The sequence below is a fragment of the Streptomyces sp. LaBMicrA B280 genome (assembly GCF_049222185.1).
GTDB lineage: Bacteria > Actinomycetota > Actinomycetes > Streptomycetales > Streptomycetaceae > Streptomyces > Streptomyces murinus.
In genome coordinates this window covers 1-84,822 of record NZ_JBMJCT010000026.1, presented here as the reverse complement: position 1 = coordinate 84,822, position 84,822 = coordinate 1, and the positions used below count along the sequence as shown (strand labels likewise).

Sequence of the window (84,822 nt, the reverse complement as noted above, 5' to 3'; positions counted from 1 at the left end):
TGTTTTTCTGTTCCCCGTGTCCTTTCCTCCGCGGGTTTTTTCACTTAAAATCCACGGCCGGATCGTCAGGCGGTTCCGGTACGGTCCCCGGCCGCGGGCCGCGCGCCCGCCTTGTCGACCACGGCGTGGGCCAGTTCGGCCGTGCTGGACAGCAGGGTGCCTGCCTTGCCGTACGGCGCGTCCTTCGTCAGGTAGCTGCGGGAGCCGAGGAACGTGTAGTCCTTGGTGTCGAAGACCCACTCGGTGCGCACGCCGTAGCGCTTGTCGTCGCGGACGATGCCGAGGCCCTGCCGGCCGATCGCGTCCCGTGCCGTCGACGACCGGTCGACGCCGGGGATCTTCGCGGCGGCCTGGTACAGGGCGGCGGCGGTGCGGGGCGGCGTCAGTCCGCCGAGCAGGCCGCCGATCTGCTCGAACACGGCCTGGTCGCGTTCCCGTCCTTCGGCCGCGGGCGTCTTGGCGTACAGGTAGGCAAGCAGCTTGTCCGGGTCGGTGGGCAGGGCGGCGAGCCAGTTGTACGTGGGCCGGCTCAGACCGGCCGGGGTGCCCTGGGTGTCCCCGAGTTCGGCGTTGATGGGCAGGGTCTCGCCGTCGGCGCGGATCAGGCCGAGGGTGTGCAGCGGGCCGGGCTTCTGGGACACCCACGACTCGTAGTCCTTGAGCCTGCTGACGACGGCCTTGCCGCTGGTTATATCGGCCTCGCGGACCTTCTCCCGGGTGTAGAGGAACTGGTCGTCGCGCACGGTGAGCGTGCCGTGGTTCGCGGCGGCGTTCGAGATGCGGTGCAGCAGGGCGGCGGCGGGCCGCGTGTCCGCGGCGGCGTGCCGGGCCGCGTCGTCGCTCCGGCCGCCGCTGCCGCTCAGGACGGCGCCGGTGGTCCCCGCGGGCCGCAGCAGCGGCCGGGCGCGCCGGACCGGCGCGGCGGCGGGTTCGGGGGTGGCGGCGGGTTCGGGGGTGGCGGCGGGTTCGGGGGTGGCGGATGCGGCCTGGTCGCGGTCGATGCGGCGCATGAGGAGATCCTTGTGACGAAGGTGCTGCTCGCGCGGGAGGTCCCAGTTCGCCGGGGCCGGCAGCAGACGGGCGATCTCGTCGCGGTCGTCGCGCCGCTCAGGGGAAGGGTGACGGTCGTTCATGTGAGTTCCTCCCGCACGGGCAGGGCCGCGATCGCGGCCACACCGGTTACCTCTCCGCGGCGGACCCGCGGTTCCCGATTCGGTCCTGCGCTCTCGTCCGCGAGGCGGGCGAGCTTCTTGCGGGCGCGCGAGAGCCGGGAGCGTACGGTGCCGACCGCGATGCCCAGCGCCTCGGCCGTCTGCCGGTAGTCCAGCCCGGACCAGACGCACAGGGCGAGGACCTCGCGCTCCTGCCGCCGCAGCCGGCCCAGGGACGCGTGCACGGCCCGGAGCCGGCGCGCGTCGTCGATGCGCCCCGCCGCACGGGCGGCGAAGTCCTCGACGTCCGGCGGTGGCGGCTGGCGGGCCAGGAACAGCTGCCGCCGCCAGGTGCTCCGGCGCGCGTTGTCCGCCTTGTGGGTGGCGATGCCCAGCAGCCAGGGCAGCAGCGAGCCGCCGTCCTCCTGGACCCGCGCACGCGAGCGCCACGCGGTCAGAAACGTCTCTGACATGACCTCTTCGGCCGTCGACCAGTCGCCGGTCAGCCGCAGCCCGTGGTTGTACACGGGCCGGGCGAACTCCTCGTACAGCTGGGCGAACGCCTCGCGATCCCCCTCGCGTACGCGGCGGCGGATGTCGTTCTCTGACTTGTTCACACTCACTTCTCTCCGCACGACGCGGAGCGTTCCTGTGTCGTGCGTCACGGCGGTGTGCCGCTCCGGGCGACCTGCCGAGCGTACGGCCCCGGGCGCGGGCGTCTTCGCCGGGAGCGGATCTGGGTGCGGGTGCCGCCCCTTACCATCCTCGGATGGAAGAGATAAGACTCGGATTCGGCCCGCGCGAGCAGCGCGACATCCGGCTGCGCGCGCTCGGCCTCACGGGGCTGTTCGGGGCGGTCGCGCTGTTCGTCGTGAGCAGGTCGGACGGACCCGGCCGGCCCGCGCTGGTCCTCCTCGCGGCCGCCCTCGCCCTCGGTGTGCTGACCCTGCTGAGGTACGGCTCCGGTGCGACGCTGCTGACCCCTTCGGGCGTGGTCCTGGCCACCTGGTTCGGCCGCAGGACCGTCCCCTGGGAGCGGATCACGCGTATCGAGGTCCGCCGTCGGGTGGGCCGTTACGGGTCGACCTGGATGATCGCCCGGATCCAGCTGGCGGACGCGCGCCCGATGCCGCTGCCCGGACTCGTCGAGGCCAAGTCGGGTCTGCCGAAGGCCGAGTTCCAGAGTCAGGTCCGCACCTTGCTGGGCTACTGGCAGCAGGCGACCGGCCGTACCGAGATGGTGCTCTTCACTCCCTGAACCGGCGGACGGCGAGCGGGGCCGGGCGGCCGGGCGGCGGCCCGGGGTCAGCCCCGTACCGCTCCCGTGCTGCTCCGCACCACCAGTTGTGTCGCCAGTTCGATGTGCGGGCTCTCCAGGGTCTCGCCCTGGATCAGGCGGAGCAGGGTGCGGACGGCGACCTGGCCCATCTCGTCCAGGGGCTGGCGGACCGTGGTCAGGGGCGGCGGAGACCACTGGACCTGGGGCAGGTCGTCGAAGCCGACGACGCTGAGGTCGTCCGGGATGCGCAGGTCGTGCCGGCGGGCCGCCTCGTAGACGCCGAGGGCCATCTGGTCACTGGAGGCGAAGATCGCGGTCGGCGGGTCGGGGAGGGCGATCAGTTCCGTGCCCGCGGCGAAGCCGGACTCGTGGGAGAAGTCGCCCCGGCGGATGAGCCGGTCGTCGATCTCCACCCCGGCGGACTCCAGCGCGGCCCGGTACCCGTCGAGCCGGGCCCGGCTGCACAGCAGCGTGGACGGCCCGGTGATGACGCCGATGCGGCGGTGCCCGAGGGAGAGCAGATGCTCGACGGCGTTGCGGCCGCCCGCCCAGTTCATGGCGCCGATCGTCGGTATGCCGAAGGTGGGCACCCCGGCCGGGTCGATGATGACGGTGGGCACGCCCAGGCGCCGTAGCTCGGCGTGCAGTTCGGGGGCGAGGTCCGAGGTGACCAGGATGACGCCGTCGGAGGCCCGCGCCCGCAGATTGACCAGCCACTGCTGGGCCGAGGTGCTGCGATGGTGCACCGCGGAGACGACGGTGCCAAGGCCCGCGGCGTGTGCCACGTCCTCCACGCCGCGCAGGATCTCCACGGCCCAGGGGCTGTCGAGGTCGTTGAAGACCAGGTCGATCAGTTCCGCCCGGCCGGCGGGCTGGGCGGCGCGCCGCCGGTAGCCGTGGTGGGCCAGCAGGTCCTCGACCCGGCGGCGGGTCGAGGGGGACACGTCGGCGCGTCCGTTGAGCACCCGGGAGACCGTCGGCAGGGACACGCCCGCCTCCCGGGCGATGTCCGCGATGGTGACGCGGCCCGCGTCCTGTGCTGCCATCCGTGCCTCCTTGCCTGCGGTCCCTCAGCATAGGCAATCGCCCGCCCGGGGGGCCGCGCGCCGCCGCCCGGGACACCGTGCGGCCAAGGCCCGCACGGCGTGGGCCAGTTGACGCCGCGGGGGTTGACGGGCCGTCGGTGCGACCCTAACGTTTCGCGACAACTTCCGGAAACTTTCCGGAAACAGTATCGGCCTCTTTCGATGCCCCACCCCATCCCAAGGACCGTCCCCCGCGGCCTTCCGCCCCCCGTGACCGGTCGGCGACGGCCGCCCTCCCGGGCCGTCGATCCGCGCGACGCACGGCGCTCGGCGGCCGGTTCGGCAGCGGCAGTACGCCCACCTCGACGACGAAGGGGCTCCCCCGTCCCATGGAGAGCGGCATGGACTCTGCGCGGCGCAGGCCCGCCAGCACACGACCCGACACCCCCGCGGCCGACGACGGCCTCCCGGACGGTATGAGCCGACGGACCGCGCTGGCCCTCGGGGCCGGGCTCACCGCCCTCGCGACGCCCGCGGCCTCCGTGCTGGGCGCGGCGGGCCCCGCCCGGGCCGCCGGGACCATGGGGGCGGCGCGGCCGACCGACCCGGGGTCGTACATCACCACCACGCGCGGGCCCGGCACCTTCCCGCTGGTGGAGAACGGCAGGGCCACCGCCCTGGTGGTCGATGCCGACGACCATGCGGGGGTGGTCCGCGCGGCCGGCGATCTGCGGGACGACCTGGAGCGGGTCACCGGGGTCGGACCCGCGCTGTCCCACGGCACGGGCGGCCTTCGCGAGATCGTCCTCATCGGCACCCTCGGGAAGAGCCCGCTGATCGACCGTCTGGTGGCCGCCGGGAAGCTGGACGTCAGCGGGATCGCCGGGAAGTGGGAGACCTCCCTGGAGCAGGTGGTGGAGCAGCCGCTGCCCGGGGTCGACCGCGCCTTCGTGATCGCGGGCAGCGACCAGCGCGGCACCATCTACGGCGTCTACGACGTCAGCCGGGGCATCGGCGTCTCGCCCTGGTACTGGTGGGCGGATGCCGCGCCGGGCCACCAGGATCTGCTGCACGTCCGGCCCGGACGGCACACCCAGGGCACGCCCGCCGTGAAGTACCGCGGCTTCTTCATCAACGACGAGAACCCGTCGCTGGGCACCTGGGCGCCGGCCCACTTCGGACCCGGTCTCGCCCCCGGCCACCCCGACGGCTTCAACCACGCCTTCTACGCCAAGGTGTTCGAGCTGATGCTGCGGCTGAAGGCCAACTACCTCTGGCCCGCGGTGTGGGGGCGCGCCTTCGCCGAGGACGATCCGGAGAACCACGCGACCGCGACGGCGTACGGCGTGGTGATGGGCACCTCCCACGAGGCGCCCATGATGCGCGGCATCGAGGAGTGGAACCGGCACGCCGTGCCCGCGGTGCGCGACGGGCAGGGCAATGTGGTCACGCCGGGCAGCGACCCCTACGGCGGTACCGGCGAGTGGAGTTTTCGGCACAACTCCGAAGCGCTGAAGGCGTATTGGGCGGAGGGCATCCGCCGCAAGGTGAGCGAGGGCTTCGAGGGGGTGGTGACCCTCGGCATGCGCGGCAACGGCGACACCGCGCTGCCCGACGGCGACGGCATCGATCTGATGCGGAGCATCGTGGCCACCCAGCGCCGGATCATCGCGGACGTCACCGGCAGGCCGGAGGCCGAGACCCCGCAGGTGTGGACGTTCTACAAGGAGGTGCAGCGCTACTGGGAGCAGGGCCTGCGGGCGCCCGACGACGTGACGGTGGTCTTCACCGACGACAACTGGGGCAATCTGCGCCTGGTCCCGAGCCCCTCCCTGCCCGCGCACAGCGGCGGTTACGGCCTCTACTACCACTTCGACTACGTCGGCGCGGGCCGCAACTACAAGTGGGTCGACACCGCCAACCTGGCCAATGTCCTCGACCAGCTCGGCCAGGCGTACACCTATGGCATCCGGCGGCTGTGGATCGTCAACTCCGGTGATGTGAAGGGCAATGAGCTGTCCACGCAGTTCTTCCTCGACTACGCCTGGAACCCCGCGCGCTGGACCGCCGAGGACGTCCCCGGGTGGCTGGAGCAGTACGCGCGGCAGAACTTCGGGCCCGCGCACGCGGCCGGGATCGCCGAGGTGCTGGACACGTACGGGCGCCTACAGGCCCGGCGCAAGCCCGAGTTGCTCAACCGGAAGATCACCGTGGACCCGGACAAGGACCTGGCCACCGACTCCTCCGCCGTCGTCTACGACGACCGTGCGACGCCGTTCAGCATCACCGACTACCGGGAGATGGAACGCGTCACACGGGAGTGGACGGAGCTGTCCGCAGCGGCCGAGCGCGCGAACCACGCCCTCCCGGCGGCGAAACGGGACGGCTTCTACGAGCTGGTCCTGTATCCGGTCAAGGCGACGGCGAACCTCTACGCCCTGCGCCAGGCCCAGTTCACCAATCTGCTGTACGCCGGTCAGGGCCGGGCCGTCGCCAACGCGCTGGCCTCGGACACGGAGTCGTACTTCGCCGAGGACAAGGCGCTCGCCGATCACTTCAACAACGGTGTGGCACAAGGGAAATGGCAGGGCTTCCAGACCCAGCCGCACATCGACTACGGCGACGTCGCCCGGTACGGCCCGGACGCGCCCTGGCAGCAGCCGCAGATCGACAACGCGGCCATCCCCGATGTCGTCTTCCCGGCCGTCCAGCGGATCACCCCGCGGGCGACGGCCCGGATGGGGGTCGCCGTGGACGGCAGCGACCAGGTGTGGCCCGGCTCCGCCGCCGACTGCGTGCTGCCCGCACTGAGCCCGTACGCGAGCGGACCTGCGCCGTACATCGAGATCTTCAACCGCGGTACGGCGCCCTTCGACTACCAGATCCGTACCGGGGTGCCGTGGCTGTCCGTCGACGCGACGAGGGGGCGCGTCGACGGGCAGCGGCGCGTCACCGTGCGCGCGGACTGGTCCCGCGCGCCCCAGGGCAGGACCACGGTGGCCGTCACCGTCAGCGGTCCGGACGGCCAACGGGTCACGGTCCAGGCCCCGGTGGACAATCCGCGGCCCGCGCACAAGGTCAGTGGATTCGTCGAGGCGCGCGGCTACATCTCCATCGAGGCCGACCACTGCACCGACGCCCATGGCGGGGGCGGCGTCTCCTGGCGCCGCCTCCCGGGTATCGGCAGGACCGGTGCGGGCATGGAGCCCTTCCCGGTCACCGCGCCCCGGCGGACCCCGGGCGGCGACGGCCCCCGCCTGGAGTACACCGTCACGCTCTTCACGACCGGCCCGGTCAGGGTGTCGGCGTACCTGTCGCCGCGCAACGACGTGCTGGCGAACGGCGGTCTCGCCTACGCCGTCTCCTTCGACGGCGACCGGCCGCAGTCGGTGAACATCACCGAGGTCACCGGCTCCGACGACGGCACGATGAACACCCAGTGGCAGCGCAACACCTCCGACAACGTCAACGTCACCACGACCACCCACCGCATCACCGAGGCGGGGGTGCATGTGCTGAAGTTCTGGATGGTCGACCCCACGGTGGTGCTCCAGAACCTCGTCGTGGACACCGGTGGTCTCAAGCCCAGTTACCTCGGTCCGCCCGAGAGCCTCCGGCTGCGCTGAAGAAGGGACGACACGTCATGGGCCGAACCTCCGCACTCGTGGTGAGCCTGGCCGCCGCGGCCGCCCTCACGGCCACCGGCTTCGCCACCTCCCCCGCGGCCGGCGGGGACCCCGCGACGGCCACCGCCCGGGTGGCCGCCGGGCACTGGGTGAACACCTGGACCTCGATGCCGCAGCTGACCGAGCCGGGCAACATGCCTCCGGCGCCGTTCACCGAACCGGACAAGGTCTTCGCCGACAGCACGGTGCGCCAGACCGTGCACGTCTCGGTCGGGGGGACGCGTCTGCGGCTGCGCTTCTCCAACGCGTTCGGCGGGGCGGTGCTGCCCGTCACGGCCGTCTCGGTGGCGCTCCCGGCCGACGGCCGCGCCGGGTCCGGCGCCGTCCGGGCGGGCAGCGCCCGGAGGGTGACCTTCGACGGCCGTGCCTCCACCGTGGTCCCGGTCGGCGCACAGGCCGTCTCCGACCCGCTGGACTTCCGGCTGCGGCCGGGATCCAACCTCACCGTGACGCTCTATCTGGCCGACGGCCAGGCGTCGGACGACATCACCTCGCATCCGGGCTCGCGCACCACGTCGTACATGGTGCGCGGGAACCACCTGGACGACGCGGACCTCAGCGGGGCGGCCACCGCCCAACACTGGTATTTCCTCAGCGGAGTCGAGGTCTTCTCGAAGAGCGGCACCGCGGCGGCCGTCGTGGTGGGCGACTCGCTGACGGACGGCCGGGGCTCCACGACCGACGGGAACGACCGGTGGCCGGACCAGCTGCTCACCCGGCTGCGGTCGCACCCCGGCACGTCCGGTGTCGCGGTCCTCAACCAGGCGGCCGGGGGCAACCGGGTACTGAACGACGGCCTCGGGCCCAATGTGCTGGCCCGCCTCGACCGCGATGTCCTGGCGCAGAGCGGCGTCAAGTGGCTGATCCTCTTCGAGGGGATCAACGACATCGGCACCGCCGACCCCACCGAGGCCGCGCAGCGAAAGACCGCGGCGGATCTGATCGCGGCCTACGACCAGATCATCGTGCGGGCGCACGCGCAGGGGATCCCGGTGTACGGGGCGACGCTGACGCCCATCGGCGGCAACACCGACTACGACGACCCGAACGGCTGCCGCGAGGCGGCCCGGCAGACGGTCAACCGGTGGATCCGCACCGGCGGCCGCTTCGACGCCGTCCTCGACTTCGACCGCGCCGTCCGCGATCCGCGCCAACCCCGCAAGCTTCAGGGGAAGTTGGACGTCGGCGACCATCTGCATCTGAACCCGGCCGGCTACCGGGTGCTGGCCGACGCGGTACCGGCCCGGCTGTTCCAAAAGCAGCCCGCGCCGGACTTCGGTCCGCGCTGACCGAGACCGCCGGACCGAACCGTGCCCCCCGGGGTGGCAGCACGCGGCCCCGGGTTCTCCACGAGCCTTCCCGAGGAGGAAGCATGCACATGGAGGACAAGCCCCCCGCCCACCCGATGAGCCGCAGAAATCTCCTCGCCGGTGCCGGGGCCGGTGCCCTGGCGCTGGCCGCCTCCGGGCTGCTGCTGCCGGGCACCGCCCAGGCCGCCACCACCATCACCACCAACCAGACGGGCAGCAACAACGGTTACTGGTACTCGTTCTGGACCAACGGCGGCGGTTCGGTCACCATGACCCTGGGCTCCGGCGGCAACTACAGCACCTCGTGGACCAACTGCGGCAACTTCACCTGCGGCAAGGGCTGGAGCACCGGAAGCCGCCGCAACGTGAACTACTCCGGCGGCTTCAGCCCGTCGGGCAACGGCTACCTGTCGCTCTACGGCTGGACCACCGATCCGCTCGTCGAGTACTACATCCTGGAGAGCTGGGGCACCTACCGGCCCACGGGCACGTACAAGGGCAGCGTCACCAGCGACGGCGGCACGTACGACATCTACGAGACGCGGCAGGTCAACCAGCCGTCCATCAGGGGAGGGCCGGGGCGCCCCGGCCCTCCTTCGCGTCAGCCGGTCCCGGCGGCGAGGATCCGGCGCACGGCGAGCGTGGCCGAGTGGACGGCGGCCTCGCTGCTGGGGCGCAGGGCCAGCCAGTCCCCGGCGAACTCGACGCGGCGCAGGGGGCGTTGGAGGAAGGCCCGGCGCAGGCGCAGCGCGGCCGGTGCCGTCTCCGGCAGGCCGTGCGGCCAGCGCGCCACGAAGGCCGTACGGGTCACCTCGGTCAGGCCCGGCAGATACCGCTCGGCGTGCGCGCCGACCTCGGACACGATCTCGTCGTCGGTGCCCGCCAGCAGCCGCGTCGACGCGTACGGGGAGGCGAACAGGCTGATCAGACCGCGTCCGGGCGGTACCCGGCCGGGTGCCTTGATGTGGTCGAGGATGGCTCCGGCGAACACCCGGTCCTCCACCGCGGGCACTTGGAGGCCGTAGCAGGGCCGCCGCCTGGTGGGGCTCGGCAGGGGGCGGTCGAGGAGGCAGGACACCTTGAGCATCGGGCGGTAGGTGCTCGCCGTCAGATAGGGGCGCTCGTCGTCCGGGACATCGGCGTGCAGCGCGAGGGCGAGGGGCGCGGGTACGGCGAGGACGACTTGTCCGGCGGTCACCGTGGTGCCGTCGGCGAGGTCGAGGCGGGCCGAGCGCGGGCCCGGTTTGACGGCGACGGCGGCGCTGCCGGTGACGACGTCCAGCCGGTCCGCGAGCGCCCTGGCCAGGGTGTCCATGCCGTCCCGGTACGCCACCCAGCGCTCTCCGGCGCCGCCGACGGCGAGCAGCAGCACGGCCATCGGCCCGATCGCCGAGCGCTCGGGCCGCCAGCCGAAGAAGGTGCCGGACATCGGCTGCAACAGCCGCTCGTACAGGTCGCGATGGTGGCGGCGGGCGTACTCCTCGACGGTCAGCTCGCCGAACGGTGTCGACTCCGGGTGCTCGGGGTCGAAGCGCGAGCGGTGACGCAGGAGTGTCGCGGTGAAGCGCAGCCAGGACAATCGGCCGCGCCAGGTCATGCCCGCGCCGGTCAGCAGCCCCGCCGGATGGCCGAAGTCGGGGCGGGCCCGGCCGTCGCGCCAGATCGCCATGCGGCCGCCCACCGGCACGACGGCGTCGGCGGGCAGGCCGACCGCGCGGATCAGCCGCCAGGTGGCGTCGTAGCCTCGGGTGGCGATCTGCTCGGCGCCCTCGTCCAGGACGTACCCCTGGTGGCGGCGCGCGGCCATCCGGCCGCCGACCCGGGGGCCCGCCTCGAACACGCGCACCGATCTGCCGGTGCGGGTCAGATGGAAGGCGGTGGCCAGGCCCGAGATCCCGGCTCCGACCACGGCGACATCGACGTCTGTGTCGGCCATCAGGGGTTCTTCCTCGTGTAGGGGTACGACGACGCGGTGCGGCGGCGCGGTGCGGCGGCGCGGTGCGGCGGCGCGGGTCAGGTCCAGCGTCCGGTGCCGGGTGCCGGTGCCCCGTCGAGCAGCCGGTCCCGCAGTTCCTGCCGCCGTACCTTTCCCGTCGCGGTGAGCGGGAGCCGGTCGAGGGGCAGCAGCGCGGGCTCGCCGAGCGGGGGCAGGTCGGCGACGGCCCGGCGCCACGTGTCGCGGTGGAGGGTTCCGTCGCGGGTCGCCAGGACGGGCAGCGGGAGCCCGTCCGGCCGGGCGAGCACCACCGCCTCGACGACGTCCGGGAGCCGGTCGTGCAGCACGTCCTCGATCTCGACGCAGGCGCCGCCCGGGACCGCGTCCACCTCCCGGTCGAGCAGCCGCAGCCGCCCCGACCGGGTGACGGCGCCGAGGTCCCCGGTGGCGAACCAGCCGCCCGCGGACTTGGCCGACAGCCGCTCCCGCTCCCCGGCGTATCCCGCGCACAGCGCCTTGGTACGGACCGTCACCAGGCCGGTCCTGCCGGGTGCCACCGGCCGCAGGGTGGCCGGATCCACCACCCGCAGCCGTGTTGTGCCGGGCACGGGACGGCCCAGGTCGCGGGTGGCCGGGTGCCGCTCCCCCACCGTGCGCACCGAACGGCGGGTGAGGCAGCGGAAGGTGAGCGGCCCGGTCTCGGACTGCCCCCAGACCTGCACCCACAGCGGCAGCCGACGGCGCGTGGCGGCGAGGTAGGCGCGCACCGTGGGCGGGTGGATCGCGTCGAACGTGTTGAGGAACAGGCGTACCCGGCGAAACGGGTTGTCCGGCGCCGCCGCGAGCGGCTGCCAGCGCACATAGGCGGCGGGGGTGGCCTCCAGGACGGTGGGGCGGTGGGCGCGCAGGACGGGTTCGGCGTGCCCCGTCTCGAAGCTGTCGAGGAGCACCACCTCGCGCGGGGCGAGGGCGAACACGCTGAGCGTCCAGGTGAGTCCGCGCCCATGGGCGTACGACGTCGCCTGGGCCACGGTGTCGTCGGGGCGGCTGCTCACCAGCGGCCAGCGGCGGGCCTCGGCGGCGGCGATGCGGTGGACCAGCGAGGCGGTGGTGTGGACGACCAGCTTGGGGACGCCGGTGGTGCCCGAGGTGTGCATGATGGCCAACGACGCGTGGGCGGGCGGGCGTTGGTAGGGGGGCGGCCGGTGGCCGCGCACGTCCGCGAGGGGTACGGCGCCGGGTGCCGGGGCGTCGAGGGTGAGGGTGCGGCGGACGCGGGCGGTCAGGTCGGTGCCCGAAGCACGCGCGGTCGCGAGGGTGTCCGAGGTGGTGACCAGGGCCCTGGCGTCGAGGCGTTCGAGCAAGAGGCTCAGGGTCTCGGGCGGGAGGCTCGCGGAGAGCAGCGCGGGCACGGCGCCGATGCGGGCGGCGGCGCAGGCGAGCAGGACGTAGTCCCAGTGGTTGGGCTTGATCACGGCGACCCGGTCGCCCCGCGTGACGCCGAGCGCGGCGAGCCCGCCCGCGGCCCGGGTCACCAGCTGGGCGAGGCCCTCGACGCCGTATGCCGTGCGGCCCTCGTCCGGGATGTCCGGCGGGCGGCTCAGATGGACCCGGGTGCGGGTGCCGCGGTCGGCCAACGCGTCGAAGAACAGGCCGGGTTCGAGGGTCCTCATCTCAAGTGCTCGTCTCTCCTGTGCGCGCGAGGGCGGATCGGGCGGGTCAAGCCGTCGCGGCGCACAGCGCGTTGGCCGCGACCAGGGCGACGACCAGGACCCGGTGCGCCCGGATGCCGATCAGCCGGCCGCGCAGGATGTCGCCGCGCACCATGCCGACCGTGAACTGCGCGACGCGGGCGGCCGTCACAGGGAGCAGGGCCGCCGGGAACCACCGGGGCGCGAGGCCGAGGACGGCCGCCGCGACGATCACCGCGGTCTCCAGGGCGGACAGCGCGCCGATGAAGACGGCGTTGCCGCGGCGGGACAGGAGGCAGGCGGCGGTGGGGCGGCCCACGGCACGGTCCCCGGCGATGTCGTTCGTGTTCGAGTACACGCCGAAGAGGAGGGGCCCGAGGCCGAACAGGAAGGCCTCCACGGCCGCGAGGGCGGTGGCCCGGCCGGTGAGCAGGCCGTACAGCGGCAGCACGAAGGCCCAGCCGACGGCGGCGAGGAACACTTCCTGGAGCCCGTGGTAGCCGAGCCGCAGGCCCCAGGAGTACTGGGGGACGAGAAGGCCCGCGGCCGCGACGCCGAGCACGGCCCACCACGGCCGGTGGGGTGCGAGCGCCAGGGCCGCCGTCCAGCACAGGAGTCCGGCGGCGAGCGCGGCGCGGGCGAAGCGCAGGGCCTCCGCCTCGGTCAGGGCACCGGCGAGCAGAGGTTTGCGGGCGAGCCTGCGTACGGCCGCGTCCGTGCCGTAGTTCGCGGCGTCGCTGCCGTCCCGGTACCCGGTGATGTCGTCGTACGCGACGGCCGCGCCCACCAGGCACAACTCGCCGAGCAGGAAGGCCGCGAGGGTCGCCGCCGACGAGGCGCCGAGGACGCCGGCGCCGCTCACCGGCGGCAGCGACACGACGACGATCAGGCTCAGGTAGTAGTCGACCATCCCGAGCTTGGCCAGCCGGAGATAGGCGGTCGGGCGGGGGCGCGCGGGCCGGGCGGGGTGGAGCGCGAGGGTGGGCGGCGGGCCCGTGGGGGCGTGTCCCACGCCGGGCTCGGCGACCGCGACGGCCGACGTGGGGGCGGAGGGCTTCACCGCGGCTCCTGACATCACTTGGTGGGTGAGGGAGGAGCCGCAGGACCACTCCGGCGGCTCCTCACACATCGGCTGCGAACGTCAGGAGAACTTGACGTCGACCTTGTAGACACCGGGGCGCTCGGCGGTGACGGTGGCCTCGCCCTGGGCGCCGTTGTACTCCCCGGTGCCGCCCTCGACCACGGCCTTGAACCGGTAGGGGTAGTCCATCGGGTTGCCGTCGATCACGGCCTGGGTGCTCAGGTTGAGCTCGTCACCGTCGTTGAAGATGATGTACGCGCCGCAGTCGGCGTCCATCTTCGTCGGGCCCTCGACACCGTCGATGGCGCAGGTGTCGTAGGTCCTGCCGATCACCCGGCCGTAGGCGTCGAGCACCGGGCCGTTGCCCGCGAAGCCGGCGCCCAGGGTCGGCGACTGCGGGATGGAGGTGTTCCTCGTGTAGTCGATGGTGAAGCTCAGCGGCGCGGGCGCCGCCGCCAGGGCCGGTGCCGCACCGGCGACGCCGAGCGCGCCGACGAGGGACGCGGTGGCGACGACGGAGGCGACACGCCTGCCCATAGCAACTCTGTGCATGAACTCTCCTCGGACATCTCGGGCCCGTTGCCCGACGACCAGGGCACAGTTGATCACAATTCGGAGTTCCTTGATCACCAACCGTGACGGAGTGTCGGAGGTGAGGTGTGCGGTGCCTTCACCACGGGGGCGTACGCGCGGGGCGTGCGATTCGCCGGCCTGCCCCCGTCAGCTCGGCGTCGTGGTGTCGTAGGCCACGAAGCGGAGTTCGGAGGTGTAACGGCGGTCCTGGTCGTCGGTGAGCCAGCTCTGTTCGGGGGTCGGGAGCATCTCGGTGAGGGTGACGGTGGCGGAGGGGTCCTTGCGGGCGAGGCGGCGGAGGGCCTTGGCGAGGATGGTGAGGTAGACGGGGCTGTCGAAGTCGACGTAGAAGGGCCGGGATTCGGTCGGGGAGACGACGAAGACGTAGCGGGGCAGGCCGAGTCGGGCGCGCCAGCGGCGGGCGGCCACGAAGCGGCGGGCCTCGTCCTTCTCGTCGGCGAACGAGGCGTCCGCGGCCGGCAGGCGCCAGGTCTCGCGGGCCACCACCAGCCGGTCCAGGGTGACGCGAGGGGTGTGGTCGGCCTCGGGCAGGAGCTGGAAGAGGTCCATCGACAGGGTGGTCAGGACGTGGGAGAAGACGTCCAGCGCGGGGAAGACGGCGCCGTCCGGGAGGCGGACGAGGAGATCCCCGTCCCGGTTCTCCACGGTCGCGTCACCGCTGCGGATCGTCCGGGCGGGGTCCGCGGTGAAGTCGGCGAGGGCCACTTGACGGTCCTGGGGCCGTACGAGGGTGTGGCGGACCCGGGCCGACAGGCGGGCGCGGTGCTCCTTGGGGATCAGGGGCATCAGGCGGGGGGTGGGGTGGTCGCGGTCGGTCAGGGCGAGGAGTTCGGCGATGTCCGGGTGCTGATGGGTGAACAGGGAGGCGCCCAAGGTGTTGGAGGCCATGTGGAGTTCGCCCAGGACCAGGGTGAAGTCGCCGCGCTCGATCGCCTCCGTGCCCTCGGCCGCGATCAGGACGTCCGGGCTCAGATAGCGGGCCGTCGTCCAGCCGTCGCCGCCGGACGCGAACCGCTCCCGTACCGCCGTCTCGATGCCGGCCGTCGACACCGTCATCTGCCGGGCGCCTTCCGGCACCGCCAGGATCCGCCCCCAGCGGGCGGCGAACTCCCGTTGCAGCTCGGCCGACTTGGCGCGGGCGGCGCCGTGCAGCACCGGGAGGCACGCGAACCAGAAGGAGGCGAGGTCGACCGGGCCCTCGGCGGCCAGGCGGTCGTGGACGACGCGGATCTCCTGCCGGACGGCGGCGGCGAGTTCGGAGGTGAGCCAGGCCGCGCTGTCCATCAACAGCCGCAGCGGGCGCAGCGCTTGGAGCATCCCGGGGCCGAGGCGAGCGGTCGCGGAGCGGCGGGTGTCGGAGTAGACCAGCGAGCGGCAGGGCGCGGTCGACGCGGACTTCTCCCGCACCGCGGCCGTGTCGGTGAGTTCGGTGAAGTCCGCTTCGAGGGCGGTCAGGGCCTGGACGAGCGTGTCCACGTCGGTGGCCGCCGCCACGGCGGCGCGGCCGCGTTCGAGGCGGTCCAGTGCCGCGAGGCCGCGCCGTCGGGGTTCGGGCGCGCCGACGGTCTCCAGCCAGCCGCGCAGGGCGCGGTCGGGGTGGGTGTCGGCGGGGATCTCCAGGCGCCGGACCACCCAGCGGCGGGCGACCAGGTCGGCCAGCACGGCGGGGACGTCGGTGTCCGGGAGTTCGGCGGCGATGGTCCGGGCCGGGCGGACGCCGTCGCAGCGGGCGAGCACGGCCGCCGTCTCTGCGGGCACGGTCGTCGGGCGCCGGCCGGGGACGCGGACCCGGTCGCCGTCCAGCACGAGGAAGGGCACGCGGCGGGGGGCGATCCACTCGTGCAGGGCGGGGTCGGCTTCCAGCATCCTGGCGAGCGCGTCGATCCCCCAACTCGCCCAGTAGACCGAGGATGTGGCGATGAGTCCGGTGCCGGGGTCCACGCCGACCGTCGGGGTGCCGGAGTCCCAGCGGCCCCAGCCCACGGGTCCGAAGAAGCCGATGGTGTCGTTCTTCACGCAGAACCGCTGCCAGTAGTGCGCGACCAGCTCCTCGCGCTGCCGCGGCATGCTGCTGCGGCTGTCCGCCGTCGGGGTCCAGCGCAGGAAGGGGGCGATCCCGGAGGCGAGCACCGGCCGGTTCTGCCAGGCCACCGCCTCCCGGAAGGCCGGTGAGCGGGCGATGTCCTGCAAGGTGTGCGCGGTCTCCACGGCGGCGTCCGTGAAGAGGCGGGCGAAGCCCGTCCACTCGGGGCCGTCGAGTGGTTCGCCCGCGCCGAACTTGTCGGCCGCCTCGGCCAGTCCGGGCGGGGCGAGGCGCAGCACGCCGTCGGCGGGGAAGCCCGCCCCGCGCAGGGCGAACTGCTCCCACAGCCGCCAACGGCCGAGGGACGGCACGAGATCTTCGGTCATGGCACGGCTCTCCTTGGCGAGCGTGGACGGACGGGAGCGACGACGGGGACGGGACGCGGCGGGGGATGCGGGGACGGGGAGCGGGGGACGGGGAGGCGGCGCGGAGGGCGGGTCAGGCGGTGCCGTAGTCGGCCTCGACGACCTCGGCCAGCTCCAGCGGTGTCGGGTAGGCGAAGACCAGGGAGACCGGGACGTCGGCGCCGAGGATCTCCTGGAGGCGGCCGGTGATCTGGAAGGCGGTGAGCGAGTCGCCGCCGGCCTCGTAGAAGTCGGTCTCGGCGGTGAGGTCGGGCAGGCGCAGCACGTCCCGGAAGATGTCGACCAGCAGGTCGACGGTGACGGCGGGGGCGGCGGTGGCGGCGTTCGGGGTCATGGCGTGGGCTCCTTCGTTTCCGGGCGGATCAGATGCGGATCAGATGCGGATCAGATGCGGACGTCGGTACTGGTACCGGTGGGGCTGTGGTGCGGGGTGTGCAGCCGGGCGGGGGTGTTGCCGCCCGAGACGATGGCCGCGGCGCGTTCGCGGCGCCCGGCGCGCAGGGCACCCGCCAGGGCGACGGCTCCGCTGGGTTCGGCGTCGACGCCGAGGCGGTGCAGCAGGGCGGTGGCGGCGAGGATCTCCGCATCGCCGACGGCGATCAGTTCGTCGACGCGGTCCCGGATGATCGGGTAGGGCACGGCGCCGGGGCTCTGGCCGCGCAGTCCGTCCGCGACGGTGGCGCAGGGCGGGAGGCGGACCGGGTGTCCCGCGGCCAGGGAGCGGGCGTAGCGGGGGGTGAGGGCGGGTTCGACGCCGACCACGCGGACCGGGTGATCGGCGGCGGCCAGGCACAGGCCCGCGAGGAGTCCGCCGCCGCCGGTGGGGACGTAGACCGTCTCCGTGTCGGGTGCCGCGGCCAGGAGTTCGAGGCCGACGGTGCCCTGTCCGGCGACGACCAGGGGGTGGTCGGAGGACGGTACGAGGGCGGCGCCCTGCTCGGCCGCGAGGGCGCGGGCCCGTTCCTCCCGCTCCGCCACTCCCCCGCCCACCTGCACGGTCTCGGCGCCGAGCGCGCGGATGGCGGCGGCCTTCGACGGCATGGCGCCCGCCGCGAGGACGACGGTCAGCCGGATGCCGAGCGTCCGGGCGATCCGGGCGAGGGCGATGCCGTGGTTGCCGGAGGAGCCGGTGACGACCCGGTCGGCGCCCAGCGCGAGAACGGCGTTGGCGGCCCCGCGCATCTTGAACGAGCCGCCGAGCTGGAGGTGTTCGGCCTTCAGCAGCAGCCCCGTGCCGTGCGCCGCGGTCACCGGGCCGCGCAGCAGGGGGGTGCGGACGACGTACGGCGCGATCCGGGAGGCGGCGGCCAGGAGATCGGCCCCGCCCAGCGCCCCGGGGATCCTCGTACCGGCCCCGCGTCCCGCCGTACCCGTCGTCCCGGCCGTACTCATACCGGCCTCCCGCCCGCCAGCACCCGGCGGTCGGCCTTGCCCGCGCGTGTCGTCGGCAGCGTCTCCAGGCGGACGAAGCGGCGCGGCATCAGGTGCGGGGGCAGGGTGCGGGCGAGGTGGCGGCGCAGGGTGGCGTCCGTCGTGTCCGAGAGGGCGCCGGTGACATGGGCGAGCAGGTGGACGCGGCCCAGGTCGTCGGTGTGCGGGGTGACCACGGCGCCGGTGACGCCCGGGTGGGCGAGCAGGGCGCCCTCGATCTCGGCGGGGTCGACGCGGTAGCCGCGGATCTTGAGCTGGCGGTCGGTGCGGCCGGTGTAGTGCAGTCCGCCGGGGCCCCAGCACCCGAGGTCGCCGGTGCGGTAGAGGCGGGAGCCGGGCGGGCCGAGGGGGTCGGGGACGAACGCGGCGGCGGTGCGGCCGGGTTGGCCGCCGTAGCCGCGGGTCACTCCGGCACCGCCGATGTAGACCTCGCCCACCGTGCCGTCGGGGACCGGGGCGAGGGCCGCGTCCAGGATGCGCACGACGGTGCCCGTGCGCGGGGCGCCGACGAGGTCGGTGGTGTGGTCGGGGGCGGCGGGCACGCTGTGCCGGGTGGTGGTCATGGTGCACTCGGTGGGGCCGTACTGGTTGACGAGCCGCCCGGGTACGAGACCGCGGCCGCCCGCGGCGAGGAAGGGCCGCAGGGACTCGCCGCTGGAGGCGACGAGTGCGACGCCCGCGAGGGGTTCGGTGAGGTCGGTCTGTCCGCCGAGGTGGGTGAGGAAGGACGGGGTGACGCTGAGCAGCGCGGTCACCCCGTGCTCGCGGACGGTGGCGACGAACTCCGCGGGGCGCAGCAGCCGGGCGCGGTCCACGATCACCAGCCGGGCGCCGGCGAGCAGCGGTACGAAGGTGTCCCGGATGGAGGCGTCGTAGCCGAGCGGTGCCGTCTGGAGGGCCACGGTGTCCGGGCCGAGGCCGAACGCCCGTGCGGTGTCCCGGAGATAGGCGTCGAGCGCGGCGTGTTCGACGAGTACGGCGCTGGGTTCGCCGGTGCTGCCGGAGGTGTGGCTGACGTAGGCGAGGGCCTGGGGATCGGCGCCCGCGTCCGGGAGCGGGCCGTCCGGGCCTTCCTCCTGGTCCAACAAGACGGTGGGTACGTCGAGTTCGAGGGCCGGGGCCAGGCCGGTGCGGGTGAGCAGCAGCCGGGCACCGGCGCTGCGGACGAAGGCCGCCAGCCGGTCGCGGGGCTGGCTCACGTCCAGGGTGAGGAAGGCGGCGCCGCAGCGCAGCACGGCGGCCATGGCGGCGACCGCGTCGGTGCCGTGCTCGACGGCCACCGCGCAGACGGTCTCGGGCCGGGCGCCATGGGCGCGCAGCAGCCGGGCGATCTCCTCGATCCGGGTGGCCAGCCGGGCGTACGACACCTCGCCCGCCGGGGTGCTCAGGGCGGTGCGGCCGGGGTGGCGCAGGGCGTGCGCGGCGATGTCGTCGGCGACCGTGCGCATCACCGCTCCCCGGCGTCGGTGACGGTCATGTCGACGGCCACGAACCGGAGTTCGGAGGTGTAGCGGCTGCCCTCGTCGTCGGTGAGCCAGGCCTGCTCGGGGGTGGGCAGCATCTCGCTGACCTTGAGCCGGGCGCCGGGGTCCTTGCGGGCGAGCCTGCGGGCCGCCTTGGCGAGGATGGTGAGGTAGACGGGGCTGTCGAAGTCGACGTAGAACGGCCGGGGTTCGGTCGGCGAGACCACGAACACGAACCGGGGCAGCTCGTGCCGGCGCTGCCAGTGCCGGGCCTTCACGAAGCGGACGGCCTCCGCCTTCTCGTCGGCGAAGTCCACTTCGGAGACGGGTAGTTGCCAGGCCTCGCGGGCCACGGTCATCCGGCCGAGGGTGATGCGCGGGGTGTGCTCGCCCTCGGGGCGCAGGGTGAAGCGGTCCATGACGCGCTGGGTGAGGGTGTTGGCGTAGGCGTCGAGCACGTCGTACGCGGTGCCGTCGGGCAGGACCGCGCTGAGCCTGCCGTCCCGGTCCTCGACCCGGACGTCGGCGCTGAGCACGGTGCGCGGGCGGTGCGGGTCGCCGGTCTGGTCGACCAGGGCGACGTAGTGGTCCTCGGGCCGGTCCAGGGAGGGCCGGCTGCGGGTGGACCACTTCAGGGGCAGCTCCTTGGGCAGCATGGGCAGCAGGCGCGGGCCGGGGAAGTCGCGGGTGGTCTCGGCGAGCAGCTCGTCGCGGTCGGGGTGCTGGTGGACGAACAGGGAGGCGCCCATGGTGTTCAGCGCGCAGTGCATCTCGCCGAGGACGAGGTCCACGTCACCGCGGGCGAGGGCGGTCTCGTCGGCGGCGGTGACCAGCACGTCGGGGCTGATGTACCGGGCCAGCGACCAGCCGTCGCCGGGCTCGTCGAACTCGCGGCGGACCCGGTCGGCCAGCTCGGCGGTGGTCACCTGGACCCGGCGCACGCCCTCGGGCAGTTCGAGGACGCGGGCCCACTTTTCGCGGAGTTCGGCCTGGATCGCGTCGATGAGGTCGCCCGCGTCGGGGTGCGGGGAGGGCAGGGTGTGCAGCCACAGGGTGCCCAGGTCGACCGGGGCGCCCCCGGCGCTCAGCCGCTCGTGCACGGTGCGCAGCCGGGCGCGGACGGCCTCGGCGAAGCGGTTCGTCATCCAGCGGGCGGCGGTCAGGCACAGCTGGAGCGGTTCGAGGTGGTCCAGCAGCGCGGCGCCGGTGGTGGCGGTGGCGGCGCGCCGGGTGTCGGAGTACACCAACCCCCGGCAGGGCGCGGTGCGTTCGCCCTTGGCGCGCTGGGCCTCGCTGTCGGTGAGCGTGGCGAAGTCGGCCTCCAGCGCGGTGATCGCGGCGGTCAGCGCGGTGGCGTCGGTACCGGCGGCACGGACGGCGTCCCGGCCGCGCTCCAGTACCGCGAGGCGCTCCAACGCCGCGTCCCGTGCGGCCTGTTCGGGGACGCGCTCCAGGATGTCGCGCAGCGCGCGGTCGGGGTGGGTGGCGGCGGGCACCTCCAGTTTCCACTGCACCCAGCGGCGCGAGATCAGGTCCCGTACGACCTCGGTGACCTCGTCCTCGGGCAGGCCGAGTCCGGCGGCGAGGGCGGGTATGTGCCGGGTGCCGTCGCAGCGTTCCAGTACGGCGCGTTCGCGGTCGTCGAGCTGCCGGGCGGGGCGGCCGGGCACCTGGACGGTGCCGTCGGCGCAGCGCACGAACGACACCCGGCGCGGCGGGATCCAGCGCATCAGGGCGCTGTCCGCGGCCAGGACCTTCGCCAGGGCGTCGATCGCCCAGCCGGAGAAGTACACCTCACGGGCGGCGAGGAATCCGTCGCCAGGGGTCACGGCGACGCCGCCCCGGGCGATCAGGTCCCAGTAACCCCAGCCGACGGGCCCGAAGAAGCCGATGGTGTCGTTCTTCACGCAGAACCGCTGCCAGTAGTGCGCGACCAGCTCCTCGCGCTGCCGCGGCATGCTGCTGCGGCTTTCGGCGGTCGGGGTCCAGCGCAGGAACGGGGCGATGCCGGTGCGCAGGACGGCGGGGTTCTGCCAGGCGAGCGCGGCCTGGAAGCGGGGCCGGGCGGCGATCTCCTGGAGGTAGCGTGCGGTGTCCACGGCGGCCGCCGCGAGGTCCTCAGCGAAGGCCCCCCACTCCGGTCCGGACAGCTCGCTGCCGGGTCCGAACTTGTCGGCGGCCTCGGCGAGTCCGGGCGGGGCGAGGCGCAGCACGCCGTCGGCGGGGAAGCCGGGGCCGCGGAGCGCGAACTGCTCCCACAGCCGCCAGCCTCCGCCCGGCAGCAGGACAGGTGCGTGCTCGTCCGACATCGCGTGCTCCTTCCGAATGGGGTGCGCGGGAAATCGCGTGGCCCGGGGTTTCCGGGGTGCCGGGCGGCCCGCGACCGAACAGCACGGTCCCGCGTCGGGGCGGTGGGTCACCAGGGAAGTTCCGGCAGCAACGGGTGCCACCACTGCGGCGTGTTCGTCCCTGACCGGGCAGGGCGGGGGCCGGGCACTCTTGCGTCGCCGGACCCTGATCCGCGGCCGGCCCATCACCTGCGGGAGGTTCACCGTGACGCAACCCAACTCCGCGAACGGCACCGGCGGCGACGAGGCGCGCCCCGGCGTCGAGGACCGGTATCTCGTGGTGCGCAACGACGAGGAGCAGTACTCGATCTGGCGGGCGGACCGGGAGCTGCCGGCCGGTTGGCACCGGGAGGGCCACGAGGGCGACCGGCAGGAGTGCCTGGACCACATCGACGCCGTCTGGACGGACATGCGCCCGCTGAGCCTGCGCCGCCGGCTCGCCGGGGCCGATGTCTGAGGTCCGGCCGGCCCTGGTGCCGGCCAGGCCGGCCAACGCACCGCCCACGACGGCGGGGGCGGGCGCCGTACTCACGACCCCCCGGACACCGGCAGAACCAGGCGACACGCCCCTGTCGGTCCCGTCCCCCGGCGCCCTGTGTCCCGCGCTCCTGGACCTGCCCGGTCCGCAGTATCCGCCGTACCCCGTCGGCCCCCGGCCGCTGCGCGGTCCGCTGGAGCTGTATCTGACCGAGGTCGGCAGCCAGGACGACCGATCGCTGCTGCGCGCCCAGGAGTTGCTGGACGCGCAGGAGCGGGCGCGGGCCCGCGCGTTCCGGCGGCCCCGGGACCGGGACGCGTATGTGATCGCGCATGCGACGCTGCGTGCCCTGCTCAGCCCCCTGCTGGGCGTCCCGGCGGACGAGCTGCCGCTGACCCGGGAGCCGTGCGCGGGCTGCGGGGGCCCGCACGGGCGGCCCGTGCTGCGCACCTCGGGGGTGCACTTCTCCCTGTCGCACAGCGGGGACCTGGTGCTGGTGGCGCTCGCGGGCGCACCGGTCGGGGTCGATGTGGAGGGCGTGGCCACCGTGGAGGCGGTGCGCAGCGCACAGTGCGCGCTGCATGCGCGGGAGGTGGCGGAGCTGGCCCGGCTCCCGGCACCCGAGCGGCAGGCGGCCTTCACCCGGACATGGGTGCGCAAGGAGGCGTATCTCAAGGGGCTGGGGACGGGGCTGGTGCGTGATCCGGCCCTGGACCGGGTCGGCACCGGACCGCGGCCGGTGTCGCCGTCGCCGGACTGGAGCCTGCGGGACGTCCTCGTCCCGGCGGGGTACGCGGCGGCCGTGGCGCTGCGGCGCGAGTGAGAGCACGGCGGAGGCGGCGCACACGAAGACGGCGGGGACCGGTCGGACGACCGGTCCCCGCCGCGTTGTCCCCCGCCCGTCTTCGCGTGCGCGCCTTCACGACTCCCCCACGTCCGGAGCACGTTCCGCGCGCTACGATCACCGCGTGACCGCCCCGGAACCCACCATCGTCGCCACCTCCGGAGGACATCGCGCCGCCGCACGCACCCGGGTGCTCTTCGACGCCCTGGTCCAGCACGCGGTCGACCTCTCCGGTGTGCACGGCAGGCGACCGCGCATCCTGTACGTCGGCACCGCGATCGGGGACGCCGAGCATGTCGCGGCGCGGATGTCGGAGGCGGCCCGGGTGGCGGGCTTCGAGCTGACACCGCTGCAGCTGTTCCCCATGCCGAACGTCGAGGACGTCGAGGGCACGGTCCTGGACCACGACGTGGTCTGGGTGATGGGCGGTTCGGTGGCGAACCTGCTCGCCGTGTGGCGGGTGCACGGCCTGGACGCGGTCCTGCGGCGGGCCTGGCGGGCGGGGGTGGTCCTCGCCGGGGTGAGCGCGGGTTCCATCTGCTGGTTCGAGGGCGGTGCGACGGACTCCTTCGGGCCCGGACTGCGCCCGGTGACGGACGCGTTGGGCCTGCTGCCGTACGGCAACGGGGTGCACTACGACTCCGACCCGGGCCGCCGCCCGCTGATCCACCGGCTGGTCGCCGACGGCACCCTGCCCACGGCGCACTGCACCGACGACGGGGTGGGCCTGGTCTACCGGGGCACCGAACTGGTCGAGGCCGTCGCGGAGTTGCCGGACAAGGGCGCGTACGTGGTGCGCCGCGAGGACGGCCGGGCGGTGGAGGAGCGCATCACCCCGCGGCTGCTGCCGACTCCCGGGGCCTGACCCCCGGGTCGCTGGCCGCCGCATCTCAGATCAGTCCGTGGCGCACCGCGCGCGCCACCGCGTGGGCCCGGTTGCGGGCGCCGAGCCGGGCCATGATCTCGTAGACGACGTTCTTCACGGTGTGCTCGGAGCAGTCCAGCAACTGGGCGATGCCCGCGTTGCCGTGGCCCTCCGCCATGAGCCGCAGCACGGACATCTGACGGCCCGTCAAAGACGGTGGCCGGTCCTCGGGCGCGGCGGGGGCGCCGGGGCCGGATCCGGTGGTCAGCAGGTGGGACAGCTCCGGGTAGGGGATGCTCAGGTGCGGTGCCCCGGCGCGGCGGACGGCCGCCGTGAGGCTCTCCTCGGTGAGGTCCGCCCTGCGCAGCACGACGGCCCCGGCGCGCAGCGCCTCCAGCAGTCCGGCGCGGCCCGCCGTGTCGCACACCAGCAGCAGCGGGCCGGGCAACCGGGTGGCGCGCAGGGCCCGTTCGGCGTCGTCGGTGACGACGACGGTGACGGTCCCGGGCTGCCCGTGGCCGATCGCGCAGTCGAGGCCCGCGCGGCGGGCGAGTTCCCGCACCCGGTCGGCGTGCCGGGCCGGCAGGACGCGCAGGGGCAGGGTCGTGGTCGCTCCGCCGGGTGCGGCGGTCAGGGTGGCGGTCACAGCAGGCCCGCTCTCAGTGCGTAGGCGACCGCGTGGGCGCGGTTGCGCAGTCGGAACCGCTGGGTGATGTCGTGCACGACCGTGGTCACGGTGCGCGGCGAGTAGGCGAGTTGCTGGGCGATCTCCGCCGTCTCGTGCCCGTCGGCGACCATGCGCAGCACCGAGCGTTCGCGGTCGGAGAGCGATCCGCCCGCCCAGCCGCGTTCGGCGCCCTCGGGCCGGTCCAGGACCTGTTCGAGGAGGTCGGTGGGGACGGTGCAGTCGTCCTGTGCGGCGGCCAGCACCGCGTGGGCCAGCCGGGACGCGTCCGCCTCGCGGCGCAGCAGCAGGCCCCGGGCACCGGCGGCGAGGGCGTGCAGGGCGTCTCCGGAGGCGAGCGCGCCGGCCACCAGGACGACGGCGGGACGCGACGGGTGGGCACGGGTGGTGCGCACCATGTCGAGTTCGGCCGGGCCGAGCCGGTCCACGGTGAGCACCGCGACCCGGGCGGTCCCGGGCTCGCACACGGTGAGTTCCGGGCAGGCGAGCAGGGTACTGCGGGTGCCGGCCTCCAGGACCGGGTCGAGGGCGACCACACCGACGGGTACGGGAACTCCCATCTTCTGCTCCTTGCAAGGTCGTTCGCCCGGTGGTGAGCACCGCGGCGGCCTGTGGGGTACGACGCTCACCCTGCCGTCGTCTCCCGGGGGCGGGCATCGGTAGTCGGTCCCCACCTTTCCGGTGCGGGGCCGCAGCCGGATGGTGGGGCACGGCCCCCTGAGGAGGTGCGCGGGGCCCCTGAGGGTGTGCGCGGCCCCCGTAAGGGCATGTCCCCGCACATGGCCGGGGGATCGTCGGCCCTGTGGGGGTGCCCGTCGCGACGTATGGGGGGCGCCTGTGGGTAGTCGGGCGTGCGGGTGGCGGCCGTGGGGGCGTGGGGGCTGTTCTGGGGGCCTATGGGGGACGGGCGTAGGGGATATGGGTAGTACGGCCCCGACCTGCGGTTTCCCCCACCTCCCGGGGTCCTCGCCCCCACCGCTGGGGAGGGGCCGGGGAGAATATGGGGGTCACTTCCCCATGTGGGGGTCGGCCCCCGTCTGGGACCTTCGTTGACGTGACTGAGACCGCCAGCCTCCCGACTCCCCGGAGCGCCGGCCTGCCGCTCGCCTGGTGGGCCCCGGCGCTTTCCCTCGCGGAGCGCCTCGCCGCCCCCGGCCGACCGGCCGCGCCCGCCGACCCCGACGCCCCCGTCCGCGCCCCCTGGGGCGGCCCTCGCGGCGGAGCCCGCCGAGCGACTCGCCGCCCGCGCCGCCGAGCCCCGCTGGGCCCGCTATGTGGAGGCGGCCCTGGACGCCGCGCCCGAGCATCAGGAGGAGCCGGCCACGGACGGCACCGGCGCCGAGGTCTTCGCCCACGTCGTACGACCGCTCGTCGTCCCGGCCGCCGGACGCCTCGCCGAGCTGCTGCCGCTCGCGCCGACCGCCGAACGGAGCGTGTGGCAGGGCGAGTTCGACGCCTGGCTGACATCGCAGCTGGTGCGGCTGGCCGCTCGTACCCTCGTACGGGAACTCGCCGGGGCCCGCCGCGCCGGGCGACTTGCGGGGGCGACCTCGCGGGAGCGGTTCGCGTCCTTCGTCGCCGCCGCGGGCACCCGGCGGGGCCTCGGCGAACTGTTCGCCGCCTACCCGGTGCTGGCCCGGATGCTCGGACAGACCGCCCTGGACGCCCTGGACGCGGCGGCCGAACTGGCCGCCCGCTTCCGGGCCGACCGGGACGAGCTGGTCGCCGCTCTCCTCGACGGCCGCGACCCGGGGGCGCTCGTCCGCGTCGAACTCGGACTCGGCGACGCCCACCAGGGCAACCGGTCGGTGGCCGTGCTGCGCTTCGCCGACGGCGCCCGCGTGGTGTACAAGCCCCGGCCGCTCGGCCAGCACGCCCTGCTGGACGAGCTGGCGGCCTGGATGGACACCAAGGTCCCCGATCTCGCGCTGCGCACCGCCCGCACCGTGCGCCGGGAGGGCTACGGCTGGCTGGAGTTCGTCTCCCACCGCTGGTGCCGCTCGGTGACCGAGACCGACGCCTTCTACCGCCGCCAGGGCGTGCTGCTCGCGCTGCTCTACGCGGTGGACGGCGCCGACATGCACTACGAGAACGTCATCGCCTGCGGCGACCAGCCGGTCCTGGTGGACGCCGAGACGCTGCTGCACACCGGGCTCGGGCAGGCCATGACGGCCGGCGCCGACCCGGCCGCGGACGCCCTGCACACCTCCGTGCACCGCACCTGCCTGCTGCCCCATCTGCTGATCGGCGAGCACGGCGCGCTGGACATCTCCGCGCTGGGCCGCTCCACCGACGGTACCTTCCCCAGCGAGGGGCTGCACTGGGCGGACAGCGGGCGCGACACCATGCGCGCCGTACGGGGGCCGCTGCTCAGCCCGGCCGCGCAGAACCAGCCGCTGCCCGACGGCCGCCCGCTGGACGGCGCCGACCACCGGGCCGCCCTGCTCGACGGCTTCCGCACGGCGTACGCGGCCCTCGCGGCGCACGGCGCCGAACTGACCGCCGAGGACGGCCCGTTGACGGCGGCCGCAGACAGCCCGGCCCGGCTGATCGCCCGCGCCACCCGGCTGTACGCGACCCTGCTGGAGGAGTCCACGCATCCGGCGCTGCTCGGTGACGCGCTCGCCCGGGACGGGGTGTTCGCCGTGCTGTGGACCGAGTCCGAGCAGGACCGGGCGCGTTCGCGGCTGATCGAGCACGAGACGGCGGACCTGTGGCGCGGCGACGTCCCCCTGTTCGCCCATCGGCCGTCCGGGACAGGGGTCCGGGCGGCCGACGGGACCTGGCTCGCGGACGTACTGCCGGAGGCGAGCCTGGCCGCGGTGCGCAAGAAGATCGCGCGGATGGACGAGATCGACTGCCGCGACCAGGAGTGGATCGTCTCGGCGACGCTGGCCGCCCGGGGCGCCTGCGACCCTGCGGACCGGCCGAGGTCGGCGCTCGCCGTGGCCCCCGTACCGGCCGTGGTGCCCGACGCCTCGCGGCTGCTGGCCGCGGTGTGCGGGATCGCCGACGACATCGCCGCCCGTGCGGTACGCGACGGCGGCCGCGCCAACTGGCTCGGTCTGGAACGGGTTTCGGGCCCGCACTGGGCGGTGCTGCCGATGGGCGCCGGGCTCGCGCAGGGCTACTGCGGGGTCGCGCTCTTCCTCGCCCACACCGGCGCGCTGACCGGCGCCGACCGGTACACCGCGCTGGCCCGGGAGGCGGTACGGCCGCTGCCCGCGCTGCTGAAGGCCCTGGCCGCCGATCCCGAGCTGGGCGCGGCGGCGGGCCCCGGCGCCTACGACGGTCTCGGCGGCATCTGCTACGCCCTGGTCCGGCTGTCGGCGCTGCTGGGCGAGGAGTTGGCGCAGGTACTGCCGGACGCGCTGACCGCGCTCGGCCACGCGGCGGCCGGGTGTACGGACCCCGGGCTGGCCGGTGGTACGGCCGGGGCGCTGGCCGCCGCCGTCGCCGTGCACGAGGCGACCGGGACCCCGGGCGCGCTGGAGCTTGCGGACGCCCTGGCGGACCTGCTGTGCCAGGCGGGGCCCGTCGAGGCCGCCGGTTTCGCGGACGGCGCCGCCGGGATCGGCTGGGCGCTGCTGCGGTACGCCGCCGCGCGGCCGGAGCGGTCCGCGGCGCACGCGAGCACCGGCCGGGCCCTGCTCGACGGCGCGGCCCTGCGGGCACGGGCGGCGGAGACGGATCCGTCCTGGACGCACGGGCTCGCCGGAGTGGCCGCCGCCTCCTCGGCACTGACCGGACTCCCGTCCGCCGCGGCCGAGTTCTCGGCCCGGCTGCGGGCCGCCGAGGTCGGGCCCGACCTCAGCCTCGGCCGGGGCGCCCTCGGCGCGCTGGAAGCCCTCACCGTCCTGGCCGAGCGGGGCGACGGCCCGGCCGCCGAAGCCCTGACCCTGCGCACCGGCCAGGCGCTCGCGTTCGTCGAGGCACAGGGCCACCGCTGCGCCACCCCCGACCACGTTCCCTCCCCCGGGCTGCTGACCGGACTCTCCGGCATCGGCTACGGACTGCTCCGCCTGGCCCACCCGGGCACCGTGCCCTCCGTCCTGCTCCTGGGACACCCCGGCCGGTACGGCAACTGACCACCCCGCACCACTCCGCCTCCGCCCCCGCGCCCACCCGCGCGGGACCATCTGAAGGGGATCACCTCATGGACAAGAACTTCGCCGCCGCCACCGCCGACGCCGCCGACGCCGCGGAGATCGCCGCCGGGATCGCCGCCGACGAGCAGGACGCGGCCGGTGGCATCACCCTCAAGGGCCGCAACCGCGCCTGCGCCCGCGCCCGGGTGCTGGCCGGAATGGTCCTCACCAGCGGCCTTGTCATCACGCTGAGCACCATCGACACGTCGGTCTCCGCCCCCCGGTAGGCGACCGCCGACCGCCACAGGCGTGATGGCGCGGACCCGTCTTGCGGGTCCGCGCCGCCGTGTGCCCAAACGGAGCGGTACGGTCCGGGCGGGGCGACCTGCCACAGGTCGCGATATTCCGATTATCATCTGCGTTCATGCGTTCCCATGCGCCTTCCCTGGTCGGGCGGGGTCCCCAACTCCACCTCCTCGAACGTGCGCTGAGCGGCGCTCAACAGGGACGCGGTGGTGTGGTCTTCCTGGTCGGCGAGGCCGGCGTCGGAAAGTCGCGGCTCGCGGCCGAGGTGGTGGGCGGCGCGCTCGACGCCGGTATGCGGGTGCTGCGCGGCCGCAGCAGCACCACGGGCCCGGCGGTGCCGTTCCGGCCATTGACCGAGGCGCTGATGTCCCTGTTCCGGGGCGGCGAGTCCATGGACGACCTGGCCCTTGGCCCGTACCGGCCGGTGCTCGGACGGCTGATTCCCGACTGGGACACCGGGGAGCGCGAGAGCAGTTCCATGGTGATCCTGGGCGAGGCGGTGCTGCGGCTGCTGATCGCGGCCGGGCGCGGCCAGGGCCAGCTGCTGCTCCTGGAGGATCTGCACGACGCCGACCCCGAGACGCTCGGCGTCCTCGAATACCTCGTGGACAACCTGGAGTACACGCCCGTCCTGCTGCTCGCCACCGTGCGCACGGACTTCAGCGACGCGCTGGACCTGGCCCAGTCCGCGCGTCGGCGCGGTGCCGCCACCCTGCTGGAGATCCCGCCGCTGACCCGGGGGCAGGCGGACGAGATGGTCGCGGCCCAACTGGGCGTGGCGCAGCCGCAGGAGGTGCCCAAGGCAGTGCTCCAGCGGCTGTGGGAGGACAGTTCCGGCAGCCCGTACCTGGTCGAGGAGCTGCTCCAGACCATGATCGGGGCGGGCACCCTGGTGCAGGGCCAGGACGGCTGGCGGGCGATCGGGGATCTGCGCAGCGATGTCTCCTCGACGCTGGCCCGGGACATCCTGCGCCGCATCGACCGGCTGGGCGCGCAGGGCCTGACCCTGCTGTCGGCCGCCGCCGTACTGGGCCGCCGCTTCCCGCTGACCGTGCTCCAGCGGATGAGCGGCGTGGACGACCGCGCGCTGCTCAGCCATCTGCACGCGGGGGTCGCGGCCCGTCTGGTGATCCCCGACGAACCGGCCCCCGACTGGTACTCCTTCCGCCACTCGCTGACCGTGGAAGCCCTGTTCACCCAGATGACGCCCGGCCAGCGGGCCGATCTCGCGCGCCGGGGCGCGGAGGCGGTCGAGGAGCTGCACCCCGAACTCGGCGGCGACTGGTGCGCGTTGGCGGCGGGGCTGCGCAGCGAGGCCGGGGACCGGGGCGCGGCCGGGCTGCTGTTCGCGGACGCGGGCGGCCGGGCCCTTGCGGCCGGTGCGCTTGGCTCCGCCGTGACCCTGCTCAGCCGTGCCGAGCGCCTGCTCGCCGACGCCGGTGACGCGCAGGGGCGGGCCGCGGTCCTGGAGAACCTGCTGCCCGCGCTCGCCGAGGCCGGCGACTTCGCGCGCGCCTTCGAACTGGCCGAGGATCTGCATCTGCTGGGCGGCTTCGGGCTCAGTCCCGTCCGGCTCGCCACGCTGCACGCCCGGCTGGCCAAGGTCGCGCACACGGCGGGGCGGTGGAGCGACGGCAACCGGCAGGTGGCCCGCGCCCGTGAGGTGCTGGCGACCGCGCCGGACGAGATGACCGCCGCCACCGTCGATGTGACGGCCGCCTATCTGGCCCTCGACACCCCGGGCCCCGACCGCACCCAGCACGCGGAGAAGCTGGCCCGCTCGGCCGCCGACACCGCCGAACGGCACGGGCTGCCCGTGGTCGCCTGCCAGGCACAGGAGTTGCTCGCCACCGTGGCCCGCGAACGGGACCCGGAGGAGTCCGAGGCGATGCTCGGCCAGGCCCTCGCCACCGCCGAACGCCACCGGCTGCCCCTGCAGCGGATGTACGCGGCCACCCGGCTCGGCGGCAACGCCTGGCTCGCCGAGGGCGACACCGCGGGGCTGCTGGCGGCGCGCGAGGAGGCGCTGCGGCTCGGCTCGGTCAACATCGTGCACACCGTCGACGGCATCCTCGTACTCGACGCCGTCCTGCGCGGTGACCACGACACCGCCCGCGCGACCGCCGCCGAGTGCCTGCCCGTCGTACGACGGCTGCGGCTCGCGCCCGCCGTGCGGTACGTCCTGATGGCGCAGTCCGTCCTCGCGGCGCACCATGCCGACCGGGCCGGGATGGAGGCGGCGCTGGCCGCGTTCGCGCAGTGGGACGGGGCCGGTTCCCAGGAGGAGCCGCTGAGCCACGGGCTGGCCCGGGCGTTCTGCGCGCTGCTTGAGGAGGACCGGGAGCAGGCCCGCGAGGATCTGGGCACGGTGCTGGCGCTGGAGGCGGACAACCCCTCGACCTATCATCTCAGCGGCACCCACGGCATGGTGCTGCTGCTGGATGTGCTGGCCGGGCGCGCGGACCGCACCCGGCACGCGGAGATCACCGCCACCGCGATGGCCCGGATGCGCTGGAACCGGCACTTCGTGCTGCTCACGGAGGCCGTGCTGCTGGGCCGGGAGGGCGCGGGGGCCGGGGCGGCGCGCGCGGTCGAGGCGGCGCAGGCGGTGGCGGAGCCGTATCCGCTGGCCCGGCATCTCGGGCTGCGGCTGATCGCGGACGCGGCGCACCAGGACGGCTGGGGCGATCCGGTCAGCTGGCTGCGGCAGGCCGAGCACTACTTCCACGAGCGGGACATCCCGGCCGTCGCGGGCGCCTGCCGGGCGGGGCTGCGCCGGCTCGGCGCCCCGGTGCGCCAGCACCGCACCGGGAGCAGCGGCATCCCGGACCAGTTGCGCGCCCAGGGCATAACGGTCCGGGAGTTCGAGGTGTTCCGGCTGCTCGCGGAGCGGCTGTCCAACAAGGACATCGCCGACCGGCTGTTCATCTCCCCCCGTACGGCGGAGAAGCACATCGCCAGCCTCATCACGAAGACGGGGGCGGCCAACCGCGCGGATCTGTGCGCGCGTTCGGCCGCCCTGCGCGATTCCTAGGGCCTTCTCCGAGAGGGCCCTACCGCATCTCGCGCACCGCCCGGGAGCCGAGCACCGCGACCCCGGTGAGGGCGAGCACCCCGGCGACCACCCCGAACAGGGCGAGCGTGCTGGTGCGGGCCAGCGCGCCGCACACGATGAGGGAGAGCGGGGCGGCGGCGTAGCCGAGGACCATGTCCACGGAGATGACCCGGCTGAGCACCTCCTGGGGGATGTTGCGCTGGATCCAGCTCAGTCCGAACACCCCCTGGAAGCCGATGGCGAAGCCCATGGCCAGCACGGTCCCGACGACCGCCGGGGTGCTGTGCACCAGGCCGAGGACCGCCATCCCGGCGCCCAGCCACCCGGCCAGCGCGGCCACCAGCAGACCGACCCGGGGCCGGCCGCCCAGCGCGCCGCCCGCCAGCGTGCCGAGCATCGCGCCACCGGCGAGGGACCCGTTGAGCACGCCCAGGGTGGCCGAGCCGCCGCGCAGCACCTGTTCGGCGAGGGTGGCGAAACCGACCGTGAAGGGCCCGGCGTAACAGAAGTTGACGGCGGTGTCGAGGACGACGACCGTGCGCAGCCTCGGGTCGCGAAGGGTGAAGACGACGCCCTCGCGGATCCGGGCGCCGAGGGACGGAGGACGCTCGACCCCCTTGTCCTGCCCGGCCTTCGCGTCCTCCTTCGGCGCGGCGGCCGGGCGCGGCCGGGTGGCGATCAGGGACACGCACCAGCCGCACAGCGCGAAGCAGACGGCGTCGACCACGAAGGCGACCGGTGCCCGGGTCAGCGCGATGACCACACCGCCGACCGCGGGGCCGAGGACGGCCGCGGTGCGCGAACCGGCGCCGAGCAGCGCGTTGGCCGGGGTGAGCAGGTCCTTGTCCACCACCGAGGGCAGGATCGAGACCCGGGCCGGCTGGAAGAAGGCGTCCACCGCGCCGAACGCGGTGGCCGCGGCGCACAGCATCCAGACCGTCAGATGTCCGGTGAGCCCGGCCACTCCGACCCCGGCCATCAGGGCGGCGCGGGTCCAGCTGGAGGCGATCATCAGGGTGCGGGTGGACCAGGAGTCGCTGAGGGTGCCGCCGACCAGGGTGAGCAGGGCGCGGGGGACGGCCTGGAAGGCGAGGACGTAGCCGAGGGTGAGGGTGGAGCCGGTCAGGCCGAGGGTGATCCAGGAGAACGCGACGACGCTGAAGCCGTCGCCGAGCAGGGACAACGACTGCCCCAGCCACAGGAGTCGGAAGGGCCGCTGGCGGGCGGGTGCCCACAGCCGGGGACCGGCGCCGGCGAGGGTGGTGGCCATGATGTGCCTTTCGGGGGTGCGGACGCTCGCGGCGGTCCGGTCAGTAGCGGACGGGCAGCGCGGTGAGGCTGCGGTTGAGCAGGGACGGCTGCCAGGTGATCCCGCCGGGGTCGGTCAGGGTCAGGCCCGGGTGGTCGCGGACCAGCGTCTGCACGGCGGCGACGGCGACCAGCCGGGCCAGCGCGGCGCCGATGCAGAAGTGGGCGCCGAAGCCGAAGCCGAGGTGGGTGGCGCCGGTGCGCCGGACGTCGAACCTGCCGGGGTCGGGGAAGCGGGCCGGGTCCCGGTTGGCCGCGGCGGTCACCAGGAAGATCCGGTCGCCCGCCCGCAGGGTGCAGCCGTCCAGCTCCAGGTCGGAGACGGCGGCGCGGATCGACATCTTGGACGGGCCGTCCAGGCGCAGCGCCTCCTCCACGGCGCCCTGCGCCAGCGCGGGATCCTCGCGTACGGCGGCGAGTTGGCCGGGCCGGGTGTGCAGGGCGAGGACGGTGTTCGCGATGAGGTTGCTGGTGGTCTCCCCACCGGCGAACGCCATCTGGGTGAGCATCCCGACGAACTCCTCCTCGGTGACCGACTCCCCGACCCGGCCCTCCTTCAGGACCTGGCTGATCAGGTCGTCGGCGGGTTCGGCGCGGCGCCGGGCGACCAGGTCCGCGAGATAGTCCTCCAGGCTCACCAGCGCCTGGAGGGAGGCCCGGTACTCGCTCTCCTCCTGGGCGGTGCCGAGCACCAGGTCGGCGACGCGGGCGTTCCAGTACCAGAAGGCGGCGGCGTCGGTGCGGGGGATGCCGAGCCAGCGGGCGAACACCAGCGCGGGCAGCGGCTTGGCCACGTCGGCCATCAGATCGCCGGAGCGGCCGGGGACCGCCTTGCGGGCGAGGACGGCGCGGGTGGCCTTCTCGGTGAAGGCGCGGTAGCGGGCCACCGCCCGTGCGGCGAACGCCTCCTGGAAGACCTGGCGCAGCCTGCGGTGCTGCGGCGGGTCGTTGAACACCATCCAGCGGGACAGGATCCCGAACGCCCGCTCCGCGTCCTCGCGGGCGCCCTGCGGTACGGCGTCCATCAGGGGCCGTACCCGGTCGGCCGTGACGGCCGGGTCGCGCAGGCAGCGCATCACCTGGTCGTAGCCGGTGACCAGCCAGGCGTGATGCATCGGGCTGTAGTGCACGGGGGCGTGCGCGCGCAGGGCGTCGAGGTGCCCGTAGGGGTCGGCGATCATGTCAGGGGACAGGAGGTAGCGCTCGGTGAACGCCGTCCCGGGGGCGGTCGCCGTACTCGTCGGGGTCGCCGTCGTCATCGGTTCTCCCCCTCCTTGATCGCGACGAGGATCTCGGCGATGCCGGACACCCTCGGCTCGGCCATCATCGACATGTGGTCGCCCTCGCTGATGTGCACGGTCAGTCCGCCGCCCGCCAGCTCGCGCCAGCGGGCGAGATAGGTGTCGTAGTCGACGTCCAGGCCCGGCATGGTGCGGCCGCGCGGCAGTCCCGCGGCCTCGCTGCCGACCACCAGGTGGATGTGGCCGGGGTAGGGGCGGACCTCGTACCCGGCGAGGGCGGCGAGCAGGGAGTGCCACACCTCGATGGGCGCGTTCTCGACCAGGGCCGCCTCGGCGGGGCTCATACCGGCGCCCAGCAGGATGGCGGTGAGTTCGGCGGTGGCCCGGTCGCGCTCCGGGGAGGGCGGCAGCTGCCGGATCAGGTCGCGCTGGCGCCAGGCGGTGCGCAGATCGTCGGTGACGCCGTTCAGCCGGGCGCGGGCGGCGGGGTTGGGCAGGTACGGCTCGATCAGGACGAGGGGGGCCACCGGGTGCCCGGCGCGGTCGAGCTGGGTGGCCATCTCCAGGGCGATGTTGGCGCCCATGGACCAGCCGAGGAGGGCGTGCGGGGCCCGCCCGCCGCCGGTGTCCGCGCTCCGCTCGGTGATCTCGGCGACGTAGTTGGCGGCGATCCCGGTGACAGTGCTCGGGTCCACCCCGCCGAGCAGTCCGCGCGCCTGGAAGGCGTGCACGGGACGGCCGGGCGGCAGGGCGCGGGCGAGCGGTACGAACCAGGCGGCGCTGCCGCCGGTGGGGTGCACGCACCACAGCGGCTCGCCGGTGCCCGCGCGCAGCCGTACCTCCGAGGTGACGGCGGTGGGCAGGCCCGCCCCGGCCGCGCGGGTGGCGTGCTCGGCGAGCTGGGCGATGGTGGGGTGCTCGATCAGATCGCCGACGGAGACGGTCAGGCCGCGCCCGGCGGACATCAGGGAGACCCGGACGGTGGACAGGGAGCTGCCGCCGATGCGGAAGAAGTCGTCGTGGACGCCGATCCGGGCGAGGCCGAGGACCTCCCGCCAGATCTCGGCGAGCACCTTCTCGGCCGGGGTGGCCGGCGCGACGAACTCGGTGTCTCCGCAGTCGAGTTCGGCGGGCGGCAGCGGCAGCGCCCGCTTGTCGATCTTCCCGCTGCGGTTGACGGGCAGCTCGTCGAGGAGCACGAACCGGGCGGGGATCATGTACGCGGACAGCGAGGCGCGCAGCGCTCGGCGCAGTTCCTCGGGCGCGGGCGCGGCGGGGCCCTGCGGGACGAGGTAGGCGACGAGGGCGGGTTCGCCGCCGGGCAGGTCGGTGCGGTGCAGTACGACGGCCTGGCGGACCTCGGGCAGGGCCCGCAGCGCGTGCTCGATCTCGCCGAGTTCGATGCGGAAGCCGCGCAGCTTGACCTGGGAGTCGCGGCGGCCGAGCCATTCCACGGAGCCGTCGGGCCGGTGGGTGCCGAGGTCGCCGGTGCGGCACAGCCGCTCTCCGGGGAGCCCGTAGGGGTCGGGGACGTAGGTGGCGGCGGTGAGTCCGGGGCGGCCGAGGTAGCCGCGGCCCACGGCCTGTCCGCCGAGGTAGATCTCGCCGGGTACCCCGGCCGGGACGGGCTGGAGGTCGTCGTCCAGGACGTGCACGCGGGTGTTGCGGATCGGGGTGCCGATGGGCGGCTGTCCCTGGCCGGGGCTCAGTTCGGCGGCGACGGACCATACGGAGGTCTCGGTGAGGCCGTAGACGTTGTGGAAGCGGCGGCCGCTGGACCAGGCGTCGGCGAGTTCGGCCGGGCAGGACTCGCCGGCGACCTGGAGGACCCGCAGTTCGGGGAAGTCGTCCTCGCCGAGCACCGCGAGGGCGCTGGGCGGCAGCATGGCGCAGGTGACGCGGGCCGCGCGCAGGGTGCGGGCGAGGTCGGGGCCGGGACGCAGGTCCTCCTTGGGCGCGGTGACCAGGCGGCCGCCGTTGGCGAGGGACCAGGTGAGTTCCAGGATCGAGGCGTCGAAACCGAAGGACGCGAACTGGAGCACCCGGTCCCCGGGGGTGGGGCGTACCAGGTCGCGCTGGCCCTCCAGCATGTTGGACAGTCCGCGGTGCGGCAGGGCGACGCCCTTGGGGGTGCCGGTGGAGCCTGAGGTGTAGATGATGTAGGCGAGGGTGTCGGCGTCGGGCTCCCGGCCGGGGACGGGCTCGACGTGCTCGGCGGGGGCGTCCAGATGGAGCACGGGACCGGCGAAAGGCACCGTGCCGTCGAGGGCGCGCTGGGTCAGCAGGACCCGCATGCCGCTGTCGTCGGCCATGAACTTCAGGCGCTCGGTGGGGTGCTGGGGGTCGAGCGGCAGGAAGGCACCGCCGGAGCGCAGCACCCCGACGGCGGCGCGCACCAGGTCGGGGCCGCGCTCGACGCAGATCCCGACGACCGTCTCCGGGCCGACGCCCAGGTTCCGCAGCCGCCGGGCCAACTGCTCGCCCTGCTCGTGGAGTTCGCCGTACGTCAGCGGCTGGCCGCGGTGCTCGACGGCGACCGCGTCCGGGGTGCGGGCCGCGTGCCCCGCGATGTGCTCGTGGAGCATCAGCGGCGAGGACGGGATCTCGGGTCCGCGTGCCCAGACGTCGAGGGCGGTGGCGCGGGCCGCGCCGGTGAGGGCGGGCCGGGTGACCCGGGCGTCGGGCCCGGCGACCATGGCCTCCAGCTGGGCGCAGTACACGTCGGCCAGCTGCTCGGCCGTGCCGGGGGCGACGAACTCCGGGTCCACGTCCAGGGTGAAGGCGTTGACGCTGGCGTTGACCAGCAGCGGGAACATGGTCCGGGCGATCTCCAGGGAGTCGTCCCAGGAGTCGTGCGACAGCCGGTGGAAGTTGACGTAGTTGAAGACGGTGTCCGTGAGGCTGGGCTCGGTGGGCCGCAGTCGGGCGATGCGGACCAGGGGCACCCTGCGGTGCGGCAGCATCTCCTGCTCGGCCGCGAACACGTCCCGCAGATACGCGCGCCAGCTGCCGCGCGGGCGGGTGACGCCGAACGGCACGGTGTTCAGGAACAGTCCGCGCATCCGGTCGGCGCCGGGCACCTCGGGCCGTCCGTTGGTGACCAGGCCGATGCTGTGTCCGAGGGCGCTCTCGTCGCGGTCGGCGAACAGGCTCATGGTGTGGTGGAAGGCGGTGAGCAGCACGGTACGGCGCGGCACCCCGGCGTCCCTCGCCAACCTGCCGATGCGCTCGGCGAGATGGGCGTAGGAGCGGCGGACCTCGTGCACCGGCGGCCGGTCGGCGCCGGTACCGGCCTGCGCACGGCGGCGGAAGGTCACCGGGCGCAGGTCGGTGAGGCTGTCGCGCCAGTACGTCAGCGACTCCTCGCTGTCGAGGGCGGCCCGCTCCAGCGCCACGTACTCGGCGAACGCGGGGGCCTCCGGGAGCCGGGGCGCGGTGCCGTGGGCGACGGCCTCGCGGTGCAGGGCAAGCAGGTCGGCGACGAGCGAGGTGAGGCTCCAGCCGTCCAGCACGACGTGGCAGTCGGTGAGCACGAGCCGCAGATCGTGGTCGGTGATCTGGTGCAGATGGATGCGGACCAGGGGAGCTGCGGCCAGGTCGAAGCGCTTCTCGAACTCCTCCTCCACGAACTCCCGCAGCCGGGCGCGCTGTTCGTCGCGGGGCAGGCCGCGCAGATCGGTGTAGCCGACCCGCAGCCGGGCGGCGCGGTGCACCAGCTGGAGGGGTTCGCGGTAGGTGACGAGGTCGACGGAGCTGCGCAGGATGGGGTGTCCGGCGACCACCGCGTCCACGGCCGCCTGGAACGCATGCCGGTCGAAGCCCTCGGGGGTGCTGATCTTCAGATCGGTGACATTGTGGTAGGCGCCGCGCCGGGGGTCGGCGAGCATCTCGTGCAGCATCCCGGCCTGGAGCATGGTCAGCGGGTAGGCGTCCTCCAGGCCGTCGGGGAGGCGGCCCGCGTCGGCGGGGTCGAGCTGGGAGAAGGGGGCGACGGGCGCGGGGGCGTCGGCGGCGTCGGTGACGAGGGCGGCGAGGTCGGCGAGGGTGCGGGTGCGGAAGACGTCGGCGACGGAGAAGCCGAGCCCGGCGAGCCGGCCGAGACCGACCAGGCGCAGCGCCAGGATCGAGTCGCCGCCCAGGTCGAAGAAGTTGTCGCCGCGGCCGACGTGTTCGGCGCCGAGCACCTGGCTCCACACCCCGGCCAGGGCCTGCTCCACCGGGCCCTCGGGCGGCACATGGGTGCCGGGTCCGGCGGCGGCGGGGGCGACGGCGGTGAGCGCGGCGCGGTCCACCTTGCCGTTGGCGGTCAGCGGCAGCCGCTCGTGCCGGACGAACAGCGCGGGGACCATGTAGTCGGGCAGGGTCAGCCGCAGTCCCTCGCGCAGCGCGGGCGGATCCAGCGGGCGGGCCTCCGGGGTGACGATGTGGGCGACCAGGCGGGCCGTGTCGCCGTCCCGGCGGGCGACCACCGTGACATCGGCGACGCCGGGCAGGGCGCGCAGCGCGGTCTCGATCTCGCCGGGTTCGATGCGGTAGCCGCGGATCTTCACCTGGTGGTCGGCGCGGCCGAGGTACGCCAACTCGCCGTCGGGCAGCACCCGTACGAGGTCGCCGGTGCGGTACATCCGGGCGCCGGGCGCCCCGAAGGGATCGTCCAGGAAGCGTTCGGCGGTCAGTTCGGGCCGGTTGCGGTAGCCGCGGGCCACGCCGCCGCCGGAGACGTACAGTTCGCCGACGCTGCCGGGCGGCACGAGCCGGCCCCGCGCGTCCAGGACGTATCCGTGCTGGCCGGTGAGCGGACGGCCGATGGGGGAACGGACGGCGCCGCGCACGTCGTCCTCGGTGATGGTGCGGAAGGTGACGTGCACCGTGGTCTCGGTGATGCCGTACATGTTCACCAGGGCGGGCTGCTCGCCCGGGGCGGTGAACCAGTCGCCGTAATCGCGGACGTCGAAGGCGTCGCCGCCGAACACCACGGTGCGCAGCGGGAGTTCGGCGAAGCCGCTCCCGACGCTCTTCAGGTGGGCGCGCAGGCCCTTGAAGGCGGCCGGGGTCTGGTTGAGGACGGTGACGCCCTCCTCGCGCAGCACCCGGTGCACGGCGGCCGGGTCGCGGACCTCGTCGGCGCCGAGCACGACCACGCGTCCGCCACTGGTCAGCGGCGCCCACAGCTCCCAGACCGAGAAGTCGAACGCGGGCGAGTGCATCAGGGTCCACACGTCGTCCGGGCCGAAGTCGAAGTGCCGGTCGGCGGCGGCCAGCAGCCAGGCCAGATTGCCGTGGGTGACCTCGACGCCCTTGGGGCGGCCGGTGGAGCCGGAGGTGTAGATGACGTACGCGAGGTCGCCGGGCGCGGGGAGGATGTCGGCGGTCTCCGTCTCGGCGGCACCGTCCTCGTCCTCGTCCACCAGCATGAGCCGTACCGGCAGTTGCTCCACGGCGTCGCGGGTCGCGCTGTCGGTGACGATCCACTCGATGCCGGAGTCGGCGACGGTGAACTCGCGGCGGGCCTTCGGGTGGGAGGGGTCGAGCGGGAGGTAGGCGGCCCCGGCGCGCCAGACGGCGAGCAGGGCGACGGCGAGGTCGGGGGTGCGGTCGAGGCAGACGCCGACCAGGGCGCCGGGGGTGACCCCGGCCGCGCGCAGCCGCCGGGCCAACTGTGAGGCAGAGGCATCGAGTTGGGCGTAGGTCAGGGTGTGGGTGGTCGGGTCACCGGTGGCCGGATTGTGGGTGGCCGGATTGTGGGTGCCGCGTACCGCGATCGTCTGCGGCGCCCGGCCGATGTGCTCGGCGAGCCGGTCGGGGGCGGTGCGCGGGGCGGCCTGAGGCTCGTTCCCGGCGTTCGCGGGTCCGTCCGGGCCGAGCAGGTGGGCGCGTTCGGCGGGGGTCAGCGGGTCGATGCCGCTGAGCGGGGTGTCCGGGGTGGCGCAGAACGCCTCCAGCAGGTTCACGGTGTGCCGGGCGAGGGCCGCGACGGAGACGGCGTCGTACAGATCGGGCCGGTGGACGAACGCCAGCTCGGTGCGGCCGTCGCCGTCGCGCAGATCGAGGGTGAGGTCGAACTTGGCGGTGGTGAGGTCGATCCGGAACGGCGTCCCGGTGGCCGCGCCGAGATCGAACGCGGAGCCGCTGGTGTCGGTCTGCGTGTACAGGACCTGCACGAGCGGGTTGCGGGCGAGATCGCGCTCGGGGCTCAGCGCCTCCACGACCCGCTCGAAGGGCAGCGACTGGTACGAGAACGCCTCCAGGACCCGCTCCCGGGTGCGGGCGAGCAGCGCGGTGGGCGTCGGGTCGTCGGCGAAGTCACCACGCAGCACCAGGGTGTTGACGAAGAACCCGACGAGCTGCTCGGTCTCGGCCCGCTCCCGGTTGGCCACGACGGTGCCGACGGCGATGTCCTGCTGCCCGCTGTGGAAGGCCAGCGCGGCCTGGAAGGCGGCGAGCACCGTCATGTACGACGTCGTGCCCGCGCGTCGGCCCAGCTCGGCGAGGGATTTGGTCAGCGCGGGCGACAGGGTGAGGATGTGCGCGGCGCCGCGGCCGCCGGGGGTGTCGGGGCGGGGGTGGTCGGTGGGCAGCTCCAGCGGGGTGAGCCCGGCCAGCCGGGTGCGCCAGTGGTCGAGGGCGGCGGACTGGTCGCCGCCCCGCTGCCAGATCGCGTAGTCCGTGTAGTCCAGGGGCAGTTCGGGCAGCTCGGCGCGGCACCCCAGGGTCCTGGCCCGGTACAGCTCGGTCAGGTCGCGGACGATCAGACCGAGGGACCAGCCGTCGGAGACGATGTGGTGCATGCCGAGGACCAGGACGTGGTCGTCGTCACCGGCGCGGACCAGGGTGGCGCGGAAGGCGGGCTCCCGGCCGAGGTCGAAGGGGCGCAGCGCGGCGGCGTGCACGGTGGCGGCCAGCCGTCGCTCCTGGTCCGCGTCGGCCGGTCCGGTGGCGTCCACCAGGTCGAGGCAGGCGGGGTCGGGCGGCAGGATCCGCTGGTACGGCAGGCCCTCGTGCTCGGGGAAGACCGCCCGCAGCTGCTCGTGCCGGGCCGTGAGGTCGGTGACGGCGGCGCGCAGCGCGGGCAGGTCCAGCGGGCCGGTGAACCGCCAGGCGGCGGGCAGCAGATAGGTGGCGGCGCCGGGGTCGAGGCGGTCCAGGAAGTACAGGCGCTGCTGGGCGGGCGACAGCGGGATGCGGTCGGGGCGCGGGCTGATCCGGACCGGGCCGTCGTCGCGGGCGCCGGTCAGTCCGCGCAGCCGCTGCTCCAGCAGGCGCCGGGCGGCCGGGGACAGGGTGGCGGACGGGGCGGCGGGGCCTGGGCGCACGTCGGATGTGGTCATGAGGGCACTCCGATCTGAACTCATGGGAAGGAAGCGGGTGTCGGGGCGGGAGGCCCTCAGAAGTCGGCGGTGAGGGAGAGGTCGATCTCGTCGTCGCTCATCTGCGAGATCAACTCCAGCAGTCGGCCCTCCACCTCGGCGGCGAGCCGCCCCACCGTGGGATGCTCGAACAGGTCCCTGACCTGGAGCGGGCAGTCGAACGCGGTGCGCAGCCTGGAGGCGACGGCGACGGCGCGCAGGGAGTGGCCGCCCAGGGCGAAGAAGTCGTCGTGGACGCCGACCCGGGGCAGGTCGAGCACCTCGCACCAGATCTGCGCGACGACCGTCTCGGCCGGGCTGCGGGGCGCCACGAAGGTCTCCGGCTCGGGTGCCGCGGGCTCGGGGAGAGCCGCGATGTCCAGCTTGCCCTGGACCGTCAGCGGCAGCGCGTCGAGCAGGACGAACGCCGACGGCACCAGGTAGTGCGGCAGTTGGGCCCGGCAGTGCGCCTGGAGGATCTCCTCCGACAGCCCGTCGCCGACGACGTAGCCCACCAGGGCGGCCTCGCCGCGCAGGGTGCGTACGACGACCGCCGCGGCCCGTACCCCGGGGTGCCGGCGCAGCGCCGCCTCGGCCTCCTTGGGCTCGACGCGGAACCCGCGGATCTTCACCTGGTCGTCGTTGCGGCCGAGGAACTCCATTTCGCCGGAGGGCAGTCGGCGTACGACGTCCCCGGTGCGGTAGAGCCGCCCGCCGAGCCCGCCGAACGGGTCGGGCTCGAACCGCTCGGCGGTCAGCGCCGGTCGTCCCAGATATCCGCGGGCCAACTCGTCTCCGCCGACGAGCAGTTCACCGGGCACGCCCTCGGGGACGAGTTCGCCCAGCACGTCGACCACGTAGGTACGGCGCCCGCCCAGGGGCCGGCCGATGGGTACCCGTCCGGTGCGGACGCCGTCCGCGGTGTGCGCGGTGGCCGAGATCACCGTCTCGGTCGGCCCGTAGGTGTTGAGCACGGGCACCCCCGGCAGGTGTCCGAACCACCGCTCCAGCGGATCGGCGGGCAGCGTCTCTCCCCCGGTCACCAGCAGCCGCAGCGAGGCGAGCAGCGGTGCCAGCCGGTCCAGGTGGGAGACCAGCTCCGCCCAGTAGGACGGGGTGAGTTCCATGACGGTGACCCGCTCGGCCGCGACGCGGGCGGCCAGTTCCTCCGGCGCCCAGATCTCGTCCGGGCGCACGATCACCGTGGCTCCGGCGCTCAGCGCGGGCAGGATCTGCTCCAGCGAGGCGTCGAACGACGTGGAGGCGAAGGTGAGCACCCGGTCCTCGGCGTTGAGCGCGAACCGCTCGCGGGCGGTCGTCACATGGGCGTCCAGGGCGTGGTGCTCGACTCCGACAGCCTTGGGGCGACCCGTGGAGCCCGAGGTGAAGATGACATAGGCGAGGTCGCCCGGGTCGGGGGTGTGCCGCGGTCCGTCGGGCAGCGGTCGTACGTCCTCGACGGCCACGGCGCTCACTCCGAGCGCGGTGACCTTCTCGCCGGTGTGCGCGTCGGCCACGACGTGCCGTACCCCGGCCTCGTGGAGCATGTACCGCAGCCGGTCCTCAGGCAGCAGGACATCGAGCGGGACGTAGACACCGCCCGCCCGCCAGACGGCCAGCATCGCGGCCACCGACCAGACGCCCCGCCGGACGCACACCCCGACGGGGTCGCCGGGCGCGACTCCCCCGGCGGCGAGGGCGGCGGCCAACCCACCGGTCAGGGCGTCCAGTCGGCCATGGTCGAGGCTCGCGCCCTCGCACACCACGGCCGGGTCCCCGGGGCGGCCGGCCACCCGGAACGCCGGTGCGGGCGGCACCTCGCGCCCCGCCGTCGCCACCAGCAGTTCGCGCTCCCCCGCGGACAGCAGCGGTGCCGCGTCCACGCGCCCGCCGGGATCGGCGAGGAAGGCTTCCAGCAGGCGTCCGACGTGGCGGGCGAACCGGGTGGCGGTGGCCGGTTCGAACAGGTCGGCGGCGTACTCGATGTTGAGGGCGAACCCGTCGGGCCGCACCACGAAGGTGGCCGTGAGGTCGAACTTGGCGGATCCCCAGGGCAGTCGGAAGTCACGGGTGTCGAGCCCCGGCAGCCCGGCGCCGCCGGTGGAGGCGTCCTGGACGTCCACCATCACCTGGAACAGGGGGTTGCGGGACAGATCGCGTGCGGGACGCAGCCGCTCCACGACCCGCTCGAACGGCACCTCCTGGTGATCGAAGGCGCCCAGCACCACCTCACGCACCCGGTCCACGAGAGCGCTGAAGGTGGGCCGCCCGGACAGATCCGTGCGCAGGACGACGGTGTTGACGAAGAAGCCGACCAGCGGCTCCAGTTCGAGACGGCCGCGCCCGGCGACGGGCGTGCCCACGGGGACGTCGGTCTGTCCCGACCAGCGGGCCAGCACGGCCTGGGCGGCGGCCAGCAGCACCATGAACCGGGAAGCGCCGCGCTCCCGGGCGAAGGCGTCCACCCGGTGCACCAGCTCGGCGGGCAGGTCGATCTCGACGGCACCGCCGCGCCCGGTGAACGCGGCCGGCCGGGGCCGGTCGGTGGGCAGCTCCAGGGCGGGCGTCCGGGCCAGCACCCGCTCCCAGTAGGCGAGTTGCGGTTCCAGCGCCCCGCTCTCGGCGCGTTCCCGCTGCCACACGGCGAAGTCGCCGTACTGGACGGGCAGCGGCGGCAGGTGGGCCTCCCGTCCCGCCCGGCGGGCCGCGTAGTGGTGGGCCAGCTCGTCCAGCAGGACGCCCTTGGACCAGCCGTCGGTGACGGCGTGGTGCAGGGCGAGCAGGACCACATGGTCGTCGTCGGCCAGCTCCCACACCCCGGCCCGCAGCAGGGGCGGCCGGTCGAGGTCGAAGCGGCGGGTGGCGAGGGCCACGGCCCGCTGTCGTACGGCGTCCAGCCGGGACTCCTCGTCCGGCCCCTGTGGCGCCGCCTCCCAGTGCAGGGGCACGCCCGACGGGTCGCACACCTGCTGCACCGGGCGGCCGTCGGACTCGGTCAGCGCCGTGCGCAGCACCTCGTGGCGGGCCACCAGATCGTCCAACGCCCGCTGCCAGGCGTCGCGTTCGAGTCCGCCGCGGACCCGCCAGCAGTACCACAGCAGATACGAGTCACCCCGGTCGGAGGTGCGGTCGAGGAACCACAGGCGCTCCTGCGCGAAGGACAGCGGCAGCGGGCGGGCGCGGTCGACGGGCACCACCTCGGTCGTGCCCGAGGTGCGGGCGCCGGCCACGCGCGGGGCGAAGCCGCGCACGGTCGGGTGCTCGAAGACGGTGCGCAACTCGATGTCCCGGCCGAGCCGTCCGGCGATCCTGGAGACCGCCATGGTGGCGAGCAGGGAGTGCCCGCCCAGGTCGAAGAAGCTGTCGTCGATGCCGATCCGCTCCAGGCCCAGCACCTCGGCCCACACCTCGGCGACGATCCGTTCGGTCTCGTCGCGGGGCGCGGCGAAGGCGGCGCCGTCGGCCGGGTGGCCGCGGTCGGGGTCGGGCAGGGCGCCCCGGTCGAGCTTGCCGGAGACGCCGACCGGGAGGGCGTCCAGGGTGACGTAGTCGGAGGGGACGGCGTAGTGCGGCAGATAGCGGGCGCACCAGGCCCGCAGCTCCGCCCGGTCGGGCGCGGCGGGCGCGTCCGGGGCGGGTACGACATAGCCGGTGAGGGCCTGTCCGGTGGCGCGGTCGGGCCGGACGGCGGCCGCGGCGATGAGCGGGCAGGCCCGCAACACCGCTTCCACCTCGCCGAGTTCGACGCGGAATCCCCGGATCTTGACCTGGTCGTCGCGGCGGCCGACGAACTCCAGCTCTCCCCCGGGCGTCCAGCGCACGAGGTCGCCGGTGCGGTAGAGGCGGCCGCCGGGCGGGCCGTACGGGTCGGGGACGAAGCGGTCGGCGGTCAGCGCGGGCCGATTGAGGTAGCCGCGCGCCAACTCGGTGCCGCCGATGAGGAGTTCACCCGAGACGCCGATGGGCACCTGCTCGTCGTCCGCGTCCACCACGTACACCCGCCGGTCGCCGAGCGGGCGGCCGATGGGCACGGTGTCGGCGGGCGGCTCCTCGGCGTCGTAGGTGGTGGCGGTGACGGTGGTCTCGGTGGGCCCGTAGGCGTTGCAGACCCGCACCCAGGGCACGGCGGCCCGCCAGACGGCCAGGGTGTCGGCCGGTACCGCCTCGCCGCCGAGGACCAGCAGCCGCAGCGGCGCGAGGGCGGCGGCCAGCCGCCGGTCCAGGGAGAGGGCCAGCTCGGACCAGTAGGTGGGCGGCACATTGACCACGGTCAGCTCGTGCCGCTGGACGATCTCCGGTACCTGGGTGGGCAGCCAGGGCTCCTCGGGGCGCATGACGACGGTGGCGCCGGAGGTGAGGGCGGGCAGCACCTGGTCGAGGGAGGCGTCGAAGGAGAAGGAGGCGAAGGCCAGCACCCGGTCGGCGGCGGTGATGCCGAGGCGCTGCCGTGCGGCGGCCACGTGCGAGGCGAGCGCGGCGTGTTCGACACCGACCGCCTTGGGGCGTCCCGTGGACCCGGACGTGAAGATGACATGGGCGAGCTGGCGGGGGTCGGGCCGGTGGCGGGGCCCGTCCGGGTCCGGGGTGACGGCGGTGACGTCGACGGCGACGGGCGCGAGCGGGGCGGCGACGGTGGCCGTCGCCGGTGCGGTGACGACACAGGCGAGCCCCGCCTCCTCCGCCATGAACGCGAGCCGCTGCGCGGGCAGTTCGGGGTCGAGCGGCACGTACACCCCACCGGCCCGCCAGATCCCCTCGATGGCGGCGACCGACCACAGTCCGCGGCGCAGCACGACACCCACCGGGCTGCCCGCAGTGACCCCGGCGGCGCGCAGTGCGGCGGCGAGTCCGCCGGACAGGGCGTCGAGTTCCGCGTACGTGGCGCTGTCGTCGCCGCAGCGCAGCGCGAGCGCGTCGGGCCGTCCGGCGAAGGCGACCGGCCGCGCGGGCGCCGTGGGCCGGTCGGGGGCGTGGTGCCAGTCGCTCCTGGGCCGCGCGGGCGCCCCGGGCCCGGCGGGCAGGGCGCGCGCCAACTCGTGTACGGGTGCCGTCGGTTCGGCGATGACGGCCCGCAGCAGGGCGACATACGCCGTGCCGAACGCGCGCATCGTGCCGGCGTCGAACAGGGCGGTGGCGTACTGGAGGATGGCGGCGACGGAGCCGTCCGTGCGCAGGGTCAGGTCGAGGAAGACGTCCAGCGGGGTCTCGGTCAGCGGCGGCTCGACGAGCGCCACGTCCAGGTCCGCCATCCGCACCGGCCGGATCGGGGAGTTGAGCAGCGTGAACGACGCCTGGGCGAGCGGGTGCCGGGACAGGTCCCGGGATCCGCCGAGCGCGCCGACCACGAGGTCGAAGGGCGCCTCGGCATGGGACAGATCGGCCGGCACCCGCCGCCGTACCCGCTCCAGCAGCGTGTCGAAGCCGGGCCGTCCGGACAGGTCCGACCGCAGCACGACGGTGTTCACCAGCGGGCCGATCAGCTCGGCGGCACCGCGCTGGGCCCGGTCGGCGAGCGTGCTGCACACGGCGACGTCGGTACGGCCCGACCAGTGACCGAGCAGCGCCTGATAGGCGGTGAGCAGCACCATGTACCGGGTGACCCGCCGCGAGCGCGCCAACCCGTCCACGGCGGCGACCAGTTCGGCGGGCAGATCGAAGCGGACGACATCGCCGGAGCCGTCCCAGACCCGGGGCCGCGGCCGGTCCGTGGGCAGCTCCAGCGGGGTCAGCCCGGTCAGCCGTTCCCGCCAGTGCCCGAGCAGCCGTTCCAGCCGGGCGCCGGAGAGCCGTTCGGCCTGTGCGCGGGCGAGTTCGGCGTACTGCACGGCCGGCGGCTCGACCTCCTCGCCCCGGTATCCGGCGGCCAGCTCCTCCAGCAGCACGCCCCAGGACCAGCCGTCCACGGCGATGTGGTGGACCTCGACCAGCAACAGATGCTCGTCCTCGGCGACCCGGGCGAGGGTGGCGCGGACCGGGTGCTCCTCGGCGAGGTCGACGGGGCGGCCCAGGCAGCGGGCGTACAGGTCGGCGGGGCCGTCCGCCGTGACCCGGCGCAGCGGGCACCCGGCGGGCGCGTCCACGATCGGCACCGGCTCCCCGTCCACGGCGGTGAACCGCGTCCGCAGCACCTCGTGCCGGGCCACGATCCCGCTCAACGACCGCTCCAGCCGGTCGGCGTCGAGGCGCCCCCGCAGCCGCAGCACCAACGGCAGCATCGACCCGCTGGAGGACCCCGCCAGCTGGTCCATGAACCACAGCCGGCGCTGCGCGAAGGACACCGTCCGGGCGTCCACGTCGTTCGGCGCCCCCGCAGGGGCCGGGCCTGTTGTCACTGTCGCCTCCCAGCCGTCTTTTCCCAGCAGCCTGCCGCCACCGGCGGGCACTCCCCAGGGAAGAAGACGCAGCGGTGTGAGCAGAGTCGACTGCGGTTCTGGGGGCGGGGGCGGCGGACTCGGGCCGACGTGGGGGCCGGGACGGCCGGTTCAGTGGCGTCGGGCCTTGCCGATGCGTTGGGCGACCGCGGGCTTGTCGAGATAGCGGTGGACGTCGTGGGCGTTGAGCTTGCCGTTGTCGACCTTGACGTCGGTGACCCCGACCGCCAGGTAGGACAGGCCCTTGCCCCTGTTCACCGGGTCGTTGGCCGCGTACAGGTTCGTCCACTCCACCCCGGCCGGGACGGACAGCGGTTCACCGACCGCGTGAACGCCCTTGCGCACCGCGAGCCAGCCCAGCGGCGAGCCGCAGGTGATCAGCGAGGCCACCCCCGGGCCGCCGTCCGGCGCGGGCGGAACCTCGCCGCGGGTGAGCATGTCGTAGAACACGACGGTGCCCAGCGAGTGGGCGATGACCATCCGGGCGCCGGTGGTGACCAGCGCCTCCCGGACCACGGCGCGGACCGCGGCCGCCGTCCGCTCCTGCCGCAGGTAGCCATGGGCTTCGCGGATCAGCCACAGCAGACGGTCGGTCACTCCCTTGCCGGCCACCCGGTCCACGGCCTGAGCCCGTCTGAGGATCCGCGGTGTGAGCCGGCCCGCCCCCAGAGTCCGGCCGGCCATCGGGGAGTCCTGCTCCTCCGCCACCGCGGACGGCGCGTAAGCGGCCAGGGCCTCCAGGATGAAGGCCTCTTCCTCTTCGTCCACGGGCACGTCGTCGGCCGCACCAGCGGCGTCCGCGCCCAGCCGCATGTACCGGGTGGCCGTCTTCGGATACACGCCTTGGTACGACGGGACGGTGAGGCCGACCGGACCGGCCGCCTCGGCGAGCCCCGAGCAGGCCAGCGCGTCGTCCACGGACTCCTGCCAGCTCCTGCTCAGTGCCTCCGTCGTGGCCGCGGCCCCCTGCCGGATGCCGTGCACTCCGATGACCTGTAGTGCGCTCACCGTTCCCCCTCCTCGTCCGCCCAAGGGCCGCCTGCCCGGGCCGATCGTAGCCGCGGGCGGGGGGCCGGCCGCTCCGGATAGGCTGACCGGGCCGTGCGCCGCACCTCGCGCGCGGAGCGGGGGAGGGCTGTGGACGCGCAAGAGCCGACGGGAATCGTCCGGCGGCGGCTGATCGTGATCGCGTTGGACGGTTGTACGACCCCGGCTCGGCCCAGCCCATCACCGCCCTCTCCCTGCCGGCCGTCAACGACGTGCACGTCCTGGAGGACGGCGCCGCGCGCTGGAAGCTGTTCGTCATCACGGCGCAGAGCGCCTTCGTGTGGCGGCCGAACGCTCACGGCGTCGACGAGAGCCGCGTCGTCGAGGCCGAGGGTTTTCCGGGGTCGGGCCATGTCTTCCGCCGCAGCACGTCGGCCGTGGTGCGACGGGCGAGCGGACACGCGCTCGTGGCCTTCCCCACGCCGGAGGGCATCCGCCTCTGGGACCCGTTCTCGGGCTTGACCCCGCAGCCGCCGTTCGGGGGCGACCGGGCGCACGTGGCCCTCGCCGTGTCCAGACCCGGGAAGGACGACCTGCTCGTCGTACGGATGGGAGCACCTGTCCGATGGCGGCTCTGGGACCCCTTCCGGGGAGAACCCGCTCCCTGCCCCGCGCTCCCGGGGCGCCCCCTGGCGGCGCTGCCCGGTGGCACGGCGGTGGCCTACACCCGGCTCAACCGCATCGTCGTGCGGGACATCGACAGCGACTGGGAGAACTCCTTCGAGGCCGACCTCCCGTCCATCGACGCCCTCGCCGTCCTGGACGACCCGAATGGCCCGCGTGTCGTCTCCGCCGGTCCCCAGGGGATCAGGCTGTGGCAACCCGGCCACGAGCCGACGCTGCACGGGGACGGTCTGACGGAGACGCTGTACCGGGCGCCCCTCGGGTCGCACCCCACGGAGCCGTGGCCGCTGTGCAGGACGCGATGCCCGGGCCCCGACGGAGCCGACGACGTCCTCGTGCTCGGCACCCGCGTCGGACTGGAGGTCCACGACGCCCTGACGGGGCGGCTGGTGAAGCGGTTGGACACCGGGCGGGTCAGGAACGTCGAACCCTTCCCGTCGCCTCCCGGCAGCGCGTACGTCATGGTCGAGGACCACAGCTCCTGGTCGGTCTGGGACCTGGTGTCCGGCACGGAGGTGCATCCCGCGCACGAGACCGGCTCTCCCCCCGGACGGTCCTGCGTCGTCACGACGGCGGCCGGCGTGCCGCTGCTGGTGCGGCTGGAGGGCCGCGGAGGCCGCAGGTCCGTGGTGTGGGGTCCGGTCGACGGCCCCGAGACCGGCGCCCTGCCCAGGTCGGCCACCGATCAGCCGCGCCTCCTGGCACCCCTTCCCGTGCGGGAGTCGGGCACCACCCTGATCGCCGTGGTGGGCATGGCCGGCATCGAACTCGTCGACCTGTTCTCCGGTCGCGTCGTCACCACGCTGAGACGGCCTGCCCATCACCGGTCGCTGTTCCGGCACGCGTGCGCTTTCCGCGGCCACCACGGGGTAGTACTGGTCGCGACCACATCGGCCGAGGTCTTCGTCTGGGACACGGCCGACGGCTCCCTCCTCGCCCGCTGGAAAGCTTCCGACACCCTGGCGCTGGCCGCGGTGCCCCTGTCGGACGGCCGGGCGCTGATCGCCTCCGCGGACCCGAGCGGCATCCGCCTCCGGGACCCGCTGACCGGCGAGCTCCGCCACACCCTCCTCACCGGCGCCCCCGTCCACGCACTGGCCGTCGGCACCGTCGCGTCAGGCCCCGCACTGCACATCCTCGGCCCGGCGGGACTGGCCACGCTCCTGCTGGACGAGCGGCTGCTGTGACGCCGGGCCGGAACGGCCGCACAGCGCTGCAGGGGCCCGACGCGGCGCGGCGCGAGCGCGATCAGCCCCGCTCGACCAGCGCCGCCACCCCGTCCAGCAGCCGCTGGAGCCCGAACTCGAAGAGGGCGTCCAGGTCGAGGTCGTAGCCCGTCGCGGCGAGGCGGGAGAGGGCGGGGAAGCGGCCGGTGGCGAGGATGTCGAGGAGTTCGGGTTCCTGGGTGTCCATCCACTGCTCGCTGTCGAGCCCGCTGTACGCCTCGGCCTCCCGTTCCGACTCCAGGTTCACGGCGATGCCGCGGGCGTAGTTGAGCAGCATCAGGTGCGCGGTGAAGGCGGTGTGCAGGTCGAGGCCGCGGGAGTGCAGGACGGAGAGCATCCACTCGCTGTACGGGAGGGCCGAGGCGACCATCTGGGGGCGGGTCACCGAGAGGGCCGGCGCGAGCCAGGGGTGGCGGCGGAACTGGTCCCACAGCCGCCGGGCGGCCAGCTCGATCGCCGCGCGCCAGTCCTGCGGCGGGTCGGCGGGCAGCGGGTGCCGCGCGATGACCGTGTCCAGCATCCGTGTCAGCAGGTCGTCCTTGTCGGTCACATGCCGGTACAACGACATGGTCGCCACGCCGAGTTCGGCGGCCACCCGGCGCATCGAGACCGCCGCCAGCCCCTCCGCGTCGGCGACCGCGATCGCGGCGGTGACGATCCGGTCGAGCGTGAGCGCCGACGGGGCCGGGGACGCGTCGGCGGGCCGGGCGGCCCCGCCGGGTGGCGGCAGCGGGGCGAGCGGGCCGCGCCGGGGGCGCCACGACCGTGCCGACGCCGGGTACGGCACGGACCAGGCCCGCGCGGCGCAGTTCGGTGAGCACCTTGGTGGCCGTCGCCATGGCGACACCCCACTGGCGGGTGATCTCCCGGGTCGAGGGCACGCGCTCGCCCGGCGCCAGTTCGCCCGTCTCGATCCGCCGTCGCAGCTCGTCCACGATCCGACCGGAGCGCGACACCGCCTGTCCGCTCATCGGCATCCTCCGCACTAGTGCACTGAAGGCGGCCATCGTAAGCCCGCGACGCCGGGCGATACGGCCGCGAGACCCCACTCCAACACCCTCGTGTACTAGTGCACTTCTTTGCAACTACCCCCACCAGCAGGCAGCTTGGCGCTTGCGCACTAGCCTGCGTACGGCGTACATTCCCACCATGACCGACAACGAGATACTCATCTGCGGCGCCGGCATCGCGGGGCCCGCGCTGGCGTACTGGCTACGCGAAGGGGGCTTCACGGTCACGATCGTGGAGCGGGCGCCGGCACCCCGGCCGGGCGGGCAGACCGTGGATCTGCGCGGCGCCGGCCGGACCGTGATCGAACGGATGGGCCTGATGGAGCGGGCCAGGGCGGAGAGCGTGGACCAGCGCGGGCTCGCCCTCGTCGACGCCGCCGGACGCGTCACCGCCGCCCTGCCCGCCGACGGCTTCGGCGGCGAGGGGATCGTCTCCGAGATCGAGATCCTGCGGGGCGACCTCGCCCGGCTGCTGTACGAGGCGAGCCTGCCCGGCACGGAGTACCTGTTCGACGACACGATCACCGCGCTGGAGCAGGACGCGGACGGGGTCACGGTCACCTTCGAGCGGGCCGCGCCGCGCCGGTTCGCGATGGTCGTCGGCGCGGACGGGCCGCACTCCGTGGTGCGCGCGCTGGCCTTCGGCCCGGAGCGGGAGTTCGTCCGCCCGCTCGGCCTCTGCACGGCCTGGTTCACCGCCACCGACGACCTGGACCTCGACGGCTGGTACATGATGCACAACGCGCCGCCCGGTCTGGTCGCCTCCGCCCGGCCCGGCCGGCTGCCCGGCGAGATCAAGGCGGGCCTCAGCTTCCGCTCCGCGCCGCTCTCCTACGACCGCCGGGACATCGCCGCCCAGCACGAGCTGCTGGCCCGGCGCTTCGCCCACGTCGGCTGGGAGGCCCCGCGGCTGCTGCGGGCGATGCGCGCCGCCCCGGACTTCTTCCTTGACTCCATGGGCCAGGTCCGCCTCGACGGCTGGTCGCGCGGCCGGGTCGCGCTGCTCGGCGACGCCGGGTACTGCGCGACCCCGCTGACCGGCCTCGGGACCAGTCTCGCGCTGGTCGGCGCGTACGTACTCGCCGGTGAACTGGCCACGGCCGGGGGCGACCACCGGACCGCCCTGCGCCGCTACGACGAGGTCATGCGCCCCTACGTCGACCAGGCCCAGCGGCTCCCGCCGGGCGGCGCCTCCGGATACGCGCCCACGAGCCGCCTCGGCATCCGGCTGCGGGACCTCTCCATGCGGCAGATGACCCGCTTTCCGATGCGGAACGTGCTCGCGGCGCAGTTCGCCAAGGCCGGGAACATCGAGCTGCCCGCGTACGGATGGGGCTCACAACTCCCCTGTCGGCTCCAGGAGTTCGGTGTCTGACCGGGTGCGGCGCCGTAGGGGCGGCCGGTCGGGTCATGGTGCGTCAGGGTATGCCTTGCCCGAAGTCCGGCAGCGATGCCGAACGCGACGCCGAGAAGGAGGCCGAGGCGGATGACCACCATGCCGCACGAGGAGCACGACGGGACGGGCCCGCAGGAGGAGCCGGTGATCCGGCTGGACCGCTGGGACGCCGACTGGCCGGCCGACGATCCGCACGCCAACTTCAAGTCGGACGTCGTCCTCTACGGACGGCTCGATCCGCTCGCCACCCTGCGGGGCATGGCCGAGAACCTGGACATCCCGGTCGGCGCCCTCGCCCGCTATGTGCTGGCGCGCTGGGCGACCGGCGGCAGCGGAGGTCTGCTGGAGGTGGGGCCGGTGATGGTGCACCGGCTGTGGGAGCCGATCGCCGAGGCCGAGCGGCAGGACAGCGATAGCGAGCGGCTGCGGGCGTACCACCAGCTGCGGCAGATGATCGCCTGGCTCAAGCTGCCGCTGGACCAACCGGACGTCTATCCGGCCCAGTTCGAGGACGGTCCGGCCGACACGGCCCGGTGAACTGCTGGAACCATGGTGACGGCCACCGGTTCCGACCGGCCGCGCGCCCGAAACACCCCGCTCACCGAGGAGTTCCCGTGTCCGCACCGGACGTCGACACCATCACCAGCCGCAACCGCTCCACCAGGCCCCCCGTCCCCCACGCCGCGCTCGGCGTGGGCGCGATCGTCCTCGGCGAGCGGGGCATCCTCCTCGGCCGCCATCAGCGCGGCACCCTCGAACTCCCGGGCGGCACCGTGGAGCCCGGGGAGTCCCTGGAGCAGACCGTCGTACGGGAACTCGCCGAGGAGACCGGGCTGCTCGCGCGCGCCGAGGACGTCCGGCTCCTGGGCACGCTGGTCGACCATGTCGAGGACGTCGTACGCGTCACCGTCGGCGCCCTCGTCACCGCGTGGCGGGGCGAACCGGCCACCCAGCCGGACGAGCGGGTCGGCGACTGGGCCTGGTACCCCCTGGACAAGCTGCCCGACGGCCTGTTCGTGTGCAGCGCGCAGATCCTCACCGCGTGGCGCCCCGAACTGCCCATCGCGCACACCCCGGCGCACTTCACCCCGTACGCCTAGGAGGGGAGGGCGACCGCCGCACGACAGACGCGGTGGTCGCCCTCGCTCGTACGTTCCCTACAGCGCCTTCTCCAGCCGCTGTGCCATCAGCTTCACGAAGCGGGCCGGTTCCTTCGGCTGGCCGCCCTCCGCCAGGACCGCGAGGCCGTACAACAGCTCGGCGGTCTCGGCGAGTTCGGTGCCGTCGCCGCGCTGGGTGTACGCCTCGTTGAGCCCCTCGACCAGGGCGTGCCCGGGGTTGAGTTCGAGGATGCGCTTGGCCCGGGGGACCTCCTGGCCCATGGCGCGGTACATGTTCTCCAGGGCCGGGGTGAGTTCGTGCGCGTCGGAGACGACGCAGGCCGGGGAGACGGTGAGCCGGGAGGACAGCCGTACCTCCTTGATGTCGTCCTCCAGTCGCTTGCCCATCCACTCCAGCAGACCGGCGTACGCCTCGTTCCGCTTCTCCCGCTCGTCGTCCGCGCCCTCGTCCTCGCTCTTCGCGTCGAGGTCGAACTCGCCCTTGGCGACGGAGCGCAGCTTCTTGCCCTCGTACTCGCCGACCGCGTCGACCCACACCTCGTCCACGGCGTCGGTGAGCAGCAGCACCTCGAGGCCCCGGTCGCGGAACGCCTCCATGTGCGGGGAGTTCTCGATGGCCCCGCGGGATTCGCCGGTCAGGTAGTAGATGTCGTCCTGGCCGTCCTTCATCCGCTCCACGTACTGCTTCAGCGTGGTCGGCTCGCTCTCGTGGTGCGTGCTCGCGAACGAGGAGACGGCGAGCAGGGCCTCGCGGTTCTCCGCGTCGGTGACCAGCCCCTCCTTGAGGACGGTGCCGAACTCCCGCCAGAACGTGGCGTAGCGGTCCGACTCCTCGCCCATCAGGTCCTTGACCGTGGCGAGGACCTTCTTGGTCAGCCGACGGCGCATCATCTCGATGTGGCGGTCCTGCTGGAGGATCTCACGGGAGACGTTGAGCGTGAGGTCGGCCGCGTCCACGACGCCCTTGACGAAGCGGAGGTACGGCGGCAGCAGCGCCTCGCAGTCGTCCATGATGAACACGCGCTTGACGTAGAGCTGTACGCCCCGGCGGAAGTCCCGGGTGAACAGGTCGTGGGGGGCGTGCTCGGGCAGGAAGAGCAGCGCCTGGTACTCGAAGGTGCCCTCCGCCTGGAGCCGGATGGTCTCCAGCGGGTCGCGCCAGTCGTGGCCGATGTGCTTGTACAGCTCGTGGTACTCGTCGTCGGACACCTCGTCGCGGGGCCGCGCCCACAGCGCCTTCATGGAGTTGAGGGTCTCGGGCGCCGGCTCCTCGCCGTCGGCCGGGGTCTCGGACACCATCCTGATCGGCCAGGTGATGAAGTCCGAGTACCGCTTGACGATCTCCCTGATCTTCCAGGGCGAGGCGTAGTCGTGGAGCTGGTTCTCCGGGTCGGCCGGCTTGAGGTGCAGGGTGACCGAGGTGCCCTGCGGGGCGTCCTCGACGGCGGTCAGGGTGTACGTCCCCTCGCCGCGCGAGGTCCAGCGGGTGCCCTGGCTCTCCCCGGCCCGCCGGGTCACCAGGGTCACCTCGTCGGCCACCATGAAGCCGGAGTAGAAGCCCACGCCGAACTGGCCGATGAGCCCCTCCTCCCCGGCCGTGTCCTTGGACTCGCGCAGCTCGCGCAGGAATTCGGCGGTGCCGGAGTTGGCGATGGTGCCGATGAGCTGCCCGACCTCGTCATAGGACATACCGATGCCGTTGTCCCGCACCGTGAGCGTCCGGGCGTCGCTGTCGATGTCCAACTCGATGTGCAGGTCGGACACTTCGACGTCCAGCGCGTCGTCCCGCAGCTTCTCCAGGCGCAACTTGTCCAGCGCGTCGGAGGCGTTGGAGACGAGCTCGCGCAGAAAGACATCCTTGTTCGAGTACACGGAGTGGATCATCAGCTGGAGCAGCTGACGGGCCTCCACCTGAAACTCAAACGTCTGCGTCGACATGTTCGCGGATACCTCACAGGTCCTGTCGTCCGAACGGGGCGCCAAACACTGTAAAACACCATGTCGGAGCGGGGGGCCACATCAGGCCCAGAGGGACTGCGCGAGCGCGGCGCCCAGGAAGGCGGCACCGAGTCCGGCGACGACGCTCGCGACGACGTTGGCGGCGGCGAAGAAGCGCGCCCCGTCCTCGGCGAGCCGCAGCGTCTCGTAGGAGAACGTGGAGTACGTGGTCAGTGCCCCGCACAGCCCGGTGCCGATCAGCAGCTGGAAGTCCGAGGACATCCCGCCCGCGACGACCGCCCCGGTGACCAGGCCGAGAATGAGGCTGCCGACGACATTGACGGTGAAGGTGCCCCAGGGGAAGACGGTGTCGTGCCGGGACTGCACGGTGCGGTCGGTCAGATAGCGCAGCGGTGCGCCCACGGCGGCTCCGGCGATGACCAGCAGCCAGTTCACGAACTCTCCTTCTCGTCAAGGCCGTCGCGGCGGACGATCTCGCAGTGGTCGACGGTCACCAGACCCTCCCCGACCAGCTCGTCGAGCTGGGGCAGGAAGGCCCGTACGCGCTGCTCGGTGTCGACGATGACCACGGCCACCGGCAGGTCCTCGCTGAGCGACAGCAGCCGGCTGGTGTGGATCAGGGAGGTCGCCCCGAATCCCTCCACGCCCCGGAACACGCTGGCGCCGGCCAGCCCGGCCCGGTGCGCCCGGTGCACGATCTCGGCGAAGAGGGGCTTGTGGTGCCACATGTCGTCCTCGCCGACGAGGACCGTGAGCCGGACTCCGGGAACGGTCGTTGTCGTCATGATGTCCTCCACTCGATGACGCGCCGGGTGAGGTGCGCGGTGGTCCAGACGGCCGCGAGGGCGCCGAGCGCGGTCGCGACGAGGTCGAGCAGGCCGGTGGTGGCCCGGCCGGTGCCGGTCAGCCGCTCGATGTCCACGGTGTAGGTGGAGAAGGTGGTGAATCCGCCGAGCACGCCGGTGCCGAGGAAGGGCCTGACCAGGCGGTGCCCGGAGCCGATGTCGGTGATGACGACCATGAGGACGCCGATGACGGCGCAGCCGCTGACGTTCACCCAGAACGTGGTCCACGGGAAGGCGCCGGACGCGGTCGGCCACAGCAGCGAGGTGGCGTAGCGGGCGCAGGACCCGAGGGCGCCGCCGACGGCGATGGCCGCGAGGACGGGTCCCTGGGTGCGCCAGGGCGCGCTCCGACGGGCCGGCGCGCGCCGCTCGACGCCGCGTTCGGTGGTTTGGTTCAGCGCCGTCCGCTCTGCCACATGGGCCTCCTCGTACAGGGCGCCCGGGGCGTGCCGGGGCGCACTTTGTCATGGGGAGGGACCATTGGCGGCGACATTGCCGCGGTTCTGTACGGCGGGACCCACCGCCGTGCGGGGACCGAGGTCGCGCCGCCCCACCAGGATAGCGCGAAGCGGGTACGGCCTGATGGCAGGCCCGGCATCCGAGACGGCCGGCCGCGCGCGCGTGGCCGGGGGCCCGGTCCGGGTAGTCCTCCGACGTCACGGCCCCCCGCGGGAAAGAAGTCCCCCATGCGTATCCGAGCCGCCGTCACCGAGACCCCGGGCGGGCCGTTCACCGTGCGGGAGGTGGAGCTCGAAGTGCCGCGCCCGCGCGAGGTGTTGGTGCGGATCACCGCCGCGGGGGTGTGCCACACCGATCTGAGCAGCCAGGCGGCCTGGCCGGCGGAGCTGATGCCGATGGTGTTCGGGCACGAGGGCACAGGGGTGGTCGAGGCGGTGGGGGTGGAGGTGACCGGGATCACGCCGGGTGATCATGTCGTCCTCACCTTCCACAGCTGCGGCGCGTGCGCGCAGTGCGCGGCCGGTCATCCCGCGTACTGCCACGCGATGCGCGCCCTGAACGCCTCGGGCGGCCGGGCGGACGGCAGTACGCCGCTGTCCCGGGGCGGCGCGCCGGTGCGCGGCGCGTTCTTCGGCCAGTCCAGCTTCGCCACCCACGCGCTCGCCCATGAGCGCAACACCGTGCGGATCCCGGCGGATCTGCCGCCCGCGGTGGCCGCGCCGCTGGGCTGCGGGGTGCAGACGGGGGCGGGTACGGTCCTCAACCGGCTGCGCCCCGAGCCGGGCAGCTCGCTCGTGGTGATCGGGGCGGGCGGTGTCGGCCTCAGCGCGGTGATGGCCGGTGTGATCGCGGGCTGCGATCCGGTCGTCGTCGTGGAGCCGGTGGCGTCCCGGCGCGCGGTGGCGGTGAGCCTCGGGGCGAGGGCCGCCCTGGATCCGGCCGACGGCGACGAGATCGTGGCGGCGCTGCTGGATCTCACGGGCGGCGGGGCGCGGCACATCGTGGACACCACCAGCAGGCCGGAGATGCTCGCCCGGGCCCTCGGCGCGCTGCGGCACCGGGGCGACCTGGCGCTCACCGGGATCGGCACGCGGGTGCCGTTCGATGTGATGAGCCTGCTGAGCAAGGGCGTCCGGCTGCACGGGGTGATCGAGGGGGACGCGGATCCGGCCCGTTTCATCCCCGAGCTGGTCGCGCTGTACCGGCAGGGCCGCCTCCCGGTCGACCGGCTCGTCACCACGTTCCCCTTCGAGGACATCGACGCGGCGGTGCGCGGGATGCGCGACGGCAGCGCGATCAAGCCGGTGCTCGTCCTCGGCTCCTCGGCTGAACGGAGCACGGGATGAACGACGTTCCGGGCCACGGTGATTGCCCACGGGCGGCGCGCTGATCATCATGTCGGGATGCGCTTCTCCGTGAACGTGCCCAACTTCGGTGACTTCGCCGACCCCCGTGCCGTCGCGACCGTGGCCGTCGCCGCCGAACAGGCGGGCTGGGACGGCCTGTTCGTCTGGGACCATGTGCTGCACCGGCGGCATCAGGGGCGGCCCTTCGGCGACCCCTGGATGCTGCTGACGGCGGCCGCCCTTGCGACCTCCCGCATCCGGCTGGGCACACTGCTGACGCCGGTGCCCCGCTACCGTCCCCAGCAGCTGGCCCGGCAGGTCGTCACGCTGGACCAGCTGAGCGGCGGACGGGTGATCCTCGGGGCGGGTCTGGGCGGTCCGGTCGAGGACGAGTACGCGAGCTTCGGCGACACCGCCGGGCCGCGCGAGCTGGCCGGGCGGCTGGACGAGGGCCTGGAGCTGCTGACCCGCTTCTGGTCCGGCGGCCCGGTGGACCATCAGGGGCCGAACTACACGGCCCGGGACGTGACCCTGCTGCCCGCCACCGTCCAGCGGCCCCGCCCGCCCGTCTGGATCGGCGGGTTCTGGCCGCGCCGCGCGCCCATGCGGCGGGCGGCGCGCTGGGACGGCGCCGCTCCGCTCTTCGAGACCGCCCGCCACGGGTCGGCCCCGGACGCGGCCGAGGTGCGCGAGCTGATCGCCTATGTGCGGGCGCACCGTACGGCCGGGGGCGCGCATCCCTTCGAGTTCGTGCTCGGCGGTGTCACCCCGGCGGACCCGGCCGGGGCCAGGGACGTGATCGGCCCGCTGCGCGACGCCGGTGCCACCTGGTGGGACGAACGGCAGCGGGCCGACGGGCCCGATCTGGACCGGCTGGAGCCGGTGCTGCGACGCGTCGAGGCGGGGCCGCCGACCCTCTGACGGGACGGGCACCCCTTCAGCGGAACAGAGCGGACCGAGCGGAACCGAGTGGAACCGAGCGGAGCCGAGCGGAGCCGAGCGAAACCGACATACGCCCACAGTCCACGGCGAAGCGACTAGCGGAATTGCGAAAGTTTGCAATTGGTTAGATGCTATGTTCGTTGTATTCGCCGTGAGGGAAGTCGAGGGATCGTGTCGGTTCCGCTGTACCAGGCGAAGGCCGAGTTCTTCCGGATGCTTGGTCACCCCGTACGGATACGGGTGCTGGAGCTGCTCCAGGACGGGCCCCGGCCGGTCCGGGAACTGCTCGCCGCCATAGAGGTGGAGCCCTCCAGCCTCTCCCAGCAGCTGGCCGTGCTGCGCCGCTCCGGGATCGTGACCTCCACCCGCGAGGGCTCGACGGTCGTCTACCAGCTCTCCGGCGGTGACGTGGCCGACCTGATGCGGGCCGCCCGCCGGATCCTCACCGAGATGCTCACCGGGCAGCACGAACTGCTCACCGAACTGCGGGAAGCCGAGGTCTCCGCCCGATGAGCACCGCTCTCACCCGGGGGCTACGGACCGTACGCACCCGGATCACCTCCCTGCTGCCCGGCCGCGCCGACCTCGTCGCGGTACGACGCGATCCGCGCCGGGACCTCCTCGCGGGCCTCACCGTCGCGATCGTCGCGCTCCCCCTCGCCCTCGGCTTCGGTGTCTCCTCCGGGCTCGGCGCCGAGGCGGGCCTGGCCACCGCGGTGATCGCGGGCGCGGTCGCGGCCGTGTTCGGCGGCTCGAACCTCCAGGTGTCGGGGCCGACCGGTGCCATGACCGTCGTCCTGGTGCCGATCGTGGGCCGGTACGGGCCCACCGGTGTGCTCACCGTCGGGCTGCTGGCCGGTGTGCTGCTGATCGGGCTGGCGGCGCTGCGTGCCGGCAAGTACATGCAGTACGTGCCCGCCCCCGTGGTGGAGGGCTTCACCCTCGGCATCGCCTGTGTGATCGGGCTCCAGCAGGTGCCGAACGCGCTCGGCGTGCCCACGCCCAAGGGCGACAAGGTGCTGGTGGTGACCTGGCGGGCGTTCGAGGAGTTCGCGAAGTCGCCGAACTGGACCGCCGTGGGGCTCGCGCTCGCCGTGGCCGCGGTGATGCTGCTCGGCGCCCGCTGGCGGCCCACGATCCCCTTCTCGATCCTGGCCGTGATCGCCGCGACCGCCGTCGCCCAGCTCGCCCATCTGGACGCGGCCAAGCCGATCGGCGAGCTGCCGTCCGGGCTGCCCGCGCCCTCCCTCGCCTTCCTCCACCTCGGCGACCTGGGCTCCCTCGCGGCGCCCGCCGTGGCGGTGGCCGCGCTGGCCGCCCTGGAGTCCCTGCTCTCGGCGTCGGTCGCGGACGGCATGACCGTCGGGCAGCAGCACGACCCGGACCGCGAGCTGTTCGGCCAGGGCCTGGCCAATATCGCCGCCCCGCTGTTCGGCGGTGTACCGGCCACCGGCGCGATCGCGCGCACGGCGGTCAACGTACGGACCGGAGCCGCCTCCCGCACCGCCGCGTTCACCCATGCCGTGGTCCTCGCGGTGATCGTCTTCGCCGCCTCGCCGCTGGTCGCGAAGATCCCGCTGGCCGCCCTCGCGGGGGTGCTGCTGGCCACCGCGGTGCGCATGGTCGAGGTCGGCTCGCTGAAGGCCATGGCCCGGGCGACCCGCTCGGACGCGATGATACTCGCCCTGACCGCGGTCGGCACCCTCGCCCTTGACCTCGTCTACGCCGTGATCATCGGTCTCGCCGTGGCCGGCGCGCTCGCGCTGCGTGCCGTGGCCCGGCAGGCCCGCCTGGACCGGGTGCCGCTGGACCGGGGCGACCACAGCGCGGAGGAGCACGCGCTGCTCGCCGAGCACATCGTGGCGTACCGGCTCGACGGGCCGCTGTTCTTCGCCGGGGCGCACCGCTTCCTGCTGGAGCTGACCGAGGTCGCCGACGTCCGGGTGGTGATCCTGCGCATGTCCCGGGTGTCGACCATCGACGCCACCGGCGCCCTGGTGCTGAAGGACGCGGTGGAGAAGCTGCGCAGGCGCGGCATCGTCGTCCTGGCCTCCGGCATCCGGCCCGGGCAGCTGCGCGTCCTCGACTCGGTCGGCGCGCTGGAGCTGCTGCGGCCCGACGGCCGGGACCATGCCACCACCCCCGAGGCGATCCGGGCGGCCCGCGGCCATCTGGAGGGCGTCGTGCCCGCGCAGCGGACCTCCCCGGCGCCCGGTGAGGAGGCCGTCCTGAGCGGGACGACCGGCGCGGGAGACCACCACCCCGGCCCGACGGAGCGATGATGTCCCAGGCTTTGCAGGCCCTTCCCCACCGCCATGTGCTCACCCTGCCCGCCGTCCCCAAGGCGGTGCGGGTCGCGCGGGAGACCGCCGAAGAGGCCCTCGTGGAGTGGGGCATCGGGCTGCGCCACCGCGTGGTCGATCCGGCGCTGCTGATCCTCAGCGAGCTGGTCACCAACAGCGTCCGGCACGCGGCCCATGTCTCCCCCGAGGTCACCGTCATCTACGCGGCCGCCCACGACTGCTTCGCCTTCGCCGTGCACGACCGCCACCCCCACCGGCCGCAGCTGCGCACCGCGCTCACCGGGCCCGGGGGCCTGGCCACCGTGATGGAGCTGGTCCTCGGCCTGGGCGGCACCGCGGTGGTCCGCGCGGACGCCGACGGCGAGGGCAAGAGCATCTGGATCACCCTGCCCCTGTAGCACCGCCGGGCCCCACTCCCCCGGCCCTCCTCCCCCGTACAAGGAAGCTGCCCCCGCATGACCATCGACTGGCGCTACACCATCGAGCAGGACCTCGGCGTCCTCTCCGTCGCCGGGTACCTCGGGCCGGACGCCGTGCGCCGCTTCAACGGCGCCGTCGGCTGGGCCGTCGCACGCGGCACCGGGCCGGTCGTGCTCGATCTGACCGAGCTGCGCAACTGGTCCGCGCAGGGCCAGGTGGCCATCACCGAGGCCGCCCGGCTGCTCGCCGCCCGCGGCCGGGGCCTGGAGCTGGCCGCGATACCCGCCGACGGCTCGCTGGTCCCGGCGGGCGAGGGCCCCGACATCCCGGTCCACTGCGATCTGGCCGCGGCCCGCGCCGCGCACGGCCGGGGCCCCTCGACGCCGGACGACGACCGCCAGGAGTGGCGGACGGACGGCTGGCCCACCTCCTGACCTGCCCGCGACCCCCTTCTTCGCCCCCCTGCCAGACCCTTGCCCGACCCCCTGTCGAACCCACCCCGAAAGAGTTCCATGAGCGACAACCTCCCCGCCTGCCCCGCCTGCTCGGGCACGTTCACCTACGCGATGGGCGCGCTGCTCGTCTGCCCCGAGTGCGGCCACGAGTGGTCGGCGTCCTCGGACACCGCCGCCGAGGAGGGCCGGGTGGTCCGGGACTCGGTCGGCAATGTGCTCGCCGACGGCGACTCCGTGACCGTGGTCAAGGCGCTGAAGGTCAAGGGCAGCCCGTCCGGCATCAAGGCGGGCACGAAGGTGCGCAACATCCGACTCGTGGCCGGTGCGGACGGCCATGACATCGACTGCCGGATCGAGGGATTCGGCGCGATGCAACTGAAGTCCAGCGTGGTCAAGAAGGCCTGAACCGGCGGGCTTTCCGACGGCCTGCTCCGGGTCTGGTGCTCCCGACGGAACCCCCATACGGCGGCAAAGACTACTGAAACCAGGCAAAACGCCGGGAAAGCCGCGTAACTCAAGCCGCTCCTCTCCCTGTTGGGCCCCGTGAAAGCCCTCACCAGCAACCGGGAGAGGTTCATGGGCCTGTTGCGCAAGATCCGGACCACCGGGCGGGTCGCGGAGCCCGCCCCACCCCGCCCGGACGGACAACCTCCCGACGCGGCACGGCAGTTGGGAGGCTCGGCGCAGGTGCGCTGCGTGGACGCGGGCTCCTGCAACGGCTGCGAGATCGAGATCGCCGCCGCGTTCAACCCGGTGTACGACGCCGAGCGCTACGGCGCCCGCCTGGTGGCCTCCCCCCGGCACGCGGACGTCGCCCTGGTGACCGGGCCCGTGACCCGGAACATGGCGGAGCCGCTGCGCCGCACGGTCGCCGCGATGGCCGAGCCCCGGCTGGTGATCGCGGTCGGCGACTGCGCCCTCGACTGCGGGGAGTTCGCCGGGGGGTACGGCGTCGAGGGCGCGGTCGGCGACGTCGTACCGGTGGATCTGGCGGTGCCCGGGTGCCCGCCGGAGCCGGACGCGATCGTGGCCGCGCTGCGCCGGGTGACCGGCCGGTGAACGTGATCCCGGCCGCCCTGACGACGGCCACCGCACTGGGCGGCGCGGGCACGCTGGCGGCACTCGTGCTGCCGTACCGGGCGCGGATCACGGCCGTCGGCCTGCTGACCTGCGGCATCGGGGTGAGCGGCGCGGCGGTCGGCGTCGCCGCGCTCGGCGGTGGCCGCTGGACGGCCGTCCTGCCCGGACTGCTCCCGCTGACCGGGACGCGGCTGGCGGTGGACGCGCTGGCGGGGCTGTTCATGGCCGTCGCGGGGGCGGTCGTGGCCGCCGTCGGGGTGTACGGCATCGGGTACGCCTCCGGGCACGGCCCGCACGGGATCGGCTCCCGGACCGCGCAGGCGGTGCTGCCGCTGTTCGCGCTGACCCTCGTCCTCGTCCCGGTGGCCGCCTCGGTCTCCACGTTCCTCGCGCTGTGGGAACTGATGGCGCTCGCCTCCCTGGCGCTGGTGCTCACCGAGCACGCCGAGCGGCGGACGGTACGGGAGGCCGGTCTCTGGTACGCGGTGCTGACCCATCTCGGACTCGTCCTGCTGCTCGCCGGGTTCGCGCTGTTCGCGGCCGGGGCGCACGGGGAGACGTTCACCGCGCTGCGCACCGGCGCCCACCTCCTCTCCCCCACCGCGCGCGGACTGGTCTTCGTACTGGTGGCGGCGGCGTTCGCGTCGAAGGCGGGCGCGGTGCCGCTGCACGCCTGGCTGCCCAGGGCGCACCCCGAAGCCCCCGGTCCCGTCTCGGCGTTGATGAGCGCCGCGATGGTCAACCTCGGCGTCTACGGCCTCGTGCGCACCGGTCTCGACCTGCTGGGCGGCGGCCCCGCCTGGTGGTGGCTGGGGCTGCTGGCCGTCGGCGGGCTGAGCGCGGTGCACGGCATCCTCCAGGCCGCGATGGCCTCCGATCTCAAGCGGCTGCTGGCGTACTCGACCAGCGAGAACATGGGGATCGCCCTCGTCGGGGTGGGCGCCTGCGGGCTGTTCGCGGCCGGCGGGGAGCGCCCGCTGGCCGCGCTGGCGCTCGCGGCGGCGCTGCTGCATCTCGTCAACCACGCCGCTTTCAAGGCCCTGTTGTTCTGCGCGGCCGGGTCCGTGCTGCGCGCCACGGGGCTGCGGGACCTGGACCGGCTGGGCGGGCTGCGCCCCCGGATGCCCGTCACGACCGCCTGCTTCGCGCTGGCCGCGCTCGGCGCCATGGCGCTGCCGCCCGGCAACGGGTTCATCGGCGAGTGGCTGCTGCTCCAGCCCCTGATCCACGGCATGAGGGTGCCCGGGGTCGCGGTCGCCGTCGTACTGCCGCTGTCGGTGGGACTGATCGCGCTGTCGGCCGGGATCGCCGCCGCCGTGTTCGTGAAGGCGCTCGGGGTGGGCTTCTTCGCCCGGCCGCGCGACGCACGGGCCGCCGCCGCACGCGAGGCGCCGCCGCCGATGCTCGCCGGGATGGCCCTGCTCGCGGCGGCCACGGTGGCGCTCGCGGTGCTGCCGGGACTGCTCGGCGACGGTCTCGACCGGGCGGTGGGCGCGGTCGGGCTGCCCGGCGCGGGCGCGCTGACCGGTGGCGGTCTGCGGGTGCGGCTGACCGGCGTCTCCGCCTCGCTCTCCCCGCTGTGGGTGGCGGAGACGGTTCCATGCGTCCCGGCGGGACTCCAGGTCGCGGTCGAGGTCGGTGTCGTAAGTGAGTGAGCCGTGGACGTCGTCGCGGGTCATGTCGACGGCCGTCTCCAGGGCGAGCGCCTCACCGCCGCACTCACCGCCGCCGGGCCGCGCCGCCTCTACGGCCGCCGGAGGCGCCGCACGGGCGCCCGGCTGTGGGACTGCGGGGGCGGGGCGCCGACACCGCGCATGGCGTACACGGCGACCTCGTTCGCCGAGCCGTTGCAGCGGGTCTTCGACGAGGTGCTCGCCCCGGAACAGGACGTGTCGGTCACCCCGGTGCGCGGCTCGGCGTATCTGGTGGAGCGGGTGCGGTTCCGGCGCCGGGTGCCCGACCGGATCGAACACCACCTGTACGAGCCGGTGTCGCGGGCGCTGGAGCGGACCGGCCGGGCGGCGCGGCGGCTCGCGGGCGGCAGTGTGCACCTGTATCTCGGCTACGGCTTCGCGGGACTCGTGGTCCTGCTCTCGGCACTGGTGGTGGGCTGGTGAGGAACGCACTCGGGTACACGGCCCTCGTCGGTCAGGTCGTGGCCGTGGTGGCCGGGGCGCCGCTGCTGACGGGGTGGATGCGGCTGGTACGGGCCCGCCTGGAGGGCCGGGCGGGGGCCGGGGTGCTGCAACCCTGGCGGGACGTACGCAAGTTGCTGCGCAAGGAGCCCGTCACCCCGGTCGGGACCGGGCCCGCCTTCCGGATCGCGCCCGCGCTGCTGGTCGCCACCACCCTGGTGGCCGCCGCGCTGGTGCCGCTGCTGTCCACCGCCACCCCGGTGAGCGGGCACGCGGATCTCATCGTGGTGGTGGCGCTGTTCGCGCTCGGCACGCTCGCGCTCGCCCTGGCGGGTCTGGACACCGGCACCGCGTTCGGCGGGATGGGCGCCTCCCGGGAGATGACGGTCGCGGCGCTGGTCGAACCGACCATCCTGCTCTCGGTGTTCGCGCTGTCGATACCGGCCAAGACCACCAATCTCCCGGCCATCGTCGCCGACGCCGTCGGACAGCCGGCCCGGTTCGCCTCGCCTGCCGGGCTGCTCGCCGTCGCCGCGCTCGCGGTCGCGGTGCTCGCCGAGACCGGCCGGATCCCGGTGGACAACCCTTCCACGCACCTCGAACTCACCATGATCCACGAGGCGATGGTGCTGGAGTACGCGGGCCCCGATCTGGCGCTGGTCGAACTCGGGGCGCAGCTGCGGCTGACGCTGCTGCTCGGGCTGCTGTCCTCGCTGTTCGTGCCCTGGGGCATCGCCACCGGCGCCTCCTGGGCCGCGCTGGCCGCGGCCCCGGTGCTGTGCGCGGCGAAGGTGGCCGTGCTGGGCGCGCTGCTCGCGGCGGCCGAGGTGTGCTGGGCGAAGGTACGGCTGTTCCGGGTTCCCGAACTCCTCGCCGGTTCCTTTCTGTTGGCGCTGCTCTCGGTGTCCGCGTCGTACTTCCTGGACGGAGCGTCATGAGCGGCGGCCTGTACACCCGGCTCCTCGATCTGGCCTGCGGGGCCTTTCTGCTGGCGGCCGTGCTGGTGCTGTGGCGGCGCGAACTCGCCGCGCTCATCCGGGTGTTCGCCCTCCAGGGGGTGGCCCTGGCCGTCCTCGCCGTGCTGCTCGGGGCGCACGAAGGGCGGTGGGACCTGGTCGGGGTGGGCCTCGGCGTCGGACTGCTGCGGGCGGGTCTCCTGCCGCATCTGATGCGGCGCGCGCTGGCCGCCCTGGCCGCGGGCCGGGGCGGCGAGGAGGTCCGCGAGAGCCGGCCGCTGGTCGGTGTGGCGGCCTCGCTGCTGACGGCGGCCCTGCTCACGCTGCTCGCCTACGCGGTGTCCCGGCCGCTGACCCTGCTCGATCCGACCCCGGCCACCCGGGCGCTGCCGGTGGGGCTCGCCGTCGTACTGATCGGGTTCTTCGTGCTGGTGACCCGCCGCCGGGCGCTCGCCCAGGTGCTCGGGTTCCTGCTGCTGGACAACGGCATCACCGCCACCGCCTTCCTCGCCACCTCCGGGGTGCCGCTCATCGTCGAACTGGGCGTCTCCTTCGATGTGTTGCTGGCGGTGCTGGTGCTGGAGATCCTCACCACCCGGATGCGGGCGGCCTTCGGCACGACCGACATCGACGACCTGCGGGAGCTGCACGACTGATGACCGAGATGCCGACCGCCGCCCTGCTCACCGCGCCCGCCGCCGTACCGCTGCTGGCCGCCGCCGCGTACGCGCTCACCCCGGTACGGGCGCCCCGACCGGTCCCGGTGCGGGCGCCGGTACGACAGCCGGTGGGGGTGGGGGCGCGCGAGGGTGCGGCGGATCCGCGCCCCGACCGAGCCACGGGGATGCTTCCCGGTCAGGCCACCGAGGCACCGGACGGCGGCCCCCGCGCCAGGTCTCCGGAGTTCCCGGGGCCCCCGGGACGGCAGGCCGCCGCCTGGGCCGGTCTCGTCTCCCCCCTGGTGATCCTCCTCTGCGGGGGCCTCCTCGCCGTCCGGGTCCCGCGCACCGGTCCGCTGACCGCCTGCTCGGGGCTGCTGCGGGCGGACGCCCTCAGCGTCTGGATGCTGCTGGTGGTGGGCGCCGTGGCGCTGATCGCGTGCGGATCGGGGCCCGCGTACCTGGCGGGTGAGCGTGCGGCGGGGCGGGCGGGTCGGCGTACGGCCTGGCGGTACCAGGTACTGGTGCAGGCGTTCCTGGCCGCGATGTGCCTGGCCATGATGACCGCGAACCTCGGGGTGCTCTGGGTGGCGGTGGAGGCCACCACCATCGTCACGGCCTTCCTGGTGGGGCACCGCCGCACCCGCACCTCGGTGGAGGCGGCGTGGAAGTACGTGGTGATCTGCTCGGCGGGCATCGCGCTCGCCTTCCTCGGCACGGTGCTGATCTACTACGCGGCCCGGCAGGCGGGCGTCGCCGAGTCCTGGGCGCTGGACTGGCCCACGCTGGTGGCCCACGCGGGCCGCCTCGACGCGGGGGTCACCCGGCTCGGCGTCACCCTGGTCGTCCTCGGCTTCGGCGCCAAGGCCGGTCTGGTCCCGCTGCACGCCTGGCTGCCGGACGCGCACAGCCAGGCGCCCGCGCCGGTGTCCGCGCTGATGTCGGGGGTGCTGCTGTCCGTGGCGTTCTCGGCGATCCTGCGCTACCGGGTCCTCGCGGACGCCGCCCTGGGCGCCGGTTTCACCCGGGTGCTGCTGACCGGGATCGCCCTGCTCACGCTGGCCCTCGCCGCCGCTCTGCTGCTGGCCCAGCGCGACCACAAGCGGATGCTGGCCTACTCCAGCATGGAGCACATGAGCCTGATCGCCCTGGCCACGGCGGTCGGGAGCCCCCTCGCCCTGTCGGCGGCGCTGCTGCACATCGCCGGGCACGGCCTGGCCAAGTCGGCCGCGTTCTGCGCCTCGGGCCGGATCCTCCAGCTGACCGGCACCTCGCGCATCGGCCGGATCCGGGGGCTGCTCGGCCGGGCACCGCTCCTGGGCGGGGTGTTCGGCTGCGCGGTGGCGGCGCTGCTTGGCTTCCCGCCGTTCGGCCTGTTCGCCTCCGAACTCGGCATCGCCCGCGCCGGTTTCGCCGCGGGCAGCGGGCTCGCCTGGGCGACGGCGGCGGCCCTGCCGCTGGTCCTCACCGCCTTCGCGGCGCTCGCCGCCCGCACCGCCCATATGCTGCTCGGCCCGGCACCCGAGGCGCCGACGAGCCGGTCGCGCAGGGGTACTTGGCCCCTGCTGCTCGCCCTGGCCGCCTGTGCGGCCCTGGGCACCGCCACCGGACCCCTCACCGGCCTGCTGCGCGCCGCCGCCGGTGCGATCGGAGGGCGCTGATCCCATGCGCACGACGGAAATCCTCGCCCTGTCCCAACTTCCGGTTCGAGCAGCGGAGTTGCTCACGAGCGGCCATCGGCTCGCGCTGGTCGCCGCCCATCACGACAAGCTCGGCATCCGCGTGGTCTACCTGTTCGTCGCCGGACCGCCCGACACCCGTACCGAACTCCATGTGCACCTCGACCCCGACCGCCCCGAGCTGCCGACGCTGGCCCATCTCTCCTACCCCGCAGGCCGGTTCGAGCGGGAGATGCGGGACCTGTTCGGCGTCGTACCGCTCGGGCATCCGCTGCCCCGCCGACTCGTACGGCACTTCCACTGGCCGCGCGGCTGGTACCCGATGCGCCCGGACGCCGGGCCACCGCCGCCCTTCGGGGAGCAGGAGGGGCCGTACCCCTTCCTGGAGGTCGAGGGCGACGGCGTGTACGAGATCCCGGTCGGGCCGGTGCACGCGGGGCTGATCGAGCCGGGCCACTTCCGGTTCTCCGTGGTCGGAGAGACCATCCTCCGGCTCAAGGCCCGTCTGTGGTTCGTGCACAAGGGCGTGGAGAAGCTGTTCCAGGGCCGCACCATCGCGGCCGGGCTGCCGCTGGCCGAGCGGATCAGCGGCGACACGGCCGTCGGCCACGCCCTCGCGTACTGCCTCGCCGTCGAGGAGGCGACCGGCGCCGAGGTCCCGGCCGAGGCCCGGCGCGCCCGCGCCCTGCTCCTCGAACTGGAGCGGCTCCACAACCATGTGGCCGACCTCGGCATGCTCTGCAACGACGTCGGCCACGGCATCCTCCATGCCCACGCCCAGCGGATCCGCGAACAACTCCTGCGCCTCAACGGGGAGATCAGCGGTCATCGGCTGCTGCGCGGCGGCATCGTCCCCGGCGGCGCGGCCCTGCGGGCCGTGCCGGACGTACGGCGGCTCACGGCGATCGGTGCGGACATCCGCGAGGTCACCGCCCTCGCCCTCGGTCACTCCACGGTCCGCGACCGCTTCACCGGCACCGCCGTGCTGCCCGCCGACGCCGCCCGGGAGGTCGGCTGCCTCGGCTATGTGGCCCGCGCCAGCGGCCTCGACCACGACGCCCGCGGCGCGCACCCCTTCCTCGACCACCGCGCGCCGAAGGGCGCCGTCCGCACCGGCGGTGATGTACTGGCCCGCTTCCTGGTGCGGGCCGAGGAGATCGACGACTCCCTCGCGCTGATCGGGCACTTCGCCGAGGAACTCGCCGGGCCGGTCACCGCGCTGGGCACGCCACCGGTGCCGGGGACGGGGCCCCGCAGCGGGGTGGGCCTGGTGGAGGGCTGGCGCGGCACCATCGCCACCCGGGTCGAACTCGCCCCCGACGGGACGCTGCGCCGGGTCAAGCCCGTCGACCCGTCCTTCTTCAACTGGCCCGCGCTGCCCGTCGCGCTGACCGACACGATCGTGCCGGACTTCCCGCTGGCCAACAAGAGCTTCAATCTGTCGTACGCGGGCAACGACCTGTGAGCCCGCGGGTCTCCCGGATCCCGGCGGACGGGACGGTCCGGTGCTCGGCGCCGCGCGGCCACAGCACCTCCACATCGACGCCGTGGCTGCGCGCGTAGGCCACCAAGTGGGCCGTCGCGTCATGGCCGTTGGAGGGTGAGCCGTCCCAGACGGCCAGCACCCGGGCGCAGGAGCGGACCAGCGCCTCATCGGCGCTGATGCAGGAGGCGCGGTCGCCGGGGTCGTACTCGACCAGGCGCACCATCTGCGACAGCAGCAGCAGTTCACCGGCCGCCTTGCGGTCCGGCCCGGCGACGTAGCCGGGCACGCCGCTGCGGGACGGCAGCACGGTCACCAGGGCCAGCCCCGCCGTGCGCGCGGCCCGCCCGAACGCCACGGGCAGGCCCCGGCCCCGCCCGAACGCCACGGGCAGGCCCCGGCCGGCCCGGACCAGCCCGGCACGGCCACCGCGGGCGCGGTCGGCCAGCCGCGGGCGCAGCTCCTCCTCCAGGAGGGCCAGCGTCGGCACGGTGAGATCCGGATGTCCGACGACGGCGATCACTCCTGGCCTTCCCTTCCTCGCATGGACTGATCATCGTCATGCGCGGGCGCCGGGCACAGGGGCCTGTCGGCAGAGATTGCGGGGCCGGACGGCCCATGGACGGCGGCGCCCGAGATGCGCCGGGCACAGGTATGCGAGGCGGGCGGCCGGGGCCCGGGGATTCGGCCGGTTTCATGGCCCCGGAACGATCTGTGCGGTAGTTTGAGACGCAGGTCACACCCGCCACATGTGCACAGGCGCATCCGTGGTGATCAGGGGAGGTTCTGGTTGACCCCGGCACAGCTGCGGGCGTTCTCGGCGACCGTCCGGCTCGGCTCCGTGAAGGCAGCGGCGGCGGACCTCGCGGTGACCGAGGCCGCCGTCTCGCTGCACATCGCCCATCTGCGCCGGGAGCTCGGCGACAAGCTGTTCACGCGCACGGGCAGCGGGCTGGCGTTCACCCCGGGCGGACTGCGGCTCGCCAGCCGCGCGGCGCAGATGCTGGGCCTTCAGGACCAGACCGTGCTGGAGGTGCAGCAGGCCGGGTCCGGGCGGCGGCTGCTGCGGGTCGCCACATCGAGCCTGTTCGCCGAGTACGCGGCGCCCGGCCTGATCGAACTCTTCGCGGGGCGGGCCGACGATCTCGACGTCGAACTCAGCGTGCACGACCCCCAGCGCTTCCCGCTGCTGCTGCTGGAGCGGGCGGTGGACGTGGCCATCGGGCCCCGGCCCGCCACCGTGGACGCCTCGATGAGCTGCACGCACTTCCTGAACTACCAGATGATCGCGGTCGTCGGCGCCACCCATCCGCTCGCCGCTCGCACCGGGCCCGCCGGGGTCGCGGAGCTGCGCGAGCAGACCTGGCTGCTCGGACCCTCGGCGGTGGGCCGGGCCGGGATAGTGCCGTCGGTGCTGCGGCGGCTCCAGATCCCCGAGGACCGCCAGCGGATCTTCCAGAGCCACACCGCCGCCGTGGACGAGGCGAAGCACGGCACCGGGGTGGCGCTCGCGGTGACGTTCGCGGTCAGCAAGGATCTCGCCGACGGTGACCTCCGGCAGCTCGCCGGCCCCCAACTGCCCGCGCGCGGCTCCTGGAACCTCCTCACCCTCGGCGACCGCGAGGCCCCGCCCGCCGCCGCCGAACTCCGCCGTTTCGTCACCACCCCGCGCGCCACCCAGGCCATGCTCCGCGGCGCGGGGGTCACGGCGGGCCGGTTCCGTCCGGCGATCCATGTGACGCTGTGGAGCTGAGCCGCGCCGTCACCGCTGCGGTTCGATCAGGATCTTTCCGCCGCCGTGCCCGGCGGCGGGGGCCCTGAGGTGGTCCCCGAGTGCGCTGAGCCCGACCCGGCGTGACACGGCCGTACGCAGAAGGCCGCGGCGCAGCTGCTCGAAGACCGGTGCGAACAGCTCGGGCAGGTGCCGCCGCCCGTCCCCGTGGACGGTGTCGCGCAGCCGGAACAACTCCACGCGCGGGCCCCCGGGTTCGGCGAAACACCGCGCGGGGAGCGGCGTCCCCGACAGCAGGCCGTAGTGGACGAACACGCCGTCGCCCGACATCAGCGCGCACACGTCCGCGCTCACCTCGCCGCCGACGCAGTCGTAGGCCACGTCGATCCCCCGGGGCCCGGTCAGCGCCCGCAGACGGTCACGCCACCCGGGCTCGGCCGTCCGGATCACGGCCCGCCACCGGGACGGATCGGCGACCGTCCGCCCGGGCGTCCCGCGCACGACCCCGATCGGCGCGACACCGCGCGCGGTGAGGAGTTCCGCCAGCTGCCCGCCGATGGCCGACGTCGCCGCCATGACGACCACGTCGCGCACGCCCGGACGGCAGAACCGGTCGACCATCGTCACGGCGGTCAAGGGGTTGATGTAGGCGAAGCAGGCGACGTCGTCGGGGAGATCGTCCGGGACCGGGACGCACCAGGAGTGGTCGAGCCGTTTGTACTGCTGCCAGGCCCCCGCGGAACCCAGCGGGAGCACCCGCCGGCCCAGCGCCGCGGCGGGGACTCCCGGTCCGGCGGCCTCGATCACCCCGACGCCGTCGAACCCCGGGACCAGCGGGAACGACGTCCGGGTCCCGTAGGCGCCCGAGACGGTGACCTCGTCGGAGGGATGGACGGTCGACGCGGTCATCCGCACCACGACCTCGCCCGCGCCGGGCGCCGGGGGGTCGGCCACCTCGCGCACGGCCAGGACGTCGGCGAGGCGACCGGGTGAGTCGACGACGGCGGCCAGCATCGACGGCCTCCCTTTCCTGCGCATGCCAGAACGATCCGGAACGTCTCATCCTAGGAACGCCGAGGATCGCGGATTTGACCGGGACGGCACCGACCGGGACGGCACCGGGGGCGGGCACGGGACCGCTACCGCCACGCCTTCATCCGGCGCCGGGGCGGACCGCCGCGCCCCGTCAGACGGGCCACCTCCGGGGCCACCCGCAGCAGCGAGGCGAAGGTGTCCGCCGGGAGGAGCAGGTCGATGTACGGCAGCGCGGCGGTCATCGTCGTCGTGCGGGGCCGGTAACCCGGGGCGCCCGCACGGGGGTTGAGCCAGACGACCGTATGGGCGCGGCGGCGCAGCCGGGCCATGGCCGCGGCGAGGCGTTCGGGCGGGTCGCCGTCCCAGCCGTCGGAGGCGATCAGGACGACGGCGCCGCGCAGCGCGCCCCCGTGGTGGGAGGCGAGCAGGGTTTCCAGGCAGTGCGCGATCCTGGTGCCGCCGAACCGGTCCTCGACCCGCCCCGACGCCTCCTCGAACGCCGTCTCGGCCGAGCGGTGCGCGAGCACGTTGGTGAGCCGGGTCAGCGAGGTGGCGAAGGCGAACACCTCGGCCCGCGTGGTCAGCGCGAGCGCCCGCATCAGATGCAGATAGGCCACCGCCTGCGCCTGCATCGACCGGCTCACGTCGCACAGCACCACCACCCGCCGGGGCCGGTCCAGGGGCCCGGTGCGCACCAGCCGGACGGGTTCCCAGCCGGTGCGGCGGGAGCGGGCCACCGTCTCCCGGATCGCCACCCGGGGGCCGCCCGGACGCCGCGCGTACCGGCGGGAACGGCGCGTCGGCCACTGCCGCAGCCCCGTCTCCAGCCACTGCCCGAGCAGCGCCGCCTCCCGCTCGCCCAGCCGCTCGAACGGCGTGTCCACGGCACCGGCCAGCTCGGTCGGCAGCCGCTGCGGCACGGTCAGTACGTGCTCCTCGCTCGGCTCGGCCGCCCCCACCACCGGCGGCAGCGTCACCCAGGGCAGCCCCGCGTCCTCCACCGGATCGCCGTCCGCACCGGCGGGCAGCGGGGCGCGGACGTCGTCCCTGGCGGGTGGCACGGCACCCCGGCCGGTACGGCGGGCGTGCGGGTCCAGGGAGAGCACGGCGTCCCCGAACACCGCGTCGAAGACCTCGTCGAAGCGGGTCAGATACGGCTGGTCGCGGACCAGGGTGACCCGGGCCGTCCAGTACAGGGCGGTCCGCGTGGTGGGCCATGAGGCGGCCAGCGCGCGCACGAAGTCCCGGGCCGAGGTCAGGCCCACGGGCACGCCCCGGCTCCGCAGCCGGTCCGCGAGCGCCACGGCGAACGCGGCCCGGTCGACGGCGGGCAGGAACGGCTCGGTCGGCGTCATCGCGCGGGCTCCCCTGGCACCGCCCCGCCGGGCTCAGCGCACCGCCCAGTAGATCACCACGCCGACGACGACCGCGCCGACGGCCACCGGGACGAGCCGCTTGTACACCGACTTCCCGGCGTACTGCATCAGGTCCAGGGGTTCGTTCTCGCGCACGGTCGGCTGCGGGCGGGTGGCGGGCCGGGGCGCGGCGGCGGTCTCGGCCCGAGGGGGCGGTGAGGGTCGTACGGCATGGGCCTCGGCGGCGGGCGGCTCGGTGGCGGGTGGCTCGGTGGCGTGCGGCTCGGCAGCGCTCTGGTCTACGGCGGGCGCGGGCGCCGGTGCCGGTGCCGGTGCCTCGGGTGCCGTCGGTGCCTCGGGTCCGGTCGCTTCCGGCTTGTGCAGCAGCTGCTCCTCCACGTTCGCCACGAACTGCGCGAACAGCTTCTCGGAGATCTCCTTGATCATGCCGCTGCCGAACTGGGCCAGTTTTCCACTGATGTTGAGGTCGGTGCTGACGCTCACCGCGGTGCCCGTGCCGTCCGGCCGCAGCCGGGCGTGCACGGTCGCGGAGGCGTTGCCCTGGCCCCGGGTGTCCTTGCCGGACGCGCTGATCACCGCGCTGTGGCTGGCCTCGTCCTGCTCGGTGAAGCGGGCGGTGCCCTGGAACTGGCTGATCACCGGCCCGACCTTGACCTTCACCTTGCCCCGGTACACATCGCCGTCGACCCCGGTGAGCTGGGCGCCGGGCATACAGGGGGCGAGGCCCTCCAGATCGGTGAGCGCCTGCCAGGCCCGCTCCAGGGGCGCGTCCACCCGGAACTCGTTGTCGATCTTCATGGCTTACGGTCTCCTCGCTTCTTCGGGGTAGCCGAGCTCGCCGAGGGCCCCGGTGATGGCGGTACGGTCGTCGGGGCTCTTGGCGACCGCGCTGAGGGTGCTGATCACATCGCGGCGGGCCAGCCGGGACACGCGCAGCGCGGCGAGCGCGGACACCCAGTCGATGGCCTCCGCCAGGCCGGGCGCCTTGTCCAGGTCCATCGCGCGGACCTGGCCGATGAACGCGGTGGCGGACGCGATCAGCGGTTCGTTCGCGGCCGGCACCGAGCGGCGCAGGATCTCCGCCGCGCGCTCCGGGCCGGGATAGTCGATCCAGTGGTAGAGACAGCGGCGGCGCAGCGCGTCATGGAGTTCACGGCTGCGGTTGGAGGTGAGGACCACCACCGGGGGCCGGGCGGCGGCGAAGGTGCCCAGCTCCGGGACGGTGATGCTCCACTCCCCCAGGAACTCGAAGAGCAGCGCCTCGAATTCGTCGTCCGCGCGGTCGATCTCGTCGATCAGGAGCACCGGCGGCAGCGGCCCCTGATGCCGTACGGCGCGCAGCAGCGGCCGGTCCAGCAGGAAGTCCTCGGTGAACAGGTCGGCGTCGGCCAGACGCTCCCCGCGCGCCTCGGTGAGCCGTACGGCGAGCAGCTGGCGCTGGTAGTTCCACTCGTACAGCGCCTCGCCCGCCGTCAGGCCCTCGTAGCACTGGAGGCGGATCAGCGGGGTGGCGAGGGCCTCGGCGAGCGACTTGGCCGCACTGGTCTTGCCGACGCCCGGCTCGCCCTCCAGGAGCAGCGGCCGGTCGAGGACGGTGGCCAGGTAGAGGGCGGTGGCGGTGCCCTCGTCCACGAGGTGGCCGACCTCGGCGAGACGGCACCGTACGTCCTCGGCGTCCGGGAAGAGCGCGCTCACCCGCCCACCAGCCCCGTCGCACAGCGGTCCCGGCAGCCGGTGCCGCAGAACCAGAACTCCTTGTCCCCGGCGGCCAGATGCGGGGTGTCGGCGGTCACGGTCACCGTCATCCCACAGACCGGGTCGACGACCTGGACCGGCTGTTCGGGCAGGGCCGTCGGCGGTGGTGCGCCGTGCGCGCGTACGGCCTCCACCACCTCCGCGAGGATGGACAGCGCCACCTCCGGTGCCGTGCGGGCGCCGATGTCGAGACCGGCCGGGGTGTGCACACGGGCCCGCTCCGCCTCGCCGAGGCCGAGTTCGTCCAGCAGGGCGGCGCCCCGGCGGCGGCTGGCGACCAGCGCGATGTGCGGGACGTCCGCGTCCAGGGCGGCGCGCAGCGCCTCGGCGTCGCCCCGGCCCTGTCCGGCCACGATCACCGCGCCGGTGTACTCGGCGGGCGGCCCGTCGGGCAGGGAGCGCGCGGTGGCGTATCCGAGGACGTCGGCGAGGGCGATGAACGCCTCCGCGATCGGGGTGGTGCCGACGACCTCGATCAGGGGCGGCGGCAGCACCGGCTCCAGGAAGATCTCCAGCGCCCCGCCGGACAGGCAGGGATTGACCACCACCTTGGCGCCCGGGGTGTCCGGGAAGGCCACCTCGCCCGCGGGCAGCACCCGCAGCAGCAGCGGCCCGCCGCCGTTGAGGGCGCCGAGCGCCGCCGTGCGCACCGAACCCTCGGCGCACATCCCGCCGACGAATCCGTCGATCGTGCCGTCGCCGTACACGATCGCCTCGTCGCCCGGGTGCGCGGACGCGGGCGGCTGGGCGCGCACCACGCGGGCGTGCACGAACGGCACGCGCCGCTGGGCCAGTTCGAGCGCACGCGCGCTCACCGTCTTGGGCACCCCGGTCACCTCCTCGACTCCGTCACCGTCTCCTGTTCCCGCGGTGGCCGCCACTTCTCGTCAGATCGGCGGGAGGGGCCGGCCCCGCATCGCCTCCCAGACCCGGGAGGGGGTCAGCGGCATGTCCGCGTGCCGGATCCCGAACGGGGAGAGCGCGTCGACCACCGCGTTGACGATCGCCGGCGGGGAGCCGACGGTCGCGGACTCGCCCACGCCCTTGGCGCCGATCGGGTGGTGCGGGGACGGGGTGACCGTGAACCCCGTCTCCCAGTCGGGCACTTCGAGGGCGGTCGGGATGAGGTAGTCCATCAGGGAGCCGCTGAGGCAGTTGCCGTCCTCGTCGAAGGCGATCATCTCCATCAGCGCCATGCCGACGCCGTCGGTGAGCCCGCCGTGCACCTGGCCCTCGATGATCATCGGGTTGATACGGGTGCCGCAGTCGTCCACCGCCACGAACCGCCGTACCGTCACCTTGGCGGTGCCCGGGTCGATGTCGACCACGCAGATGTAGGCGCCGTGCGGATAGGTGAGGTTCTCCGGGTTGTAGCAGATCTGCGCCTCCAGGCCGCCCTCGACGCCCTCGGGCAGATCGCCCGCGCCGTGCGCCCGCATGGCGATGTCCTGGATGGTCACGGAGGCGTTCGGGTCGCCCGCCACCTTGAAGGAGCCCTTCTCCCACTCCAGGTCGGCGACCGAGACCTCCAGCATGCCGGAGGCGATCAGCCGCGCCTTGTCGCGGACCTTGCGGGCGACCAGGGCGGCGGCCGCGCCGGAGACCGGGGTGGAGCGACTGCCGTACGTGCCGAGGCCGAAGGGGGTCTGGTCGGTGTCGCCGTGCACGACCTCGATGTCCTGGGGCGGGATGCCGAGTTCCTCGGCGACGATCTGCGCGAACGTCGTCTCGTGGCCCTGCCCCTGGCTCTGCACCGACAGCCGTACGACGGCCTTTCCGGTGGGGTGGACCCGCAGTTCGCAGCCGTCGGCCATGCCGAGGCCGAGAATGTCCATGTCCTTGCGGGGTCCGGCGCCGACCGCCTCGGTGAAGAAGGACACGCCGATGCCCATGATCTCGCCGCGGGCCCGCTTCTCGGCCTGCTCGGCGCGCAACTCGTCGTATCCGGCGAGCTGTTTGGCCAGCTCCATGGTGGGGGCGTAGTTCCCGGAGTCGTAGACCCAGCCGGTCTTGGTGCGGTACGGGAACTGTTCGGGCCGGATGAAGTTCCTCATCCGCAGCTCGATCGGGTCCATCCGCAGTTCGTCGGCGAGGCAGTTGACGATCCGCTCGACCAGGTAGACCGCCTCGGTGATGCGGAAGGAGCAGGCGTACGCCACCCCGCCCGGCGCCTTGTTGGTGTAGACGGCGGTCATCTTGCAGTAGGCCGCCTCCAGGTCGTAACTGCCGGTGAAGACGCCGAAGAAGCCGGCCGGGTACTTCACGGGCGCGGCGACGCCGTTGAACGCGCCGTGGTCGGCGAGGACGTTGGTGCGGATCGCGAGGATCCTGCCCTCGCGGGTGGCCGCGATCTCGCCGCGCATGATGTAGTCGCGGGCGAAGCCGGTGCTGATCAGGTTCTCCGCGCGGTCCTCCATCCACTTCACCGGTTTGCCGGTGAGCAGGGAGCCGACGATCGCGCACACGTAACCCGGGTAGATCGGCACCTTGTTGCCGAAGCCGCCGCCGATGTCCGGGGAGACCACGCGAATCTTGTGCTCGGGCAGTCCGGCGACGATCGCGTACAGGGTGCGATGGGCGTGCGGGGCCTGGGTGGTGGACCACAGGGTGAGCTTGCCGTCGACCGCGTCGTAGTCGGCGACCGCGCCGCAGGTCTCCATGGGCGCCGGGTGCACCCTCGGGTAGACGATGTCCTGCGAGACGACCACGTCCGCGCGCCGGAACACCTCGTCGGTGGCGGCCTCGTCACCGGTCTCCCAGTCGAAGACGTGGTTGTCGGCCTTGCCCTCCAGGTCGTCGCGGATGACCGGCGCGTCGGGCGACAGGGCGGTGCGTACGTCGATCACCGGGTCCAGCGGTTCGTACTCGACGTCGATCAGTTCGAGGGCGTCGCGCGCCGCGTACCGGTCCTCGGCGACGACGAAGGCGACCTCCTGGCCCTGGAAGCGGACCTTGTCGGTGGCGAGGACGGCCTGCACGTCGTTCGACAGGGTCGGCATCCAGGCCAGGCCCTTCTCGGCGAGCATCGCGCCGGTGACCACCAGGCGGACCTTGGGGTGGGCCTCGGCGAGGGTGGTGTCGACGGACAGGATGCGGGCATGGGCGAGCGGGGAGCGCAGGATCGCCAGGTGGAGCATGCCGGGCAGCTGGAGGTCGTCCACATAGCGGCCCCGGCCGCGGACGAAGCGGGGGTCCTCCTTGCGCAGCATCCGGCCGTGGCCGTTGGGCTTCTGGTCGTTGTCGACGAAGGCGGTGCGGTGGCCGTTGGCGGCGACGGTGGTCATGAGGCGCTCCCCGAGGTCGACGCGACGGACGGTCCGGGAGTGTCGGCCGGTGCGACGGTCCGCTCGGGCTCCTCGGCGGTGGTGCGGGTGCCGGCCTGTTCGGCGGCGGCCCAGCGGATCGAGCGGACGATGGTGGCGTAGCCGGTGCAGCGGCAGATCTGACCCGAGATGGCCTCGCGGATCTCCTCGTCGGAGGGGTCCGGGTCCCGGTCGAGCAGGGCGCGGGCGGTCATCATCATGCCGGGGGTGCAGAAGCCGCACTGGAGTCCGTGGCATTCCATGAACCCGCGCTGGATCGGGTCGAGTTCGCCGTTCTGCTCCAGGCCCTCGACGGTGCGTACCTCGTGGCCGCCCGCCATCGCGGCCAGGACCGTACAGGACTTGACGGGTTCGCCGTCCAGCCAGACCACGCAGGTGCCGCAGTTGCTGGTGTCGCAGCCCCAGTGGGTGCCGGTCAGCTGGAGGTGGTCGCGCAGGAAGTGCACCAGCAGCAGCCGGCCCTCGATCTCCCGGGTGACCTCTTCGCCGTTGACGGTCATGGTGACCTGCACGATCACACCTCCTGTCCGTTGATCCGGGCCACGGCCCGGCGCAGTACGCGCATCGTCAGCTCGCGGGCCAGATGCCGCTTGTACTCGGCGCTGCCGCGCCGGTCGGTGGCCGGGGAGCAGGACTCGGCCGCGATGTCGCCGGCCCGCGCCCACAGCTCCTCGGCGGGCTGCTGTCCGCGCAGGGCGTCGGCGATCCCGGGGATGCCGGCGGTGTTCGGTCCGACGGCGGCGAGGCCGACCCGGGCGTCCGCGATCAGCCCGGACTCGTCCAGCCAGAGCGCCGAGCCCGCCGAGACGACCGCCCAGTCCCCGGCGCGCCGCTCGACCTTCTCGTAGGCGCTGGATCCGCGCGGGCGGACCGGGAAGCGGACCTCGGTGAGGATCTCCGCGTCGCCGACGGCGGTCTCGTACGGGCCCTGGTGGAAGTCCTCCATGGGGACCACGCGCTCGCCGTCCATCCCGCGGATGACACAGGACGCGTCCAGCGTGGTGCACACCGCCGAGAGGTCCTCGGAGGGGTCCGCCTGGCACAGCGAGCCGCCCAGGGTGCCGCGGTTGCGCACCACCGGGTCGGCGATCACCCGTTCGGCGTCGCGGAAGATCGGGAAGGCGGCGGCGAGTTCGTCGGACTCCAGCAGTTCGCGGTGCCGGGTCATCGCGCCGATGCGGATCAGGCCGGGCTCGACACGGATATAGCCCAGCTCGTCGTGCAGCTCATTGATATCGATCAGATATTCGAAATTGGCCAGCCTGAGTTTCATCATCGGGATGAGGCTGTGCCCGCCGGCCACCAAGCGGGCGGTGTCGCCGAGCCGGTCCAGGAGCGTGACCGCCTCGTCCACCGTGCCCACCCGCTGGTACTCGAACGGAGCGGGAACCTGCATGCCGCACTCCCCTGTCTCGCCCGGCGGGCAGCCGGGCGCGTCGGGCGCCGTTGTCCAAAGATCATTGCGCCTCCGTCCGGGGCGGGGTGTCAATCGCGGCTTAAGCCTTTGCTTAACTCGCTCGGCACGGCGGGCGCGGTCACTTAAGCGAAGACTTAAGCTGCCGTTGACATGCGGCGGACGGCATTCGCATGATCCGGACGCCGGGCGGGTGAAAACGGCTGCCACGGGTTTGGGCCGGGGCCGGACGCCAAGGTGTGGACCGCCGTACGGGCTGCGCAGAGGCCCGAACGGGTATTCGGTGGGTGTGGCGGCGAGGCTGGCCGCCGAAGGAGGCACACGGATGCGGGACATCGCGGAGGGCCTCTCCTCCTGGAGCGCGTCGGGCAAGCGATTCGCGGTGGCGACGGTCGTACGGACCTGGAAGTCGGCGCCGCGCCAGGCGGGCTCGTCGCTGGCGGTCGCCGAGGACGGCGAGGTGGTCGGCAGCGTCTCCGGCGGCTGTGTGGAGGGCGCGGTGTACGAGCTGGCGAGCGAGGTCCTGGAGAGCGGTGAGCCCGCGCTCGTGACCTACGGCGTCAGCGATGACGACGCGCTCGCGGTCGGCCTGACCTGCGGCGGGATCATCGAGATCCTGGTACGGCCGGCGGGCGCGGGCCGCTTCCCTGGGCTGCCGGGGGTGCTGGAGGCGATGGACACCGGGCGGCCGGTGGCGGTGGTGTCGCCGCTGCCGGAGGAGGGCGGCGGCGCGGAGCCGGATCCGGCGGCCGCGCCCGCCGGTCAGATGATCGTCACGCCGTCCGGTGCGCAGGGCACGCTCGGGGACCCGCGTCTCGACGCCGCCGTGGTCGAGCGGGCACAGGGGCTGCTGGCGCAGGGCAGTACCGGTGTGGTGCGGGTCGGGCGCGCGGGCGAGGAGCGGCGCGACGACGTCGCCGTGTTCGTGGAGTCCTTCGCGCCGCCGCCGCGGATGCTGGTGTTCGGCGCCATCGACTTCGCGTCCGCGGTGGCCCGGATCGGCAAGTTCCTCGGCTATCACGTCACGGTGTGCGACGCCCGCCCGGTGTTCGCCACCCGCCGCCGCTTCCCGGACGCGGACGAGCTGGTGGTGGACTGGCCGCACCGCTATCTGGAGTCGACCGAGGTGGACGAGAACACGGTGATCTGTGTCCTCACCCACGACCCGAAGTTCGATGTGCCGCTGCTCCGCCGGGCGCTGCGCACCCCCGCCCGCTACATCGGCGCGATGGGCAGCCGTCGTACGAACGAGGACCGGCTGCGGCGGCTGCGCGAGGAGGGCATGAGCGAGGCGGAACTGTCCCGGCTGTCCGCACCGATCGGCCTCGATCTGGGCGCCCGCACCCCGGAGGAGACGGCGGTGGCCATCATGGCGGAGGTCATCGCACTGCGGTGGGGCGGCACGGGCCGACGACTGGTGGAGATGACCCCCCTGCCGATCCATCGCTGACACCGGCCTCCGGTACCCGAGCAGAACCCCGCAGACCGGCCCCAGGGGCTCGCCTCGGCTCGGTAAGACAATGCCGCCACGGGCCGCCGGACCTACCCGAGCGAGCGCCTGACGCACAGGGGCAGAGAGGCCGGGACCGGGGGGGCAGCTGAGCCCGGGAAGTCCCACTCGCCGCGCCGAGGGACCCACACGGGACGAACGCCCGGTGCACCGGGGCACGGAGGCCGGGACCGGGGGGCGGCCCAGCCCCCGGGGGGGCCATCTCGCCGCGCCGACGGGTCCACGCGAGGCGAACGCCCGGCGCGCCGGGGCACGCAGACCGGAACCAGGAAGCTCGCCCCAGCCGGGGAAGAGCACCTCGCCACGGCCGCCAGACCCACGCACGCGAGGCCCCGACGCAGGGACACCAGAAGCCGGGACCGAAGGGTGTCGGCCCAGCCTGGGGAAGTCCATCTCGCCATGCCGAGAGACCCACACGGGACGAACACCCAGGGCACTGGGGCGCGGAGGCCGGAATCAGGAGGCTCGACCCAGCCCGAAAAGAGCACCTCGCCACAGCCACCAGACCCACGCCCTCGGGCCCCCGACGCACGGACCCCGGAGACCGGGAGCGAGGAGTGTCAGCCCAGCCCCGGAGAAGTCCATTCCGCCGCGCCAACGGACCCACACGGCGCGAACACCCGGCGCACCGGGGCACGCAGGCCAGAACCAGGAAGCTCGCCCCAGCCGGGGAAAAGCACCTCGCCACAGCCACCAGACCCACGTACGCAAGCCCCCCCCCCGCACGGATCCCAAAGGCCAGGACCGGAGAGTGGTGGCCCAGCCCAGGGAAATCCATCTCGCCGCGCCGAGAGATCCACGTGGGGCTAACACCTGGCACACCGGGGCACGGAGGCCGGAAACCGGGACCGAAGGGGTGTCGGCCCAGCCTGGGGAAGTCCATCTCGCCATGCCGGGAGACCCACGCGGGACGAACACCCAGGGCACTGGGGCGCGGAGGCCGGAATCAGGTGGCTCGACCCAGCCCGAAAAGAGCACCTCGCCACAGCCACCAGACCCACGTACGCAAGCCCCCCCCCGCACGGATCCCAAAGGCCAGCACCGGAGAGTGGTGGCCCAGCCCAGGGAAAACCATCTCGCCGCGCCGAAAGACCCACGTGGGGCTAACACCTGGCACACCGGGGCACGGAGGCCGGAAACCGGGACCGAAGGGTGTCGGCCCAGCCTGGGGAAGACCGTCTCGCCTCACCAAATAACCCGCACGGGGCGAACACCTGGCGTGCCGGGGTACGGAGGCCAGACACCATCTCGTCGTGGCCGCCCGGCCGCCGCGCTCGGCCTGCTCGGTTCGTCCGGCGTGGTCGATGTGCCGCCGGGTCAGGTCTGCTCACGATCCGCCAGGGACGCCGGTTCCCGACAACGGCCCGCGAAGACCGGCGTCATATGGACGGCCGTGCCGCCGCTCAGCCCGGGAAGACCATCTCGTCGCGGCCCAGACCGGCGAAGACACCCGAGACACGGCGGGCGATGTCCGCGGCCGTCAGACCCACACGCGCGAGCAC

General features: G+C 74.0%; 59 protein-coding genes and 4 pseudogenes. 29 read left to right on the top strand and 34 right to left on the bottom strand.

What is annotated here, in order from left to right; translation table 11 throughout:
• Positions 1-65: 65 nt before the first annotated feature.
• Both ACLF5H_RS22955 and ACLF5H_RS22950 read right to left on the bottom strand, forming a co-directional pair.
• On the bottom strand, positions 66-1,133 hold the full coding sequence (locus ACLF5H_RS22955) for a CU044_5270 family protein (protein ID WP_421677902.1): 1,068 nt from the start codon (positions 1,131-1,133) through the stop codon (positions 66-68).
• Positions 1,130-1,747, bottom strand: coding sequence for an RNA polymerase sigma factor (locus ACLF5H_RS22950; RefSeq protein ID WP_421677903.1), 618 nt, complete (start codon positions 1,745-1,747; stop codon positions 1,130-1,132). Before ACLF5H_RS22950 ends, ACLF5H_RS22955 begins: the two co-directional genes overlap by 4 nt.
• A gap of 173 nt (positions 1,748-1,920) precedes the next feature.
• Between ACLF5H_RS22950 and ACLF5H_RS22945 the strand changes: the two genes are divergently transcribed.
• On the top strand, positions 1,921-2,409 hold the full coding sequence (locus ACLF5H_RS22945; protein WP_421677901.1) for a PH domain-containing protein: 489 nt from the start codon (positions 1,921-1,923) through the stop codon (positions 2,407-2,409).
• Positions 2,410-2,456: 47 nt separating this feature from the next.
• Here ACLF5H_RS22945 and ACLF5H_RS22940 read toward each other — a convergent pair whose 3' ends face one another.
• Complete coding sequence (locus ACLF5H_RS22940; protein WP_421677900.1) at positions 2,457-3,476, bottom strand: LacI family DNA-binding transcriptional regulator; 1,020 nt, start codon at positions 3,474-3,476, stop codon at positions 2,457-2,459.
• 380 nt (positions 3,477-3,856) lie between these two features.
• On the opposite strand from ACLF5H_RS22940, the gene ACLF5H_RS22935 reads away from it, so the two are divergent.
• From ACLF5H_RS22935 to ACLF5H_RS22925, 3 genes and pseudogenes are all read left to right on the top strand, one after another.
• On the top strand, positions 3,857-7,081 hold the full coding sequence (locus tag ACLF5H_RS22935) for a glycosyl hydrolase 115 family protein (protein ID WP_421677899.1): 3,225 nt from the start codon (positions 3,857-3,859) through the stop codon (positions 7,079-7,081).
• A gap of 17 nt (positions 7,082-7,098) precedes the next feature.
• Positions 7,099-8,430, top strand: coding sequence for an SGNH/GDSL hydrolase family protein (locus tag ACLF5H_RS22930; protein ID WP_421677898.1), 1,332 nt, complete (start codon positions 7,099-7,101; stop codon positions 8,428-8,430).
• A gap of 89 nt (positions 8,431-8,519) precedes the next feature.
• Positions 8,520-9,023 (top strand): annotated as a pseudogene (locus ACLF5H_RS22925) (glycoside hydrolase family 11 protein); the annotation flags it as partial.
• A gap of 29 nt (positions 9,024-9,052) precedes the next feature.
• Here the strand turns inward: ACLF5H_RS22925 and ACLF5H_RS22920 are convergent.
• The 9 genes from ACLF5H_RS22920 to ACLF5H_RS22880 all read right to left on the bottom strand — a co-directional run bounded on the left by ACLF5H_RS22920 (position 9,053) and on the right by ACLF5H_RS22880 (position 21,404).
• Complete coding sequence (locus ACLF5H_RS22920; protein WP_421677897.1) at positions 9,053-10,387, bottom strand: protoporphyrinogen/coproporphyrinogen oxidase; 1,335 nt, start codon at positions 10,385-10,387, stop codon at positions 9,053-9,055.
• A 77-nt stretch (positions 10,388-10,464) separates the two neighbouring features.
• Positions 10,465-12,060 (bottom strand): class I adenylate-forming enzyme family protein, encoded by a 1,596-nt coding sequence (locus ACLF5H_RS22915; RefSeq protein WP_421677896.1) that lies wholly within the window; start codon positions 12,058-12,060, stop codon positions 10,465-10,467.
• A gap of 46 nt (positions 12,061-12,106) precedes the next feature.
• Complete coding sequence (locus ACLF5H_RS22910) at positions 12,107-13,138, bottom strand: UbiA family prenyltransferase (protein ID WP_421677895.1); 1,032 nt, start codon at positions 13,136-13,138, stop codon at positions 12,107-12,109.
• Between the two features lie 81 nt (positions 13,139-13,219).
• Positions 13,220-13,711 carry a hypothetical protein gene (locus ACLF5H_RS22905; RefSeq protein ID WP_421677894.1) on the bottom strand — a complete coding sequence of 164 codons (492 nt, stop codon included), beginning with the start codon at positions 13,709-13,711 and terminating at the stop codon, positions 13,220-13,222.
• 168 nt (positions 13,712-13,879) lie between these two features.
• Positions 13,880-16,162, bottom strand: a complete 2,283-nt coding sequence (locus ACLF5H_RS22900) for a lantibiotic dehydratase (protein ID WP_421677893.1) — start codon at positions 16,160-16,162, stop codon at positions 13,880-13,882.
• Between the two features lie 112 nt (positions 16,163-16,274).
• On the bottom strand, positions 16,275-16,535 hold the full coding sequence (locus ACLF5H_RS22895) for an acyl carrier protein (RefSeq protein ID WP_421677892.1): 261 nt from the start codon (positions 16,533-16,535) through the stop codon (positions 16,275-16,277).
• A gap of 50 nt (positions 16,536-16,585) precedes the next feature.
• Positions 16,586-17,593 (bottom strand): threonine ammonia-lyase, encoded by a 1,008-nt coding sequence (locus tag ACLF5H_RS22890; RefSeq protein WP_421677891.1) that lies wholly within the window; start codon positions 17,591-17,593, stop codon positions 16,586-16,588.
• On the bottom strand, positions 17,590-19,080 hold the full coding sequence (locus tag ACLF5H_RS22885; RefSeq protein ID WP_421677890.1) for an amino acid adenylation domain-containing protein: 1,491 nt from the start codon (positions 19,078-19,080) through the stop codon (positions 17,590-17,592). Before ACLF5H_RS22885 ends, ACLF5H_RS22890 begins: the two co-directional genes overlap by 4 nt.
• A complete protein-coding gene (locus ACLF5H_RS22880) occupies positions 19,080-21,404 on the bottom strand; it encodes a lantibiotic dehydratase (protein WP_421677889.1) in 2,325 nt (774 codons plus the stop codon). Before ACLF5H_RS22880 ends, ACLF5H_RS22885 begins: the two co-directional genes overlap by 1 nt.
• Positions 21,405-21,648: 244 nt before the next feature.
• Between ACLF5H_RS22880 and ACLF5H_RS22875 the strand changes: the two genes are divergently transcribed.
• The 3 genes from ACLF5H_RS22875 (at position 21,649) to ACLF5H_RS22865 (ending at position 23,630) form a co-directional block, all read left to right on the top strand.
• On the top strand, positions 21,649-21,900 hold the full coding sequence (locus ACLF5H_RS22875) for an MbtH family protein (protein WP_421677888.1): 252 nt from the start codon (positions 21,649-21,651) through the stop codon (positions 21,898-21,900).
• Positions 21,893-22,744, top strand: a complete 852-nt coding sequence (locus ACLF5H_RS22870; protein WP_421677887.1) for a 4'-phosphopantetheinyl transferase family protein — start codon at positions 21,893-21,895, stop codon at positions 22,742-22,744. The genes ACLF5H_RS22875 and ACLF5H_RS22870 overlap by 8 nt, the downstream gene beginning before the upstream one ends.
• A 145-nt stretch (positions 22,745-22,889) precedes the next feature.
• Entirely contained in the window at positions 22,890-23,630 is a 741-nt protein-coding gene (locus ACLF5H_RS22865) for a Type 1 glutamine amidotransferase-like domain-containing protein (RefSeq protein WP_421677886.1), read from the top strand.
• Between the two features lie 25 nt (positions 23,631-23,655).
• Here the strand turns inward: ACLF5H_RS22865 and ACLF5H_RS22860 are convergent, their stop codons facing one another.
• Complete coding sequence (locus ACLF5H_RS22860; protein ID WP_421677885.1) at positions 23,656-24,276, bottom strand: response regulator transcription factor; 621 nt, start codon at positions 24,274-24,276, stop codon at positions 23,656-23,658.
• A complete protein-coding gene (locus ACLF5H_RS22855) occupies positions 24,273-24,875 on the bottom strand; it encodes a LuxR C-terminal-related transcriptional regulator (protein WP_421677884.1) in 603 nt (200 codons plus the stop codon). The genes ACLF5H_RS22860 and ACLF5H_RS22855 overlap by 4 nt, the downstream gene beginning before the upstream one ends.
• A 714-nt stretch (positions 24,876-25,589) precedes the next feature.
• On the opposite strand from ACLF5H_RS22855, the gene ACLF5H_RS22850 reads away from it, so the two are divergent.
• From ACLF5H_RS22850 to ACLF5H_RS22840, 3 genes are all read left to right on the top strand, one after another.
• Positions 25,590-28,403, top strand: a complete 2,814-nt coding sequence (locus tag ACLF5H_RS22850; RefSeq protein WP_421677883.1) for a type 2 lanthipeptide synthetase LanM family protein — start codon at positions 25,590-25,592, stop codon at positions 28,401-28,403.
• Between the two features lie 68 nt (positions 28,404-28,471).
• Positions 28,472-28,690: a hypothetical protein gene (locus ACLF5H_RS22845; protein WP_421677882.1), complete on the top strand. Its 219-nt coding sequence runs from the start codon at positions 28,472-28,474 to the stop codon at positions 28,688-28,690.
• Positions 28,691-28,827: 137 nt separating this feature from the next.
• On the top strand, positions 28,828-31,743 hold the full coding sequence (locus ACLF5H_RS22840) for an AAA family ATPase (protein WP_421677881.1): 2,916 nt from the start codon (positions 28,828-28,830) through the stop codon (positions 31,741-31,743).
• A 19-nt stretch (positions 31,744-31,762) separates the two neighbouring features.
• On the opposite strand, the gene ACLF5H_RS22835 is transcribed toward ACLF5H_RS22840, so the two are convergent.
• The 5 genes from ACLF5H_RS22835 to ACLF5H_RS22815 all read right to left on the bottom strand — a co-directional run bounded on the left by ACLF5H_RS22835 (position 31,763) and on the right by ACLF5H_RS22815 (position 49,038).
• Positions 31,763-33,034, bottom strand: a complete 1,272-nt coding sequence (locus tag ACLF5H_RS22835; RefSeq protein WP_421677880.1) for an MFS transporter — start codon at positions 33,032-33,034, stop codon at positions 31,763-31,765.
• Positions 33,035-33,074: 40 nt separating this feature from the next.
• The gene (locus ACLF5H_RS22830; RefSeq protein WP_421677879.1) at positions 33,075-34,331 is read right to left on the bottom strand and encodes a cytochrome P450; all 1,257 of its coding nucleotides are present in this window, start codon (positions 34,329-34,331) and stop codon (positions 33,075-33,077) included.
• Positions 34,328-41,641, bottom strand: coding sequence for an amino acid adenylation domain-containing protein (locus ACLF5H_RS22825; protein ID WP_421677878.1), 7,314 nt, complete (start codon positions 41,639-41,641; stop codon positions 34,328-34,330). The genes ACLF5H_RS22830 and ACLF5H_RS22825 overlap by 4 nt, the downstream gene beginning before the upstream one ends.
• Positions 41,642-41,697: 56 nt before the next feature.
• Positions 41,698-47,991 (bottom strand): amino acid adenylation domain-containing protein, encoded by a 6,294-nt coding sequence (locus ACLF5H_RS22820; RefSeq protein WP_421677877.1) that lies wholly within the window; start codon positions 47,989-47,991, stop codon positions 41,698-41,700.
• 150 nt (positions 47,992-48,141) lie between these two features.
• Positions 48,142-49,038, bottom strand: a complete 897-nt coding sequence (locus ACLF5H_RS22815) for a hypothetical protein (protein ID WP_421677876.1) — start codon at positions 49,036-49,038, stop codon at positions 48,142-48,144.
• Between the two features lie 191 nt (positions 49,039-49,229).
• Between ACLF5H_RS22815 and ACLF5H_RS22810 the strand changes: the two genes are divergently transcribed.
• Complete coding sequence (locus ACLF5H_RS22810; protein WP_421677875.1) at positions 49,230-50,888, top strand: WD40 repeat domain-containing protein; 1,659 nt, start codon at positions 49,230-49,232, stop codon at positions 50,886-50,888.
• Positions 50,889-50,949: 61 nt separating this feature from the next.
• On the opposite strand, the gene ACLF5H_RS22805 is transcribed toward ACLF5H_RS22810, so the two are convergent.
• Together ACLF5H_RS22805 and ACLF5H_RS22800 are read right to left on the bottom strand one after the other, a co-directional pair.
• Positions 50,950-51,714, bottom strand: a complete 765-nt coding sequence (locus ACLF5H_RS22805) for a TetR/AcrR family transcriptional regulator (RefSeq protein WP_421677874.1) — start codon at positions 51,712-51,714, stop codon at positions 50,950-50,952.
• A 31-nt stretch (positions 51,715-51,745) separates the two neighbouring features.
• Positions 51,746-51,898, bottom strand: a pseudogene (locus ACLF5H_RS22800) (GntR family transcriptional regulator); the annotation flags it as partial.
• 178 nt (positions 51,899-52,076) lie between these two features.
• On the opposite strand from ACLF5H_RS22800, the gene ACLF5H_RS22795 reads away from it, so the two are divergent.
• The 3 genes and pseudogenes from ACLF5H_RS22795 to ACLF5H_RS22785 form a co-directional block, all read left to right on the top strand.
• Positions 52,077-53,312, top strand: coding sequence for an FAD-dependent monooxygenase (locus tag ACLF5H_RS22795; protein WP_421677873.1), 1,236 nt, complete (start codon positions 52,077-52,079; stop codon positions 53,310-53,312).
• A 111-nt stretch (positions 53,313-53,423) separates the two neighbouring features.
• On the top strand, positions 53,424-53,870 hold the full coding sequence (locus tag ACLF5H_RS22790; protein WP_421677872.1) for a DUF6027 family protein: 447 nt from the start codon (positions 53,424-53,426) through the stop codon (positions 53,868-53,870).
• Positions 53,871-53,971: 101 nt separating this feature from the next.
• Positions 53,972-54,433 (top strand): annotated as a pseudogene (locus tag ACLF5H_RS22785) (nucleotide triphosphate diphosphatase NUDT15); the annotation flags it as partial.
• 57 nt (positions 54,434-54,490) lie between these two features.
• Here the strand turns inward: ACLF5H_RS22785 and htpG are convergent.
• From htpG to ACLF5H_RS22765, 4 genes are all read right to left on the bottom strand, one after another.
• On the bottom strand, positions 54,491-56,392 hold the full coding sequence (htpG, locus tag ACLF5H_RS22780; RefSeq protein ID WP_421677871.1) for a molecular chaperone HtpG: 1,902 nt from the start codon (positions 56,390-56,392) through the stop codon (positions 54,491-54,493).
• 81 nt (positions 56,393-56,473) lie between these two features.
• On the bottom strand, positions 56,474-56,848 hold the full coding sequence (gene crcB, locus ACLF5H_RS22775; protein ID WP_421677870.1) for a fluoride efflux transporter CrcB: 375 nt from the start codon (positions 56,846-56,848) through the stop codon (positions 56,474-56,476).
• Complete coding sequence (locus ACLF5H_RS22770; RefSeq protein WP_421677869.1) at positions 56,845-57,198, bottom strand: DUF190 domain-containing protein; 354 nt, start codon at positions 57,196-57,198, stop codon at positions 56,845-56,847. The genes crcB and ACLF5H_RS22770 overlap by 4 nt, the downstream gene beginning before the upstream one ends.
• Positions 57,195-57,674, bottom strand: a complete 480-nt coding sequence (locus tag ACLF5H_RS22765; RefSeq protein ID WP_421677868.1) for a fluoride efflux transporter FluC — start codon at positions 57,672-57,674, stop codon at positions 57,195-57,197. The genes ACLF5H_RS22770 and ACLF5H_RS22765 overlap by 4 nt, the downstream gene beginning before the upstream one ends.
• A gap of 270 nt (positions 57,675-57,944) precedes the next feature.
• On the opposite strand from ACLF5H_RS22765, the gene ACLF5H_RS22760 reads away from it, so the two are divergent.
• The 13 genes and pseudogenes from ACLF5H_RS22760 to ACLF5H_RS22700 all read left to right on the top strand — a co-directional run bounded on the left by ACLF5H_RS22760 (position 57,945) and on the right by ACLF5H_RS22700 (position 71,157).
• Positions 57,945-59,063, top strand: coding sequence for an NAD(P)-dependent alcohol dehydrogenase (locus ACLF5H_RS22760; RefSeq protein ID WP_421677867.1), 1,119 nt, complete (start codon positions 57,945-57,947; stop codon positions 59,061-59,063).
• A 57-nt stretch (positions 59,064-59,120) separates the two neighbouring features.
• Positions 59,121-59,984 (top strand): LLM class flavin-dependent oxidoreductase, encoded by an 864-nt coding sequence (locus ACLF5H_RS22755; RefSeq protein WP_421677866.1) that lies wholly within the window; start codon positions 59,121-59,123, stop codon positions 59,982-59,984.
• Between the two features lie 192 nt (positions 59,985-60,176).
• A complete protein-coding gene (locus ACLF5H_RS22750; RefSeq protein WP_085567932.1) occupies positions 60,177-60,518 on the top strand; it encodes an ArsR/SmtB family transcription factor in 342 nt (113 codons plus the stop codon).
• A complete protein-coding gene (locus ACLF5H_RS22745; RefSeq protein ID WP_421677865.1) occupies positions 60,515-62,287 on the top strand; it encodes a SulP family inorganic anion transporter in 1,773 nt (590 codons plus the stop codon). The genes ACLF5H_RS22750 and ACLF5H_RS22745 overlap by 4 nt, the downstream gene beginning before the upstream one ends.
• Entirely contained in the window at positions 62,287-62,706 is a 420-nt protein-coding gene (locus tag ACLF5H_RS22740; protein ID WP_421677864.1) for an ATP-binding protein, read from the top strand. The genes ACLF5H_RS22745 and ACLF5H_RS22740 overlap by 1 nt, the downstream gene beginning before the upstream one ends.
• 57 nt (positions 62,707-62,763) lie before the next feature.
• Positions 62,764-63,162: an anti-sigma factor antagonist gene (locus ACLF5H_RS22735; protein WP_421677863.1), complete on the top strand. Its 399-nt coding sequence runs from the start codon at positions 62,764-62,766 to the stop codon at positions 63,160-63,162.
• 78 nt (positions 63,163-63,240) lie between these two features.
• The gene (locus ACLF5H_RS22730) at positions 63,241-63,588 is read left to right on the top strand and encodes a zinc ribbon domain-containing protein YjdM (protein ID WP_421677862.1); all 348 of its coding nucleotides are present in this window, start codon (positions 63,241-63,243) and stop codon (positions 63,586-63,588) included.
• Positions 63,589-63,726: 138 nt separating this feature from the next.
• Positions 63,727-64,242 (top strand): NADH-quinone oxidoreductase subunit B family protein, encoded by a 516-nt coding sequence (locus tag ACLF5H_RS22725; protein ID WP_421677861.1) that lies wholly within the window; start codon positions 63,727-63,729, stop codon positions 64,240-64,242.
• Positions 64,239-66,380: pseudogene (locus ACLF5H_RS22720) on the top strand (proton-conducting transporter membrane subunit). Before ACLF5H_RS22725 ends, ACLF5H_RS22720 begins: the two are co-directional and overlap by 4 nt.
• Entirely contained in the window at positions 66,377-67,336 is a 960-nt protein-coding gene (locus ACLF5H_RS22715) for a respiratory chain complex I subunit 1 family protein (RefSeq protein WP_421677860.1), read from the top strand. Before ACLF5H_RS22720 ends, ACLF5H_RS22715 begins: the two are co-directional and overlap by 4 nt.
• Positions 67,333-68,010, top strand: coding sequence for a hypothetical protein (locus tag ACLF5H_RS22710; protein ID WP_421677859.1), 678 nt, complete (start codon positions 67,333-67,335; stop codon positions 68,008-68,010). The genes ACLF5H_RS22715 and ACLF5H_RS22710 overlap by 4 nt, the downstream gene beginning before the upstream one ends.
• Positions 68,010-69,674 (top strand): proton-conducting transporter membrane subunit, encoded by a 1,665-nt coding sequence (locus ACLF5H_RS22705; RefSeq protein WP_421677858.1) that lies wholly within the window; start codon positions 68,010-68,012, stop codon positions 69,672-69,674. Before ACLF5H_RS22710 ends, ACLF5H_RS22705 begins: the two co-directional genes overlap by 1 nt.
• A gap of 4 nt (positions 69,675-69,678) precedes the next feature.
• Positions 69,679-71,157 carry an NADH-quinone oxidoreductase subunit C gene (locus tag ACLF5H_RS22700; RefSeq protein WP_421677857.1) on the top strand — a complete coding sequence of 493 codons (1,479 nt, stop codon included), beginning with the start codon at positions 69,679-69,681 and terminating at the stop codon, positions 71,155-71,157.
• Here the strand turns inward: ACLF5H_RS22700 and ACLF5H_RS22695 are convergent.
• Entirely contained in the window at positions 71,126-71,698 is a 573-nt protein-coding gene (locus ACLF5H_RS22695; RefSeq protein ID WP_421677856.1) for a hypothetical protein, read from the bottom strand. The genes ACLF5H_RS22700 and ACLF5H_RS22695 overlap by 32 nt on opposite strands.
• Before the next feature lie 267 nt (positions 71,699-71,965).
• Between ACLF5H_RS22695 and ACLF5H_RS22690 the strand changes: the two genes are divergently transcribed.
• Positions 71,966-72,928, top strand: a complete 963-nt coding sequence (locus tag ACLF5H_RS22690) for a LysR family transcriptional regulator (RefSeq protein WP_421677855.1) — start codon at positions 71,966-71,968, stop codon at positions 72,926-72,928.
• 9 nt (positions 72,929-72,937) lie between these two features.
• Here ACLF5H_RS22690 and ACLF5H_RS22685 read toward each other — a convergent pair whose 3' ends face one another.
• The 8 genes from ACLF5H_RS22685 to ACLF5H_RS22650 all read right to left on the bottom strand — a co-directional run bounded on the left by ACLF5H_RS22685 (position 72,938) and on the right by ACLF5H_RS22650 (position 81,792).
• The gene (locus ACLF5H_RS22685; RefSeq protein WP_421677854.1) at positions 72,938-73,945 is read right to left on the bottom strand and encodes a zinc-dependent alcohol dehydrogenase family protein; all 1,008 of its coding nucleotides are present in this window, start codon (positions 73,943-73,945) and stop codon (positions 72,938-72,940) included.
• Between the two features lie 101 nt (positions 73,946-74,046).
• Positions 74,047-75,297 (bottom strand): vWA domain-containing protein, encoded by a 1,251-nt coding sequence (locus ACLF5H_RS22680; protein ID WP_421677853.1) that lies wholly within the window; start codon positions 75,295-75,297, stop codon positions 74,047-74,049.
• 33 nt (positions 75,298-75,330) lie between these two features.
• On the bottom strand, positions 75,331-76,116 hold the full coding sequence (locus ACLF5H_RS22675) for an SRPBCC domain-containing protein (RefSeq protein ID WP_421677852.1): 786 nt from the start codon (positions 76,114-76,116) through the stop codon (positions 75,331-75,333).
• Between the two features lie 3 nt (positions 76,117-76,119).
• The gene (locus ACLF5H_RS22670; protein ID WP_421677851.1) at positions 76,120-77,013 is read right to left on the bottom strand and encodes an AAA family ATPase; all 894 of its coding nucleotides are present in this window, start codon (positions 77,011-77,013) and stop codon (positions 76,120-76,122) included.
• The gene (locus ACLF5H_RS22665) at positions 77,010-77,900 is read right to left on the bottom strand and encodes an XdhC family protein (protein WP_421677850.1); all 891 of its coding nucleotides are present in this window, start codon (positions 77,898-77,900) and stop codon (positions 77,010-77,012) included. Before ACLF5H_RS22665 ends, ACLF5H_RS22670 begins: the two co-directional genes overlap by 4 nt.
• Before the next feature lie 60 nt (positions 77,901-77,960).
• Positions 77,961-80,357, bottom strand: a complete 2,397-nt coding sequence (locus ACLF5H_RS22660) for an aerobic carbon-monoxide dehydrogenase large subunit (RefSeq protein ID WP_421677849.1) — start codon at positions 80,355-80,357, stop codon at positions 77,961-77,963.
• Positions 80,354-80,914, bottom strand: coding sequence for a (2Fe-2S)-binding protein (locus ACLF5H_RS22655; protein ID WP_421677848.1), 561 nt, complete (start codon positions 80,912-80,914; stop codon positions 80,354-80,356). The genes ACLF5H_RS22660 and ACLF5H_RS22655 overlap by 4 nt, the downstream gene beginning before the upstream one ends.
• A complete protein-coding gene (locus ACLF5H_RS22650; protein ID WP_421677847.1) occupies positions 80,911-81,792 on the bottom strand; it encodes an FAD binding domain-containing protein in 882 nt (293 codons plus the stop codon). The genes ACLF5H_RS22655 and ACLF5H_RS22650 overlap by 4 nt, the downstream gene beginning before the upstream one ends.
• 343 nt (positions 81,793-82,135) lie before the next feature.
• On the opposite strand from ACLF5H_RS22650, the gene ACLF5H_RS22645 reads away from it, so the two are divergent.
• Complete coding sequence (locus tag ACLF5H_RS22645) at positions 82,136-83,260, top strand: XdhC family protein (RefSeq protein WP_421677846.1); 1,125 nt, start codon at positions 82,136-82,138, stop codon at positions 83,258-83,260.
• Positions 83,261-84,822: the final 1,562 nt, after the last annotated feature.

Excerpts from the sequence above, each read along its gene's own strand:
- ACLF5H_RS22955 (WP_421677902.1), bottom strand. The coding sequence starts at position 1,133 with ATGAACGACCGTCACCCTTCCCCTGAGCGGCGCGACGACCGCGACGAG.
- ACLF5H_RS22945 (WP_421677901.1), top strand. The coding sequence starts at position 1,921 with ATGGAAGAGATAAGACTCGGATTCGGCCCGCGCGAGCAGCGCGACATC.
- ACLF5H_RS22940 (WP_421677900.1), bottom strand. The coding sequence starts at position 3,476 with ATGGCAGCACAGGACGCGGGCCGCGTCACCATCGCGGACATCGCCCGG.
- ACLF5H_RS22935 (WP_421677899.1), top strand. The coding sequence starts at position 3,857 with ATGGACTCTGCGCGGCGCAGGCCCGCCAGCACACGACCCGACACCCCC.
- ACLF5H_RS22930 (WP_421677898.1), top strand. The coding sequence starts at position 7,099 with ATGGGCCGAACCTCCGCACTCGTGGTGAGCCTGGCCGCCGCGGCCGCC.
- ACLF5H_RS22920 (WP_421677897.1), bottom strand. The coding sequence starts at position 10,387 with ATGGCCGACACAGACGTCGATGTCGCCGTGGTCGGAGCCGGGATCTCG.
- ACLF5H_RS22915 (WP_421677896.1), bottom strand. The coding sequence starts at position 12,060 with ATGAGGACCCTCGAACCCGGCCTGTTCTTCGACGCGTTGGCCGACCGC.
- ACLF5H_RS22905 (WP_421677894.1), bottom strand. The coding sequence starts at position 13,711 with ATGCACAGAGTTGCTATGGGCAGGCGTGTCGCCTCCGTCGTCGCCACC.
- ACLF5H_RS22900 (WP_421677893.1), bottom strand. The coding sequence starts at position 16,162 with ATGACCGAAGATCTCGTGCCGTCCCTCGGCCGTTGGCGGCTGTGGGAG.
- ACLF5H_RS22895 (WP_421677892.1), bottom strand. The coding sequence starts at position 16,535 with ATGACCCCGAACGCCGCCACCGCCGCCCCCGCCGTCACCGTCGACCTG.
- ACLF5H_RS22890 (WP_421677891.1), bottom strand. The coding sequence starts at position 17,593 with ATGAGTACGGCCGGGACGACGGGTACGGCGGGACGCGGGGCCGGTACG.
- ACLF5H_RS22885 (WP_421677890.1), bottom strand. The coding sequence starts at position 19,080 with ATGCGCACGGTCGCCGACGACATCGCCGCGCACGCCCTGCGCCACCCC.
- ACLF5H_RS22880 (WP_421677889.1), bottom strand. The coding sequence starts at position 21,404 with ATGTCGGACGAGCACGCACCTGTCCTGCTGCCGGGCGGAGGCTGGCGG.
- ACLF5H_RS22870 (WP_421677887.1), top strand. The coding sequence starts at position 21,893 with ATGTCTGAGGTCCGGCCGGCCCTGGTGCCGGCCAGGCCGGCCAACGCA.
- ACLF5H_RS22855 (WP_421677884.1), bottom strand. The coding sequence starts at position 24,875 with ATGGGAGTTCCCGTACCCGTCGGTGTGGTCGCCCTCGACCCGGTCCTG.
- ACLF5H_RS22845 (WP_421677882.1), top strand. The coding sequence starts at position 28,472 with ATGGACAAGAACTTCGCCGCCGCCACCGCCGACGCCGCCGACGCCGCG.
- ACLF5H_RS22840 (WP_421677881.1), top strand. The coding sequence starts at position 28,828 with ATGCGTTCCCATGCGCCTTCCCTGGTCGGGCGGGGTCCCCAACTCCAC.
- ACLF5H_RS22835 (WP_421677880.1), bottom strand. The coding sequence starts at position 33,034 with ATGGCCACCACCCTCGCCGGCGCCGGTCCCCGGCTGTGGGCACCCGCC.
- ACLF5H_RS22830 (WP_421677879.1), bottom strand. The coding sequence starts at position 34,331 with ATGACGACGGCGACCCCGACGAGTACGGCGACCGCCCCCGGGACGGCG.
- ACLF5H_RS22825 (WP_421677878.1), bottom strand. The coding sequence starts at position 41,641 with ATGACCACATCCGACGTGCGCCCAGGCCCCGCCGCCCCGTCCGCCACC.
- ACLF5H_RS22795 (WP_421677873.1), top strand. The coding sequence starts at position 52,077 with ATGACCGACAACGAGATACTCATCTGCGGCGCCGGCATCGCGGGGCCC.
- ACLF5H_RS22790 (WP_421677872.1), top strand. The coding sequence starts at position 53,424 with ATGACCACCATGCCGCACGAGGAGCACGACGGGACGGGCCCGCAGGAG.
- htpG (WP_421677871.1), bottom strand. The coding sequence starts at position 56,392 with ATGTCGACGCAGACGTTTGAGTTTCAGGTGGAGGCCCGTCAGCTGCTC.
- ACLF5H_RS22770 (WP_421677869.1), bottom strand. The coding sequence starts at position 57,198 with ATGACGACAACGACCGTTCCCGGAGTCCGGCTCACGGTCCTCGTCGGC.
- ACLF5H_RS22760 (WP_421677867.1), top strand. The coding sequence starts at position 57,945 with ATGCGTATCCGAGCCGCCGTCACCGAGACCCCGGGCGGGCCGTTCACC.
- ACLF5H_RS22755 (WP_421677866.1), top strand. The coding sequence starts at position 59,121 with ATGCGCTTCTCCGTGAACGTGCCCAACTTCGGTGACTTCGCCGACCCC.
- ACLF5H_RS22745 (WP_421677865.1), top strand. The coding sequence starts at position 60,515 with ATGAGCACCGCTCTCACCCGGGGGCTACGGACCGTACGCACCCGGATC.
- ACLF5H_RS22740 (WP_421677864.1), top strand. The coding sequence starts at position 62,287 with ATGTCCCAGGCTTTGCAGGCCCTTCCCCACCGCCATGTGCTCACCCTG.
- ACLF5H_RS22735 (WP_421677863.1), top strand. The coding sequence starts at position 62,764 with ATGACCATCGACTGGCGCTACACCATCGAGCAGGACCTCGGCGTCCTC.
- ACLF5H_RS22730 (WP_421677862.1), top strand. The coding sequence starts at position 63,241 with ATGAGCGACAACCTCCCCGCCTGCCCCGCCTGCTCGGGCACGTTCACC.
- ACLF5H_RS22710 (WP_421677859.1), top strand. The coding sequence starts at position 67,333 with ATGAGCGGCGGCCTGTACACCCGGCTCCTCGATCTGGCCTGCGGGGCC.
- ACLF5H_RS22705 (WP_421677858.1), top strand. The coding sequence starts at position 68,010 with ATGACCGAGATGCCGACCGCCGCCCTGCTCACCGCGCCCGCCGCCGTA.
- ACLF5H_RS22700 (WP_421677857.1), top strand. The coding sequence starts at position 69,679 with ATGCGCACGACGGAAATCCTCGCCCTGTCCCAACTTCCGGTTCGAGCA.
- ACLF5H_RS22685 (WP_421677854.1), bottom strand. The coding sequence starts at position 73,945 with ATGCGCAGGAAAGGGAGGCCGTCGATGCTGGCCGCCGTCGTCGACTCA.
- ACLF5H_RS22680 (WP_421677853.1), bottom strand. The coding sequence starts at position 75,297 with ATGACGCCGACCGAGCCGTTCCTGCCCGCCGTCGACCGGGCCGCGTTC.
- ACLF5H_RS22675 (WP_421677852.1), bottom strand. The coding sequence starts at position 76,116 with ATGAAGATCGACAACGAGTTCCGGGTGGACGCGCCCCTGGAGCGGGCC.
- ACLF5H_RS22660 (WP_421677849.1), bottom strand. The coding sequence starts at position 80,357 with ATGACCACCGTCGCCGCCAACGGCCACCGCACCGCCTTCGTCGACAAC.
- ACLF5H_RS22650 (WP_421677847.1), bottom strand. The coding sequence starts at position 81,792 with ATGCAGGTTCCCGCTCCGTTCGAGTACCAGCGGGTGGGCACGGTGGAC.
- ACLF5H_RS22645 (WP_421677846.1), top strand. The coding sequence starts at position 82,136 with ATGCGGGACATCGCGGAGGGCCTCTCCTCCTGGAGCGCGTCGGGCAAG.